120 protein-coding genes and 2 tRNA genes (2 of these 122 only partly in view) are annotated in these 110,802 nt (G+C 55.7%); 52 read left to right on the top strand and 70 right to left on the bottom strand.

Annotated features, from left to right (window positions below; translation table 11 throughout):
* The 3 genes in view from metG to GFR01_RS11930 are tightly spaced (each overlapping or abutting the next) and all read left to right on the top strand, a layout consistent with a single transcriptional unit that may run on beyond the window.
* Positions 1-860: the 3' portion of a methionine--tRNA ligase gene (gene metG, locus GFR01_RS11920; protein ID WP_099182637.1), read on the top strand. 679 nt of this gene lie to the left of the window's left edge; only the last 860 of its 1,539 coding nucleotides appear in the window; its start codon lies beyond the left edge, outside the window; the stop codon is at positions 858-860.
* Entirely contained in the window at positions 857-1,642 is a 786-nt protein-coding gene (locus GFR01_RS11925; RefSeq protein ID WP_099182638.1) for a TatD family hydrolase, read from the top strand. The genes metG and GFR01_RS11925 overlap by 4 nt, the downstream gene beginning before the upstream one ends.
* Positions 1,639-2,430, top strand: coding sequence for an MBL fold metallo-hydrolase (locus tag GFR01_RS11930; protein WP_099182639.1), 792 nt, complete (start codon positions 1,639-1,641; stop codon positions 2,428-2,430). Before GFR01_RS11925 ends, GFR01_RS11930 begins: the two co-directional genes overlap by 4 nt.
* A gap of 44 nt (positions 2,431-2,474) precedes the next feature.
* Here the strand turns inward: GFR01_RS11930 and GFR01_RS11935 are convergent, their stop codons facing one another.
* Complete coding sequence (locus GFR01_RS11935; protein WP_174694710.1) at positions 2,475-4,091, bottom strand: porin family protein; 1,617 nt, start codon at positions 4,089-4,091, stop codon at positions 2,475-2,477.
* Positions 4,092-4,675: 584 nt separating this feature from the next.
* Between GFR01_RS11935 and GFR01_RS11940 the strand changes: the two genes are divergently transcribed.
* A complete protein-coding gene (locus tag GFR01_RS11940; protein WP_099182772.1) occupies positions 4,676-6,082 on the top strand; it encodes a peptide MFS transporter in 1,407 nt (468 codons plus the stop codon).
* On the opposite strand, the gene GFR01_RS11945 is transcribed toward GFR01_RS11940, so the two are convergent.
* From GFR01_RS11945 to mutM, 16 genes are all read right to left on the bottom strand, one after another.
* Entirely contained in the window at positions 6,050-8,614 is a 2,565-nt protein-coding gene (locus GFR01_RS11945; protein ID WP_063904702.1) for a cation:proton antiporter, read from the bottom strand. The genes GFR01_RS11940 and GFR01_RS11945 overlap by 33 nt on opposite strands.
* Before the next feature lie 73 nt (positions 8,615-8,687).
* The gene (thiE, locus tag GFR01_RS11950) at positions 8,688-9,293 is read right to left on the bottom strand and encodes a thiamine phosphate synthase (RefSeq protein ID WP_099182641.1); all 606 of its coding nucleotides are present in this window, start codon (positions 9,291-9,293) and stop codon (positions 8,688-8,690) included.
* Positions 9,293-10,078: a thiazole synthase gene (locus tag GFR01_RS11955; RefSeq protein ID WP_063904700.1), complete on the bottom strand. Its 786-nt coding sequence runs from the start codon at positions 10,076-10,078 to the stop codon at positions 9,293-9,295. Before GFR01_RS11955 ends, thiE begins: the two co-directional genes overlap by 1 nt.
* A 3-nt stretch (positions 10,079-10,081) precedes the next feature.
* Positions 10,082-10,279, bottom strand: a complete 198-nt coding sequence (thiS, locus tag GFR01_RS11960) for a sulfur carrier protein ThiS (RefSeq protein WP_099182642.1) — start codon at positions 10,277-10,279, stop codon at positions 10,082-10,084.
* A gap of 40 nt (positions 10,280-10,319) precedes the next feature.
* Positions 10,320-11,288, bottom strand: coding sequence for a glycine oxidase ThiO (gene thiO, locus GFR01_RS11965; RefSeq protein ID WP_099182643.1), 969 nt, complete (start codon positions 11,286-11,288; stop codon positions 10,320-10,322).
* 65 nt (positions 11,289-11,353) lie between these two features.
* Positions 11,354-12,637, bottom strand: a complete 1,284-nt coding sequence (locus GFR01_RS11970; protein WP_244902291.1) for a hypothetical protein — start codon at positions 12,635-12,637, stop codon at positions 11,354-11,356.
* Between the two features lie 290 nt (positions 12,638-12,927).
* Positions 12,928-15,909 (bottom strand): FAD-binding and (Fe-S)-binding domain-containing protein, encoded by a 2,982-nt coding sequence (locus tag GFR01_RS11975; protein WP_099182645.1) that lies wholly within the window; start codon positions 15,907-15,909, stop codon positions 12,928-12,930.
* A 92-nt stretch (positions 15,910-16,001) separates the two neighbouring features.
* Positions 16,002-17,828 (bottom strand): glutamine--fructose-6-phosphate transaminase (isomerizing), encoded by a 1,827-nt coding sequence (gene glmS, locus GFR01_RS11980; RefSeq protein ID WP_099182646.1) that lies wholly within the window; start codon positions 17,826-17,828, stop codon positions 16,002-16,004.
* Complete coding sequence (glmU, locus tag GFR01_RS11985; RefSeq protein WP_099182647.1) at positions 17,828-19,162, bottom strand: bifunctional UDP-N-acetylglucosamine diphosphorylase/glucosamine-1-phosphate N-acetyltransferase GlmU; 1,335 nt, start codon at positions 19,160-19,162, stop codon at positions 17,828-17,830. Before glmU ends, glmS begins: the two co-directional genes overlap by 1 nt.
* Positions 19,163-19,239: 77 nt before the next feature.
* Complete coding sequence (locus GFR01_RS11990) at positions 19,240-20,064, bottom strand: DUF3108 domain-containing protein (protein WP_099182648.1); 825 nt, start codon at positions 20,062-20,064, stop codon at positions 19,240-19,242.
* A complete protein-coding gene (gene gyrB / locus GFR01_RS11995; protein ID WP_099182649.1) occupies positions 20,054-22,498 on the bottom strand; it encodes a DNA topoisomerase (ATP-hydrolyzing) subunit B in 2,445 nt (814 codons plus the stop codon). Before gyrB ends, GFR01_RS11990 begins: the two co-directional genes overlap by 11 nt.
* Before the next feature lie 83 nt (positions 22,499-22,581).
* Positions 22,582-23,685, bottom strand: coding sequence for a DNA replication/repair protein RecF (gene recF, locus GFR01_RS12000; RefSeq protein WP_099182650.1), 1,104 nt, complete (start codon positions 23,683-23,685; stop codon positions 22,582-22,584).
* Between the two features lie 10 nt (positions 23,686-23,695).
* Positions 23,696-24,820: a DNA polymerase III subunit beta gene (gene dnaN, locus GFR01_RS12005; RefSeq protein ID WP_007282020.1), complete on the bottom strand. Its 1,125-nt coding sequence runs from the start codon at positions 24,818-24,820 to the stop codon at positions 23,696-23,698.
* A 97-nt stretch (positions 24,821-24,917) separates the two neighbouring features.
* Positions 24,918-26,333, bottom strand: a complete 1,416-nt coding sequence (gene dnaA / locus GFR01_RS12010) for a chromosomal replication initiator protein DnaA (protein ID WP_099182651.1) — start codon at positions 26,331-26,333, stop codon at positions 24,918-24,920.
* A 315-nt stretch (positions 26,334-26,648) separates the two neighbouring features.
* Positions 26,649-26,918, bottom strand: a complete 270-nt coding sequence (gene rpsT, locus GFR01_RS12015) for a 30S ribosomal protein S20 (protein ID WP_015073962.1) — start codon at positions 26,916-26,918, stop codon at positions 26,649-26,651.
* A 124-nt stretch (positions 26,919-27,042) separates the two neighbouring features.
* Entirely contained in the window at positions 27,043-27,876 is an 834-nt protein-coding gene (gene mutM / locus GFR01_RS12020) for a bifunctional DNA-formamidopyrimidine glycosylase/DNA-(apurinic or apyrimidinic site) lyase (RefSeq protein WP_099182652.1), read from the bottom strand.
* A 30-nt stretch (positions 27,877-27,906) separates the two neighbouring features.
* Between mutM and GFR01_RS12025 the strand changes: the two genes are divergently transcribed.
* From GFR01_RS12025 to GFR01_RS12045, 5 genes are all read left to right on the top strand, one after another.
* Positions 27,907-28,695: a class I SAM-dependent methyltransferase gene (locus GFR01_RS12025; protein WP_035729001.1), complete on the top strand. Its 789-nt coding sequence runs from the start codon at positions 27,907-27,909 to the stop codon at positions 28,693-28,695.
* Positions 28,696-28,698: 3 nt separating this feature from the next.
* Positions 28,699-29,889, top strand: coding sequence for a bifunctional phosphopantothenoylcysteine decarboxylase/phosphopantothenate--cysteine ligase CoaBC (gene coaBC / locus GFR01_RS12030; protein WP_099182653.1), 1,191 nt, complete (start codon positions 28,699-28,701; stop codon positions 29,887-29,889).
* 23 nt (positions 29,890-29,912) lie between these two features.
* The gene (dut, locus tag GFR01_RS12035; protein WP_099182654.1) at positions 29,913-30,368 is read left to right on the top strand and encodes a dUTP diphosphatase; all 456 of its coding nucleotides are present in this window, start codon (positions 29,913-29,915) and stop codon (positions 30,366-30,368) included.
* Between the two features lie 90 nt (positions 30,369-30,458).
* Entirely contained in the window at positions 30,459-32,105 is a 1,647-nt protein-coding gene (locus GFR01_RS12040; RefSeq protein WP_099182655.1) for an ABC transporter permease subunit, read from the top strand.
* Complete coding sequence (locus tag GFR01_RS12045) at positions 32,102-33,415, top strand: ABC transporter ATP-binding protein (protein WP_099182656.1); 1,314 nt, start codon at positions 32,102-32,104, stop codon at positions 33,413-33,415. The genes GFR01_RS12040 and GFR01_RS12045 overlap by 4 nt, the downstream gene beginning before the upstream one ends.
* Positions 33,416-33,419: 4 nt before the next feature.
* Here the strand turns inward: GFR01_RS12045 and msrA are convergent, their stop codons facing one another.
* Together msrA and GFR01_RS12055 are read right to left on the bottom strand one after the other, a co-directional pair.
* Positions 33,420-33,962: a peptide-methionine (S)-S-oxide reductase MsrA gene (msrA, locus tag GFR01_RS12050; protein ID WP_099182657.1), complete on the bottom strand. Its 543-nt coding sequence runs from the start codon at positions 33,960-33,962 to the stop codon at positions 33,420-33,422.
* 51 nt (positions 33,963-34,013) lie between these two features.
* Positions 34,014-35,945, bottom strand: a complete 1,932-nt coding sequence (locus GFR01_RS12055) for a CocE/NonD family hydrolase (RefSeq protein WP_099182773.1) — start codon at positions 35,943-35,945, stop codon at positions 34,014-34,016.
* Positions 35,946-36,098: 153 nt separating this feature from the next.
* On the opposite strand from GFR01_RS12055, the gene ilvD reads away from it, so the two are divergent.
* Positions 36,099-37,955, top strand: a complete 1,857-nt coding sequence (ilvD, locus tag GFR01_RS12060) for a dihydroxy-acid dehydratase (protein WP_099182658.1) — start codon at positions 36,099-36,101, stop codon at positions 37,953-37,955.
* On the opposite strand, the gene GFR01_RS12065 is transcribed toward ilvD, so the two are convergent.
* The 4 genes from GFR01_RS12065 to GFR01_RS12080 are packed head-to-tail and all read right to left on the bottom strand — an operon-like array spanning position 37,933 to position 43,504.
* Entirely contained in the window at positions 37,933-38,811 is an 879-nt protein-coding gene (locus tag GFR01_RS12065) for a hypothetical protein (protein WP_244902283.1), read from the bottom strand. The two genes, ilvD and GFR01_RS12065, sit on opposite strands and share 23 nt — an antisense overlap.
* Positions 38,804-41,470 carry a valine--tRNA ligase gene (locus GFR01_RS12070; RefSeq protein WP_099182659.1) on the bottom strand — a complete coding sequence of 889 codons (2,667 nt, stop codon included), beginning with the start codon at positions 41,468-41,470 and terminating at the stop codon, positions 38,804-38,806. The genes GFR01_RS12065 and GFR01_RS12070 overlap by 8 nt, the downstream gene beginning before the upstream one ends.
* Positions 41,471-41,525: 55 nt before the next feature.
* Complete coding sequence (locus GFR01_RS12075; protein ID WP_099182775.1) at positions 41,526-42,011, bottom strand: DUF2497 domain-containing protein; 486 nt, start codon at positions 42,009-42,011, stop codon at positions 41,526-41,528.
* Positions 42,012-42,046: 35 nt separating this feature from the next.
* A complete protein-coding gene (locus GFR01_RS12080; RefSeq protein WP_063904679.1) occupies positions 42,047-43,504 on the bottom strand; it encodes a TolC family outer membrane protein in 1,458 nt (485 codons plus the stop codon).
* A gap of 152 nt (positions 43,505-43,656) precedes the next feature.
* On the opposite strand from GFR01_RS12080, the gene GFR01_RS12085 reads away from it, so the two are divergent.
* A tRNA-Cys gene (locus tag GFR01_RS12085) sits at positions 43,657-43,730 on the top strand.
* 48 nt (positions 43,731-43,778) lie between these two features.
* Here the strand turns inward: GFR01_RS12085 and glk are convergent.
* Both glk and GFR01_RS12095 read right to left on the bottom strand, forming a co-directional pair.
* A complete protein-coding gene (glk, locus tag GFR01_RS12090) occupies positions 43,779-44,747 on the bottom strand; it encodes a glucokinase (RefSeq protein WP_063904678.1) in 969 nt (322 codons plus the stop codon).
* Positions 44,748-44,838: 91 nt separating this feature from the next.
* Positions 44,839-45,642 (bottom strand): SDR family NAD(P)-dependent oxidoreductase, encoded by an 804-nt coding sequence (locus GFR01_RS12095; RefSeq protein ID WP_063904819.1) that lies wholly within the window; start codon positions 45,640-45,642, stop codon positions 44,839-44,841.
* A gap of 152 nt (positions 45,643-45,794) precedes the next feature.
* Here GFR01_RS12095 and GFR01_RS12100 point away from each other — a divergent pair, with 152 nt between their 5' ends.
* Positions 45,795-46,964 carry a hypothetical protein gene (locus GFR01_RS12100; protein WP_099182660.1) on the top strand — a complete coding sequence of 390 codons (1,170 nt, stop codon included), beginning with the start codon at positions 45,795-45,797 and terminating at the stop codon, positions 46,962-46,964.
* Positions 46,965-46,986: 22 nt separating this feature from the next.
* On the opposite strand, the gene thiL is transcribed toward GFR01_RS12100, so the two are convergent.
* From thiL to nrdR, 3 genes are read right to left on the bottom strand one after another with little or no spacing between them, the layout of a single operon-like run.
* On the bottom strand, positions 46,987-47,934 hold the full coding sequence (gene thiL / locus GFR01_RS12105) for a thiamine-phosphate kinase (protein WP_063904676.1): 948 nt from the start codon (positions 47,932-47,934) through the stop codon (positions 46,987-46,989).
* Between the two features lie 3 nt (positions 47,935-47,937).
* Entirely contained in the window at positions 47,938-48,420 is a 483-nt protein-coding gene (nusB, locus tag GFR01_RS12110; protein ID WP_063904675.1) for a transcription antitermination factor NusB, read from the bottom strand.
* Entirely contained in the window at positions 48,417-48,920 is a 504-nt protein-coding gene (nrdR, locus tag GFR01_RS12115) for a transcriptional regulator NrdR (RefSeq protein ID WP_063904674.1), read from the bottom strand. The genes nusB and nrdR overlap by 4 nt, the downstream gene beginning before the upstream one ends.
* Positions 48,921-49,027: 107 nt before the next feature.
* Between nrdR and GFR01_RS12120 the strand changes: the two genes are divergently transcribed.
* Entirely contained in the window at positions 49,028-49,492 is a 465-nt protein-coding gene (locus GFR01_RS12120; RefSeq protein ID WP_099182661.1) for a copper chaperone PCu(A)C, read from the top strand.
* A 17-nt stretch (positions 49,493-49,509) separates the two neighbouring features.
* On the opposite strand, the gene recQ is transcribed toward GFR01_RS12120, so the two are convergent.
* The 8 genes from recQ to GFR01_RS12155 form a co-directional block, all read right to left on the bottom strand.
* A complete protein-coding gene (gene recQ, locus GFR01_RS12125) occupies positions 49,510-51,360 on the bottom strand; it encodes a DNA helicase RecQ (protein ID WP_099182662.1) in 1,851 nt (616 codons plus the stop codon).
* A gap of 13 nt (positions 51,361-51,373) precedes the next feature.
* Positions 51,374-51,781 (bottom strand): OmpA family protein, encoded by a 408-nt coding sequence (locus GFR01_RS12130; RefSeq protein ID WP_063904671.1) that lies wholly within the window; start codon positions 51,779-51,781, stop codon positions 51,374-51,376.
* Positions 51,782-51,840: 59 nt separating this feature from the next.
* Positions 51,841-53,514: a thiol reductant ABC exporter subunit CydC gene (gene cydC, locus GFR01_RS12135; protein WP_099182663.1), complete on the bottom strand. Its 1,674-nt coding sequence runs from the start codon at positions 53,512-53,514 to the stop codon at positions 51,841-51,843.
* Positions 53,511-55,199: a thiol reductant ABC exporter subunit CydD gene (cydD, locus tag GFR01_RS12140; RefSeq protein WP_099182664.1), complete on the bottom strand. Its 1,689-nt coding sequence runs from the start codon at positions 55,197-55,199 to the stop codon at positions 53,511-53,513. The genes cydC and cydD overlap by 4 nt, the downstream gene beginning before the upstream one ends.
* A gap of 110 nt (positions 55,200-55,309) precedes the next feature.
* Complete coding sequence (locus tag GFR01_RS12145; RefSeq protein ID WP_244902284.1) at positions 55,310-57,088, bottom strand: sensor histidine kinase; 1,779 nt, start codon at positions 57,086-57,088, stop codon at positions 55,310-55,312.
* A gap of 91 nt (positions 57,089-57,179) precedes the next feature.
* Entirely contained in the window at positions 57,180-57,353 is a 174-nt protein-coding gene (locus tag GFR01_RS15740; protein WP_167384250.1) for a NepR family anti-sigma factor, read from the bottom strand.
* 207 nt (positions 57,354-57,560) lie between these two features.
* Complete coding sequence (locus GFR01_RS12150; RefSeq protein WP_099182666.1) at positions 57,561-58,136, bottom strand: sigma-70 family RNA polymerase sigma factor; 576 nt, start codon at positions 58,134-58,136, stop codon at positions 57,561-57,563.
* Positions 58,137-58,252: 116 nt separating this feature from the next.
* Positions 58,253-58,741: a sigma-70 family RNA polymerase sigma factor gene (locus GFR01_RS12155; protein ID WP_063904818.1), complete on the bottom strand. Its 489-nt coding sequence runs from the start codon at positions 58,739-58,741 to the stop codon at positions 58,253-58,255.
* A 220-nt stretch (positions 58,742-58,961) separates the two neighbouring features.
* Here GFR01_RS12155 and GFR01_RS12160 point away from each other — a divergent pair, with 220 nt between their 5' ends.
* On the top strand, positions 58,962-59,693 hold the full coding sequence (locus tag GFR01_RS12160; RefSeq protein ID WP_099182667.1) for a response regulator: 732 nt from the start codon (positions 58,962-58,964) through the stop codon (positions 59,691-59,693).
* A 58-nt stretch (positions 59,694-59,751) separates the two neighbouring features.
* Entirely contained in the window at positions 59,752-61,560 is a 1,809-nt protein-coding gene (locus GFR01_RS12165) for an ABC-F family ATP-binding cassette domain-containing protein (RefSeq protein WP_099182668.1), read from the top strand.
* A gap of 18 nt (positions 61,561-61,578) precedes the next feature.
* Here the strand turns inward: GFR01_RS12165 and GFR01_RS12170 are convergent, their stop codons facing one another.
* Positions 61,579-62,574: a Gfo/Idh/MocA family protein gene (locus GFR01_RS12170; RefSeq protein ID WP_099182669.1), complete on the bottom strand. Its 996-nt coding sequence runs from the start codon at positions 62,572-62,574 to the stop codon at positions 61,579-61,581.
* A gap of 162 nt (positions 62,575-62,736) precedes the next feature.
* Here GFR01_RS12170 and secD point away from each other — a divergent pair, with 162 nt between their 5' ends.
* On the top strand, positions 62,737-64,278 hold the full coding sequence (secD, locus tag GFR01_RS12175; protein ID WP_099182776.1) for a protein translocase subunit SecD: 1,542 nt from the start codon (positions 62,737-62,739) through the stop codon (positions 64,276-64,278).
* A gap of 5 nt (positions 64,279-64,283) precedes the next feature.
* On the top strand, positions 64,284-65,231 hold the full coding sequence (gene secF / locus GFR01_RS12180) for a protein translocase subunit SecF (RefSeq protein ID WP_099182670.1): 948 nt from the start codon (positions 64,284-64,286) through the stop codon (positions 65,229-65,231).
* Between the two features lie 77 nt (positions 65,232-65,308).
* Here the strand turns inward: secF and GFR01_RS12185 are convergent, their stop codons facing one another.
* Both GFR01_RS12185 and mscL read right to left on the bottom strand, forming a co-directional pair.
* Positions 65,309-65,641: a hypothetical protein gene (locus GFR01_RS12185; RefSeq protein WP_099182671.1), complete on the bottom strand. Its 333-nt coding sequence runs from the start codon at positions 65,639-65,641 to the stop codon at positions 65,309-65,311.
* Positions 65,641-66,099 (bottom strand): large conductance mechanosensitive channel protein MscL, encoded by a 459-nt coding sequence (gene mscL, locus GFR01_RS12190; RefSeq protein WP_063904661.1) that lies wholly within the window; start codon positions 66,097-66,099, stop codon positions 65,641-65,643. The genes GFR01_RS12185 and mscL overlap by 1 nt, the downstream gene beginning before the upstream one ends.
* 192 nt (positions 66,100-66,291) lie before the next feature.
* Between mscL and rpmE the strand changes: the two genes are divergently transcribed.
* From rpmE to GFR01_RS12220, 6 genes are all read left to right on the top strand, one after another.
* Positions 66,292-66,516, top strand: a complete 225-nt coding sequence (rpmE, locus tag GFR01_RS12195) for a 50S ribosomal protein L31 (RefSeq protein WP_063904660.1) — start codon at positions 66,292-66,294, stop codon at positions 66,514-66,516.
* 155 nt (positions 66,517-66,671) lie between these two features.
* Positions 66,672-67,169 carry an Hsp20 family protein gene (locus GFR01_RS12200; RefSeq protein WP_099182672.1) on the top strand — a complete coding sequence of 166 codons (498 nt, stop codon included), beginning with the start codon at positions 66,672-66,674 and terminating at the stop codon, positions 67,167-67,169.
* Between the two features lie 213 nt (positions 67,170-67,382).
* Complete coding sequence (locus GFR01_RS12205) at positions 67,383-67,967, top strand: DUF1013 domain-containing protein (protein ID WP_063904658.1); 585 nt, start codon at positions 67,383-67,385, stop codon at positions 67,965-67,967.
* A gap of 163 nt (positions 67,968-68,130) precedes the next feature.
* Positions 68,131-68,331: a YdcH family protein gene (locus GFR01_RS12210; protein WP_007281975.1), complete on the top strand. Its 201-nt coding sequence runs from the start codon at positions 68,131-68,133 to the stop codon at positions 68,329-68,331.
* Positions 68,331-68,855 (top strand): 5-(carboxyamino)imidazole ribonucleotide mutase, encoded by a 525-nt coding sequence (gene purE, locus GFR01_RS12215; protein WP_063904657.1) that lies wholly within the window; start codon positions 68,331-68,333, stop codon positions 68,853-68,855. The genes GFR01_RS12210 and purE overlap by 1 nt, the downstream gene beginning before the upstream one ends.
* Positions 68,852-69,979, top strand: a complete 1,128-nt coding sequence (locus GFR01_RS12220) for a 5-(carboxyamino)imidazole ribonucleotide synthase (protein ID WP_099182673.1) — start codon at positions 68,852-68,854, stop codon at positions 69,977-69,979. Before purE ends, GFR01_RS12220 begins: the two co-directional genes overlap by 4 nt.
* Positions 69,980-69,996: 17 nt before the next feature.
* On the opposite strand, the gene radC is transcribed toward GFR01_RS12220, so the two are convergent.
* Together radC and GFR01_RS12230 are read right to left on the bottom strand one after the other, a co-directional pair.
* Positions 69,997-70,758 (bottom strand): RadC family protein, encoded by a 762-nt coding sequence (gene radC, locus GFR01_RS12225; protein ID WP_099182674.1) that lies wholly within the window; start codon positions 70,756-70,758, stop codon positions 69,997-69,999.
* A 357-nt stretch (positions 70,759-71,115) separates the two neighbouring features.
* Entirely contained in the window at positions 71,116-71,811 is a 696-nt protein-coding gene (locus GFR01_RS12230) for a JAB domain-containing protein (protein ID WP_063904654.1), read from the bottom strand.
* A gap of 27 nt (positions 71,812-71,838) precedes the next feature.
* Between GFR01_RS12230 and GFR01_RS12235 the strand changes: the two genes are divergently transcribed.
* From GFR01_RS12235 to GFR01_RS12255, 5 genes are read left to right on the top strand one after another with little or no spacing between them, the layout of a single operon-like run.
* Positions 71,839-74,064, top strand: coding sequence for an ATP-dependent helicase (locus GFR01_RS12235; protein WP_099182675.1), 2,226 nt, complete (start codon positions 71,839-71,841; stop codon positions 74,062-74,064).
* A complete protein-coding gene (locus tag GFR01_RS12240) occupies positions 74,064-74,969 on the top strand; it encodes a 50S ribosomal protein L11 methyltransferase (RefSeq protein WP_099182676.1) in 906 nt (301 codons plus the stop codon). The genes GFR01_RS12235 and GFR01_RS12240 overlap by 1 nt, the downstream gene beginning before the upstream one ends.
* Before the next feature lie 2 nt (positions 74,970-74,971).
* Complete coding sequence (locus GFR01_RS12245; RefSeq protein WP_099182677.1) at positions 74,972-75,502, top strand: GNAT family N-acetyltransferase; 531 nt, start codon at positions 74,972-74,974, stop codon at positions 75,500-75,502.
* Positions 75,499-77,289 (top strand): aminopeptidase P family protein, encoded by a 1,791-nt coding sequence (locus GFR01_RS12250; protein ID WP_099182678.1) that lies wholly within the window; start codon positions 75,499-75,501, stop codon positions 77,287-77,289. The genes GFR01_RS12245 and GFR01_RS12250 overlap by 4 nt, the downstream gene beginning before the upstream one ends.
* Positions 77,290-77,332: 43 nt before the next feature.
* Entirely contained in the window at positions 77,333-78,175 is an 843-nt protein-coding gene (locus tag GFR01_RS12255; protein ID WP_099182679.1) for a transglycosylase SLT domain-containing protein, read from the top strand.
* 11 nt (positions 78,176-78,186) lie between these two features.
* Here the strand turns inward: GFR01_RS12255 and GFR01_RS15745 are convergent, their stop codons facing one another.
* Positions 78,187-78,354, bottom strand: a complete 168-nt coding sequence (locus GFR01_RS15745) for a hypothetical protein (RefSeq protein ID WP_167384251.1) — start codon at positions 78,352-78,354, stop codon at positions 78,187-78,189.
* Positions 78,355-79,315: 961 nt separating this feature from the next.
* On the opposite strand from GFR01_RS15745, the gene GFR01_RS12265 reads away from it, so the two are divergent.
* Together GFR01_RS12265 and GFR01_RS16065 are read left to right on the top strand one after the other, a co-directional pair.
* Positions 79,316-79,867, top strand: a complete 552-nt coding sequence (locus GFR01_RS12265; protein ID WP_099182681.1) for a twin-arginine translocation signal domain-containing protein — start codon at positions 79,316-79,318, stop codon at positions 79,865-79,867.
* Between the two features lie 306 nt (positions 79,868-80,173).
* On the top strand, positions 80,174-80,395 hold the full coding sequence (locus GFR01_RS16065; RefSeq protein WP_145994572.1) for a hypothetical protein: 222 nt from the start codon (positions 80,174-80,176) through the stop codon (positions 80,393-80,395).
* Positions 80,396-80,494: 99 nt separating this feature from the next.
* On the opposite strand, the gene GFR01_RS12275 is transcribed toward GFR01_RS16065, so the two are convergent.
* From GFR01_RS12275 to gatC, 5 genes are all read right to left on the bottom strand, one after another.
* Positions 80,495-80,647: a DUF3309 family protein gene (locus tag GFR01_RS12275; protein WP_007281962.1), complete on the bottom strand. Its 153-nt coding sequence runs from the start codon at positions 80,645-80,647 to the stop codon at positions 80,495-80,497.
* Positions 80,648-80,747: 100 nt separating this feature from the next.
* Positions 80,748-80,839, bottom strand: a tRNA-Ser gene (locus GFR01_RS12280).
* A gap of 95 nt (positions 80,840-80,934) precedes the next feature.
* Entirely contained in the window at positions 80,935-82,392 is a 1,458-nt protein-coding gene (gene gatB, locus GFR01_RS12285; RefSeq protein WP_099182683.1) for an Asp-tRNA(Asn)/Glu-tRNA(Gln) amidotransferase subunit GatB, read from the bottom strand.
* Entirely contained in the window at positions 82,389-83,876 is a 1,488-nt protein-coding gene (gene gatA, locus GFR01_RS12290; protein WP_099182684.1) for an Asp-tRNA(Asn)/Glu-tRNA(Gln) amidotransferase subunit GatA, read from the bottom strand. The genes gatB and gatA overlap by 4 nt, the downstream gene beginning before the upstream one ends.
* Positions 83,876-84,163, bottom strand: a complete 288-nt coding sequence (gene gatC, locus GFR01_RS12295; RefSeq protein WP_023942393.1) for an Asp-tRNA(Asn)/Glu-tRNA(Gln) amidotransferase subunit GatC — start codon at positions 84,161-84,163, stop codon at positions 83,876-83,878. The genes gatA and gatC overlap by 1 nt, the downstream gene beginning before the upstream one ends.
* Before the next feature lie 67 nt (positions 84,164-84,230).
* On the opposite strand from gatC, the gene ruvX reads away from it, so the two are divergent.
* Positions 84,231-84,722 carry a Holliday junction resolvase RuvX gene (gene ruvX / locus GFR01_RS12300; protein WP_099182685.1) on the top strand — a complete coding sequence of 164 codons (492 nt, stop codon included), beginning with the start codon at positions 84,231-84,233 and terminating at the stop codon, positions 84,720-84,722.
* A 22-nt stretch (positions 84,723-84,744) separates the two neighbouring features.
* On the opposite strand, the gene GFR01_RS15755 is transcribed toward ruvX, so the two are convergent.
* The gene (locus tag GFR01_RS15755) at positions 84,745-84,900 is read right to left on the bottom strand and encodes a hypothetical protein (RefSeq protein WP_167384252.1); all 156 of its coding nucleotides are present in this window, start codon (positions 84,898-84,900) and stop codon (positions 84,745-84,747) included.
* A gap of 139 nt (positions 84,901-85,039) precedes the next feature.
* A complete protein-coding gene (locus tag GFR01_RS12305) occupies positions 85,040-85,291 on the bottom strand; it encodes a hypothetical protein (RefSeq protein WP_167384245.1) in 252 nt (83 codons plus the stop codon).
* A 297-nt stretch (positions 85,292-85,588) separates the two neighbouring features.
* Between GFR01_RS12305 and GFR01_RS12310 the strand changes: the two genes are divergently transcribed.
* From GFR01_RS12310 to GFR01_RS12325, 4 genes are all read left to right on the top strand, one after another.
* Positions 85,589-85,843 (top strand): hypothetical protein, encoded by a 255-nt coding sequence (locus GFR01_RS12310; RefSeq protein ID WP_099182687.1) that lies wholly within the window; start codon positions 85,589-85,591, stop codon positions 85,841-85,843.
* A gap of 388 nt (positions 85,844-86,231) precedes the next feature.
* Positions 86,232-86,438, top strand: a complete 207-nt coding sequence (locus tag GFR01_RS12315) for a cold-shock protein (RefSeq protein ID WP_063904640.1) — start codon at positions 86,232-86,234, stop codon at positions 86,436-86,438.
* Between the two features lie 165 nt (positions 86,439-86,603).
* Positions 86,604-86,705 (top strand): DUF2256 domain-containing protein, encoded by a 102-nt coding sequence (locus GFR01_RS16245; RefSeq protein WP_099182777.1) that lies wholly within the window; start codon positions 86,604-86,606, stop codon positions 86,703-86,705.
* Positions 86,706-87,501: 796 nt separating this feature from the next.
* Complete coding sequence (locus GFR01_RS12325) at positions 87,502-89,310, top strand: glycoside hydrolase family 55 protein (protein WP_218016663.1); 1,809 nt, start codon at positions 87,502-87,504, stop codon at positions 89,308-89,310.
* Between the two features lie 690 nt (positions 89,311-90,000).
* Here GFR01_RS12325 and GFR01_RS12330 read toward each other — a convergent pair.
* The 17 genes from GFR01_RS12330 to GFR01_RS12380 all read right to left on the bottom strand — a co-directional run bounded on the left by GFR01_RS12330 (position 90,001) and on the right by GFR01_RS12380 (position 98,216).
* Complete coding sequence (locus tag GFR01_RS12330) at positions 90,001-91,104, bottom strand: tyrosine-type recombinase/integrase (RefSeq protein ID WP_099182689.1); 1,104 nt, start codon at positions 91,102-91,104, stop codon at positions 90,001-90,003.
* A 186-nt stretch (positions 91,105-91,290) separates the two neighbouring features.
* Positions 91,291-91,491 carry a hypothetical protein gene (locus GFR01_RS12335; protein ID WP_099182690.1) on the bottom strand — a complete coding sequence of 67 codons (201 nt, stop codon included), beginning with the start codon at positions 91,489-91,491 and terminating at the stop codon, positions 91,291-91,293.
* Entirely contained in the window at positions 91,488-91,664 is a 177-nt protein-coding gene (locus GFR01_RS15760) for a hypothetical protein (RefSeq protein ID WP_167384254.1), read from the bottom strand. Before GFR01_RS15760 ends, GFR01_RS12335 begins: the two co-directional genes overlap by 4 nt.
* Complete coding sequence (locus GFR01_RS15765; RefSeq protein WP_167384255.1) at positions 91,661-91,816, bottom strand: hypothetical protein; 156 nt, start codon at positions 91,814-91,816, stop codon at positions 91,661-91,663. Before GFR01_RS15765 ends, GFR01_RS15760 begins: the two co-directional genes overlap by 4 nt.
* Positions 91,817-92,039: 223 nt before the next feature.
* On the bottom strand, positions 92,040-92,516 hold the full coding sequence (locus GFR01_RS12340; RefSeq protein WP_099182691.1) for a hypothetical protein: 477 nt from the start codon (positions 92,514-92,516) through the stop codon (positions 92,040-92,042).
* Between the two features lie 87 nt (positions 92,517-92,603).
* Positions 92,604-92,777: a hypothetical protein gene (locus GFR01_RS15770; protein ID WP_167384256.1), complete on the bottom strand. Its 174-nt coding sequence runs from the start codon at positions 92,775-92,777 to the stop codon at positions 92,604-92,606.
* Complete coding sequence (locus GFR01_RS12345; RefSeq protein ID WP_099182692.1) at positions 92,774-93,406, bottom strand: lambda exonuclease family protein; 633 nt, start codon at positions 93,404-93,406, stop codon at positions 92,774-92,776. The genes GFR01_RS15770 and GFR01_RS12345 overlap by 4 nt, the downstream gene beginning before the upstream one ends.
* The gene (locus GFR01_RS12350) at positions 93,403-94,167 is read right to left on the bottom strand and encodes an ERF family protein (RefSeq protein WP_099182693.1); all 765 of its coding nucleotides are present in this window, start codon (positions 94,165-94,167) and stop codon (positions 93,403-93,405) included. Before GFR01_RS12350 ends, GFR01_RS12345 begins: the two co-directional genes overlap by 4 nt.
* On the bottom strand, positions 94,164-94,352 hold the full coding sequence (locus GFR01_RS12355) for a hypothetical protein (RefSeq protein WP_099182694.1): 189 nt from the start codon (positions 94,350-94,352) through the stop codon (positions 94,164-94,166). The genes GFR01_RS12350 and GFR01_RS12355 overlap by 4 nt, the downstream gene beginning before the upstream one ends.
* 27 nt (positions 94,353-94,379) lie before the next feature.
* Positions 94,380-94,589, bottom strand: coding sequence for a hypothetical protein (locus tag GFR01_RS12360; RefSeq protein ID WP_099182695.1), 210 nt, complete (start codon positions 94,587-94,589; stop codon positions 94,380-94,382).
* On the bottom strand, positions 94,589-94,789 hold the full coding sequence (locus tag GFR01_RS12365; RefSeq protein WP_099182696.1) for a hypothetical protein: 201 nt from the start codon (positions 94,787-94,789) through the stop codon (positions 94,589-94,591). Before GFR01_RS12365 ends, GFR01_RS12360 begins: the two co-directional genes overlap by 1 nt.
* Complete coding sequence (locus GFR01_RS12370; RefSeq protein WP_167384257.1) at positions 94,789-95,571, bottom strand: BRO family protein; 783 nt, start codon at positions 95,569-95,571, stop codon at positions 94,789-94,791. The genes GFR01_RS12365 and GFR01_RS12370 overlap by 1 nt, the downstream gene beginning before the upstream one ends.
* Before the next feature lie 163 nt (positions 95,572-95,734).
* Positions 95,735-95,881 (bottom strand): hypothetical protein, encoded by a 147-nt coding sequence (locus GFR01_RS15775; RefSeq protein ID WP_167384258.1) that lies wholly within the window; start codon positions 95,879-95,881, stop codon positions 95,735-95,737.
* Between the two features lie 87 nt (positions 95,882-95,968).
* Complete coding sequence (locus tag GFR01_RS15780; RefSeq protein WP_167384259.1) at positions 95,969-96,133, bottom strand: hypothetical protein; 165 nt, start codon at positions 96,131-96,133, stop codon at positions 95,969-95,971.
* Positions 96,134-96,234: 101 nt separating this feature from the next.
* Positions 96,235-96,462, bottom strand: a complete 228-nt coding sequence (locus GFR01_RS16135) for a hypothetical protein (RefSeq protein ID WP_264780566.1) — start codon at positions 96,460-96,462, stop codon at positions 96,235-96,237.
* 93 nt (positions 96,463-96,555) lie between these two features.
* A complete protein-coding gene (rhuM, locus tag GFR01_RS12375) occupies positions 96,556-97,515 on the bottom strand; it encodes a RhuM family protein (protein ID WP_099182698.1) in 960 nt (319 codons plus the stop codon).
* Between the two features lie 11 nt (positions 97,516-97,526).
* The gene (locus tag GFR01_RS12380; protein WP_244902285.1) at positions 97,527-98,216 is read right to left on the bottom strand and encodes a LexA family transcriptional regulator; all 690 of its coding nucleotides are present in this window, start codon (positions 98,214-98,216) and stop codon (positions 97,527-97,529) included.
* A gap of 89 nt (positions 98,217-98,305) precedes the next feature.
* Between GFR01_RS12380 and GFR01_RS15555 the strand changes: the two genes are divergently transcribed.
* The 3 genes from GFR01_RS15555 (at position 98,306) to GFR01_RS12395 (ending at position 99,656) form a co-directional block, all read left to right on the top strand.
* Entirely contained in the window at positions 98,306-98,548 is a 243-nt protein-coding gene (locus tag GFR01_RS15555; protein WP_145994574.1) for a helix-turn-helix domain-containing protein, read from the top strand.
* Positions 98,541-99,134, top strand: coding sequence for a hypothetical protein (locus GFR01_RS12390; protein ID WP_099182700.1), 594 nt, complete (start codon positions 98,541-98,543; stop codon positions 99,132-99,134). The genes GFR01_RS15555 and GFR01_RS12390 overlap by 8 nt, the downstream gene beginning before the upstream one ends.
* Before the next feature lie 105 nt (positions 99,135-99,239).
* On the top strand, positions 99,240-99,656 hold the full coding sequence (locus GFR01_RS12395; protein ID WP_099182701.1) for a hypothetical protein: 417 nt from the start codon (positions 99,240-99,242) through the stop codon (positions 99,654-99,656).
* Positions 99,657-99,658: 2 nt separating this feature from the next.
* Here GFR01_RS12395 and GFR01_RS12400 read toward each other — a convergent pair whose 3' ends face one another.
* Entirely contained in the window at positions 99,659-99,838 is a 180-nt protein-coding gene (locus GFR01_RS12400; protein WP_099182702.1) for a hypothetical protein, read from the bottom strand.
* A 114-nt stretch (positions 99,839-99,952) separates the two neighbouring features.
* Here GFR01_RS12400 and GFR01_RS12405 point away from each other — a divergent pair, with 114 nt between their 5' ends.
* From GFR01_RS12405 to GFR01_RS12440, 8 genes are all read left to right on the top strand, one after another.
* On the top strand, positions 99,953-100,255 hold the full coding sequence (locus tag GFR01_RS12405) for a hypothetical protein (RefSeq protein WP_099182703.1): 303 nt from the start codon (positions 99,953-99,955) through the stop codon (positions 100,253-100,255).
* Between the two features lie 124 nt (positions 100,256-100,379).
* Complete coding sequence (locus GFR01_RS12410; protein WP_099182704.1) at positions 100,380-100,613, top strand: hypothetical protein; 234 nt, start codon at positions 100,380-100,382, stop codon at positions 100,611-100,613.
* On the top strand, positions 100,610-100,951 hold the full coding sequence (locus GFR01_RS12415) for a hypothetical protein (RefSeq protein WP_099182705.1): 342 nt from the start codon (positions 100,610-100,612) through the stop codon (positions 100,949-100,951). The genes GFR01_RS12410 and GFR01_RS12415 overlap by 4 nt, the downstream gene beginning before the upstream one ends.
* Positions 100,948-101,247, top strand: coding sequence for a DUF2312 domain-containing protein (locus GFR01_RS12420; protein WP_373317613.1), 300 nt, complete (start codon positions 100,948-100,950; stop codon positions 101,245-101,247). The genes GFR01_RS12415 and GFR01_RS12420 overlap by 4 nt, the downstream gene beginning before the upstream one ends.
* A complete protein-coding gene (locus GFR01_RS12425; RefSeq protein WP_099182706.1) occupies positions 101,244-101,441 on the top strand; it encodes a hypothetical protein in 198 nt (65 codons plus the stop codon). The genes GFR01_RS12420 and GFR01_RS12425 overlap by 4 nt, the downstream gene beginning before the upstream one ends.
* The gene (locus tag GFR01_RS12430; RefSeq protein ID WP_099182707.1) at positions 101,438-101,878 is read left to right on the top strand and encodes a hypothetical protein; all 441 of its coding nucleotides are present in this window, start codon (positions 101,438-101,440) and stop codon (positions 101,876-101,878) included. The genes GFR01_RS12425 and GFR01_RS12430 overlap by 4 nt, the downstream gene beginning before the upstream one ends.
* Positions 101,875-102,723 carry a hypothetical protein gene (locus GFR01_RS12435; RefSeq protein ID WP_099182708.1) on the top strand — a complete coding sequence of 283 codons (849 nt, stop codon included), beginning with the start codon at positions 101,875-101,877 and terminating at the stop codon, positions 102,721-102,723. Before GFR01_RS12430 ends, GFR01_RS12435 begins: the two co-directional genes overlap by 4 nt.
* A gap of 2 nt (positions 102,724-102,725) precedes the next feature.
* Positions 102,726-103,316 (top strand): hypothetical protein, encoded by a 591-nt coding sequence (locus GFR01_RS12440; RefSeq protein WP_099182709.1) that lies wholly within the window; start codon positions 102,726-102,728, stop codon positions 103,314-103,316.
* A gap of 644 nt (positions 103,317-103,960) precedes the next feature.
* Here GFR01_RS12440 and GFR01_RS12450 read toward each other — a convergent pair.
* From GFR01_RS12450 to GFR01_RS12465, 3 genes are all read right to left on the bottom strand, one after another.
* Positions 103,961-104,851 (bottom strand): hypothetical protein, encoded by an 891-nt coding sequence (locus GFR01_RS12450; RefSeq protein WP_099182711.1) that lies wholly within the window; start codon positions 104,849-104,851, stop codon positions 103,961-103,963.
* A 1,127-nt stretch (positions 104,852-105,978) separates the two neighbouring features.
* Positions 105,979-106,374, bottom strand: coding sequence for a type II toxin-antitoxin system HicB family antitoxin (locus GFR01_RS12460; protein WP_099182713.1), 396 nt, complete (start codon positions 106,372-106,374; stop codon positions 105,979-105,981).
* Positions 106,375-106,393: 19 nt separating this feature from the next.
* Positions 106,394-106,576 carry a type II toxin-antitoxin system HicA family toxin gene (locus GFR01_RS12465; RefSeq protein WP_099182714.1) on the bottom strand — a complete coding sequence of 61 codons (183 nt, stop codon included), beginning with the start codon at positions 106,574-106,576 and terminating at the stop codon, positions 106,394-106,396.
* Positions 106,577-106,700: 124 nt separating this feature from the next.
* On the opposite strand from GFR01_RS12465, the gene GFR01_RS12470 reads away from it, so the two are divergent.
* The 6 genes from GFR01_RS12470 to GFR01_RS12495 all read left to right on the top strand — a co-directional run.
* Positions 106,701-107,351: a hypothetical protein gene (locus GFR01_RS12470; RefSeq protein ID WP_099182715.1), complete on the top strand. Its 651-nt coding sequence runs from the start codon at positions 106,701-106,703 to the stop codon at positions 107,349-107,351.
* Positions 107,352-107,409: 58 nt separating this feature from the next.
* A complete protein-coding gene (locus GFR01_RS12475; protein WP_099182716.1) occupies positions 107,410-107,730 on the top strand; it encodes a hypothetical protein in 321 nt (106 codons plus the stop codon).
* Between the two features lie 187 nt (positions 107,731-107,917).
* Entirely contained in the window at positions 107,918-108,751 is an 834-nt protein-coding gene (locus tag GFR01_RS12480; protein ID WP_099182717.1) for a tyrosine-type recombinase/integrase, read from the top strand.
* Between the two features lie 4 nt (positions 108,752-108,755).
* Positions 108,756-109,268 (top strand): terminase small subunit, encoded by a 513-nt coding sequence (locus GFR01_RS12485; RefSeq protein ID WP_099182718.1) that lies wholly within the window; start codon positions 108,756-108,758, stop codon positions 109,266-109,268.
* 2 nt (positions 109,269-109,270) lie between these two features.
* Positions 109,271-110,563 carry a phage terminase large subunit gene (locus GFR01_RS12490; protein WP_174694711.1) on the top strand — a complete coding sequence of 431 codons (1,293 nt, stop codon included), beginning with the start codon at positions 109,271-109,273 and terminating at the stop codon, positions 110,561-110,563.
* 14 nt (positions 110,564-110,577) lie between these two features.
* Positions 110,578-110,802, top strand: partial view of a DUF1073 domain-containing protein gene (locus GFR01_RS12495; RefSeq protein ID WP_099182719.1) — the 5' end (the start) only. It continues 1,122 nt past the right edge of the window; only the first 225 of its 1,347 coding nucleotides appear in the window; it begins with the start codon at positions 110,578-110,580; its stop codon lies beyond the right edge, outside the window.

The following is a 110,802-nucleotide window of genomic DNA, read 5'->3' on the forward strand; positions in this document are numbered from 1 at the left end:
ATGTCTGGTTCGATGCGCTCGCCAACTATCTGACGGCTGTGGGCTACCCGGATCTGAATGATCCGCGGGCGAAGTTCTGGCCAGCTGACCTGCATATTGTCGGCAAGGAAATTGCGCGGTTCCATTGCGTGTACTGGCCTGCGTTCCTGATGGCTGCGGGTATCGAACTACCGAAGAGCGTGTTCGCCCACGGCTGGTGGACGGTCGAAGGCGAGAAGATGAGCAAGTCTCTCGGCAATGTTCTGGACCCGAAGGCTCTGGCTGATGAGTTCGGTCTGGATGCGTTGCGGTTCTTCCTGATGCGTGAAGTGCCGTTTGGTGGCGATTCAAACTTCAGCCGTCGCTCCATGATTACGCGCACGAATGTCGAACTGGCGAACGATCTTGGCAATCTGTGCCAGCGGACGCTGAGCCTTGTGGCGCGGAATCTTGGCGGCGTCGTGCCGGAGCGGGGGCCGCTGACGGAAGATGATCAGACCATTCTGGCCTCCGTTCAGCTTTTGCCAACGCTCATGAGCGAACAGATCGAGCGCAAAGCGATTACGGATGCGCTTGAGGAAGTGTGGAAGATCATTCGTGCAGCTAACTCGTACATTGACCGTCAGGCTCCATGGGCGCTGAAGAAGACCGATCCGGAGCGCATGGCGCATGTGCTGCGTGTGTTGCTGGATGTGATCCGCGGTATCGCGACGATGCTCCAGCCTTACATGCCCAACACCATGGACAAGATGCTGACGCAGCTCGGTGTGGAAGATGGCGAGCGCACATTCGCGGCTCTTGAAACGCCGCTGCCGGGTGGCCGCACACTGCCGAAGCCGGAAGGGCTGTTCCCGCGCTTTGTCGTCGAGGACGCAGAATGACGGGACTGATCGACAGTCACTGCCATCTGGACCGTCTTGACGATGTGCCTGCCGCGCTGGACATCGCGCGGCAGTCTGGTCTGGACGGGATGATTACGATCGGAACGCGGTTTTCTCAGGCTGACACACAGATTGGCCTGACGCGGTTCGACACGCCGGATCTGCGCGTCTGGTGCGCGATCGGGACGCATCCTGACCACGTGGGTGAGGAGCGTTTGCCGTCCGTTGAGGAACTGGTTCGCAAAGCTGAGCCGTCCTGCATGGTGGCAATTGGCGAGTCCGGGCTCGACTATTTTCATAGTGGAGATGAGGCGAAGCCAGCGCAGCATGAATCCTTCAGAACGCATATTGCCGCAGCTCGGGAAACGGGATTGCCGGTCGTTATTCATACGCGTCAGGCGGATGACGACACGATTGCAATCCTGCGGGATGAGAGCGGGAAGGGCGCCTTTCCGTTTCTGATCCACTGCTTCGCTTCAGGGCCAAAGCTGGCGGAAGCGGCTCTGGAACTTGGTGGTTACATCAGTTTTTCGGGGCTTCTGACCTTCCCGAAATGTGAGGAAATCCGCGAGGTTGCGCGGGTTGTGCCGGAAGACCGTTTGCTGGTGGAGACGGATAGCCCATTTCTGGCGCCTGCACCCAAGCGCGGGCGGCCCAATACGCCTGGATATGTAGCGCATACGGCAGCCCGTCTGGCGCAGGAACGGGAAGTTTCGCCTGAGCGGATCGCTGAAATTACGACGGCCAACGTTCGCCGGCTGTTTACAAGGACGCGTCTGTGAAAGTCACGATCCTCGGATGTGGTGGTTCAGCGGGCGTCCCGATGCTCGGGGGGCATGATGGCTCACAAACGGGGATCTGGGGGCATTGTAATCCGGAAAATCCGAAGAACCGGCGGACACGCTCGTCGATCGTGATTGAAGGTGAGGGCGGCTTTCGGCTTCTGGTTGATTCTGGCCCGGATTTTAGGTCTCAGATGCTGAATTGTGGCCTGAGCCACATTGATGCAGTGCTCTATACGCATCCACATAGTGATCATATTGCCGGACTGGATGATCTGCGGGCGATTAATCGCGTGATTGACAGGCCATTGCCATTACTGGCGGCTCAAAGCACTCTGGAAGAGCTTCGACAGCGCTTTGCCTATGCTTTTGCGCCATGGAAGGGGCCGGATTTTTATCGTCCGGTCTTTGATGAGCAGGTCGTCGCAGCTGGCCAGTCGGTTACTTTTCCGGGTCTTGAAGGGCATATTTTCGAGCAGAGGCACGGGAGGATCACGTCTCTGGGGCTGCGTTTCGGGAAGTTTGCATATTCCACAGATGTTGAAACGCTGTCTGAAGAGGCATTATCGCTTCTCGATGGCGTTGGAACATGGGTTGTGGATTGCTTCCAATATGAGCCGCATCCGGCTCATGCATGGCTGGAACGTGTGCTGGAATGGCGTACGAAGATCAGGGCAGGGCGCACAATTCTGACCCATATGGGCACAGATATGGACTACGACATTCTGTGCAAGACGCTGCCTCCGGATGTGCGGCCAGCGTATGACGGAATGGTTCTGGAACTCTGAAAAATGAAAGAACCGGGCAGGGGGTCTGCCCGGTTCTTTTAAGGTCAGAACGTGATCATCGCACCAGCGGACATGGTGTGATCGCTTTCACGGTTCGGGCCGTGAGCAGCAGATTCCGTATGGGCATATTCACCTACAAGGAACATCCAGTCCGTCAGCGTGTAATACAGCGCACCGACTTCGGACTCATTGCGGCGGACCAGTGACGGGTTGTCTTCGCCAGCCGCCTGATAAAGGTTACTGACCCCGTAGCTTCCAACCAGTTTCAGGCGCGGCAGGATCTTATAGGATGCCTGCACATAGTAACCTTCAGAGTTCCGTTTGCGTCCGTTCTGCGAAATGCCGTCAAACAGAAGACCGGTCGTGCCGAGTCCGTTGCCGTAATAGTAGTACGCCACGCCTTCAAATGGTCCGCGCGAGACTTTCATGCCAACGTCGCCAGCGGCAACGGTTGCGCCTTTGCGGCTGTCTGTGCCGAGGGTTGAACTGGTCAGGTTCTGAACGTGCTGGGTCAGGAAACTGGCCCAGAAGCGTGTAGTGAAACCGGCAATGGTCGCATCGTAAGTGACTTTACCCTGAACCATGGGCGAACTGTGCTGCGTGGTTGTCGCAGACAGACCGCCGCCAGCGTAATTGTACTGGTCCAGTGGGGTCATGATTCCAAGAGAGCCCTGGAGGCCATGCCATTTCGGGGAAATATAGGTAATTTGCGGGAGCCAGTCCGTATAGACGTAACCAACGCCAATGCGGCCGAGCGATGTATTGGCCGGGTTGGCGTTGCTGCCGGTACTGCCGACGCTGAGAAGTGTTGCGTCATTCAGGATGGCATCGGAAGCAAACAGCGCGATATCACGACCGATCTTGATGGTTCCCAGTTTGTCGGTTCCCGCAGTCATGTAAACCTGACGGAAATCAACACCAGCGGTACCGAGGCCCACAGGACTGCCTCCGGAATTGGCGTTGAATGATCCGACATCGGCATTGTTCAGGCCCGGGTACATACCAAAGACAGCACCAAGTTTGATGCCTTCCTGAACGGTGTTCAGCTTGAGGATCAGACCGCCAGGCAGAAGTCCGTTACGGACGGAAGAAGAGTCAAAGCCGCTTGAACCGGTTGAAACGCCGCCTGCCACGGGACGACCGCCGCCAGGACTATTATACGTATAGAAACCGTTGACGAAGCCGGAGAGATTGATCTCGATCTGACCGGCCTGAACGGTCACGCCTTTGCCTGCGACATAGGGTTTAACGCGAACGACGCTGTCTGGATCGTAGTGCGCGAGCATGGACCGTGCATCACGTGCGCTGGCTGCTGCGTCCTGAGCTGCACGTTGTGCTGCCTGAGATGCGGCGATGGTTGTTACATCCGGCGGCTCAAGAGAGCCATCGTACTGATTGGGGTTATACCGGCGATAACGGTTGTGTCTGGCAGGGGGGCTCGATGTGCCGTCCTGATTTTCCGAAGAAGCAGAATGACCGTGTCTGAGATGGTGTGCGAGAAGACTGTTGTACTCGCCGCGTGTCAGGCTGCCTTTGGCGCGAAGAATATCCAGAAGCTCGGTGTAGTCATCGGCCTGTGCTGTTGCAGGGAGAACTGTAAGCGAACCCAGAGAGAAAGCGCAGCCCAGAAAAGCAATCTGACGCAAAGAAAGGCGAGCCATGCAATGACCGTTCCATCGAATGAACCGGTCACGGAAATGCGTTCGGAGACCGGAGAAATTGAACTTCGTTTCACGTTAGCGCCAAAACGGCCATTCTTTGCAACAAGTCATCGTGTATCACGATTATGTGAGTAAACAGCCGTTTTTTGACATACAAGTTGGCATAATATATCTTATACGACATTCGTGTGAGCGGATATTGAAACTTTCCTGACGCTTGAAAAACCGAGCGCCTGAGTCTCTCAACTCGCCGTTTTGTTGGATTTTTGCCTGTTTGCACGCCTCTGCATTGGCAATATTGAGGTATTGGCATTATGCCATAATCACTATTCTTGGCAGTTTTCTGCGGTTTTCCTGAAAAATATCCTTCTAAAATCGAAGGCTGATCTCAGTGGCAAAACGCCACAAGCAGTTGTGATGACGCAATACATGGCATTTTGCCATAGACTTGAATTGGGACATTTTGCCACAGTTTTGCGTATTGGCATTTTGCCAATGGCCTTCTCATCCCCTCTTTACCCCGCGTCCGGCTGCCCGCTACGAAGGGTTTTCCCCTCTCGTCTCCGAGGTCTGCTTTGACTGAAGTGCTCCCTAACGATCCCGTTATCGATGCTTTGACTATCCCTGACCGTAAGGAGATTCTTGGTCATCCGAGGGGGCTCTGGGTTCTCGTCCTGACCGAAGGATGGGTCGCATTTTCCCTTTACGGATTGCAGTCCATCCTTGTTCTGTATCTGGCTGATCATCTTCTTCAGCCAGGGCATATTGAGAATGTCTGGGGTATGGGCGCTGTAAAAGCCATTCTGGGTGCCCTTTATGCTCCGGTCGGGACACAGGCGACGGCTGGCGCCATAACGGGGCTATTCCTCGCTCTGATTTACGCCACGCCCCTACTGGGTGGCTTCGTGGCTGACCGGCTTTTGGGTAAAACCAGAACCATTCTTCTGGGCGCCATTCTGATGACAATCGGGCATATCCTGATGTCGTTCGACTGGAGTTTTGTTCTGGCCTTTGTGCTCCTGCTGCTGGGCATTGGAGCCGCTGGTGGTCTTCGGGCGCAGGTTGGCGCACTTTATGCGCTGGATGATCGCAGACGGTCAGACGCTTATCAGATTTATTCCCTTGGTGTGCAGGCTGCCGTCATTGTGTCACCTGCCCTTTGCGGAATGCTGGCGGCGAAAGCCTGGCACTGGGGATTTCTCACCGCCGGTTTTGGCATGCTGATCGGGTTGATTGTTTATCTTTTTGGGCGTCGCTGGTTGCCTGAGGATGCGATTTTCAAGGCGTCATCCCCTCGCCCACGCCTGACGTTTCGCGAGAAAAAAACAAGCATCCTGCTTCTGGCTTTGCTGCCAGTGCTGGCCTTGGGGGCGCTTCCTAATGATGAGATTTTTGACGGGTACCTGTTATGGGGCCGCGAACACTATCAACTGACGTTCTTCGGGCATCTGTTCCCTGTCAGCAGCCTTGTCTCGTTCGATGGCTTCATCAGCACTCTGATGACGATTTGCGTCCTTTGGTTCTGGCGCATGTATGCCAAACACAGGGCTGAGCCAGTAGAAATCACCAAGGTTGCAATCGGTACTTTTATTGCCTCATTTGGCCCGGCTGTGCTGGCCCTGGCGTCGTGGCTTTATCCTGGGCCCCACCAGATCAGCCTGCTTTGGGGGCTGGCTTTTCATATCATCAACGATATCGGCTTCAGCATGAGCTATGCCATTGGAATGGCAATGTATTCCCGTGCAGCGCCCGTCAGTTTGAATACGATTTTCGTATCCTGCTTCTCGCTCCATCTCTTCGTGGCCAATCTGACCATTGGCAAGCTCTCAACCCTGATCGGGCATATCGGGGACGTTCCGTTCTGGCTTCTGCACAGTGGTGCCAGTCTGGTGGCCGCGGTGATTTTGCTCTTCTGTTCGATCTTTTTCCGGAGCCTTCTGGCCCCGGAAAATCTGCCCTCAGGGAGAGACGATCCGTCTCATATCCTGTGATGGAGCCAGTCTGACGCCTTCTGCCGTCTGTAGGACGTACGGATCGAGCAGACCGTCCGCCCGCTTGTTGCTCCGGGCGATGATAAGGCGCTGAACGATTGGGTAGTCGTGGATCAATCGTTCAAAGACGGGTTTAGGAATAGCCAATAAGTGGCTGAACTGAAGAGCGCGAACGGTCCCGGGCATGCGCTCGCTCCGGATGACGCTGGCCGCACCAATCAGATCACCGCTCCCGAACAGGATTTCCCGCTCCGGTAGATGAACTTCCGCCAGACCTGCGACCTGTGCATAGACCGTCCGGACATTCTGCCCGCGCTTGAACAGAACTTCTCCCGGAGAGACGAACCGCATTGCGACCTTGCGGGAAAGCGTATGCAATACGCTGTCGGGCACGCCATTGAACGCCGGGAACGCTCTCATGCGCTGTTCGATACCGCTCTTCAAGTTGAACCGCAAAGGCGCCTCAAGGCGTGCACTGCGGCGTTCGATATCGCGATGCAGTTCCCGGTGGAGTTCTTCAGAAATCAGATTGTCGGCCTGAAGCGCGTCGTATTCCTCGTCTTCCAGACGCAGGGCGATCTGGCGCAGGATCCTGCTTTCCAGAGCTTCTGAATACCCGGAATAATGGAGGCGTAATGTTTCCAGCGCATCATCAAGCAGCTTGCGCTGACGACCCAGAACTTCGGACACGATTTCCGTAATGCGTGGGCCAAGCGTTGGCTCCATACGCTGACGGACAAAGCGTTGCAGTGACAGAGACACCAGATGCGCGATGATGAGCATCTCGAAACGCTCCATCATCGCGTACATCAACGGTTCATCGAAATGGAAGCGACTGTGCAGATCCTGAGCAACACGGAAGCGTAGAGGCGGCTGGAGACGGCGCTTCAGAGCCTTGACGTATCCATAGCGCCCTTCTAGTCGGGCACCGTCTGACATGGCTTCAGCCGTGCGGAGAAGCGTCTCCATTACACGGCGGGACAGGCCTTGGATGCGGAAGAGATCCAGAAGCAGGGAGCGTTCCTGATTGGCGATCGTGATAAGTGCGATATTCACGCGGGCACGATCACTCAGGGCGGATTCAAAATTATTGGCCGCCCTCTCCTTTTCCGCACGTTTTTCAATGCGGCTGATGACGCCGATGCGTGTCTGCTCGCTGAAGCCAAGCTCGTCGGACATGACGCGGGTGCGTTCAGCGACTTCGCCAAGACCAATGCCCAGAATTTGCTGGCGAATGGCCTGATCAATCGGGGAAAGCTGATCGAGCTTCAGGAACAGCACGAGCGAGCGCAGGGTCGTACCGTTAACCAGCAGCGTGATCAGAACGAAGCCCGTGGCAATGATACCGATGAAGTGCGCGACAGGGCTGGAGACGCTCTGGTTCTCCGTCACGGCCAGCGCCAGTGCCAGCGTAATGGCACCACGCAGACCACCCCAGACCATGGTGGCTTTGAACGGTGTGGGTACCGGTGGGGAAAGCTTCGTAAAGGCCAGAATGGGTAGCAGACCGAACACGACGGCACCACGCGCCAGAAGGCCTGCCACGCTGGCGATCAGGATCAGCACGCAGTCCCAGCGGGTCATGCCGATCAGCAGACGCGGAACCAGCATGGATGCCAACAGGAACACGAGTGATCCTGCCCAGAAAACCAGTTGCTGCCAGAGTTCGTTCAGAAAGCGCCAGACCTGTGGGCGAAAGGTTGACGGGCCATAGGCAGAAACCGTCAAGCCTGCGGCGGCCGTCGCAACCACACCGGAGAACCCAAGCATTTCGTCACATAGGATATAGACCGTGTAGGGCAATGCGAGTGTGAGCGTGATTTCGGCGGCTGGTGCACCACCCAGACCCGCAATCAGAAGAAGCGTCAGCCGACCGAGACAGACACCTACGACGATTGCACCGCCGAAAGCAGACGCGAAATCAACAACAGCCTCACCGAGATGGATATGCCGGTGCGATGTGACGGAGGCCAGCAGAATGGCAAAGATCGCGATGGCGGCAGCATCGTTCAGGAGCGCCTCGCCTTCAACAAGGCGGGTTAGCCGTGACGCAGCGCCGATTTCCCGGAAGATGCCAGCCACTGCCGATGGATCGGTCGTGGCGACGATGGAGCCGAGCAGAAGGCAGACAACAAGGCTCTGACCGGCAAACGGGTAGAGCGCAAAACCGATTGTCGCGGTTGAAACCACGACCGCGACCACGGCCAAAAGAAGGACTGTTGCCGTTTCATGGGCCAGACGTCTTACATCAATGGCCATAGCACCCTGGAAAACCAGAATGGGCAGAAAGATCAGCAGGAAGGCTTCGCTGTTGATCGGAAAGTAGATCAGGGCTTCAGCCGCGCCATCCAGCAGGTCCGTGGCTGACGAACGTACGACAAGAGAGGCTGCTCCCCCGAGGACAATACCAGCGAGAGCAAGCAGGACCGTTTCGGAAATCTCAAGCCGTTTGGCCAGAGGTTGAATGATGCTGACGAGCGTGAGCAGGAACGCAATCGCGAGAAGAACGGCTGCAAGCCCTGTCACCATCATTGTATTCCGTACTCCTTTAGTTCGAAAGCCATCCTAGAGAGCGTTTCCGCCTCATGATAGCGTTGTCTTCAAATTATGTGTCTGCCGCGGCAAGCCACTGTTCTACCTGACTTTCCGGATCTTCCGCACGAATGAAGTCGCTGACGGCAGCCACACTGTCGGCTCCAGCTTTCAGGCAGGCTGGCAGATGCTCCAGCGTAATGCCCCCGATGGCCACCAGGGGAACATTACCGCAGAGTTCCCGCCACTCCGTCAGACGCTCAACGCCCTGAGGACCGAACGCCATCTTCTTCAGTTTCGTTTCCCAGATTGGGCCAAGCGCAACATAATCCGGCTTGCAGGCCAGAGCGCGTTGCAGCTCTTCGTGGCTATGGGTCGAAATGCCGAGGCAGATACCTGTTTGCCGGATGGCATCCAGATCAGCTGTATCAAGATCTTCCTGTCCCAGATGCAGCCATTCATAGCCGAGTTCGATTGCCAGTTCCCAGTAATCGTTCAGCACGAGGGCGACATTATGGCGTACGGCAAGTTCCTGTGCGGTTTCGATCTGGGCGCGCAGTTCTTCGGGCGGAAGATCCTTGAGGCGAAGCTGAATGAAGCGTGCGCCCGCTCCGCCAAGGCGCTCAACCCAGCGCGGATGATCAACGACCGGATAAATCTTTGAAGGCAGACGGGACATCAGAGCATTTCTCCACCAAGGCTACGGGCCAGACCCAGTGTCGGGGTCGATGGCACCGCCATATCGCGTTCTTCCATAGGGTCTGCGGCATAACCTGCCAGGCCGGCTTCACAGGCCAGACGAAAAGCCTTCGCCATCTGTGCCGGATCGCCAGCCTTGGCGACGGCTGTGTTGATCAGGACGGCGTCATATCCGAGTTCGAACGCCGCCGCCGCATGAGACGGCTTTCCAATTCCCGCATCCACAACCATCGGGACATCCGGGAAATGCCCACGAAGAGCCCGGAGGCCGAAAAGATTGTTCAATCCCCTGCCCGAGCCAATCGGCGCGCCCCATGGCATCAGGACTTCTGCGCCGGCTCGAAGCAGGCGTTCTGCGACGACCAAGTCTTCCGTGGTGTATGGGAAGACCTGAAACCCATCTTCCGTCAGAATGCGCGTTGCTTCCACAAGCCCGAAGACATCCGGCTGGAGCAGATCACCCTGCCCGATCACTTCGAGCTTGATCCAGTTCGTACCGAAGACATCGCGAGCCATCTGGGCCGTCGTAACGGCTTCACGAACACCATGGCAGCCAGCGGTATTGGGCAGGACCGGAACGTCAAGGCTCTGGATCAGAGACCAGAACGCCTGCCCTGCCTGTGCGCCTGCGGACTCACGACGAAGGGATACCGTCACAACGCCTGCCTGCGCTGCTTTGACTGCATCAGCAAGAATGGCCGGGCTGTCGTATTGCGCCGTCCCCAGCATCAGACGGGAGGACAGTTCAGTACCGTAAAATTTCATGCTTCAGCCTCCCTGCATCGGGGCAAGGATTTCAAGAACAGCTCCCTCGTCCACAGCCTTGAGGCTCCGCTGTGTTGCGGGAACGAAAAAGCCGTTCAGGGCGGTTGCAACGCGGGCTTTCCCGTAGCCCAGCTCATCAAGAATGGCTCCAAGGGTTCGGGCATGAACCTCTCTGGGTTCGTCATTGACGGTGATCTGCATGATGTCTCTCCCATCCAGGGCTGTATGAGGAAGAAAGGGTTCAGGCCCGATCTGTTCCGAAAATGATGTCACAGACTTCCCTTGCACGCGCTGGCGATAACAGGAACCCGTGACGATACATGCCATTAAGGGAAATCCTGTTGCCATCTCGCCGGACGCGGGGAACGTTGTCGGGATAGGCGGGTCTTAGCCCGGCATTGGCTTCCAGAAGTTCAGCCTCAGCAAAAGCCGGATGAAGCGTGTAGGCGGCGTTCAGAAGGTCCGTGATGGCGCGCACTGTAATGGCGCGGGTGTCATCGCTTTCCACCATGGTTGCACCGACCATAAAGACGGAGTTGTCTCGTGGCACGATATAAACCGGAATACGTGGGTGCAGCATTCGGATCGGGCGATGAAGCGTGATTTCGGGGCAGCGTAAAAGCACCATTTCGCCACGCATTCCTCGCAAATCTTTCTGGACGTCACGCGCGGCAACGCCTGTGCAGTCTATAATCCAGTCAAAGAGCGTTTCATCCGCCTGCGGATGAGACAGCAGGGTTCCGCCGTTCTGAACCAGCCTGTCCGCGAGGGCCTGAAGGGCTTTGCGTGGATCGACATGGCCTTCTGCCGGGAAAAACAGCGCCTTGTCGAAGCGATCTTCCAGATCGGGTTCGAGAGCTCGGATGCGCTCAACGCCGATTGTTTCGAAATGACTAGTCCGACGCCCGAACCGCGCAAGCTCAGGTGTGTCACGCGGAGGAGCAACCACGAGGCTTCCAGCCTGTACGACGTCCGGAACATGGGTTTTCCACCAGTCGAGGGATGTCAGGCTGGCCTGTGTGACTTCATCGGGCGCAGATTCTGCTTCGCACCACGGCGCAAGCATCCCGCCCGCGAACCATGACGCTCCGGCCCCCACGCGACCGCCTGCATCATGGACTGTGACCTTGGCGCCTTGCTCGGACAGAGCGACCGCTGTGACCATTCCAGCGACCCCGGCTCCGCGAACCAGAATGTGAGGTCCCGTCATGCATGCGCTCCCAAAAAAGCCCGCCAGAAAAACCGGGACGGGTGTAACACACCTCTCCGGATTGGTCAGGAGCCTCGCGCAGGAAGGTGATCGACGTTGTAAAGAAGGATCGTGTACCGGCCTTCTGACACACGAGCCGCTGGTGTGCCGAAAGTTTTGAGCGCACCAGCCTCAGTGAATGTCTCTTCAGGATGAGGAATCACGACGAAAAAAGCTTTATCATCAAAGCTGTGCCAGTTCATGCGTTTGCGAATATGCATGAAGGGGACAATGGTTCCGTCTCCCTGGGTCACAGCGGGATACACATGAAGCTTCCCCAGAGAGGCGACTTCGAGATTTCCAGAACTCCACCAGGTACCAATGCCGTTAGCCGGGAAGTCCTTCTCCAGGCGTTTGAGAAGCTGATTATCTTCCGTGCTGAGAATCCCCGTGGAGCATGGCGGCATGTCTCGGTAATCTGTGATCAGGGTCGCGGCCAGCACGGCTGCTGAGATGCAGACGGCCATACGACGTCGTGGCCAGACAAGAGCAGCGATACAGGCAAGATCGAGCCAGAGGGGAAAAAGATAGCGCGCCACTGCAACGGGGCTACCGTCAAGTGCAATGCGGTTACTAGCGGCGAGTGCCGTAAAGTCCAGCAAGGCAGAAATTACGAGCATGGAGCAAAAGGGATTGTCCCGGCCGCCGCTCATCCAGCCTGTCCGGGCGACACGGTAGGCTCCTGCCAGTGCAAGCACCACGAGGGACAGGCGGAGACACTCCGGGATGACCGTCCCGACGATCTGGCCTGAAGGCTCTGCACCATAGACCAGAAGGACAGAGCGGAAGGTTGTGAACAGATTGCTGCTGATCTGGTCCCAGGATGCGAATTTCGTTTCCAGTGGCTCGGTTTCGAAGCCTCCGGTTGCCGTATTTAAATGCAGGATGAATCTCGCCAGATTGACTGCGAGAAAGGTGGCAGTCACGAGCAGTGCGCGACGCCTCCACGAAACGTCTCTGGCGAGGAGCACATAAAGCAGGATGGCTCCTGCTCCCGTAACAGCCAGTAGTGGATCGCCAATTATGCCGAAGCAAAGCAGCAACGAAAGGATGGCCAGAGACCGGTAGGTGCCGACTGAAAGAAAACGATCAGCCCAGTGAAAGGTCCAGAGCCCATATAGCAGTGCGCCCATATGAATGGCCGAAAGCGTGATAAAATAAGCGATCGGCGAACGCATTAACGGGAAGGCCAGAACGGGCAATAAGAGTGCTGCAGCTCCCAGACGGGACTTGAAGTCAGAAAGTCGGACGAAGACTACGGCAAACGCTGATGTCACAACGCCGGTCCAGAGAATGGCAGGCTGAACCATCAACAGAAGTGGGCTCCCTGCAGGGTGGCCAAGTATGTGCCACAGGCCTGCAAGAGCGGCGCTTAATGGAATGTCAGACGTCCAGAAATCAGGGGGCGTCAGTATCCAGTCCTTCAGGCGCCAATTGCCATTGAGGACATCAAGCCCCGCCAGGAAATAAGACGCCTGATCGGAAGTCTTGGGCCATAGAGAGGAAACATGAATTGCAAGTAAGAGGTAAATCGAAAGTAACAGGATCGGAAAAATAATGGTCTTTGAAAATCGAGGATAGCGAACAAAATTATTTAAATTCATGATGTTGAATAGTCTTCCGGAATTTTCCTCTGAATGCGGGCAGAAAGAACTTCCACAGGATGTGCCGGACGCCTTCCGGCAAGTCGCTTCGCCTGACAACGACAGGAAAATCCTGTCGCCAGCACGTCGCCTTTTTCAGCCCAGTTCTGTTCGAAAATGGCTGCCGAGAGATCCGCATGCTCTCGTTCGTGACCAAATAGTCCAGCCATTCCGCAACATCCAGCCCTGCCAGCCTGAGCGTGTATGCCTAAATGTTGCAGAACGGTGACCCAGTCCTGTGCACTTCCCGGGCGTACAGCCTGTTCCGTGCAGTGTGATATGACAGTCAGGGCCATCGTTTCAGTGGTAGGGACGTTTTTCTTGATCAGGCCTTTTGCAATCTGGAGTTTCAGGAAGCCTTCCAGAGAAAGAACACAAGGGACGGCTTCCGTGCCTGCTATGTCCTTGTATTCCTGCTCGAACATCAGGCCGGTTGCAGCATCCAGAGAGACGACAGGAATATTGTGACGGCCAATATTGCGAAGCTGCCGAAGTGTCTCACGTGCGGTGGAGGTGAACCCCTTGCGAAAACCGCGGACGTGCCGTGCCTTACCGTTATTCCATACGGGCGTGACACGCACATCCATGCCGAGTGAAGACAGCAGAGCATAAGCGCTTTCGATAACGCCGCCGTCGAAAGTGCCGGTAAAGGAGTCCTGAATCAGGACTACAGAGCGATCATTCTTCCCTGCTTGCCGAAGCCATTCCCGTGTCAGAAGAGCTGTTCGTGGAAGAGACGCTGGCTTCAATGCTGGAAGATCAACCACTCCAACTCTTTTCAGAACTCCAGCCGATAGTGGATTTTGCATCAGAGCGTTGGCCAGTCTTGGCATCCGTCGCCCAATTCCGAGTAGTGGCTCCAGCCAATACACCAGATAGTCTCTCACCGGGCGCTGGCGGGTTCGGAAATATAGATCCAGAAACTTTGAGCGCATGGAGGGAATATCCACACGGATCGGGCACTGGGTCGCGCAGGCCTTGCAGGACAGGCAGGTATCGAGAGAGGCTTTAAGCTCGGCGGTCAGTTCTGGCAGAGCATTCTTGTCCGGGGCACTGTCTGGCAGGGAGTTCAGTCGTGCCCAACTGCGCAGAAGAGTAGCGCGTCCTTTAGGTGACTGGAGCCGATCCTTTGTCGCCTTATAGGATGGACACATCGCCATGTCTGGCTCGCGGTTGTAACAAGCCCCGTTGCCGTTACAGCTGACGGAAAGACCAAATTTTTCCCGCAAATCAGCGGAAATCTGTTCGTCGAACTGACCTTTGAACGGGACCCCGTCAATTCGGTCCACGGGATAGGCGTCGCCAACCGGAGCCAGCTTTCCCCGATTGAAAATATCTTCAGGATCAAAGACTTCTTTGATTTTACACAATTCTCTGAAAAGCTTTTCTCCGAAGAACAGCGGGGAAAATTCTCCACGATAGCCCCGTCCATGTTCACCCCACAGCAGACCGCCATGCTTCTTGGTGAGATTTGCAACGGCATCGGAAATCGGCCGGATTAGCGCCCGATCTTTCTCGGAAAGCATGTCCAGAAACGGGCGGACGTGCAGACAGCCAACATCGGCGTGTCCGAACATGCCATAAGACAGGTTGTGGCTATCTAGGATCGCCCGAAATTCAGCAACATAGTCGGCAAGGGCTTCTGGCGGGACAGCTGTGTCCTCTACAAAGGCCACGCCCTGTTTATGGCCATCAGGCCGCCCTAAAAGTCCGACGGATTTCTCCCGTAACGTCCACAGCTGATTGATGATCTCCTGATCTGAAACAGGTTTATAATCAATGACTTCATACGGAGAGCTCTCAAGAAGAGTCACCGCCTCCTGCATCTGTCGATGCAGATGATCGGCGTCATCTCCGACGAACTCCACGAAGCTCATACCTCGGACCGGGATTTCGGACCGGGCACCCAAAACGCTCTCGAGAGATTGCCAGACGATATCTTGTGATGCTTTTTCCAGCACCCGGTCATCAAGCACTTCGATAGCTGACGGATCGGACGGAAGAATGGTCTGAACGTCCCGTAGCGTATGATCGAAGCTGGCATAACGGACGACCAGAAGCTGCCTGAACTTTGGCAAACGTCGCACGCGCAGAACAATGCGCTTTGTCAGGGCCAGCGTTCCCTCAGAACCTGCGAGCAGTCGGGCCAGACTGAATTGCCCATCTTCCAGCAGGATATTCTGCAGGTTGTAGCCTGTGAGCCCCCGGTTCATATCTGGGAAGACCCGACGGATTTCGTCTGCCCGCTCCGTGATGACCCGATGAACTTCCCGGTAAATCCGTGCTGGAAGATCCTCTTTTGCCTCAACCTGCTTTAGAGCCGCTGGCGAGAGTTTTCCAACATGCAGATCAGACCCGTCAGACAACACCACGTCCATGGTTTCGATATAATCAGACGTGCGGCCATAGATACGGGACCCCTTGCCTGACGCATCGGTGGCAACCATGCCCCCGACGGTAGCCCGGGTTGCGGTTGAAACTGTCGGCGGGAAGAAATAGCCGTGCGGCTTCAGGAATGCATTCAATCTGGCCAGCACGACACCAGGTTCAACCGTAACCAGCCCTGCTTCAGCATCGAAATCCAGAATACGATCAAGATATCGAGCCACGTCTACGATGATGCCGGACGTCAGGGACTGGCCATTCGTGCCGGTACCTCCGCCCCGTACAGCGAGTGTCAAGCGTCCCCCGGCAGCCGCGCGAACGGCCCGATTCAGGTCTTCAATGGTGCGGGGGTAAATGACGAGCGTGGGAAGGCGTTGATAGATGCTGTTGTCGGTTGCCGCGACGAGCCGTGCAGAGACCTGAGGGGTGACGTCCCCCTCGAAACCTTCGGTGGCCAGTCGAGCCAGGAAAGTGTCACGGGCGGCAATTTCAGACGCGGCTAGAGTAAGACCAGAATGTCTGGTCTCTCCTGATAAAGCTGCATCGCCACCCATGGTTATTCTCCCCGTCTTCGCAGAGTGTTGAAGGGCTATCCTCCGCGAAATGAACCGTCTTGGAAAGCCCTGCCAACCGGAAGAAAATGTCCTTATTCCACCGTGACGGATTTGGCCAGATTGCGAGGCTGGTCCACATCCGTACCCTTCAGGAGTGCGACTTCGTAAGCGAGGATCTGAACGGGGATCGCGTAGAGAATAGGGGCGACAAACGCATCCACATCCGGAAGAACAACAATATGTTCCGCGATGCCTTCAAGCCGCTTGGCTCCAGCGGCGTCCGTAAATGCGAGAATACGGCCCCCGCGTGCTTTGGCCTCCTGAAGATTGGACAGCGTCTTGTCGAACAGGATGGTGGAGGGTGCGATGGCCACGACAGGAACGGTTCGGTCAATCAGGCTGATCGGGCCATGCTTCAGTTCACCGGCTGCATAAGCTTCTGCGTGGATGTAGCTGATTTCCTTGAGCTTTAGTGCGCCTTCATAGGCAATCGGCGTACAGATGCCGCGACCGAGATACAGGACGTCCCTGGCTTCTGCGATGACACGCGCCATGGCCTGAATGGCTTCAACCCGCGTGAAAACTTCGGCTGCGCGGGATGGAAGATCGAGGAGGTTAGCAGTCAGGCTTTCTTCCCGAGCCTTGTCGATCGTGCCGCGAGCCCGGGCGAAATCGATGGAAAGAGCTGCCAGAACAGAGAGTTGGGCGGTAAATGCTTTTGTGGAAGCCACCGAAATTTCAGGGCCGGCCACCATACCCAGAACCAGATCGCTCTCACGGCCCATCGTCGAATGTTCGACATTCAGAACCGAGACAATGCTTTGACCAGCCTTTTTGAGGCTACGCAGAACGCCGAGCGTATCTGCCGTTTCACCGGACTGGGAAATCAGCAATGCTACACCCTTGTCCGGCTGCGGCGCGTCCCGGTAGCGCATTTCAGAGGCGACATCGATTTCGACGGGAACGCGGGCCAGAGATTCAAGCCAGTAACGTCCGACCATGCCTGCATAAAAAGCGGACCCGCACGCAGTAATGGTGACGCGAGGGACTTGCGCCGGGTCAAATGGCATCTTCGGTAATGCGATCGTCTTGGAGGCAGGGTCCGTGATGCGCTGAAGCGTCTGTCCGATGGCGACCGGATGCTCGTGCAGTTCCTTCTCCATGTAATGGCGATAGCCGTCTTTGCCGACCTGCCCTGCCATAAACGCAATGTTCTGAATTGGGCGGCTGACTTCCTGACCTTCGCCATTGAAGATGATGACATTGCCAGGCGTCAGCTCGCACCAATCGCCATCGTCCAGATAGGTGATACGGCTTGCCAAGGGGGCCAGAGCTAGACTGTCAGAGCCAAGGAACATCTCGCCTTCGCCGTAGCCAACGGCCAGAGGTGCGCCATGACGTGCACCAATCAGCAGGCCGTCATGACCCTGAAAGATGATGGCAATCGCATAAGCGCCTTCAAGGCGCTTGATGGCGGCAAAAGCAGCGTCCCGAGGTGTTTTGCCCTGATCCAGATAGAAATCGACCAGATGGGCGACTGTTTCTGAATCCGTATCGGACAGGAAAATACGGCCCTGTGCTTCAAGCTCGGCCTTTAGCGTGGCGAAGTTCTCGATAATCCCGTTATGAACGATCGCGACCCGGCCAGCAGCGTGCGGATGAGCGTTGGTCTCGGTCGGTGCGCCGTGAGTGGCCCACCTTGTGTGGCCGATGCCTGTCGTGCCGCTGAGGGGCTCCGCCTTCAGAACAGCTTCCAGATTATCGAGCTTACCGGCTGCGCGACGACGATCAATGGTGCCATCCGCAGACAGGGTGGCGATGCCAGCGGAATCATAGCCGCGGTATTCAAGCCGACGCAGCGCTTCGAAAACGATCGGGGTGGCTGGACGATGGCCTACAACGCCACAAATTCCACACATCAGCCCTGCTCCTTTTTGGCTTTAAGGGTCTGTTTGATCTCAAGACCTCGACCTGGTTTGACGACCTGACGTGCTCGTCCGAACGCCAGACCTTCCGCTGGGACGTCTTCCGTGATGGTGCTTCCCGCAGCGATCAGCGCGTCGTCTCCAATCGTGACGGGTGCCACGAGAATGGAGTCCGACCCGATGAAGTTGCGTTCACCGATGATGGTGCGATGCTTGAAGTACCCATCGTAGTTGCAGGTTACGGTCCCTGCCCCGACATTGGTCTCCGCGCCGACGGACGCATCGCCCAGATAGGTCAGATGATTGGCTTTTGCGCCGCGACCAAGATCGACATTCTTGAGCTCGACAAAATTTCCAACATGCGTGTCTGCGGCGCAGACCGTGCCGGGACGCAGACGGGCATAGGGGCCAATCATGGCGTCATCACCGACTGTACATCCTTCAAGATGTGAGAACGCTCGGATCAACGCGCCGCTGCGCACTGTCACGCCCGGTCCGAAAAAGACGTTTGGTTCAACAACTACGTCAGCTTCCAGCACCGTGTCTGTACTGAAGAAGGTAGTCTCGGGAGATACGAGCGTCACACCGGCGTCCATGGCGGCAGTCCGAAGGCGCGCCTGAAGTGTCGCTTCTGCCTGCGCCAATTCTGCTCGGGAATTGACGCCTGCCAACTCGCTTTCGGGAGCTTCAACGCATTGCACCCCCCCTTGGGCTGCGGCCATGGCGACAACGTCCGTCAGGTAATATTCACCCTGTGCGTTGTTGTTATCGACAGCAGCGAGCCACTTCCGAAAGTCGTCTGCACCCGCGCACATGACGCCTGCATTGCACAGCGTAATCTCTCGCTCGTCTTCGGTTGCGTCCTTGAATTCTACAATCCGGCTGACACGGCCTTGCTCTTCGACAATCCGGCCGTAACGACCTGGATTGGCGGGACGCATCCCAAGAAGTGCAAGACTTGCGCCGCTCTGGCGAGCTGCTGTGAGTTTGCGCATCGTTTCAGCGATAATCAGAGGGTTGTCAGCATACAGAACGGCAATATCCCCTTCCCCGAAAAGGTCTTTTGCCATGTTGGTGGCGTGCGCCGTTCCCAGGCGATCGGTCTGCACGACCGTTCGGCAGGGCTGAACGGCTCGTTCAAGTTCGGGCATATCCGGCCCAACCACCACAACCACATCGTCAAAGACTTCGCGGGCAGTCTCGATCAGGTGTGTGATCATTGGGCGGTTCCCAAGACGATGCAAAGCCTTGGGAAGGCGGGACTTCATGCGCGTGCCGAGGCCCGCTGCAAGGATGATGGCTGTGGTGTGGCGTGCGGTATTGGTCATGTTCCGTCCCGGGTATCCAAACCACGCCAGTTCGTCAAACGATGGGTGAGCGATACCCCATCACTTCGGATTGCCGTTTATTGCGAAATGGTTGTGGCTGATTTTGAAGGTGGAAGCGGGTTCTGCATAACAACAGTCACATGTCCCAGCTTCGGATGATTGAACTCGATCCGAACGGGGACTAGCCCGATACCTTCAATATCTTTGAACCATGCCGATCCAGGCTGAGGAGTGGCCAGTTTTGCACGGTTTGGAGAGTCTTTGATAAATCCCGCAGTCTGCTGGCCAACGAAGTCACAGCGGAGCGCTGGAGTTCCGGAATAGGCTTGCTTGTGGGTCTGCGGAATATTCACCTGTGTCGGACCATGCACGGTCATTTTTGTCAGACGCAGCCCATCAAAAATGACTGCTGAGCCGTCACAGTGCCCCGTTTGGGTCAGGGTTTCCAAGAGGCGGGCCATGCCACTCAATGTATCAATCGTATGGGGCAGATCACTGTCCGGTACGGGGTCACGATCTGTCTCGATGGGTTCGAGAATATCAACATGCGGGGTGTTGCCGTTATAGGTCAGCAGAACCCGACGATGTTGGCCACGAGATAGGCCGCCGCTGTCATATCGAATAGGCTTAACATTTCCGCCTTCGATAAAGTCCCCTTCCACACGGGAACGGATATCCATCGTGACGAACCAGCTAATCAGTCCAGCCGGCCTGATATGCGTTGTGCCGCCATAGCCCCAGTGCTCGATCTGGTAAGATGCATCGGCGTCAAGCACATGCAGTCCCCGCAGATAGACCGCATAGGATGTGTTGACCTGACCGGCTGCGGCATGAGCGGTGGAGGCGCCAGTCACCAGCAGGAAGCCTGCGGTAGCCAGCGCCCGGAGCGCCTTAAACGTCAAGATTGGCCACCTTCAAGGCATTTCCGACAATGAAGTCACGGCGAGGTTCCACCACATCACCCATCAGGGTGGAGAACACCTGTCCCGCATCTTCCACGTCACCGATCTTTACCTGAAGCAGGGTACGGGTCGAGGGGTCGAGCGTCGTGTGCCAGAGCTGCTCGTCGTTCATCTCGCCCAGGCCTTTGAAGCGGTTGATCGTCAGGCCGCGGCGGCCCTGTGCGAAGATCCGGTCCATCACGTTGGAAGGACCAAACATACGGCTTTCAGTCTGGTCGAGACGTAACGTGGCAGGTGTGATGAAATCACGGGCGAGACGCTCCCCTTCAGCTGCCAGCCAACGTGCTTCAGCAGACTTCAGAACAGTCTGTTCAAGGCGGTAGATTTCGCTGACGCCGCGAACCGAACGGGCACACTCGATGCCGGTGCTGGACAGGGAAACTTTCCAGCCGCGTTCATTTTCGGGGGACGCCTCATCCAGCTTACGTTGGAAATCCGGAATGCGGTCACTGACAGTGGTTGGATCCAGTTCCAGAACGCGTGCAATGGCAGCCTGCTCCAACACCCAGACCGGGATCTTGGTCGCGATGTTCTTCAGGTTCTGGCTTGCAGCAATCAGGAAGCGGACCTCCTCGCGGAGTTCTTCGCCCGTCAGTTCCAGATTGTCTCCAAAACGCAGAGATGCATTCGCCAGAGCCTTGTCGAGCAGATATTGCTCAAGGGCCGCATCGTCCTTCAGGTAGCGTTCTTCCTGCCCGCGCTTCGCACGATAAAGCGGTGGTTGGGCGATATAGAGGTAACCCTGTTCGATCAGTTCAGGCATCTGACGGAAGAAGAACGTCAACAGCAGCGTACGGATATGGGAGCCGTCCACGTCAGCGTCAGTCATGATGACGATCTTGTGGTAGCGAAGTTTCTCAGCCGAGAAACCGCCCTGATCCACTTCGCCACGTCCGATGCCAGTGCCGAGAGCTGTAATGAGCGTTCCGATTTCCGCCGACCCCAGCATACGATCAAAGCGTGCGCGTTCAACGTTCAGGATCTTGCCGCGCAGAGGCAGAATGGCCTGGAAGCGGCGATCACGTCCCTGCTTGGCCGTACCGCCTGCAGAGTCACCCTCAACGATGAAGATTTCGGCCTTGGACGCGTCACGTTCCTGACAGTCTGCCAGTTTCCCGGGCAGCGAGGAGACGTCCAGGACACCTTTGCGGCGCGTCAGTTCACGGGCACGGCGCGCAGCCTCACGGGCGCTTGCAGCGTCAATGATCTTGGCGACAATTGCCTTGGCTTCCTTGGGGTGCGTTTCGAACCAGTGCGAGATCGAGTCAGCGGCTGTTGCATGCACAACGGGCTGAACTTCGGAGGAGACCAGCTTGTCTTTCGTCTGGGATGAGAACTTCGGATCCGGCACTTTGACGGAAAGGATTGCCGTCATGCCTTCGCGCATGTCTTCGCCCGTGAGAGAGCCTGATTCACGTTTGGCTACGCTCTCAGCATATTTGCCGACCACACGCGTCAGCGCCTGACGGAAGCCAGCCAGATGGGTGCCACCATCCCGCTGGGGGATGTTGTTCGTGAAGCACAGCATTGTCTCGTGATAGCTGTCGTTCCATGTGAGGGCGAACTCAACACGGATGCCGCTTTCGGCGTGGTCAATCGCACCCGTAATGGGCGGGGTGACGATGGACGTCTTTGATGAATCAAGCCACTCTGCGAATGCACTCAGGCCGCCTTCGTAGAAGAAGCGGACTTCCTTGCTTTCGGCATGGCGTTCATCACGCAGGATGATTTCCATTCCAGAGTTCAGGAAGGCCAGTTCGCGGACGCGACGTTCCAGGATGGAGAATTCGAACTCCACTTTGGTGAAGGTCTGCTTGCTTGGCTTGAATGTGACCAAGGTCCCACGAGGTTCGTCTGAGGGGCCGACAACGCTCAGGGCTTCGTCGCGCTCACCGTGCTGAAAGCGGATCTTGTGCTCCAGCCCGTTACGCCAGATACGAACGTCCATCCATTCGGACAGGGCATTTACCACTGCCGCACCGACACCGTGCAGACCGCCGGAAACCTTGTAGGAATTCTGGTTGAACTTGCCGCCGGCATGAAGCTTCGTCAGCACGACTTCTGCGGCACTGATCCCCTCTTCAGCGTGCATGTCGGTCGGGATGCCGCGACCGTCATCACGGACGGAGACGGAGCCATCTCCGTTCAGCGTCAGGATGCAGCGAGTGGCGTGTCCGGCCTGGGCTTCGTCAACGGCGTTATCGATGATTTCAAACACCATGTGATGAAGGCCGGAGCCGTCATCCGTGTCACCGATATACATGCCAGGGCGTTTACGGACAGCGTCCAGTCCCTTCAGTACCGAGATAGAGGAGGCGCCGTAATCTTCACCGTCTGCGCCTGGAATCTCCGGCTGGTTCTGGGTCTCTGACATGCGCGAGGCGGTCTCCGTGGAACTCTGAAAAATTATTGTCTTAATTATAGCGCGTCGAAGCCTGTGAGACCAGAGCGCGCACGCTACACAGGTTGGATATGGCCATCCTGAACATTGAAAAATCCGGCTTTTCCAGTAAGTGCCGAGAACGGATCGGCGTCCGTTCCGGTCAATATGACAGGGGTATTAAGAGCCCCCAAGCTGGCCAATAAGGCGTCTCGTCGTTGTTCATCCAGATGAAGGAGTGGTTCATCCAGAAGAATGGCAGGCGCCTCTCCCCTGCTCTGCTCAATCAACGCAGCATGGCTCAGCACAACACCAATCAGCATGGCTTTTTGCTGGCCGCTGCTTGAAAGCTCAGCCGAACGGCCAGTTTCCACGTCTGATAATAGGAAATCTGCTTTGTGAGCGCCCATGGATGTGCTGCCGCGCGCGCGATCTTCCCGTCGGCTATCGCGCAGTTTCGCCCGTATCCAGTCTTCCACCTGCAGCGCGGAGACACTCATCAGCTTCTGGCTGATTTCGCAATCCAGGTGCAGAGTGCTTTGGGGAAAATCGGCGCTGGGGAAAGGTTGGGCATTCATGCTTTCCACAAGGGATAGCCGGGCTGCTGACGCGGCCACGGCGTGGCGGGCGATGGAGTCTTCGAGAGAGGTCAGCCAAAGTTCCTCATTGGGGCGATCTGCCAAAAGCCGGTTTCGACTGGAAACGGAGCGTTCATGAGCGGCCATCTGGCGTGCATGGTCCGGGGTCAGCGCCATCACGAGGCGATCCAGAAATCGTCTTCGGCCGCCCGCACCTTCCAGAAAAAGACGGTCCATTTGTGGCGTCAGCCAGACGCAGGAAAAAACCTGCGCAATCTCGGCCTGCGAGCGAACGGCAGCGCCATCCAGTCTGAAGGATCGTCGGCTTTTTTCGGAAAGGTCGGCTCCAGTGCCCAGTAGGGTCTGGTCGATGCCGTGGGTCAGTGTGGCGGCAACGCCCCATTGACGGGCATCCGTGCGGCATAACGCCTGAAGGGGCGCGCTTCGCAGGCCGCGCCCCGGTGCCAGAAGCGACACGGCTTCCAGCATGTTGGTTTTGCCCGAGCCGTTTTCGCCGGTCAGGACGGAGATGTTTGTCTCAGGTTTCCAGACGGAATGCCGGTAGTTCCGGAAATCCGTCAGGGCCAGGCGCGTCAGTCTCAATGCAGACCGATCAGACCCGCATCGGCATCAGAACATACAGGGCAGACGGAGACGCCGTATCGCGCACCAGTGTTGGGGCGGAACTGTCTGCAAAAGCAAATTCGACCTCAACGTCAATCTGGTCCGTGATGTCTGTCAGGTAACGGGCCTGGAAACCTATTTCGATCGGCGGTGCGTCATACGTCACCGTGCTGTCATCCAGCTCTTCATGTGCCACCCCCTGATCGGGGCTGATGGCAGAGAGCGTCAGCATGTTGTGTGTGACTGACAGCTTCACTGGGCGTGAGCGCTCCTGACTGATGGCGGCAACACGCCCCACCGCCGCAGCGAAGTCTTTTTTCGTGATGCGAAGAATACGGTCATTACCCTTGGGAATGACGCGCTCGTATTCTGGAAATGTACCGTCAATGAGCTTGGACGTCAGCAGAACGGGTCCGGCCTGAAACTGGATGCGCGTGTCTGAAAGGGACACTTCCAGATCGGCCGCACCTTCATCCAAAAGCTTGCGAAGTTCTGCAACTGTCTTGCGAGGAATGATGACACCCGGCATGCCACGGGCGCCTTCAGGCAGTTCCGTTTCCACGCGGGCCAGACGGTGACCGTCCGTAGCAACGGCGCGCAGCATGGGGAATGTGCCGCCTTCAGCCACGTGCAGGTAGATACCGTTCAGGTAGTAGCGTGTTTCCTCATTGGAAATCGCGAATTTGGTGCGGTCGATCAGGCCACGGAGCGTTGCTGCCGGGATACGGAAACGATGTGGCAGGTCTCCAGCGACCATGGCCGGAAAATCATCTACCGGCAGAACGTTGAGGCTTGTTGCGTAACGTCCTGCCCGCAGAGCGAGTGGCGCGTCGCTTTCCGGGTGATCGAATTCGATTTCCACGCCATCTGGCAGCTTGCGGACGATTTCGAACAGCACGGCAGCAGGCACGGTGGTGGAGCCAAGGCGCTCACCGGTGGCTGCGATGTCTTCGACGACAGCAATTTCCATATCCGTAGCTGTCAGGCGAAGGATATCACCTTCATAGGACAGCAGGACGTTCGCCAGGATGGGAATGGTGTTCCGCTTTTCTGCAACGCCATGAATATGCGCCAGGGCCCGTTGCAGCAGGGTGCGGTCAACCTTGAATTTCATCGTTTTTTTCCCTGGGTCGGCAATCTTTAAGTTTTGCCGTTTCTTAGCAGACACCCGCTTGCGGTGAAAGATACCGATAGCGGGTTGTCGTCCCTACTTAGCCCTCAAGCATCCGGCGCATCAGCTCGACGTCTTCTGCGAAAGACGTATCCTGCTCCATCAGTTCTGCAACACGGTTCACGGCGTGCATGACGGTCGTGTGATCGCGGTTGCCGAATTTGCGTCCGATTTCCGGGAGGGATCGGCTGGTCAGTTGCTTGGCGAGGAACATAGCAACCTGACGTGGACGCGCTACAGCTCGCGCGCGTCGTGCAGAAGACATGTCCGTCAGGCGGATATTCCAGTGTTCCGCAACCTTGCGCTGGATTTCCTCGATCGTTACGCGGCGGTCATGAGCCTTGAGCATGTCCTTGAGGACATCCTGCGTCGTATCGAGTGTGACTGGCCGGCCAACCAGATCGGCGTGGGCAATCAGGCGATTCAGTGCGCCTTCAAGCTCACGGACGTTTGTCGTGATCTTGTGTGCCAGGTATTCCAGAACCTTGGACGGAACATGCGTGCCAGAGGCCTTGGCTTTCGCTTCCAGAATGGAAATGCGGAGTTCGAAGGTTGTGGCATGAATGTCTGCGACCATGCCACAGCCCAGACGTGTTCTCAGACGATCTTCAAGGCCTGACAGATCAGACGGGCTTTTATCCGCGCTGACAATGATCTGACGTCCGGCATCGACGAGGGCATTGAACGTATGGAAGAATTCTTCCTGCGTGTTGTCCTTGCCAATCAGGAACTGAAGGTCGTCGATCATCAGAACGTCAACGGAGCGCAACTGCTCCTTGAATTCCATGGTGGACTGGGAGCGGATGGCTGCGATGAAGCGGTACATGAACTTCTCGGCTGACATGTAGGCAACCGAGACATTGCCTGTTTTCGTCAGTTCCGAACCGATGGCATGCATAAGATGTGTTTTGCCGAGACCGACGCCGCCATAAAGGAAAAGCGGGTTAAAGCCAGGGCTGGAGGGCTTTTCAGCCACACGACGGGCGCAGGCATATGCAAATTCGTTCGGCTTACCAACGACGAAACTGTCGAAGGAAAAACGTGGGTCCAGAGGGACGGCAAGATCGCTGCGAACTTCGTGACTGACTGCAACCTGGGCCGTAACTTCTTCGACGGTGCTGTCGCTTTCCGTATCGACGGACGGGGGAACTTCGGGCAGGCCACGTTTGACCTGGAGTTCAATACCCTGAACATCCGTACGCTCGGTGCGCCATAGCGTCTGAAGGCGTTCTTCGTACTGGCTGCGAACCCAGTCCCGAAGGAATCGGGTCGGTAGATACAGGATGAGTTCACCATCCTCGATCGGACCCAGAACGATCTGCCGAAGCCAGGTGCGATATTCGACTTCGCCGACTTCGCCTTTCAGCTTTTCACGAACTTTGTGCCAGGAGGCTTCCAGAGGGCTCGCCGAGCCGGGGGCGGAGGCGCTGGCGTCCAGATACTGAGCGTTTTCCACCTATGGTACCCCCTTTCATTTCTGCCCCGAATGCGGTGGGGCATCTGTCATGGTTCCCTGCGCGCAGGGTAGATACGTCTTCAACGGGAAGCGGCCACGCAGGATTGTGCGGCGCTTCAAAAAAGCTGACGCTTTCCGGAGAAAACAGAGCCTCTGGCACTGAACTTGATCTGGTAGGATAGGCTTCTGCCCAGACCGAAGCAAGCTGGAACACGAAAGGTTCAGAGATGCCGAGGTGAGGTGTTGCAGTATGGTCAAAAAAGAACGCGCTCCTGGAAGGGAGCGCGTTCTTCAGTTCATACCCTGCAAAGGGGCTCAGGCGGTTGCCAGAGCCTTGATGCGAGCAGACAGACGGGACAGCTTGCGGCTGATCGTGTTCTTTGCGACGACGCCCTTGCCGGCAGCGCGCTGCATTTCAGGCTGTGCAACCTTGTATGCTTCGGCAGCAGCCGTCTTGTCGCCGGACTGGATGGCCTGTTCGACCTTCTTGATGAAGGTACGCATACGGGACATGCGGGCCACGTTGCGCTCGCGGCGGCGTTCGTTCTGACGGATGCGCTTACGGGCAGAAGCTGTATTTGCCATGGATCTTTCGGTTCAGTTAGCGGTCTTGTCGCGGAAAATGATTGGCGCCCTCTACCCGTCATGAACGGGGACGTCAAGCGTTTTACACATTTTATACACACTGGGCGCTCGGTATATGCCGCCCTTATTTCTGGCAGTTCGCGCAGTAGAACGTGGAGCGCCCCCCCTGTGTGATGCGCGAGACAGTATAGCCTGTTCCGCAGTGTGAACATGGCTCCCCTTCCCGTCCATAGACAAGGTGCAGGTCCTGAAAGCCACCCTTTGTGCCATCGGCCTGAACATAGTCTCTTAAAGACGACCCTCCAGACGCGATGGCCTCTGTCAGAATGGTTCGTATGGAAGCGGCAAGGCTGTTCGCTTGCTCCTGACTAAGAGACATGGCCATGCGGGTGGGGTGGATGTGGCTGCGGAACAACGCCTCGCAGACATAAATATTACCGAGGCCTACAATCAGCCGCTGATCAAGGAGAGCAGTTTTGATCGGAGTGCGCTTGCCCTGCATGAGGCTGTGCAGATACGGGCCTGTCAGGTCTTCCGACAGTGGCTCAATGCCGAGACCACTCAGAAGACGGTGCGCGTTTTCCTGATCTGTTGGAACAAGATCCACCATTCCGAACCGGCGTGGATCCACGAGACCCGCGCGGGCGCCGTTCTGCGTTTCCAGCACCAGATGTTCATGTTTGGATGGAGTCGTGTTCATCCCGGACGGGCCGAGGAGTAATCGGCCGGACATTCCCAGATGCAGCATCATGCTCGTGCCATTTCCGACGCGCATGAGAATATACTTCGCGCGGCGATGAAAGGAGAGCACGTCCTGTCCCTCAAGCCGTTCCCGGAGATCCAAGGGAAATGGCCATCTGAGGTCAGGGCGGTTGACGGTAACGTGACGGATCCTCTGTCCTTCAAAGGCAGTGCGGAACCCACGCATGACGGTTTCGACTTCTGGAAGCTCTGGCATGACTGGTCACAAAGATATATCGATTGCCCCATGACCGATAGCGCTGAACATAACGTCCCGCCCTTCCCGTCTTCCGAACAGACCGGAGACACCACGGATTTTGGTTACCGCAATGTCCCGCGGAACCAGAAGAAGACCATGGTCAGGGAGGTGTTTGAGAGCGTCGCTGGCAAGTACGACATCATGAACGATGTCATGTCGCTGGGTATTCACCGCGTCTGGAAGCGGATCTTCGTTGGGATGCTCGGTGCGCGTCCCAACATGAAACTGCTGGATCTGGCGGGTGGAACGGGCGACATCACATTTGGCTGGCTGCGCGCTGGTGGTGGTCCGGCCATCCTGTCAGACATCAATTCTGCCATGCTGTCCGTAGGGCGGGACCGCGCTATCAAAGCCGGCCTGATCGGCCAGATCGAAGTCTGTGTTGTTGATGCAGAAGCGATTCCCCTGCCTGATTGCTCTGTTGACCGCGTGACAATTGCCTTTGGCCTGCGGAATTGCACAGACAAGGATGCAGTGCTCCGTGAGGCACGCCGCGTGCTGAAGCCGGGTGGACGTTTCTTCTGTCTTGAGTTTTCCCGCGTGGAAATTGCTGCTCTTTCACCGGTTTATGACACCTGGTCCTTTAAAGTTCTGCCGAAGATGGGACAGTTGATCGCAAAGGATGCAGAGAGCTATCAGTATCTGGCAGAAAGCATTCGTATGTTCCCGGATCAGGAAACGCTTGCTCAGATGATGCGTGATGCAGGTCTGGAGCGCGTTCAGTACCGCAATCTGTCTGGTGGAATCGCGGCCATCCATTCTGGTTGGCGCCTGTAATCCATGCGTCGCGTTCTGCTGATTGTTGGTGGAGGTATTGCAGCTTATCGGGCGCTCGAACTTGTACGCCTTCTGAAAGCTGATAATATTGCCGTCACCCCGGTCATGACAGACGCGGCCAAGGCGTTCATTACACCTCTCAGTCTGGAGGCCCTGTCTGGGGCGCGCGTGCATGACGCGCTTTTTGCACCCACGCAGGAAAGCGAAATCGGCCATATCGCGCTTGCAAGAAACGCGGGTCTCGTCGTGGTCTGCCCGGCTACGGCCAATCTCATGGCCCGCATGGCGCACGGTCTGGCGGATGATCTGGCAACCACGCTGCTTCTGGCGACGACAACCCCCATCCTGCTTGCGCCTGCCATGAATGTGCGCATGTGGGAGCACCCGGCAACGCAGGCTAATCTGGCGCTTCTTCGTCAACGTGGCGTGCAGGTGGTGGGACCGGATGAGGGTAGCATGGCCTGTGGCGAGTTCGGGCCGGGGCGCCTGAGCCAGCCTGATGTCCTGCGGGACGCGATTGTGGCTGCCCTCACGCCAAACCAGTCTTTGGTCGGGCGCCATGCTCTTGTGACGGCTGGACCAACTGTCGAGCCTCTCGATCCTGTCCGTTTTATTTCCAACCATTCGTCCGGCAAGCAGGGTTATGCAATCGCAGAAGCCCTTGCCGCCCTTGGGGCCCGGGTTACGCTTGTCAGTGGGCCTGTATCTCTTTCTGCGCCTGACAATGTGACCTGCGTAAAGGTGCAGACTGCGGAAGAAATGCTGGCGGCTTGTGAGGCTGCGCTTCCCGCAGATATCGCCGTGTGTACTGCTGCAGTCAGTGACTGGCGCGCCAGCGTTCCGGCTGGAAGCAAGATCAAGAAGACAGGCGATGGCCCTCCAACCCTCACTCTTGTTGAGAACCCGGATATTCTGGCCACGCTGTGCCATCATGTCAGACGCCCCAAGCTGGTTGTCGGCTTTGCGGCAGAAACTGATGACGTTCTGGAGAACGCACTCGCCAAGCGTCAGCGGAAGGGGTGTGACTGGCTGATTGCCAACGATGTTCGTCGTGGAGTTTTTGGTGCGGACAGGAATCTTGTCAGTCTGATTGATGGCAGTGGTGTCGAGACATGGCCGGAGATGGACAAGTCAGCCGTTGCCGGGAAACTGGCGGAACGGATCGCTGAAACCTTCAGGTCTTCAACCTCCTGAAAATCCGGGATAAGAGAAGCGTCATGACGACCGATCTGATTGATGTACGCATTACCCGCCTTCCTCATGCGGAAGGGCTTTCTCTCCCGTCCTATGCCACATCCGGGGCTGCCGGCTTCGATTTTGTGGCAGCCATTACCGACCCGATGACAATTGCACCGGGCAGCCGTGCACTGGTTCCGACCGGTCTGTGCATCGCCCTTCCCTCAGCTTACGAGCTTCAGGTGCGCCCGCGGTCTGGTCTGGCTCTGAAGCATGGCATTACCCTGCCCAATTCTCCCGGAACGATCGATGAAGATTACCGTGGTGAGATTGGCATTATTGTCATGAATGCCGGGACGGAACCTTTCACGATCGAACGTGGCACACGGATTGCTCAGGGCGTGCTGGCGCCTGTGTCGAGGCTACAGTGGCAGGAAGTTTCGTCTCTGGATGAAACGGAGCGTGGCGCAGGTGGTTTTGGTAGTACCGGCCACTGAGACGTTCTGGAATATGCAGAAAACACTTGAGCCTCCGGAAGAACCTTCCTTACTCTCGGTCACTCTGAAACCGGGAGGACAACGGTCATCATGACGGGCAGCCCTCTGGCCATGCCCATCCGCGTCATGCATCGCTGGCGACAGCGCATGAGCGGCATTGAACTTTCGATCCTGTTCGCTGGGGCTGCCCTATGCCTTTTTCTTGTGAAAAAGGCGGTCTGGGTGCCTGATGTTCTGCCACTGCCTGGAAGACCGGCAGTGTCGATATGGCAGGAGCTTCTGTTCACTCTTCTGCATGCGTTTCTGGCCTTGGACACGGTCGTTATCGTGTCTCTGGCTCTCGCGGGTCTGTCCCGTCAGTTTCCACGTTTTCGCCAGTTGCTTGTTCCCGCGCTGTCTGTGGCTCGATCCATTCCCGGGCTTGGACTGACAGGGCTTCTGGCGCTCGTCCTGCCACCACTCGCAACTATCGTGATCGTGGCAGCCTTCAACATGATCTGGCGTGTTCTCACAGCCATTCTGGATGCTGAAGAAACGCTCCCTCCCGAATTGAACGAAGTTGCTATCGGTCTTCATATGACGGGATGGCAGCATTTCTGGCGTTTACAGATGCCGGTTGCCATTCCTCTTGTCGCCTTCCGGGCGTCTCAGGCCCTGCCGGGGTTATGGTTCCGTCTCCTGTGTGTGGAAGGGCTGGCGACGCTTCTGATGCGCCATGACGTTGGCGGTTTGGGAGCGCAGGCTCTTATTGGGCTCGAAACGCATCATGCGTCGTGGTTCCTGACGGCCGGTATTCTGGCGGTCCTTCTGATCCTGATTATTGATCAGTGTCTGACGCGCCCGATGATGGGATGGGCACAGCGTTACAGGCTGGATGGTCCGCAGCCACAGAAAAACCGAGGCCGGTCGTGGATGCTGCAGTTCTGGCGTGAATCCGCGATCTTGAATGGGGCCAGTGTAGGTTTGCACAGGCTGATCGGCGGGATTGGAAACTGGCGTGTGGGTCGCGCTCGGCGACATGTGCCCGCGATGTCCTACGCCTCATTTTCTTTGCCGGACTGGCTTGTGCCTTTAGCGTCTCTGGTTCTTCTGGGATTAGCCGTCGCACACAGTCACCTCACTGACCGACTGCCTTATGATCTGCTTGAGAGTATTCTCACGCTTTCTCATGTCTGCGGGGCACTCGTGCTGTGTGGGCTGCTCTGGCTTCCTCTGGCTCTGTTCTTTTTTGATGCGGGCGAACGCATGTTCCGGGTGGCAAGACTGCTTGTGCTTGCGGGCGCGCTTTTTCCGGCCGTTCTTTTTTATCCCCTCTTCCGTGAGTTCGACATTATTCCTGCGGCGGTACTGCTGTTTATCGGTGCGCACTGGCTGACCGGGGGAACTGTTCTGGATGCGATGCAGGCTATTCCAGGGCCATTTCGTCAGGTAGCCCGAGGTCTGCGCCTCAAAGGGGCGCTGCTCTGGAAGCGGCTTATCCTTCCTGCCGTGGCCCCTGACCTGTGTGGCGGACTTCTGCTGGCGGCCGTACCCATTTGGGATGCGGTCATGATTGCAGAGGCATTTGTGCCGTCCGACACCGGTCTTGGGGCAACGCTGTTGGCCGATATGCTTCAGGGCCAGATTGCGGCTCAGGTTGTTGTCCTCATGCTTCTCACACTTTTGTCCATGTTGCTGGACCGTCTCGTTCTTCAGCCCCTTGCGGTTCATGCCGCCCAGAAATACGCGATCCAATGACCCGAACCCTGCTCAGCCTCCAGGACTGCCGTCAGACCTATCTGAAAGACAGCAATGCTGATCTCGTTGTTTTCGATCAGGTGAGTTTTGATGTCCGTGCCGGAGAAATTCTTGGTCTTTTGGGGCGATCCGGCTCAGGAAAATCGTCTCTTCTGCGCGTCATGTCCGGATTGATGCCCCCTGTACAAGGAAAGGTTTTCTGGCAGGGAAAACCGGTCAACGGTCCGCTTGATGGCATTGCCACGGTCTTTCAGTCCGGAGCACTTTTTCCGTGGTTAACCCTGAGGCAAAACGTTCTTCTCGGGCTTGAGGCGCGTCGTTTGTCGCGAGCGGACCGTGAGAGCCAGGCGAGTGCGGCGATCGCAGTCATGGGGCTTGAAGGGTATGAGAACGCTTACCCAAAAGAATTGTCAGAGGCCCTCAGCCAGCGCGCGTCTCTTGCAAGAGCCTTGGCGCTCCAGCCAGCCCTGCTGCTTCTTGATGAGCCTTTTTCTGCTCTGGATGTTCTAAGTGCAGAAAATCTACGCACGGACCTGATTGAACTCTGGTCTGAAAAGCGGTTGTCGTCCCTTCATGCCATGCTGCTGGCGACGCATGGCATCGAGGAAGCCGTGCTGATGTGCGACCGGATCCTGATTTTCTCTTCCAGCCCTGGCCGGGTGACACATGAGATCAATGTGCCCTTCCCGCATCCACGTAACCGCGAAGATGCTGATTTCCGCCGGTTTGTAGATCAGATTTATACGCTGATGACGCGTCGGGCGCCGATCGTCTCTGAAGTCGATACGACGGTTGGGCTATCTCCTGCGGCGCTTCCACCACTCTCCATCGTTCTGCCTGATCTGCCCGTAGAGGTTCTTGTCGGGCTGATGGAAGTTCTGAACGGAGCCCCCCTATCCGGGCGTGCGGATTTGCCTGAACTGGCACAGCGTCTTCAGATGACGCTCGACGATCTCCTATCGCTTGGTGAATCGTTGCAGCTTCTGGAGCTTGCGGAGCTCGAAGACGGCGACATTCTTCTGACGGATGAAGGGCGGTCTTTCGTCGAAGGGGATGCGGATGCGCGCCGCGACCTCATGCGGACGGCTCTGCTGCATTATCTGCCGCTTCTTCGCGTGATCCGCAGTACGCTGGATGAGCGCCCCAATCATGTTGTGGACGCCAATCGCTTCCGGAAAGCATTGGAAGAAAACATGTCGCCCGATTATGCCCAGCAGACACTGACAACAGCAATCGGCTGGGCAAGGTACGCGGAACTCTTCGATTATGATGAAGAGTCAGACCGCTTCCATCTGGAAACCGAAGAGTAAGACTTCAGGCCGGGGTCTTCAGGCGATCCCGGTACAGCTTGCGGGCCTTGGCGACCTTCGGAGCGACAACAGCTGCGCAATAGGCGGTGTCCGGGTTCCGGGCAAAATAGTCGAGGTGTTTTTCTTCGGCGCGCCAGAAATGGGCCGGACCTTCGATGGTCGTGACAATCGGTGCAGGCCAGATCTGTTCTGCCGTGATTTCATCCTTTACGGCCTGGGCAACACGCTGCTGTTCTTCATCACCGAAAATGACAGACCGGTACTGTGTGCCGATGTCATTGCCCTGACGATTGAGCTGCGTCGGGTCATGGGTTGTGAAAAAGACGCGCAGAATATCGTGTAGTGAAATCTCCTTAGGGTCGAAGACGACTTTTACGACTTCCGCATGACCCGTGTTGCCGGTGCAGACGGCCTCATAGGACGGGCTGTCTACATGGCCGCCTGCGTATCCCGGATCAGCCGAAATGATGCCGCGCAGGCCGGTAAACACGGCCTCAACGCACCAGAAGCAGCCTGCGCCGAGAAGAATGGAAGACTGTGTGCTCATGAACTGGATCTCCTGAGGAGGTGAGCCTCCCCATATAGGGAGGCGCTTTCCTTATTTCACGACCGGTAGCCAGACGGCGCTGGCGGTGTTGCCGCCTCGGTGAATGGTCTGGGTGGCAGTGTGGTAGTCTGATGGCTTGGCATCGAAAATATTCTGCACATAGGTCTGTGGGTTACGGTCATAGAGCGGGAACCAGCTCGACTGGATCTGAACCATAATGCGATGCCCCTTCTGGAACACATGGTTCACGGCTGGCAGCGTAAATTTGTATTCCTGAACCTGCCCTGCCGGAATGGCGGACGGATGCGTGAAATCATTGCGATAACGGCCGCGGAAAATATCCATGGAGATCGGAAGCTCATAGCCACCCATTTCCGGTCGATCCGGAGTTACGCCAGGCTGAACGTCGATGATCTTCACAACCCAGTCCGCATCCGTACCTGTTGTGGAGGCAAAGATATCTGCGGTCGGAACACCGGAGACACGCACGGGCGCATCAAGAACGGGCGTTTCGTAGGTCAGAACATCCGGGCGGCTTTCGGAGAAGCGCTGATCCGTGACAAGCCACGCTTTCCAGCGCGCATCCCCGGCATTGTAAGGGCGAGGCATGAACGGAACCGGATGGGCGGGATCGGAAATGTAGGCATCCGTTCCTGGCAGTGTCCGCTTGAAAGACAGGCCGTGATCGGGCTGAAGGTAAAGGCGCTCGCCCCGCATCATGCAGGTGGTGTCACACTCGCCAAGCCAGTTGCGGAAATGATCCCAGTGGTTCTCACCCGTATTGTAGATGATCGCTTCATCAAGATGCGGATCAGCCCCGTCTTTGAGGTAGTGATCAAAGAACGGACGCATGACATTGGAGCGATACCAGAGTGCCGTGTCGCCTTCGAAGTGGAGCGGACCGAGCGTTGAGCCATCATAATTGACGCCACTATGGCGCCATGGCCCCATGACAAGGACATTGGGGACCTGGGTGTGATGGGCCTTGAGGTTCATCCAGGAATGGATCGCCCCCCACATGTCTTCCTGATCCCAGAGGCCCTGCTCCCAGATTGTTGGAACCTTCAGGGGCTTGCGGACGATAATCTGGTCCAGAGCCTGTTCCTGCCAGAATGCGTCGTAGGCTGGATGCGCTTTCAGGCGGTTCCACCAGGGATATTGGTTCAGGCCTGCTTTGGTCGCAAAGGCGCCTGTAGAGCCTGCAAGCAGGAAGTTGGTGTAATCGTCTGCATCCGGACGGGGAATGGTCGGTCCCTCGCCGGCTTCGCTCATCTGCATGGTGAAGTAGTCGAGGCCAGGCTGACGGAAGGCGCCGTAATGGAACCAGTCATCACCCATCCAGCCATCCACCATAGGGCTTTCCGGAGCTGCCACCTTGAGGGCCGGATGCGGGTCCAGTAGCGCCATGACAACGGTCCAGCCTTCGTAGGACGAGCCAGTCATTCCGACGCGGCCGTTGCTTTCATGCAGGTTCTTTACCAGCCAGTCGATCGTGTCCCACGCATCGGTGGTATCGTCAGTTTTGGTTGGGTTGAGCGGCCCGATGGGCGGCCGGGTCATGATGTAGTTGCCCTCAGACCCATATTTTCCACGGATATCCTGGAAAACGCGGATATAGCCTTCCTCAACGAAGACGCCATCGCCCTGGGGGCAGATCTCGCGCATGGTTGGTGCGTTGGGAATGCGGTTCAGCCGCTCACTGGCATGATAAGGTGTCCGCGTAAGCAGGATTGGTGCGTTTTTTGCTCCCTTGGGGATGACAATCACGGTATGGAGCTTCACGCCATCCCGCATGGGAATCATGACGTCACGCTTGATGTAATCCTGCTGATCAGTTGGCAGGGCGGCATGAGCTGGAATGTCATTTCCGGTCTGGATCATGTCTGGCGTTACGGCCGGTCCAGCAGATGCTGGAGCAGCCAGTGCGGCAGGGATGCAGGCGAGGGAAAGAGCCGTTCCAAGGCTGAGAAGATAACGTTTCACAAAAGGCTCCTGATCTTTGGATGGATTTTGGCCTCGTGTGTTCCCATCTAGCAAGAGCGGGAGAGAATGCTTTTCATATCTTTCCTGCACTGTTCTTTTTTTGTTTGATTCGCTATGGAGCATGGCTCCTTCCGTTATGAAAGTTCTGTTCTGATGCCTGCCTATCGTTCCCGTACCACAACCCATGGCCGCAACATGGCTGGCGCGCGTGCCCTTTGGCGTGCGACGGGAATGACAGATGGTGATTTCGGAAAGCCCATTATCGCGATTGCCAACTCCTTTACCCAGTTTGTGCCCGGGCATGTCCATCTTAAGGACATGGGGTCACTGGTCGCTTCTGCAATTGAGGAAGCTGGCGGCGTTGCCAAGGAATTCAACACGATTGCCGTTGATGATGGCATCGCGATGGGTCATGGGGGGATGCTGTATTCCCTGCCCTCCCGTGAGCTGATTGCTGACTCCGTCGAGTACATGGTCAATGCGCATTGCGCCGATGCCATTGTCTGCATCAGCAACTGCGACAAGATCACGCCGGGCATGCTGATGGCGTCCCTGCGACTGAACATTCCTGTTGTGTTTGTTTCTGGCGGCCCAATGGAAGCCGGCAAGCTCAATGGCCCGGGTATCGAGCGCAAGCTGGATCTCGTGGATTCCATGGTAGCGGCTGCCAACCCGAATGTGACGGATAGTGAGTCCGAGCAAATCGAGCGCTCTGCCTGTCCAACGTGTGGATCATGCTCCGGCATGTTCACGGCCAATTCCATGAACTGTCTTGTGGAAGCTCTGGGTCTTGCCCTGCCGGGTAATGGTTCTCTGCTGGCCACCCATGCTGACCGTCGCGATCTGTTCCTGCGGGCTGGCCGTCTTTCCGTTGAGCTGGCACGCCGCTGGTATGAGCAGGATGATGCCTCCGTTCTGCCGCGCAGCATCGCGACGCGGAGTGCCTTTGAAAATGCCATGACACTCGATATCGCCATGGGTGGCTCCACGAACACAGTGTTGCATCTGCTGGCCGCAGCGCGTGAAGGCGAAGTCGATTTCCACATGGCGGATATCGACCGCCTCTCCCGCAAGGTTCCGCATCTGTGCAAGGTGGCCCCAGCCAAGGCCGACGTTCACATGGAAGACGTGCATCGCGCGGGTGGCATTCCGGCCATTCTTGGTGAATTGGATCGCGCGGGCTTGATCGAGACATCCGTTTCCACAGTGCATGCACCGACAATGGCGGAGGCCTTGCAGAAATGGGACGTTGTGAACGGTGACGAAGAAGCTCGGCATATGTTCAGTGCTGCGCCTGGTGGCGTCCGTACCGTTCATGCTTTCTCGCAGGCGAGCCGCTATCACGAGCTGGATCTGGACCGTGACGCGGGTGTTCTGCGCAACAGACCGAATGCATTTTCACAGGATGGTGGACTGGCTGTACTGTACGGCAACCTTGCCGAAGATGGTGCCATCGTAAAAACGGCCAGCGTTGCAAAAGATATTCTGACATTCACGGGCGTTGCCCGCGTGTTCGAAAGTCAGGATGACGCTGTCGCTGCTATTCTGAGCAACAAGATTGCGGCCGGGGATGTCGTAGTCATTCGCTACGAAGGACCGCGCGGTGGCCCGGGGATGCAGGAAATGCTGTATCCGACCAGCTATCTGAAATCCAAGGGGCTGGCAGAAGTCTGTGCTCTCATCACGGATGGTCGCTTCTCAGGCGGCAGCTCGGGCCTGTCCATCGGACATGTCTCTCCAGAAGCTGCTGAAGGTGGTCTGATCGGACTGGTGGAAGATGGCGATCGTATCGTGATCGATATCCCGAACCGCGGTATGCATCTGGATGTTTCGGATGCAGAGCTTTCCCGCCGTCGTGAAGCCATGCACAATCGTGGCGAACAGGCCTGGAAGCCGAACCGGACACGCTATGTCTCCCGTGCTTTACAGGCTTACGCCGCCATGACGACAAGTGCCGCCAATGGCGCTGTTCGCGATCTTTCCCAGATCATTGTGAAGACACGCGGCTGATCACCCGCTCTACGGCCTCTCTTAACTCGGGAGAGGCCATCATTTTCTGGCCGTCATGGCCAGTATTGGGAACAATATCGATGTCCCAGTTAAATGGGACGTTTAGCCGATAGGCCTGTTCCCTAGCTTGCGCAAAAGCCCACTGTCCTCTTTCAAGACGATTGCGTCCCTGCCCCATGGCTTGTGCAATGCGCCCGGCCCCAAGCGTTGTTTCCACGTCATCTGACCCCAGAAGAATGGTCAGGTGCTCGCCAAGATAATGTTTGATTGAGGCCTGCTGGATATTCTCGGGCCAGCCATTGAAGCCGTATGGTACGGGGCTTTCCGTCTCAGGCTCAACATAGGTTGCCGGGTTCATGAGAATGATTTCCGCTTCATCTGCGGATGCATAAGCCGCCACACGGTCCAGAAACTGTGCGCCCGCAGAATGACCAATCAGAATGATGGGAAGTTGAGGAAGACCGGTTTCCTGCCATGCCCATTGTTCCATGGGTTTGATTAAAGCGGCCGCTGGCAGTTCGTTATTTCGGGCAGGAAAACCACCTCGCTGATATTGCCAGGTTGGAAACTGTTTTTCAGGAAATGTAGGGGAGAAAACAACACCGCAGACAGCTTGGGCAAGAGGAATACTGTCATCCCGATAAGTCCAGCTATCTCGGTCTTTTGCTGCCATGACGAGCAGAATTGCGCGCGGATGACAATCTGAGGGCCGGAAGGCCATCAGATCCATGGTCTGGCCAAACAGAACAGCCTTTTGAATGCTGGAGCCAGCCGGAAGTTCTGAAGCTCTGGCTGGAAGCACCTGGAAAAGTGTTGCCGCCAGAGCAAGACGAGTAAAATGTCGAGTTTTAGCCAAGTCGTACCAGAGCCGCCTTGAACCGTTCGAGGTCGTGCTCGAAGGTTTCAAGGCGCTGACGGTTTTCCTCAACCACTTCAGGCTTTGCGCGTGCAACAAAATCAGCGTTGTCCAGTTTGCGGCGGACCTTAACAATCTCACCTTCGTTCTTGCTGATCTCTTTTGCAAGTCGCGCACGCTCTGCATCGAGGTCAATAAGCCCTTCAAGGGGAATAAAAATAGTTGCCTCGTCCAGAACGACCTGAGCGGCATTACGGGGCATGTCGCCTGTCAGAACGTCGACTTCCGAAACACGTGCCATGCGACCAATGGCCTCTTCCCAAGTTTTGGCGCGGGCTAGATTTTCCGGGGATGCATCCCGGAAAATCAAAGGAGCCTTCTGGGACGGCGGAATGTTCATTTCCGAACGGACAGTCCGAATTTCACTGATCAGTCGCACGACCCAGTCAAGTTCTGCCCGCGCCTCTTCGGCGCCTTGAACAGTCATGGCCTCCGGCCAGCGTATGCTGGTGAAGTCACCATGATAGCCGAGTTGTTCCCAGAGCGTCGCTGTTACAAATGGTGTCACTGGCTGCATCAGGCGGAGAATCAGACCAAGGACATGAGCACTGACCGCGCGCAGTTCGGTTGTTTCTTCGTTGTCAGCCGCAAATACCGGCTTGGAGAATTCTACAAACCAGTCACAGAAGCAGCTCCACACGAAGCGGTAGCAGCAGTTTGCATATTCGTCGAAACGATAGGCTGACAATGCCTGCTGCGCTTCGGCAATTGCTGTATTGGCTTCTGTGAGAATCCAGCGGCTGAGGCTTCCCTGCACTTTGGCTGCGTCGAAGTCGGCCACAGGCGCTGCGCCGTTCATTTCGAGGAAACGTGCCGCATTCCAGAGCTTGGTTACGAAGGCGCGATGTTCTTCAACGCGCTTTCTGCCAAGCTTGATGTCTCGTCCCGGTCCGGTTCCTGCGCAGATTGCCAGCCGTGTGGCATCGGCGCCGAATTCTGCGATCAGATCCAGAGGGTCGAGGCCATTTCCTTTGGACTTGGACATTTTCTGTCCTTTTTCGTCCCGGACGAGGCCATGGATCAGAACCGTACGGAACGGAACGTCATCCATGAAATGCAGACCCATCATCATCATTCTGGCAACCCAGAAGAAGATGATGTCGAAACCTGTGACCAGCACGCTGGTTGGATAATACCGCGCCAGTTCCGGGGTCTTGTCGGGCCAGCCGAGCGTCGTGAACGGCCAGAGGCCCGAACTGAACCATGTGTCCAGAACGTCTTCGTCCTGTGTGAGTAGTATACCCTCGCCGGCCTGTGCCTGAGCTTCGGCCTCGTTTTCAGCAACAAAAACGCTTCCGTCTGGAGCATACCAGGCGGGAATGCGATGTCCCCACCAGAGCTGGCGGCTAATGCACCATGGTTGAAGATCCCGCATCCAGGCGAAGAACGTATTCTGCCACTGACGAGGCTCAAATACGATTTTGCCGTTCTCGACTGCTTCGACCGCCGGACCAGAAAGCTTCTGGGCATCGCAATACCACTGGAGTGTGAGACGGGGTTCGACGATGGCGCCTCCACGTTCCGCATAAGGGACCTGAAGTTTGTGAGGCTCGATTTTTTCAAGCCATTCCAGACGTTCAAGCTCGGACACAATCCGCTTGCGTCCCTCTTCCCGGCTCAGGCCGGTCAGAGAATTTACAAATTCTATGGATGCGAGGCCTTCAACGTCCTGCAATTCGCTGCGAATTTCATCAAGCCATATGCATGCTGTTTCATCGAGCATGGTAGGGGCCGGCAGATCATGACGCTTGCCAACTTCAAAATCGTTGAAGTCATGTGCTGGCGTGATTTTGACGGCCCCCGTACCCTTTTCCGGATCGGAATGAAGGTCTGCTACGATTGGGATGCGTCGGCCTGTCAGAGGCAGCGTGACCAGTTTGCCGATCATGTCAGCATAACGTTCATCTTCAGGGTGAACGGCTACGGCAACGTCCGCCAGCATTGTTTCAGGGCGAGTGGTGGCCACGGTAATGGTTCTGCCATCCTCAAGCGGATAGCGGATGTACCACATTGAGCCCTTGGTTTCGCGGTTCTCGACTTCCAAGTCCGAAATTGCGGAGCGGAAGCTGGGATCCCAATTTACCAGCCGGCGGTCACGGTAAATGATGCCTTCCTGATGAAGCTGAACGAAGACTTTTCGAACGGCTTTCGATAGGCCCTCATCCATTGTGAAGCGCTCACGCTCCCAGTCGGCTGAGGCACCAAGCTTACGAAGCTGCTGAACGATTTCACCACCAGACTGCTGTTTCCAGTCCCAGACGCGCTCCAGAAAGCCTTCGCGCCCAAGTGCTGTCCGGCTTACGCCTTCCTTATCCAGAGCACGCTCGACAACCATCTGGGTTGCGATACCTGCGTGGTCGGTGCCTGGCTGCCAGAGGACATTGAAGCCTTCCTGACGCTTCCAGCGGATCAGGATGTCCTGAAGGGTAAAAGTCAGGGCATGGCCGAGATGAAGGGTACCCGTGACATTGGGGGGTGGAAACATGATCGAAAAAGGTATTCCCGGTGCATTCGGGTCAGCACGGAATGCCCCGCTTTTCTCCCAGTTTTCGTACAGGGAGGTTTCGTGTTCAGCGGGAACAAAACTTTTTTCGAGCATGATAATCCAGAAAGATCAGCGACGGCTGTTAGAGTGGAAAACGAATAGAAGCTTTTCAGCTGTTGGGGCGGAGGCGTGCAATCTCGGCGCGGACCAGGATTTCCACCAGTGATGGAAGATGAGCGTCCATCCAGGTCCGAACCATGGCCCGCACTTCTGTACGTACCATATCCTCAATTGTCATCCCGCTTCCATTGCTGATGACAGTATCAGATGGGATGACCTTGCTGGCCCGTTCGCTAAATGCGCTCTGAAGATCTCTGAGAGAATGTTCAGCCGCGGCAATGGTCTGGGCACCCATAAGGTCGTCAGCTGCGGAATTTTCCCGTGTCTGCTGATCGGTCTCAGTGGCACCGCTAGGGGCAGACACCATCATGGAGGGATCAAGGGTAAGCTCATCCTGAGGTGTGGCTGATGTCATAAGCTGGCCCTTTTTATCCTTGTTGATCGTGTCGTCATGCAGGATCCGACGGATCGAGCTGAGAACGGTTTCAATTGTGTCATCATCACTGCCCGGATCGGGCTGCGGTTGGGAAATCATGGGCTGCAAAATCATCCGCGGCTTATAGGAAAAATTTAACGCCCGGGCTGGTTGATGGCGTAATCGCTCGTTCCCCACAGCTTGTTCTTAACGGCGTTATAATAGGCTTTTTCGTCATACAGGGGCACACCAAGCTTCAGGTCTGACGCTGTTAGACGGCCGACAGATGCCGCTACCGCGTACGATGACAGTACCAGATTGGAAAGATGCTGTACGAGAGCCTGTTGAGCTGAAAGAAGCGTCTGCTGCTGCTGTAGAACTGCAAGGGTCGTGCTGGTGCCAACAAGCGCCTGTCGTTCCACGCCATCCAGCGCAATCACGTTGGCAGAAATGGCTACGCGATCACTGGCGATGGACTGCTTGTAGGCAACCATCTGCTGCCAGCTCGCAGCAGCTTTCTGAAGAGCCTGTCGGCGTTGCACGTCGACTTCCCGGTGTGCGGCCTGAGTCTGCTGGCGCGCGCCGCGAATGGCGGCGTATTCCGATCCCCCCTGATAGAGGGGTATCTGGAATGCGATGACGCCATACTTGTTGTCAGTCAGGGACCGGCTGTAACCCTGATTGACGGAGTGCATGTAATTCAGTTCCGCAGAGACCTTAGGCATGATGGCCGAAATCTGGACAGAGACGTTGTCTTTTTGTTGTGCTTCCGTGAAGAGCGCATTGACGACATTCGGATTGTTCTGAACCGCCAGCGCAACCGCTTCTTTTTCGCTTTTTACAGGAAGATTTAGGGGCTGAGGCGGTTCGAGGTTTGGAGCGGCTGCAATGCCAATGATTTGCAGGTATGTGGCCTGCGCACTCTGAAGGGTACCTTCTGACTGCTGGCGTTGTGCGGTAGCGCTTGCCAGCGCCGCCTGCGCCTGCGCGACATCCGTACGGGTGATTTCTCCAACATGGAAGCGCTCTTCAGTAGCCTGAAGCTGCTGTTGAAGTACCCGTTCGTTGTTGATGGCCAACTGAAGAAGCTGCTCGTCTTCAATTACACCGACATATGCGTTCACGACGTTGGTAAAAACTTCCTGCTCGGTCGCAATCAGTTTCGCGCGCTCAGCCATAACCTGATTGGTTGCTGCATGGATGCTGGCGAGTGTTTTGCCGCCCTGATAGAGAGGCTGGGAAATATTTACGCCGCCATTATAGCCAGGGGTCTTGTAAGTAACATTGCTCCCCAAAGACCCACCTGTTGATGCGTAATTGGTTCGGCCGTCGTAATAGCTCAGATTCATTGTGGTCTGGATTGTCGGGTGCCACCCGGCCATGGCTGTTGGCACCTGCTCATCCGTCGCACGAAGACGTGCGCGCTCTTCCCTGAGGGTGGGATTGGTCAGATAGGCAGTAGAAAGGGCTTCCTGCAACGTATGCGGAACAAAGGTTGGCGAACCGCTTCCATCATATTTCTGAGCAAGAGCGGTGCCGCTCAGGAGGAAGGTCAGAAGACCCAGCCCCAGAGGACCAGTGATTGTCTTTGCGCCGTTGCATCCTGAAGTCATGAGATATCCTGCCGTCTGAACACTGTATCGCAGCGTTTCGTGAATCAGCTCTTAATAGCCTGTTCATTCCAAGAAGAAAAATCCTCTTGTGGATTGAAATATCTCTCTTGACCAAAACGCTCTGAAAGACGATACAGCGCCTGTCTCCCCGAGGTCCGGTGGCAGAATGGTGATGTAGCGGACTGCAAATCCGCGAATGTGGGTTCGATTCCCGCCCGGACCTCCAGGAGACCTTATTTATCCCCCTGAAAATCCAGTCGTTTTGCCCACTCCCTCAGGAGTGAGCTTCTGCATATGCTGCTGCTGCGCCGAACAGGCCTGGCTGAGGATGTGTGATGATCTTGACGGGCATTTCGCTCATCATGGTCTCAAAGCGTCCTTTGGCAACGAAGCGCTCCGCAAATCCGGACTCTCCAAGAATTCCTGCCAGACGCAGACCCAGGCCTCCTGCAATGACAACGCCCTGTGCTCCGTGTGCGAGAGCCAGGTCGCCCGAAATTGCGCCAAGGCTCAGGCAGAATCGTTCAAGAGCGGCAGCTGCAATCGTATCTGAGCCTTCCATTGCGTTCTGCCAGAGGGTTTTGTTGTCCCGCAGTGTAATGGGGAGTCCCTGTTGTTCTGCAATGACTTCATAAAGATTGGTCAGACCCGGCCCTGACACGATCCGCTCTGCTGAGACACGACGAAAACGTTGACGCAGGGCCTTCAGGATCCGGTCTTCCACGTCATCAAGTGGCGGGTAGTCCAGATGGCCGCCTTCGGTCTCCATGACAAAATACTTCGACCCGCGGCGCAGGAGGCATGCAGCACCAAGTCCCGTACCAGGACCGACGATGGTGATCGCTCCTTGGGGGGGAAGGTCAATGTCCGGCCCGCAAAGATGTTGCATGTAGGAAGAATCAACCTGCGCTACGGCATGGGCAACTGCACCGAAATCATTGACCAGAACAAAATTGTCCAGATGCAAACGCTGAGCCAGCTGGGCCGGATGGATGATCCAGGGATTGTTCGTCATCTTCAGGATTTCGCCCGTAACCGGGCAGGCGACAGCAATACCCGCTTCTTTGGGCATCGGACGGTCAAGGGAGCGGCCAAAAGCTTCCCATGCAAGGGCAAGGCTGGCGTGCTCGGCACATTTCAGGGTGACAGCTTCCCCAAGCTCGACGACTTTCCCGTTCTCGATGCTTGCAATCGCGAAACGGGCGTGGGTGCCGCCGATGTCGACCGCAACGATTTCCCTCATGACAACTTTCCTCTGGCCTGTCTGGCGGGTTCAATGTGGAAGCAGTCGCTTACCGGCTGCGTTGCGTCAAGTTAACGAGAGGATGCTTTTCCTAATTTGACGCACTCTGTCGCACTTCTGCGGATCGCAACAGGCGGTGCGCAATTGGTCGGGGGACCAGCATTTCTAGCAGGCGAGCGAGTGCAAATGGCCACGGGAACATGAGATGGGCTCTTCCCTGACCGATTGCGCGAGCAATCAGGCGTGCTGCCTTGCGGGAAGAAACGAGGAAAGGTCGGGCTCCTTCCAGGCGCTGACTCATCGGCGTGTCCACATAGCCGGGAGAGACTAGCGTGATATGGACATTATGCGGTGTCATAGCTGCGTGAAGAGCCGTACTGAACCGGGCCAGCCCAGCTTTGGAGCCGCTATAGGCTGTGGCAATCGGCAGATCGTGGAAGGCTGCGACAGAACCGATCAGGGCAATGTTGCCTCCTCCACGGGTGATCATTCTCCGGGCCATTTCGGTCGCCAGTGTGACGGGCGTTGTAAAATTGACCAGTGAGATGGTCTTTACCTGCTCGGGAAGTTCCGTGAGTTCACCTTCCGGCCGGATATCGCCAAGGCCAGCAGCCAGAATAAGAATATCGACTGGAGTGTTGTCATCCGCGGAGCGAAGGGCCTGAAGCGCTGCCTCAGGGTCACAGAGATCCAGCGCCAGTGTTTCGGTCGTCGCGCCGTGTCTGGCAGCCTGCGCGGCGACCTGGTCGAGGCGTGTCTGGTTGCGTCCCCATAAAATGAGATGTGTGCCAGCCCGCGCATAATGAAGCGCAAGGGCTTCTCCGATGCCGCTTGAGGCCCCGGTGATCAGGATGCGTGATTGAAGACCGGGCCTGTTGGGCGGTGTCGATGTCATGGAAGAAAGATCCATATATTGAAAGTCATGGTCGGATTGATGGTGGAAAGGTATAGCCTTCCCGTGCCAGAAGATGCGACCCCGTGCCTGAACAGCACGCTACCCTTTATTCCGGAACCTGTTTTCCAACCAGAGGTGCAAGGCCCGACCCTATGACATCGCCCGCTCCGCAAGATGATCTAGTAGTCCGTCCAGTTACGACGCGGGCACATCTAAAGCTCTTCATCACCCTGCCCCGTCGTATCTACGCTGGAATGCCCGGCTTTGTTCCTTCGCTGGACATGGAACAGAACGACCTTCTCAATCCTCGCAAGGCTGCCATTTTCCGTCACTCCAGCATCCGCTATTTTCTGGCGTGGCGTGGCAATACCCCGGTTGGGCGAATTGCGGCGATTGTGGACCATCGTGCGATCGAATTCTGGGGCGAAAAGATCGGCTCCTTCGGAGCACTGGATGCAGTTCCGGAAGCCTCTGTCGTATCTGCGCTGCTGGATGCTGCACGGCACTGGCTCCGGTTACAGGGCATGGAACGTGTTCGTGGTCCCGTGACGCTCAGTGGAAATGGTGAGTCCGGCCTAATGATTGAGGGACAGGACCAGCCTCTGATGATTGCGATGCCGTGGCATCCCAAGCTGCTCGGTCAGCTGGTGGAAGCCGCAGGCTATGAGCGTACGGAAGATCTGCTGAGTTACAAGCTGGATCTGACGGACGACAGCGAATCGATTTTCCGTGTTCCGGGTGATCTGACGATTGGCGAAGGACGTCTTGGGTCAATCTCTCTGACGCGGCTCTCCAAGAAGCAGATTGCGGCCCAGGGGGAAGTCCTGCGGACGCTCTATAACGATGCCTGGAGCGGGAAGTACAACTTCGTTCCCCTTCAGGACTATGAAATGAAGGCGATGATCGACCAGCTCAAGCCCCTGCTGCGGCCTGAGCACTATGTGCAGATTGATCAGGATGGGGAGCCTGTTGCCATGGCTCTGGTCGTTCCGAACCTTTACGACATTGCTGGCGATCTTGGTGGTGATCCTTCGCCATTGGGTTGGGTGAAGCTTGGTGTTCGCCTTGGACTTCACCGGTTCCACTCTGCGCGCGTGATCCTGCTGGGTGTGACCCGGAAGCTTCATGGAACCATGCTCGGCTCTCTGCTGCCGTCCCTGGCGATTTCAGAACTGCTGCGCCGTGGTCAGTCTCTCCCTTACAAATGGGTCGAGCTGGGGTGGATCCAGGAATCCGATACACGGATGAAAAATCTGGCTGAAGCTGTCGTGCCGCATCCTTACAAGCGGTATCGCCTGTACGAGTGCCCGATCGAGGGCTGAGAGCCAAAGGAGGTGGCAGCGTTCAGAAGTGCTGCCATCCTCCTTTCAGAAACTGGATGACTTGCCCGGCCTGATTAAGCGCACGCACGCCGCTCCCTGAGCGGATCGTCCCTATGCGTGTTACGGGAATTTCGGCGTCCCGACAGATCTGCGCCAGAGAGGCTTCCTGTTCAGGCGGACAGGCCAGAAGCAACTCATAATCGTCGCCCCCCGTCAGGCGTTGCTCCAGCCACTTCGGTCCCAAGGACTTTGCCTCTGGTGACGCGGGCACGGCATCTGCCTGAAGATCAATGGCGACATCGGACTCTTCAGCAATATGCTGGCAGTCCTGGATAAGCCCGTCTGAAATATCCATCGCTGCATGCACGATGCCGTTCAGTGCCAATCCTGTTCTTGGTCGCGGCAGACGATAGCGGTCGGCCAGAAATCCTGACGGATCAGGGACTTTTCCCTGAAGAGCCAGCAGGCCAAGCGCGGCGTCACCAATTGTGCCCGTCACCCAGAGGCTGTCGCCTGGTTTGGCGCCATTTCGCCGCAGTGCTGTCCCTTTGTGCAACCGGCCAAATACTGTGGCAGAAAGCACCAGCGGCCCTGACGTTGAGGTTGTGTCACCTCCTAGAAGTATCACGCCGTATCGGGTCTGATCTTCAGATAGTCCGGATACAAAAGCGCTGAACCAGGTGTCGTTGTGACGAGGTCCGCGGGGAATGGTGACGTTCAGGGTATAGGCATAGGGTGTGGCCCCCATAGCTGCGATATCTGACAGATTGCAGCGCAGGAGCTTTCGTCCGAGCGTTTCCGGCGGGTCATCCGGAAGAAAATGGACGTTCTCGACCATTGTATCGGTTGAAATGGCCATTTCCTGCCCCGGAGGGCAGGAAATCAGGGCACAGTCATCTCGAAGGTCGAGACTTTCCCGACCCGCGAGGGGCCGGAAGTGTCGGGCGATGAAACTGAATTCGCCCGACATGGATCAGGCGTTGCCTTCACCGCGACGGCTGAGGGTATCCAGAATGCCGTTTACCATCTTCGGCTCGTCACCGAAGAAGAAACCATGGGCCACGTCCATATATTCGTTGATGACAATGCGGTCTGGCGTATCGGTCTCTGCGATCTCAAAAACGGCCGCACGCAGCAGGCTGCGTAGGACCGGATCAAGACGGGCCATTGGCCACTGTTCTGGCAGCAGGTCGCTCAGTGTGTGATCCACCTTGTCCTGCTTCAGTGTGACACCACGAACGATTTCCTGCATCAGGGTAAGGTCTGCATCAGGGATATGGCCGTCTTCGAAAGATGCTGTTGGGCTGACACGGCGGTGGCGGAGGAACTGGTTGAGAACGGTTTCCGCATTGTCGCCGGACTGTTCGCACTGGAACAGGGCCTGAACAGCGGCAACGCGGGCGATCGTCCGGCTGCGGCGCGTCGGGTGGCTCGTGGGCGCGTCGGATGCGGTCATGGTGTCTCCTGAGAGTCTTTGGTCGGCAGGGACGCATGTGCGTCCCCGGAAATGGGGTTCATGTCGGCGAGGATCTTCGAGAAAGCCTCGACTTCACGGAAGTCGCGATAGACGCTGGCGAAGCGGACATAAGCCACACCGTCCACCTCACGCAATGCGTCCATGGCAAGTTCGCCGATACGATGTGAAGAAATATCCTGTTCCCCGGAGGCCTCAAGCTGTCGGACCAGTCCGTTGACCAGTCGTTCCTGACGCTCCTCCTCGACCGGACGCTTGCGCAGTGCCACACGAATGGAGCGTGCGAGCTTGTCCCGATCAAACGGTGCGCGGCGACCATCAGCCTTGATGACAGTCAGTTCTCGGAGCTGAACGCGCTCAACGGTCGTGAAGCGCTGGGTGCAGGCGGAACAGACGCGACGACGGCGGATGGCAGTTCCATCCTCGCTGGACCGGCTGTCCTTCACCTGAGTGTCTTCATGTCCGCAGAAAGGGCAACGCATGGACGGTCCTGATTGTTCGGGCCTTGTGGTGGCCGGGGAATTGGAGGCAGTTTACCGGATCATACGTTCTGACCCAAACGGGCCTGTCCGTTTTTAGGAGACTGTCGTTGAAACGGGTATTTGCCGCTTTTGCTGTCCTGCTGTCGTTTTCTGCGGTTCCGGGCTTCGCCCAGGATGCCGGGGCGCTTCCTGCCGCCCAGCATAACCGCCAGAAAATCGTCGTTCTGGACGGAACGCTCTCGCCCTCGTCGCACAACGCTTCGTATGCCAGCGGCTATTTCACGATTCGCAATGACGATGGTGCGGATCATCTGTTGAAGGGGGTGTCTTCTCCGATCTGTTCGAGCATCACTGCCCATCACACCAATCAGGAACAGACACAGGCAACAAACGACCTGTTTTCCCATCTGTCCCTTCCCCATAATTCTGAAATGATTTTCCCACCCTCAGGGTATCACCTGCTGTGCGGTGGCATCACGAAGCCTTTGCAACAGGGAGAGAAAATCCCGTTTACCTTCCAGTTCCTCGATGGGGACAGCATTACGATCGGGTTTACGGTCAAGCCCGTCTAATAAAATTCTGGGAAGTCTCAGGCCATGATTTTGGCCGAGATTTCCTTGATGACCGCCAGAACCGATTCGCCATACCGGTCGAGCTTGGATGTTCCCACGCCTTTGATGCTGGCAAGCTCCTGATGGCTCACCGGATGTTCCCGCGCGATGTCACGCAGAACAGAGTCGTGGAAGATGACATAGGGCGGGATTTCCTGTTCCCGGGCTTCCGAAAGCCGCCATTGGCGCAGCGCATCGAACACGGTTTTTTCCTCAGGCGACAGGCTCTCGTTTTCCTGATTGCTCGACGGTGTGCGAGCGATCACGCTCTGGCGTGTATCCTGCCGGAGTAAAATTTTCTCGTCGCCGCGTAGGATCGGGCGTGCGATGTCAGCCTGAAGAGCCAGGCTGCCATGCTCGCCATGAGTGCGGATGGCACCCCGGGCAATTAGCTGCCTGACAACCGCTCGCCACCAGTTTTCCGTCTGATCCTTGCCGATCCCGAACACGGATAAATGCTGATAGGCATGGCGTTCGATCGTTTCGTTCGTCTTGCCACGCAGAACGTTCGTCAGTTGCACGGCTCCCAACCGCTGACCCGTCCTGTAGATGGCGGAAAGGACTTTCTGGGCCGCCTCTGTGCCGTCAAAGGTGGAGACAGGCGTGATGCAGTTGTCGCAATGCCCGCAAGGTGATGAAAGATTTTCGCCGAAACAGGCCAGAAGAGCCTGTGTTCTGCATCCTGTGGTTTCTGTAAGGGCGATCATGCTTTCCAGGCGGGACTGCATGACACGTTTTTCGTTTTCAGGCGCGTTTGACTGCTCCAGCCAATGACGGGCCCGCGCCATGTCTTCACCGCCATACAGGAGAAGCGTGTCGGATTTTTCTCCGTCACGCCCTGCCCGGCCTATCTGCTGATAATAGGCCTCCGGAGAAGACGGCATATCCAGGTGGATCACGCAGCGGACGTCGGGCCGGTCAATTCCCATACCGAAGGCAATTGTGGCGACGATGACCATGTCTTCACCGGAGCGAAAACGCATAAGGGTCGCCCGCTTCTCGATCGGTGATAGTCCTGCATGATACGGAAGAGCTGTCAGGCCCTTGCCCCGCAGCATGGTAGCCGTGCGCTCGGTCTTGTTCCTGCTGCCGCAATAAACGATGGCCGCACCGGTGCGGTGACTTTCAAGCGCTTCAAGAAGCTGTTTGCTCTCGCCACCTTTCGGGCGTGCCTCCACAAACAGATTAGGTCGGTGAAAGCTGGCCATGAGAACCCGGGCGTCGGGCATGCCCAGAACGTTCAGGATGTCATCCCGTGTTCTGGGATCTGCCGTGGCCGTCAGGGCGATGCGGGGAACGTTGGGAAAGAGTTCCGGCAGGGACGCAAGGGCACGATATTCAGGGCGGAATTCATGCCCCCACGCCGAAACGCAGTGGGCTTCGTCAATCGCAATCAGGGACACTTTGCGCTTTGACAGAAAATTGCCGGTGCCTGGCTGAAGAAGCCTTTCAGGCGAAATATACAGGATGTCGATCTTGTTGTTGCGCAGATCGTCGCGGAGGATTTCCCGCTCTTCCGTCTCCAGCTCTGAATGCAGGGCTGCTGCACGGATACCGAGCTGTCGGAGACCCGCAACCTGATCGTCCATCAAGGCAATCAGGGGGGAGACAACAATGCCCATGCCATCGCGGCATAAGGCTGGCACCTGATAGCAGAGGCTTTTTCCGCCACCGGTCGGCATGAGAACGAGAACGTCCTCGCCGCGCATTACGGTTTCTACGGCTTCTCCCTGAAGGCCGCGGAAACCGGAAAACCCGAACACGTCTGCAAGGACCTGTTCGGGGTTCTGGCCCGGATCGGGCGTAAGGGGGCCTTGTGCCTCCGTCACTCCGGGCGCCGGATCACAGACCCGGATTGATCGTGATGGAAACACGACGCAGGGCGACGTGCGAGGCATCGATCGTTGTTTCCGGCTCTGGGCGGATCTCGATCTTCGCACCGTTGACGCCGTCATTGGCAAGCTGCGTTGCGACGGCCTGCGCTCGGCTGTCTGCAAGTTCTTTCAGAACGGCCGGATCACCATTCACGCCGGCAGATCCAGCAACGCGGATGCTCTGTGCGTGTTCGTTCCGGGCAGCGGTTGCAGCCTTGGTGACGACAGCCTGTGCGACCGGGCTCAGGGACACAGAATCACGGTCAAAGAACACGACATAGCTGTCACGGGACGGCTGGTCTGCGCAGCCAGCCAGAGCGGCGGTCAGGACGAGAGCCGGAGCCGCAAGACGAATGGAAGAAAGAATACGAACCATGGCGTAACGTCCTGAAAGAAAGGATTGAGGCCCCTAGGTGCCTTGTCGGCAAAGACTGGTCAACCTGCGCTTGAAACAACGTGTCCATTCTCAAGACGCCAGATCCGATCCAGCCTTTCAACGCCTGTCAGGCGGTGAGCGATCAGTAGCACGCTTCGCCCTTCTCCGACATTGTTCAGGGTTTCGAGAAAGGCTTTTTCTGTATCAGCATCAAGGCCGGTTGCCGGCTCGTCCAGAATAAGAACAGGGGCGTTCGAGAGCAGGACGCGGGCCAGTGCAATACGTCTGCCCTGCCCTCCTGAGAGCTTCGATCCGCTTTCCCCAATCCATGTGTCCAGACCATCGGGAAGGCTTCGAACCGTGTCGGCAATCTTTGCCTGTTCGAGCGCGCCCCAGATGGCGTCTTCGGAAATGTCAGTGCGGCCTAGAAGAAGGTTATCGCGGATGGTGTCATCAAAGAGGTGGCTAGACTGGGAGAGCCACGCGACTTGAGACCGAAGAGCTTCGTTCTGAAGTGCTGCAATATCCGTGCCGCCCAGAAAGATCTTGCCTTTTTCTGGAACGACGACCTTGAGGAGCAGCGCGGCGAGGCTCGACTTCCCAGCACCTGAAGGACCGATCAGGGCGGCGCGCTCCCCTTCACGAAGGGTCAGGGTCAGATCCTGAAAAACGGGAGCCCGGTCTGGCGTCCAGCGGAAAGTCACATTCTCAATGCGGATATCGTGACGGAGTGGAAGGGGCGCTGTTCCTTCCGGGACTTGAGAGCCACGCTCGGCAACGTCCATGATCCGATCCACTGCATGGGAGACCTGCCCGTAAAGAAGGCCAGCACGGGACAGTCCTGTGACGCCATCCAGGGCTGTGATCGCAACAAACAGAGCGGCGATACCGGCAACGGGCGCCGACTGGTGGAAGATTATGCCCGCAACGGCACAGAGCACGACTGCAACACCCGCTTTTGCAACCAGCCCTGCCAGCCCGTTTGTAAGAGCCATGCGAAGGGACTGGCGTCGTTGTGCTGCAAACAGAACGTCCTGACGCTGGATTACAACGTTTGCCAGCACGTCTTCTGCGCCGAAAGCTCTTGCTTCCCGCAAACCCGACGCAAGATCGAGGGCTGCCACCCGAAGATCGGACTCCGCATGAAGAATATCAGGACCAAAATTTTTGGAGAGGCGTGCGGCCATCCAAGGCAGGGCAAACGCCAGAATGGCAAAGAGTGCCCCGGTGATCAGGCCCGGTAATGTACCAGCTCTCAGCCAGACAATGGTTGCTACTGGCAACGTCAGGACTGCTGCGGCCAGTGGAATAAGAATACGGAGATAAAGATTGTCCAGTGTCTGCACGTCAGACACCAGGCGCGACAGAAGGTCGCCGGATCTCTGAAAGCCAAGACCTGCTGCGGCACCCTGAGCCAGTCGGCGATAAAACCAGACACGTAGATCCGACAGCGCCCGGAACATGGCGTCATGCGTGTAGAGACGTTCGAGGTAACGAAGAACGATCTGGGATGAGCCGGCGAGCTGCAGAAGAGCTGATCCGGCAGCTACACCCACTGCCGCGGCCGCGATGCGACTACCAGCCTGCCCCATCAGAAGCAAGCCGGAGCAGACAGCAAGTTCTGCGATAATACCGCCAGTAATCAGGCGACCGTAATGCGGCTTCCAGATCTGGATGATGCGGGAAAGAGCCGTTCCGTTTTTGGGATGCTCGGACTGAAGAGAGGCGCTCATGCCGCTTCCTCCGTATAGGAGATGGCGCGACCTCTGTTGAGAACGAGATGTCGCCCGTGGAACTGTTGGGCCTGTGCGGAGTGGGTACAGAGAATGACAGTTCTACCCTGTGCCAGTCTGTGAAGACTTTCCAGAATTTCGGCTTCTGTTGCCGGATCGAGATGGGATGTAGGCTCGTCCAGCAACAGGATTGGTGAGTTCTTGAGAAACGCACGAGCGATGGCGATGCGCTGTGCCTGCCCTCCGGAGAGACCAAAGCCTCCCTCACCAATGCGGGTTTCCAGCCCTTCCGGAAGGAGTGGGAGATAGCGATCTACGGCCGCCGCTGAAATGGCTGCCGCAAGCTCGGCTTCGGACGCATCAGGCTTTGCGAAAAGAATATTTTCCCGGATTGTTCCCGCGAAAAGAACAGGTTTCTGTCCAATCCAGCTGATCTGGGAAGAAATCTGCCGAGGCGTCATGCTGGCCATGTTCTGACTACCAAAGAAAATGCTTCCCTCTGACGGCTCAATAAAGCCGAGAAGCAGTTCAATCAGCGTGGATTTGCCTGATCCGGATGGGCCTTCCAGGATCAGTGTTTCGCCAGCCGGAAGCGTAAAGCTGACATCGTGAATAACGGGGCCGCGCTCCTGGTTCCACGCAAAGAAAAGGTTCTCTGCTGTGATCGACAGGCTATGGGTCGCGTCTGTCGTGGTTACTTCGACGGCACCGCGTTCTTCGGGGATCGGTGCGAGGGCATGCATGGCTTCAGCAGCAGCGGTTGCATGGGCGCGGTCCTGATAAGCGGCCGACAAAGCACGAAATGAGGCGAAGGCTTCAGGAACCAGCAGGATTGCATAAAGTGCCCGCGTCAGAGTCAGTTCCGGCGTTGAACTTGTTAGTCTATGGCTCTGGGTAATGACGATCAGGACGAGAGCCGCCACCATGGCAACATCTGTCGTCGCAGATGCAATGAACGCGATGCGCAGGACTTTCATCGTGCGTATGCGCAGGTCATCAGCGCTTTTTGCGAGAGCCTGCGTTTCCCGTTCGGTGCCGCCAGACAGTACGATGGTGGCGATACCTTTAACACGATCCAGAAAGCGGGTCTGGAGCCGGGTCATGGCCAGGAATTGTTTGCGGGACGCCACGGCCGTGGCTATGCCAAAGACCGCCTGGAAAACTGGTAGCGTGGCGCAGCAGATCGCAAGGATGATACCTCCCTTGTGATTCTGGCAGAATACAGCGGCAACCACGATCCACTGAGAGACCAGCCAGAGAGCTGACGCAGGAAGCCAGCGCGCAAAATAGCCATCCAGAGCGTCAACGCGATCGACCAGTGTGGAGGCGATGACGGAGCTGTGTTGACGGCGCAGGAGAGCTGGTCCCTCCCCGATGATTCGCGCCAGAATCTCTGAACGCAGTCTGCGGCGTGCCGTCAGGCTGGAGGTGGATGCCATGACGTCCTGAATGACGCTCAGTCCTGTCCGGGCCACGCTGACAATCAGGAACAGCCCGATGGCTGGCGGCGCATTCCCCGGATGGGATGTCAGGATGGAAGCAAGTGTCCGGGCCAGAGCCCATGCCTGCAGAAGACCCAGAAGGGTCGAGAGCAGTCCGAGGATCACTACGACGGAGGTACTGGAACGGCTGGCTCGTCCCTGCGCCTTAATCCACGCTTTTGCGATTGTTTTGTCGGCCTTCATGATCCCTGCATATAGGTCGCAAAATCGCCACAAGACAGCCTTCGACGCATTTCTTGCTGCTTATTTAGATTTTTTTCCTGTTTTCAGGAGTCGGAGCTTTCAGTGTCGCCCTATGTATTGGCCGAATCACTCTGGTTGATAGCCTGCTGCGCAAGTGCGACTGCGGTCGGGATAGGATCGGCCGGCACGAATTTCAGATTGTACCAGGTGCCGTTATCATTGCTGATCAGCAGATCTGCGTTGATCTGACGTGCAAACCCCCGAATCAACTGGATGCCGATGCCTTCCCGACGTGTTCGGGATTCGGACGCCCGGGAGGCGTCCAGGCCAATTCCATTGTCTCCCAATTCGAGCTCTACAAGGCCCTCTTTTTCTGGAGGCGGGTTGGCTACGCGACGAAGGGAGATACGGATGACGCCAGAGCGGTTCTCGGGAAAGGCGTAGCGCAGCGCGTTGCTGACGACTTCCGTCACAATGAGCGCCACTGGAACAGCCTGATCGGGTGAAATCAGCACGTGCTCGATGTCCAGCTTCAACCGGATGCGAGTCTGTGTATTCATATTGTGAGCGGAAAACAGAATGGAGCAGAGCTCTTCAAGGAAGCTTTGAACGTCCAACGCAGACAGGCCATTTTCCGAATAAAGATAGCGATGCAGTGTGGCGAGTGCCCTTACTCTGTCGCGTACCAGTCTGAATTCTTCCCGGGCTTCATGGGATCGGATGCGGCTGGCCTGCAGGTTCAACAGCGATGCGACAACCTGAAGGTTGTTTTTGACCCGGTGGTGAATTTCCCGAATCAACATGTCCTGATGGTGGGCAGACTTTTCCAGCTCACGTTCGTGACGCGTGAGCCGACGTGTCGCTCTGAGAAATGCCCGTTCAAGATGACGGATTTCCAGCGGGATGGAACGGTTGATCCGGGGATCAAATGAGGCGCCACGCCTCCATTCAGCAACCGCAAGGGCAAGTCGTTCAAGTGGTTCCACCAGAAAAGCTCTCGCAGCCAGGGCGACGCCAATCAGTTCAAGCGCGAGCAGGCCCGCAATAAGCCCCACCCGGATGAGGAAAATGTTAAGAGCCCTGTTTTCTTCGTGGGTGCGCTCGGTGACGACGAGAAGGCTGACCGGGCCATACGCGTTCTGGAGAACATACGTCGTGCCTTTGACTGTGAAGGCATCGTGTAGGGCATGCCGCGCAAGATCGGCCTTGAGGCGATCATGAACTGTAGCGGGCATTTCAGGTGTGCCTGGGTGATCTGGAAATAGCGAAAAGATCGATCCGTCGCCCATCAGTAACAGATGGCGGGCGTTGTCGTTGACACCCAGGAGAAGTCGGCCGTCTCCTAGAGGTAGATGGCTTCGCTGCCACCCAAGAGTACGAACCGCAATGATGTAGCCTCCGATGACACCCTGGTTCATGAGGGGAACTACAAAACGGATCAGGGGTCCCCGATTACCTTTTAGAACATCTACGCCGATATTGGGGCGTTCAGCTCCGTCATAAAGCGTCGGTAGCAACTCACCAGATGTACAGATGGCCGGGTCTTGCGAAGATGGAGGAGGCAGAACAACAGACGGACGCCCTTCCTGATCTGTCAGGACCAGAGAGCAGTAATGATGCTGGGATATGGTCTGGACGAGGCCAAATTCTCTCAGGGCATTGTCGGCCGATACATCTCTCTCTGCGAGCATGTCGAGAACGGTATGGGTCTGGTCCATGTCGCTGGATAATTCGGAGAGGGCAGTCTGTGCGTCTTTCTCAGTTCGAGAGAGAGCATTTCCTACATTTTCCTGATAACTGTGCCAGGCAAGGAGTCCCGCGATGGTGGCAAGTGGGAGCGTTGTTGCGACAATCAGCGCCATAACACGGGCACTGACAGTGTCGAGCATTCTTACGCTGCGGAAAATCATTCTGCGATAAGGAATGACCAGACCCCTTAAGACCGCCGACCTGTCACGTCAGATCGGGCTGCTGAACTTCTCATTTATTGCGGTCTTCTTCGATCAGTTTGAGAAGTTCTTCGGGAATCGGTTCATTCGCGACATCGTCAAAGAGCTGATGAAGTCCGCGACTCAGCCAGACACCGAAAGGAGAATCATTGTCTTCCACTTTCGATTTTCCGGATGAGGATTGGGACTTGTCTCCTCCGGTCATGTTCTAGTCCTGAGCCTTTCTGTGACAAAGGAGAGCAACCGCTCCTGTCCCTGCGAACTGCCTGCGGTCTGTCGTCTCAATATCAGGAGATGACTAACCGCGGCAGTAACGGAATGTTTACAAATTGCGGCAAGGCTGCCGCAATTGCCTTAGTTCCGAAATGGACGAAGTTATAACATTAGCGCAAGGCCAAAAGTTGCTTCAGGCTCAGGAAAGAAACAGATCGTCTGATGATTTACCATCACGAGTACGAGCATCAATGGCTTCGCGCAGGGCCTTTACCTTGACGCGGAGCTTGTCGTTGCTCGGCATTTCGCCGGTCATCCAGGCTTCAAGCTGACGGCGTGCACGGAAAACACGGCTCTTGGCGGTGCCAACGGCGCAATCAGTAGCTGCAGCCAGATCTTCGTAGCTCATGCCTTGAATGACAACCATGACAAGAGCTTCTCGCTGGTCGGCCGGAAGGCGAGACAGGGCCAGAGACAGGTCTTTGAGTGCAAGGCTGTCTTCATGTGTTGCCGGACTCGCAAATGTGGAAGCCGGCACATCATCGATGTCCGTCGTCTCACGACGTTTACGCAGATCCGAGATGAACCGGTTGCGCAGAATGCGATGCATCCAAGCCGAGAAGTTGGTACCTGGAATGAAGCTGTTCTGGGCTGCAAGAGCGTTACACACGGCGTCCTGAACCAGATCCTCCGCAGCAGCACGGTTTCGTGTCAGAGACAGAGCCTGAATACGAAGCTTCGGAAGAATGGCGATGACCTGATCATGGAACGTCATGGGAAATACTCCTGATTTCGTCCTGTTTCATGAGATCAATGAACGGGACTTCAGGATCGTTGCATCCAAACGATCTTTTTTTCATATTTTCTTAAAACGTATTATTTAACAGTATGTTAGGTGTAAATTTCGTGTGGATTTTCTGTCGCGCTCAGGGAGGCCAACTGGCTGCGGGCTCTGGAAACGCGTGCCTTCATGGTGCCGGGAGGAACATTGCAGATACAGGCCGCATCTTCGTAAGAAAGCTCCTGTGCGCCTACCAGAATGATGGCCTCACGGAGAAGGTCAGGCAGTTTCCAGAGAAGCTCTCCGAGATCCGTGACAGCGTCTCTGGCGCTTTGCATTGAAGGCGCTTCAGACGATACAGGCATATCAAGCTCAAAATCCTGCATGATTTCCTGCTCGCGGGACGATCGTCTTCGCTGTTCGTAAAAAGCATTTCTCTGGATTGTGAACAGCCACGCTTTGAGGGTTGTCCCTGTTTCGAACTGGCTCTGTGATGCCAACGCCCGAACCACGGTATCCTGCACGAGATCATCCGCTGCCGTCGCGTCGCGCGTCAGGAAGCGGGCAAAACCGCGGAGATCGGGGAGCGTTTTCAGCAACTCCTGATGAAAGGAAATGCCTCTTCTCTCCTGCGGAGCCGGGACAGGGCCGGAAACAGGCATTGTCAGAAGACTATCCTTTCGACGGAGGATATGAAGTGAGACCGGATAACGAACACTAGGCGCGTCCTGCTGGTCGTGTCATGATTATTCAACCGCCGCAAACGGATAGCTTCTTATAAGGTTTCCGTGCGGCCATTCTACAAGAGGCCAAGGACTCATGACTGACACGGCACGTCAGGAACTTATCGCGGCGCTGCCCTATGCCCGTCGTTTTGCCCGTGCGTTGGCTGGCGATCAGCTTCAGGGAGATCGGCTCGTCGCCAGTGCCCTGAAAGATCTGCTGACGGGTGAAAATGCGGACCTCCCTGCCCGACTGGCTCTTTATGGCAAGCTTGTGCAGGAGTTTTCTCAGAAAACTACGTCTCAGAGAGGCATGACACTTACTCAGCGTGCTTTGCTTCTTCTGACCTCTCTGGAAGAGCAGTCTTTGGCATCGGCGGCACGGGCGCTCTCGATTTCAGAAGACGAAGCTGCGGGTGAGTTGGGTACCGCGCGTCACGCATTGCAGGGAATTGCCCAGACATCAGTGCTCATTATTGAAGATGAGCCCATTATTGCGATGGACATTCAGGATCTTGTCGAGCGGTGCGGTCACAAGATTGCCGGAGTGGCTCATACGGAAGCCGATGCCGTCAAGCTGGCTGCGGAGACAAAGCCGGGTCTGATTCTGGCGGATATTAATCTGGGTGGTGGTGGAGACGGCATGCACGCTGTGGGCCGCATTCTGAAAATGCACGAAACGCCCGTCATTTTTGTAACGGCCTATCCGGAGCGCCTTCTGACCGGAGAGGCGCATGAGCCTTCGTTCGTGATTACAAAGCCTTTTGAGCCACTGGCTCTGGCTGTTGCGACGTATCAGGCTGTTACTGGTGGCGTAGCACCAGTTTAAGTTGAAAACAGTGGCTGGGTGCCTTGCGGGCTGACGCCTCCTGCGACACATAGGAGGCATGTCGGCACCCATTCTTCTTCTACAGAATATCACTTACACTCTCGGCGGACGCCCTCTCCTTGATGGAGCGGAGCTTGGCGTGTTGCCAGGAGAACGCATTTGCCTGGTCGGGCGGAACGGCTCGGGTAAATCCACGCTTCTGAAAATAGCGTCTGGAGATATCACCGCCGATGACGGAACACGTTTCGTTCAGCCGGGGGTGAAGGTCCATTATCTGGCCCAGGAGCCTGATCTCTCCACCTATCCTTCGACATTCCATTACGTTGCTGATGGTCTGGATGAAACGGAACACTATCGTGCGCGCGCCATGCTGGCTGAACTGGGCATGACAGGTGACGAAGGGTGCGAAAGGCTCTCTGGTGGAGAAGTTCGTCGTTGTGCCCTCGCCCGCGCTCTGGCCGCCGAGCCGGATTTATTGCTTCTGGATGAGCCCACCAACCATCTCGATCTGCCGACAATCACGTGGCTTGAAAAAGAGCTGGCGGCCTCTCGCTGCGCCATGATCGTCATTAGCCATGATCGGCGGCTTCTGGAAACACTGTCTCGAAGCGTTGTCTGGCTTGAGCAGGGTAAGACGCGTCGTCTGGATCAGGGCTTCTCGCGTTACGAAACCTGGCGTGATGAGGTTCTGGAGCAGGAAGAGCGCGACGCTCATAAGCTTGATCGTCAGATCGCCCGTGAAGAAGACTGGATGCGTTACGGCGTAACCGCGCGGCGCAAGCGTAACGTTCGCCGTGTGGCCGAGCTTGCGACGTTAAGGAACAACCGTCAGGAAATCGCTTCCCGAGGAAATGGCACGCTTCGGATGGCTGCCACGGAATCGGATGGAGCAGGTAAGATCACGATTGGGGCGGAAAACCTTGGCTGGGCCTATGATGACCGCCAGATCGTTGAAAATCTCGACCTCAAGATCCTGCGTGGAGACCGTCTCGGACTTGTAGGCGCCAATGGCGCTGGTAAGACGACCTTGATCCGTCTGCTGACGGGGCGAATGGCTCCCCAGCAAGGCTCTGTCTATATTGGCCCATCCGTTGCTATGGTCACGTTGGATCAGCAGCGGGAAAGTCTGGATCCGATCAAGACGCTCTCTGACACCCTGACCGGTGGTAGCGGCGACATGGTGCAGGTCGGAACAGAGAAGCGGCACGTTATTGGTTACATGAAGGATTTCATGTTCCGCCCAGAGCAGGCCCGTACGCCCGTTGGTAAGTTGTCAGGTGGAGAGCGTGGGCGTTTAGCTCTTGCCTGCGCGTTGGCAAAGCCATCCAGCCTGATGGTGCTGGATGAGCCTACCAATGACCTTGATCTGGAAACGCTGGATCTTTTGCAGGATATGCTGGCCGATTATGCTGGCACTGTTCTCCTTGTCAGCCATGACCGTGACTTTCTAGACCGTGTTGCTGGCTCGGTTCTCGTATCCGAGGGGAAGGGTCAGTGGATCGAGTATGCCGGCGGATATTCTGACATGCTTGTTCAGCGGCGCGGTGAAGCCCCTGCTGAACGGAGCGTCGAGGAAAAGCCATTACAGATTTCTGTCGGAAAAAATACTGTAAAATCAGATAAAAAGCAGACGAAGCTTAGTTATAACGACAAGCGTGCGCTCGATCTCCTTCCTGGTAAAATGGCCAAGCTGGAGAAAGATATTGTAGCCTATCGCGAAGCTCTGGCAGACCCTGCGCTCTATAGTCGTGATCCTGCAAAATTCACGAAGATCAGCGATGCCCTTCAGGCCTCGGAAAATGCTTTGACCGAAGCCGAAGAGCAGTGGCTGGAGCTTGAGGTTAAAAAAGAAGAGCTGCAATCTTAATGAATTGCTGATGTGACTTCAGGTCTGGCCCATCGTAGGAATGAGACCTGAAAGTTCCATTGTTTTTCGAGAGGTGTGAATGCTTTCCGTGACGCGGATCGCGGCATCCAAAGCGCGAATACCAGCCTGTGCGTCCACAAGCACGGGGGCACCTTCAAGGCATGAGGCTGCAAAGGCCTGATGTTCCACTGTCAGGTTATCGTGGTCGTTCCAGCTTATGGCTTCTCGTCGGAAGCCGCCGGTGCCCGGAAGCGGTAGGCCGCGCTCACGCCCGATAAAGCTCAGTTTGCGCTCCATGAAGTCAGCAGACAGGTATCCGTCCTGTGAGAAAAGTCGCATACGTCGTTCTGTTTTAAGGGAAATTCGGCTTGCGGTAATCGTGGCAACGCAACCATTTTCGAAGCGCACGCGGGCATTCGCAATATCTTCATGCTCGCTCGACACGGCCGCACCAATGGCATCAATGGCGGCAATCGGGCTATCCACAATTGCCAGAACCAGATCAAGATCATGAATCATGAGGTCGAGAATGACCGATACGTCCGTTCCGCGCGGCTTGAAAGGCGCGATGCGGGTCGCTTCGATGTAAAGCGGCTTTGTGATCCGTTCGGTAATGGCTTTATGTTCCGCCGAATACCGAAGCAGATGCCCAACCTGAAGGACCTTCCCTGTTTTCGCGGCAATTTCCGCTAGTCGATATGCTTCGTCCAGTGTTGCGGCGATGGGCTTTTCCACCAGAACATGACGATCAGCTTCAAGCGCCTCGCTGGCCAGCTCGAAATGGTACTCAGCTGGTGCTGCGATGATGACAGCTTCGACGTTTGCAAGAAGGGCTTCGTAAGTGGAGGCTACTGCGCATTTTGCTTCACAGGCAACAGCAGCGGCCCTGGCCGGGTCAGGGTCAAAAAGCGCCACCAGATTTTCATCCGGATTTGCTGCTGACTTGAGAGCGTGAAACCGCCCGAAATGACCGGCACCGACGATGCCGACCCGAAGCTGTCGCCGAGTGTTCATGCGTGACAGGATTACCAGCCTGCCGCGCCTTCGCAAAGTCGTCAGGTCCAGAATAGGTCCGCAATGTTGGTGAAAGGTTGCATCGGCATTGCGGAAGCGGCATGGTCCCGCGCAAGAAACTCGAACCGTCCAAACCCGCCGAGGACATCTCGACCCGTTATGATGTATTACAGCCGGCTCAGACTGCTGGGCGTCGCAGGCGTTTGCCTGATCGGCCTCCTGCTGTGTCTGCCCAATTTCATGCGTGCCCCCACGCCGTCCCTGCCCTGGCGGCAGATCCATCTTGGCCTTGATCTTCGAGGTGGATCCTATCTGCTTCTTCAGCTTGATCTGAAGTCCCTTGAGCATGACCGCTTGCAGTCCTTGCAGGATCAGGCTCGTCAGACCCTTCTGGACAAGTCCCTTGGTTACCGGGACTTCCAGAAGGATGATCAGACTGCCAGCCTTAGCTTCGAGCCTCGCTCTGATGAAGAGCGTGCTGCTGCTTTAAAGACCATGCAGGATCTTCCGGTTGTGGTGCCGGACGAGTTCCATGTGGCCGAAAACAATGGCCGTATCGTTCTGACGTTGCAGCATGATGCCATGCTGGCCCGGGCACGCGATGCCGTCGCTCAGTCCATCGAGATCGTGCGTCGCCGTATTGATGCGACAGGCGCGATTGATCCGAGCATTGCCCGTGAAGGTGATGACCGGATTGTTGTGGAACTGCCGGGCGTTAGCGATCCAGAGCGGATCAAGACCCTTCTGGGCACGACTGCCCGTCTGACGTTCCGTCTGCTGGCGCCCAATCCTAGCGTTGCAAGCCCTGGCTCTGCGATGCTTGAGGATATCAGCACGCACTCTCAGGTTGCGGTGCAGGATCATGTCGATGTTGACGGAACAGACCTGACGAATGCTGGTGCTGTTATTGATCAGCAAAGCGGTGGTTGGGCTGTGACCTTCCAGCTCAACAGTGCTGGTGCGACGGCCTTTGCGAACACAACCCGTGCAAATGTTGGCAAGCGTTTTGCCATTGTGCTGGACGACAAGGTCATTGAAGCGCCGAATATCATCAACCCGATCACGGCTGGAAGCGGTCAGATCACGGGTGGATTTGATGCTCACAGTGCGTCCGATCTTGCTCTTTTGTTGCGTGCCGGTGCCCTTCCGGCTCCGCTCGCTGTTATTGAGCAGCGGACGATTGGCCCGAGCCTTGGTGCAGCTTCTATCCATGCTGGAATTATCAGCCTTGGCGCTGGGTTCCTGCTGGTTGTTGTGTTTATGGTGCTCTTCTACGGGCGTTTCGGCCTCTATGCAGATATTGCCCTGTTCGCGAACCTGATTCTGATGGTGGCGATCCTGTCACTCTTCCAGGCCACGCTGACACTGCCGGGTATGGCGGGTATGCTTCTGACATTGGGTATGGCTGTTGATGCCAACATTCTGATCAACGAGCGTATCCGTGAGGAAGTGAAGCGTGGTCGCGGGCCATTACAGGCTCTGCAGGCCGGGTTCGAACGCGCCACCAGTACGATCGTGGATAGTAACGCAACGGCGTTTCTGGCCCATGTCATGCTGTTCGTGTTCGGCACGGGGCCTGTGCGAAACTTCGCCCTGACCATCACGATCGGTATCGTGACGACCCTCTTCACGACCCTGCTGCTGTCACGCTTCCTTGTCGTGCGGTGGTATGCCCTTGCCCGTCCCAAAGAACTGCCGGTCTGAACGTCATGCTGTCACGTCCCCTACTCCGTTTTGTCCGTGACGATCGGCGCATAAACTTCATGCGCGGCCGTCACATGGGGCTTATCGTCTCGGCGGTTCTCTCCATCGCGTCCGTCATCCTGTTCTTTCAGCCGGGCCTGAAGCTCGGTCTGGATTTCCGGGGTGGTATTATTGTCGAGGCCCAGACGCCGGGTGCGGCTGATTTTGGCAAGCTGCGCTCTGCTCTGGAAAAGGCAGGCATTCATCCGGATGCCGTACAGGCTTTTGGTTCGCCGCGTGATGTGCGTATCTCGATCAATGCTCCTGATGGTGCGGATCGTGAGGCCCAGACGCAGAAGCTGGTGGATGGTGTGAAGACCGCCATCTCTGCGGCAGAACCTGGAACGCAGGTTCTGCGTGCAGATGCCGTCGGTGCTTCCGTGTCTTCCGAACTGTTCCGGGATGGCCTGCTGGCGCTCGGTTTCAGCCTTGCGATGATTCTGGCCTATATCTGGATCCGCTTTGAGCGTGAGTTCGCCATTAGCGCGGTGGTCACGCTTATCCTTGATTTGACGAAGACAGTTGGCTTTCTGGCCATCACACGCTTCGAATTTGATCTGGTGATGGTGGCGGCGCTACTGACGATCCTTGGCTATTCAACCAATGACAAGGTCGTGGTTTATGACCGCATCCGCGAAAATCTGCGGAAGTACCGTACGATGCCGCTGCGGGAACTTCTGGATCTGTCCATCAACGAGACGCTGAACCGTACGCTTGGAACGTCCATGACGGTGTTCCTGGCAGCTCTGCCGCTGGCGCTGTTCGGTGGCAGTACCCTGACAGGTTTTGCGACTGTCATGCTGTTCGGTATTGTGGTTGGGACGTCTTCCTCCATCTTCATTGCAGCACCACTTCTGCTGCTGATGGGAGAGAAGCGTCTTCGGAAGAGTGGCTCCGCTCCCGACGCGGAGTGAGCGTTTCTCCAAAAGCTTGAGACAAAAAAAACCGGCTCCATAAGGGCCGGTTTTTTTTGTGCGTGATGTCTGGCTCTTTAACTCGAAAAGCTGGTTAGAAGGGCTGCGATTGCAGCGTCTGCCTTCCGGTTTTCCGAGGTGGTCTGAAGGCGCATTGCATTCAGAACGGCCTTTTGGGCATCATGATCCAGAGAAATCAGCTTTGGAACATTTTGGGCGGTAATCCGTCCGCCCATCAATGCTCCACGCGCCATGCCGTGAGCCACGAGATAGGCGTATAAGCGAGCATTCGGGGATGGTGGCACGCCTTCCATCGGGCGTGCCACACATCCTGCAAGCAGGCCTGTCGTCAGAACAAGTACGCTCATTCTCCGAATGACGGTCGTTCCGGGAAGGGCCTGCTGCGACATCAGGATGCTTTGTTGGCGAGGATGTCGCGGATTTCCGTCAGCAGAACTTCTTCCTTGCTGGGTGCTGGCGGAGCGGCCGGTGCAGCTTCTTCCTTGCGGTGAAGCTTGCCGATCAGACGCACAACCCAGAAGATGAAGAAAGCAACGATCAGGAACTGGATAACAGCATTCAGGAACACGCCGATATTGACGGTGACGGCCCCAGCCTTCTGTGCTTCTTCCAGCGTATCCTTGACCGGACCTTTAAGCGTGATGAACAGGTTGGAAAAATCCACACCACCCGTTAGAAGGCCGATGAACGGCGTCAGCACGTCCTTGACAGCACTGTTCACGATAGTGGTGAAGGCTGCGCCGATGATCACACCGACGGCGAGATCCAGAACATTGCCGCGCATGATGAATTTCTGGAAGTCGCTGACCCAGCCCGGAGTGTGCAGGGCGTGTTTCGTTTCGCTCATATAGAAACCTTTCTTGGGGGAGCCGCAGGAATGCGGTTGCAGGCCTGAAAAGTTATGCCTGCATCCGCCCAGAAATAAACGGACTTAGGCAATCCCGTAAAGTCTGCTTTCATCCTGCGGTACTTTCCGTTATACGCGCCTCATGATTCGCTCCGGTCGGTATCGGAGCTTTCTTCCTGGAGTAGAGAATTCATGAAATCCGGCATCCATCCCGACTACCACGAAATCACCGTCATCATGACCGATGGCACCGAATACAAGACCCGCTCCTGCTACGGCCAGCCGGGCGCCACCCTGCGTCTGGACGTTGACCCGAAGTCCCATCCGGCATGGACGGGCGTGCAGCGTATGCTCGACACCGGGGGCCAGGTTGCCAAGTTCAACAAGCGCTTCGCTGGTATCGGTACCCGCAAGTAAGCTTGTCTACCTCCATGCGCGCCTCTTGAAGCGTCGCAGGACAGGTACCATCTGGAATATCGGTCATGACGCCTTTCGGGTCATGGCCGATAGACCAATAGCAGTTCGCCTTTTAGGGAGCTGCATTAGATGAATCCTGCCTTAAGGAGGTTTCCATGTCCTATGACTTTACGCCATTGTTTCGCAGCGCAATTGGCTTTGACCGTCTGGCCCGTGTCGCCGGAAATGCTGCCAATGCTCAGGCTATGCCGAGCTATCCCCCTTACAATATCGAAAAAACCGCAGAGACGGACTACGCTCTGACCATGGCGCTTGCCGGGTTTGGGCCGGAAGACGTTGAGGTGCTTCAGGAAGACAATACGCTTGTCATTCGTGGGCGGGTGCCTGAAGGCAACCGCGAGCGTGAATGGCTCCATCGTGGGATTGCAACGAGGGCATTTGAACGTCGTTTCGCTCTGGCAGACCACACGGAAATTGATCAGGCAGAGCTTCGAAATGGTCTGCTGACCATCGTCGTGCGGCAGGTCGTTCCCGAGGCCGCGCGTCCGCGACGTATCCCGATTGTCACGGGGCCTGCGGGGGCTGTTATGACCCCGGCTGCTATGGGAGCGGAAAGCTCCCGCTGCCAGGTAGGAGCGCCTCACGCGGCCTGATTAAAAGTGGCAGGGCTGCTTTTTGTTCAGCCCTGCCGTTTCGACCTTGACCAGAGGCCGGATGGTGCCCCATACCGTTTCCATTATCGCCGCGCATCCAGCAGGTGCCGCGATCATATCCCGAGCGGGTTCTCAGTTTCTCCTCTCCGGGTACGCCAATCGGTGCCTGCGCTTTCGCGGGCCCCTAAAGCGCCCCAAAAGGAACGCACTGACATGACCCTGCCTTTGATGCCCAAGGCCACGGCCGTCTGGCTGATCGAAAAAACCGGCCTGACATTCACACAGATTGCTGAATTCTGCGGCATGCATCCGCTTGAAGTGCAGGCTATTGCTGACGGTGAAGTTGCAGCCGGGATCAACGGCTACGATCCGGTCAAGAACCATCAGCTTTCCGAAGCCGAGATCAAGCGGTGCGAAGCCAATCCGGATAGCAAGCTCAAGATCCTGTCTTCTGGAAGCCCGGTAAAGCGTCGCGCCAAGGGCGCGCGTTATACGCCGGTGGCCAAGCGCAATGACCGTCCGGATGCAATTGCGTTCATCCTGCGCCAGTTCCCACAACTCACGGAAGCGCAGATCGTCAAGCTGCTTGGTACGACGAAGGACACCATCATCAAGGTACGTGACCGGCAGCATTGGAACAGCGCCAACATCAAGCCGCGTGATCCGGTTATTCTTGGCCTTTGCACCCAGATGGATCTGAATGCTGCCGTCTCTGCAGCAAACGATCGTCTCGCCCGTGAGGGTCATACCCTTCCGGTCGTGAGCTCATTTGACGCCCACGAAGACGAAGCTCTCTAAGTCACAGAAAAAGGATGCAGCCCCGGACCGGGTTGCATCCTTTTTCTGTTGGTGCGGACCGTGAAAGGTTCATACTTTTTCGGTCGTGATATGGAGACATGATGGTGGACGGAATGCTTTCAGTTCTCCATCATGTCCTGATAGAGTTCCGGGACTGACAGCGATGATGACCGACAATAATGCCATGCTCAGACGCCTCCATGAGCTTCGGAGCGAGCATCGCGATCTTGACACGGTTATCGAGCGTCTGGTGGACCATCCCCTCAATCAGCTCCAGCTCCAGCGCCTTAAAAAGCGCAAGCTGCAGCTCAAAGACGAGATTTCCTGGATCGAGACCCGTCTGATTCCGGATAACATTGCCTGATGAGCCAGATCCTTTCTTCCAACGAGATAATTCAGGCCGAAGATGCCGTGCGCGTTGGCGTCATCATGGGCAGTCAGTCTGACTGGGAAACCATGCGTCACGCCTGCGATATTCTGGATGAGCTAAGCATCGTCCATGAGCGACGCATTGTCTCGGCGCATCGTACGCCTGACCGTCTTGCAGACTATGCCCGTACGGCCCGCAGCCGTGGACTGCACGTCATTATCGCGGGGGCTGGCGGGGCTGCGCATCTGCCGGGTATGTGCGCGGCATGGACGTCTCTTCCTGTTCTCGGTGTCCCTGTTGAAAGCCACGCCCTGAAGGGACAGGACAGTCTTCTGTCCATCGTTCAGATGCCCGGTGGCGTTCCTGTAGGAACGTTGGCGATTGGCAAGGCTGGCGCAAAAAACGCTGGTCTTCTGGCGGCTTCCATTCTGTCTCTTGCCGATCCTGAACTTGCCGCGCGGCTGGATGCCTGGCGCGGGACGCAGACCGCTGCTGTTGCGGATGCGCCAGTCGAATGACTGCGCAGAAGAATGCGGTGTTTGAACCGGGAAGCACGATCGGAATCATTGGTGGTGGCCAGCTTGGGCGCATGTCTGCGATGGCTGCGGCCAAGCTCGGATATCGTGTCCATATCCTGAATCCTGCTTCGACAAGTCCTGCCATTGAGGTTGCGGCGTCTGCGACGGTCGGGTCGTATGATGATCCGGCAGCTCTCGAGGATTTTGCGTCCCGCTGTGATGTGGTGACGTTCGAATTTGAGAATATCAGCGCCGAAGGTCTGTCGTTGCTGGCGAAGCATCGGCCTGTTCGGCCTGCAGGCGAAATCCTGCGTGTTAGTCAGGATCGTATTCTGGAAAAGACCCGTCTGACGGACGCTGGTATTGAACTCGCTCCCTGGAAGGCCGTGTCTGGCCCTGATGATCTGAAAAATCTTGAAGAGCTGGGCTTTCCCCTGATCCTGAAAACCACGCGCTTTGGTTATGACGGCAAAGGTCAGTTCCGTGTTGAAAGTGCTGATGCGCTCTCTGCGCTTACAGATCTGCCTTACCCGCTCGTGGCTGAGAAGATGATCGACTTCCAGCGTGAGTTGAGCGTGATGGTAGTCCGTGGGCTTGATGGAACGGTGCGCTGTTTCGATACGGTCGAAAATCGCCATCGTGACGGTATTCTCGACATCACGCTCGCCCCAGCCAGAGTCATGCCTGATGTGGCTCAGGAGGCTCAGGCGATCGCGATGAAGATTGCGGCGGAGTTGGGCTTGGTTGGTATCATGGGTGTGGAGATGTTCCATGCGGCCGATGGCAGACTTCTGGTGAACGAGATCGCCCCTCGCCCGCATAATTCCGGGCACTGGACCATGGACGCCTGCCTGATTGATCAGTTTGAAATGCACATCCGTGCTGTGGCTGGTCTGCCTTTACCGCCTGCGCGCCGTCATTCCGATGCGATCATGCACAACCTGGTTGGACCGGAAGATATGGCGCGTGTTCCGGGTATTCTGGCCACGGATGGGGCATCGCTTCATTTATATGGCAAGCGTGAAGCCCGTCCGGGCCGCAAGATGGGGCATGTCAACACGATCTTTCCGCGTGGTGCCCTTCCGGGTGAACTGGCGTTTGAGGGTCTGCTTCCACCGCGCTGAAACGGCCGGGTTAGAGTTCAGAGCAGGCCCGTACGCTGAAAACTGGTGTGGCGTCCATTTCCGATAATGAGATGGTCAGTAAGCTGGACGCCAACCACGTCCAGTGCGGCCTGAACCTGCTGTGTCATCTGGATGTCCGCCTGTGAGGGTGTTGGGTCACCGCTAGGGTGGTTGTGCACCAGGATGAGAGAGGTTGCCCCGACTTCCACAGCGCGTCTGGCGACTTCTCTTGGATAGACGGGTGTATGGTTGATGGTCCCCCGCGCCTGGGCTTCGTCGGCGATCAGGCCCTGCCGGTCGTTGAGGAAAAGAATGCGGAACTGTTCGATATTTTCACGGGCAAGGCGGGCTGTCAGATAATCGAGCAGTTTCTGTTCGCTATCGAGCAGATCCGCGGTTGGTAGCCGTTCCCGGTTATACCGAATCGCGGCCTCCTGTAGCACACGGATCATGGGAATCATGGGGCTGCCCATATCCCTGATGCCAGCGAGTTCACGGTTGCTGGCGGAAAGCAGGGCCGCCAGCGAACCGAAGCGTTCCAGAAGTGCTGGAACAAGACTTTCGGCTTTTTGTTCACGACCCGTAAAAAGATGGACGATCAGCCTCAGAAGTGTGTCGTCGTTCAGATGACGCCCTCGCCCACTCAGGAGTGCAACAGGAGCAGGAATCGTTTCGTGATCCGTTGTCTCCGGCGCGGCTGTAGCAGCTGGTATGGCCCGAAGGAAGGGACTTCCCAGACAGTCAGAAAATCCATCTTCAGAAGGCTGAGCGTTGGTCATTCGTTTTTCTGACACTGTAACCCGGACGAGATCAAGGCGTCGTCAGCCTCTCTCAGAAAAGGTTGAAAAAATCGGTAGATTTTTCGGGGGCTGTTTTTCTGTTGGAAAACAGTTATCTAACAGGAAGAGTGTTCCCCGCACATGCGGGGATGAACCGACATTTCATTCCCTTTCGTTTCGAGGATAATGGTGTTCCCCGCACATGCGGGGATGAACCGGGCCGAGACGCAGGGGCCAGACGCCCGACTGAGTGTTCCCCGCGTGTGCGGGGATGAGCCGGGCTCAGGAAAACGCCAGCTTTCTTTCATTTTATGTTTTCTGCATGCGCAGGATTGTTTTTGAAGCAGGGTATGAGGCTTAAAGGAGACCTTCCTGGCGTAGGCTGCTGAGTTTTTTGTCTTCATTGCTTAGAAGGATGTCATGCAAGACGATGGACAGTTGCTTAAGTGCGGTTTCCAGAGTTCTTGCAGCCGTTGACAGGGCTGGTGATTTGAGAGTGGGTTGGACATGCAGGCCGATAATGGCGGTAGCATGCAGCGCCAGTGCGCGAATGGCGATGGCCCGGTTCAGGAAGGTGATATCCTCCTCTTTGGGGGCCGCTTCATCCGCAAGGAGGCGGTTGCGGTTATCCAGATAAAGGATGCGAAGCTGTCCGGGAACCGCGCCTTGTAATGTCGTTTCAAGATAGCTTGTCAGTTGTGGCCAGTTCCCCAGAACCGGACGCTCGCGGCTTTCGGCGGAGGCAAGACGTTCTGCGGCGACTGACGGAAGGCGAAGAGCGCGGATGGTATCGTCGTTCAGTCCGGCGTTCCGCAGATCGCGTGTTGGTGCGCGAAAGACGTTGATCAGGCTTCCGAAGTGGCTGATGAGGCCTTTTGCGAGCGGTTTTGTGTCCTTGCGCGGGATGCCCAGGAACAGCAGCATTTCCAGAATTTCGTAATCGGCAAGGGTCTCCGCACCGTTGGTTTCGACGCGGGTGCGCATCCGGGCACGGTGTCCCTGGGGGCCGGTACCGCGTGTCAGGTCGATCCGGGAAGATGATGTGTTGGCCATAGGACCATCACACTCTATATCGGGAGTGTGCCGCAAGACCCTCTCATCCCCACGCCCGAATATCTCTCCCGCCTGAACCCGGAGCAGAGACGTGCCATCGAGACAACCGAAGGCCCGCTTCTGATTCTTGCTGGTGCAGGTACGGGAAAGACACGCGTTCTGACAACGCGTTTTGCCCATCTTCTGCTGACGGGCCGCGCCTATCCGAGCCAGATCCTTGCCGTGACCTTCACCAACAAGGCTGCGCGTGAAATGCGCGAACGTGTTGGGGCGATCCTTGGCGAGCCTGCCGAGGGGCTTTGGCTTGGCACCTTCCATGCCATTTGCGCGCGGATGCTGAGGCGTCATGCGGAATATGTGGGCCTGACGAGTGGGTTCAATATTCTTGATACGGATGATCAGCTTCGTTTGCTGAAGCAGATCATGGAGCCGTTTCGGCTGGATACGAAGCGTTGGCCGCCGAACCAGCTCATGGGCATCATCCAGCGCTGGAAAGATCGTGGGCTGACCCCGGATCGGGTAACGCCTGCCGAGGATACGGATTTTGCCAACGGGCACGCTCTGGCAATCTATCGGGCCTATCAGCTGAGGCTGCGGGAACTGAATACCTGCGATTTCGGCGATCTGATGCTGCACATGGTGGAGATCCTGCGATCCCAGCCGAACGTACTGGCGCAGTATCATCGGATTTTCCGCTATATTCTGGTGGATGAGTATCAGGACACCAACACGGTTCAGTATCTCTGGCTTCGCCTGCTGGCCAAGCGGGAGCATGGTCCGTCCAACATTGCCTGTGTGGGGGATGACGATCAGTCGATCTATTCCTGGCGTGGGGCCGAGGTTGAAAACATTTTGCGGTTCGAGAAGGATTTTCCTGGCGCGGCGGTCGTAAGGCTGGAGCAGAATTATCGTTCGACGGCGCAGATCCTGGCTGCTGCTGCGGGGTTGATCGCGCATAATGAAGGCCGTCTGGGCAAGACGCTTCGCCCCGGACGCGAGGACGCGCAGGGCGAGAAAGTCCAGATCATTGGGGTTCGTGATTCCGATGAAGAAGCCAGGATTGTTGGTGGTGCGATTGAGCGTCTCCAAGCTGATGGGCACCCCCTGTCCGAAATGGCTATTCTGATGCGTGCGGGCTTTCAGACGCGGCCATTTGAAGAGCGCCTGATGACGATAGGTGTCCCCTATCGGATTGTCGGCGGTTTGCGGTTCTATGAACGCGCGGAAATCCGTGATTGCTTGGCTTATATGCGCGTTCTGTCGCAGCCTTCTGACGATCTGGCGTTCGAGCGCATCATCAATGTTCCCAAGCGTGGTGTGGGTGCTGTTGCGGTGCAGAAGTTGCATGGGCTGGCGCGTACTCTGCCCGGCCCGCTAACCGCTGCTGTTCTGACGCAGATTGAACAGGGTACTCTCAAGGGAAAGTCCAAGGAGGCTCTGACCAGTCTGATGGAAGCGTTTCAGCGTGCGAAAGCGACGCTTGAGACGGAAGGTCAGGTGGTGGCCGTCGAGCAGCTGCTTGAAGATAGTGGCTATCTTCAGATGTGGCGCGATGACCGGTCTGTGGAAGCGCCGGGGCGGCTCGACAATATCCGTGAGCTTTTAAGGGCTATTGGTGAGTTTGCGACGCTTGAAGGTTTTCTGGAACACGTGGCGCTTGTCATGGATACGGAAAGCGAGACGACCGATGACAAGGTCAGTCTCATGACGTTGCACGGCTCCAAGGGGCTGGAGTTCGATACGGTGTTCCTTCCCGGTTGGGAGGAAGGCGTTTTTCCGTCGCAGCGGTCTCTGGATGAAGGCGGCAACCGGGCGTTGGAGGAAGAACGACGTCTGGCCTATGTTGGACTGACGCGGGCGCGGCTTCGCGCAATCGTTGTCCACGCGGCCAGCCGACGTATTTATGCGAACTGGCAGGCTTCAATGCCTAGTCGGTTTATTGAAGAAATTCCGTCTGAATACGTCCAGATTGGTGGTCAATCCGTGGAAAGTCGGCGGCAGGCGGCGGCCGCCCCATCCATGTTTGCGTCTGGCCCTTTTACGAGCACCCGTCCTTCCGGGATGCCTCAGACCCCTCGTCCACGCATCACGGATGTGCAGCCGCAGGCGAATGTTCCGGTTGGGGCGACGGTTTTTCATCAGAAGTTCGGCGAAGGCACCGTCATTGCGGTGGATGGCAGCCGGCTTGAAATCAACTTTGAAAATGGCGGCATCAAGCGCGTCATGGCAAATTTCGTGGAGATCAGATCGTGATGGCACCCCGCAGCATTGGCCGACGCCATGCCAGTGCGCTTGAAACCCTGTCCATTACGGTGGAGGAGGAATACGTCCCTCTCTTCGAGCAGGCTTTGATGTGCGTCTGTGAGACCGTCGGTATTTTTGAAGCCGATGACGAACAGAAATACTGGCGTATCGAAGGCGTTAAGGACACTGGCTACAAGGAAGACGAGCTCGAGAGCGCTCTTGCTGTTGCGCGCCTTCTGACGGGATGTGATGCCGAGTTACTTCGGGAAGCGACCGAGGCTGAAGGCTGGCTGGCGCGGACTTATGAGTCCTTTCCGCAGCAGAATGTTGGAAAGCGCTTCGCTATTCGTGGCACGCATCTGCACGGCGCACCAGACCAGTCCCGTTTGACTATCACGCTGGACGCGGGCATTGCCTTTGGTTCTGGTGAACATGGTTCCACCCGTGGGTGTCTGCGGGCTCTGGAGATGGTGGCGTATCGTAAGCCACGTCATATCCTCGATATGGGATGTGGCTCGGGTATCCTGGCGATGGCGGCGGCCAAGCTTCTGCATCGTCCCATCCTGGCTGTTGATATTGAGCCTTGGTCTGTACGTACGGCGAAGGCTAACGCACGGCTGAATGGCCAGGGTAATCTGCTGGACTGCCGGTTTGGTAATGGTTGGAATACCAACCAGGTGCGGATCAAAGCGCCGTATGATCTGGTGTTTGCCAATATTCTGGCGCGTCCGCTTTGTCGGATGGCTCAGTCTCTGGCGCTGAATCTGGCTCCGAACGGAACGGCCATTCTAGCTGGATTGCTTTACACGCAGGCCAATATGGTTCTGGTAGCGCATCGTCGTCAGGGGCTGGTCCTTGAACGGCTCTTGCGTGAAGGTGACTGGGCGACACTGATCCTGCGCAAGCGAGGCTGACAATGGGGTTCGTGATCCGGGACGTTCAGGATGAAGATCTGCCTGCAATTTTGCGGATCACGAATCATGCGATTGCCCATACGGATGCCTTGTGGATCAGCACTCCGTTCACGCTGGAGCAGCGTCAGAAATGGGTTTCGGATCGCTTGGCTCAGAGTTTCCCGGTGTTTGTGGCAACTAACGAAAATGGCGACGTTTGCGGGTATGCCTCCTATGGGGCCTTTCGCGCCTTTGAGGGCTATGCCAAGACGATCGAACACTCAGTATATGTGGATGTCGAGCACCAGGGACGAGGTCTTGGGCGCAGGTTGTTGGCCCGATTGATCGATCATGCCAAACAGGCCGGCTTCCACGTCATGGTGGCCGGTATTACGGCTGGCAATGAGGCCTCGGTCGCTCTTCATCGCCAGTTTGGTTTTCAGAACAGCGGTATTTTACCTCAGGTTGGGCGAAAAGGCGGGCGTTGGCTCGATCTTCTCTTCATGACGCTCTGCCTTGAGGCGGCATTCGAACCGGAAAAGGATTTTCCATGACCGTTTCTTCCATTCCCTTGAATGAGCGCCCTGCTCTTGTCCGCAAGGCTTGTGAGGCTCTGGGTGTTTCAGGGTTCATCATTCCGCGGGGGGATGAATATCTCGGGGAATATGTAGCCCCCTGCTCTGACCGCCTTGCGTGGCTGACGGGTTTTACGGGAAGCGCGGGTCTTGCTGTCATTCTGCCGAATGCGGCGGCCGTGTTTTCCGATGGTCGTTATACGGTTCAGATGGAAGAGCAGGTTCCGCATGCGTTGTGGGAGCGCAGGCATGTGACTCTGGAGCCAGCTTCGGACTGGCTCGCAGACAAGGCTGCTGGTCTCAGCGTGGGCTACGATCCGAAGCTGGTCAGTCGCTCCATGCTTGCCTCATGGGCTGCGCCGGGCGTTGAACTGGTCCCGCTGACGGTTAATCCGATTGACCAGGCCTGGACGGATCAACCTGTCGCTCCGGCGAGCACAGTTGTTGAGCAACCGCTGGCGCTGGCAGGCGAAAGCAGTGCGAGCAAACGGGAGCGTCTTGCGGTCTTTCTGACGCATTCGGCTCAGGACGCAGTTGTGCTGGCGGATTGCACATCCATTGCGTGGCTTCTGAATATTCGTGGCAATGATGTCCCCCTGACCCCCGTGGCGCATGGTTATGGCATTCTGCATTCAGACGGCCGGGCAGAACTGTTTGTAGATCCTGCTCGTCTTGATGCCAGTTTAGCCAATGCTCTAGGCGCTGATGTTGCGGTCTATGCGCCGGTTCGTATTGAAGAGCGTTTGGGTGCGCTGGCGGGTAAGGTTGTTCGGCTTGATCCGGTGACGACACCAGTGTGGTTTGAAACGACCCTGAAGGCTGCGGGCGTTAAAGTTGTGGACGGCAATGATCCATGCACCTTACCCAAGGCCGTCAAGAACAGTGTGGAGCAGGAAGGATCACGCCAGGCGCATAAGCTGGACGGGATTGCGATGACGAGGTTCCTGCACTCGTTGTCTGTGTCGGCAGCTGGTCAGCATGAGACCGATCTGGTGGATCGTCTGAACGGTTTTCGGGCACAGTCCTCTGACTATCGGGAGCAGAGTTTCGATGCGATTTCTGCGGCCGGACCAAATGGCGCATACCCGCATTATCGTGCGGAAGTCGGCAAAGATCGAGTTCTGACGCCAAACAGTGTTTATCTGATTGATAGTGGTGGCCAGTATCCATTCGGTACGACGGATATTACCCGCACGGTGTGGATCGGTCCCGATGCGGCACCGCAGGCCATCAAGGAAAACTTTACGCGTGTTCTGAAGGGCAACATTGCTCTGTCTCGCGTCCGGTTTCCGCCGGGCACGACCGGACACCGTCTGGATACTCTGGCTCGTGCGGCTCTTTGGGAAGTCGGGCTGGATTACGATCACGGCACTGGTCATGGAATTGGCAGTTATCTGTCTGTTCATGAGGGGCCGCAGAACATTTCCCCTGCCCCTCGCCCTACGCCTCTGGAAGCGGGCATGATCGTTTCCAATGAACCGGGATATTACGAGCCGGGCGCATATGGCATCCGCATTGAAAATCTGATGCTGGTGAAGCCGTCGGCCTATCGTGGAACCAAGGGTGTTTTCCTTGAGTTTGAGATTTTGAGCTATACGCCGATTGATCGCGAACTCATCGATGTAACGTTGCTGGATGATGCTGAGCTGGCATGGCTGAACGCCTATCACGCTGAAGTTCTGACGCGTGTTGGACCAGATGTTGAAACTGACGTGCTCGCATGGCTTGAACATGCCTGCGCTCCGCTGCTGAGAAATAACGCCTAATTCAATAAGCGTTTATTCATATTTCCCGGTCATACAGAGCAGTATGACCGGGAAATATCTCTTTCTGCTCTTCTATATTGTGTTGGGGCTGCCCGGCTTTGGGTATGCCAATGACTGGGATGCTACAGGCAGCGTTTGTCATGAGGCGGTTGCTGTCGCCGAGCGGGAAGCAGATATTCCGTCTGGTTTGCTAGGCGCTATCAGCCATGTGGAAAGTGGGCGTCGCGATCCGTTGTCCGGCGGGGTCGTTGCGTGGCCCTGGACGGTTAATGCTGCGGGGCGAGGATATTTTTACGGCTCCAAAGCCGAAGCCATCTCTGCTGTAGAGGACTTTCGACGGTCAGGCATTGTTTCAATCGACGTGGGATGTATGCAGATCAATCTGCACCATCATGCTGATGCGTTTTCGTCACTTGAAGAGGCATTTGACCCTCTCAGCAATGCTCGCTACGGAGCTACTTTCTTGAAGAACCTCTTCGGACAGCTGCATGGATGGCCGGCTGCAACAGCGGCCTATCATTCACTGACACCCGCATTAGGTGCTGAATACGAACACCATGTGATGGCTGTTTGGAACGGGAAGCCAGATACTTACAGGCCCCCTGATTTCCTGCCTCAGATTGTCATGACAGGCAGTGGGCCCAAGGTCGTGATGCCGGAACAGGCGTGGCCTTCGTCCAGTCAGAATCAGGACATTTATTCTCGTGCTGCCTCCGCCTCCCAGAAATCACAATCGGGAAACGTGGCCCGTGTAATTTACGGCCCCCCTCCTCGTGTGATCAGGCGTGCTGTAAATTCTGGAAGCAGTGTTTCTGGCGCAGGCCGCGGGCGGGATCTCATGTCTTACAGGTCAACACCTGTCAGGCTGGCCTGGCGCCAGAACTAGAAAAACCGATGTCAGTTGTGCGGGGCTGTCCAGCGGTTTTGCTTGTATCCTGAATACGGACCGGGCGTGTCGCCCTGGCGCCAGTGGGTGCGGTCTCTCTGGTCGTGATGATTGTGATCGACGCAGGCCGTCAAAGACAGGGCAAGCAATACGGGCCCCAAGAGCAGATGGAACCTCATGATGTTTCTCCGTTAAAAGCCGGCCGGATATAAGCGGGCGGACGATAACGTTTCATCTGGGTCAGTGTTGCGGAGGGAAACCTGTCAAAAGATGATAGAGGTAGAGCATAAGGTCGTACAGCCCTTTCAACAGCTCCCATAGATTCCGAAAGACTACAAACGGATCAAAATTGTCACCAAGATACAGTGTGAGAATCCCTTGAAAGCCAGTGTTGCACGGTGGCTTCGCTCAGAGTGGGATTGGCTCTGCTGTGCCGGTATGCGAAGCCTGATTTTACCTAGGCTATAGGCAGACAAGCATGCCTCATCAACACATTCCGTGTGACGCTTGGTTTCAGTAGAAGTGTCTGCAATCGCTTTCCGGTGGAAATGTCCAGACACGTTTCTCTGTTAATCTGGGCGTAGAAAAGAATAAGCGAGAAAATCTTTTTCTCTTTTCCTGAGAGCAGACAGCTATTCCTTCAAAGGCGGATACGGTGACGGGCCTGGCTCTTCAGGAAGTTCGGGTGCGGGCCACTCGTCCGGTTCTGACTCTGGCTCTTCTTCAGAGGGATCATCAATCATGGGATCACCATTTGGGAATGGGTCATAAGGGTCCGGTCTTACCGGATAATCAAAAAGGCTGCTTATGTGCGCCAAGTGGGTGTAAGCCTGAAACGACATGATTGTCTCCTTCGAGGAGCAGACTCAATCGTTTACGACGCCAAAGGTTCACTGGCGCGTCAAAGAAAGTCTGATCTCGTAAAAATGCTCTGTCCTGCCCACCCGCATGGAGGGGGCGGATTTTATTTCGACAGCAATTTGTAATTGACATTGTCTTGCATTTGGCGCGCGCGGCGACAGCTTGCTAAGGGCAAATGTCCTCAAGCCATTATCTAAGTAACGATGCTTTAGGAAATGGATTGTTTGATGGGCAAGTATTTTTTGAAAATAATTAGAAATATTATTTAAGTGAGAATTCATGATTAATAATCGTAGATCGTTCCTTAAAGTTCTTGCTGCCGGATCTGCTCTTGGAGTTCTTGGTGCCTGTACCGTCACAACGTCAGGAAACGTGACAACGGTGACCCTGAATGTCGCAAAAGTAAAAGCATACGGAACCGCTGGTATTAACGCGGTAACAACGATCCTCTCCATTGCCGCCGTATCTTCAGCGATTGGTGCTCCGACGGTTGCGGTGATTGAGGCTGCCGATGTGGCACTCCAGTCCGCTCTGAAGGCTTTTTCGGATGGTGCAGGTTCAAAGGTGATGGTCAGTTATGACAGTACGTCTTTCAAAAGCCAGATAGATTCTGTTCTGGTAGATTTGCAGAGCGTCACGTCATTACTGGGAATTGCTGTGTCTCAGGCGGCCTCTACAGTTCCCAATTCAATTTTGGTAAATGCCAACACGGCCTTATCCGCGTTGAAAACGGTATTGTCTGTGTTTGAGGGGGTGCTGGGAATTGTATCGGTCTCTGCGCCGCATATGACGGAGGAGCAGGCCCTTCGCACTCTACATGTTTCCCCATGAGCGCTCGTGTTCGTCTCTATTATCCGGCGGACGGGTTTGGAGAACTGATCTGCTGGCGGCTCGAGAGTGCATACAGTCATGCGACGATTGAGTTTGATGGCAAGATCTTCTCAGCAACCGTGCCTCGTGTTGTGGCGGTGGGTCTTTCTGATCCAGACTTTGGAATGCCTCCAAGAAAAGGTTGCTGCTTTGAAATTCGGTTGACTGAAGAAGAAGCTGCTCGAGCTCTAACTTACTGCCAGAATTATGGTCGGTATGGGTTACGATATACTAGCGATCGCTGGGTGGGCGTTTCGCATTCAATCGATGCAGAGACTCAAACAACCCTATTGCTTTGAACTGGTATATGACGCACTGGCCGTTGCGGGAGTGTTCTCTACTTCCAAGCGGCTAGTGACTGGCGATCAGCTTCTCGTGGATCTTTATGCAACGGGACGCGTCATGAATGCTGCATCAAATCGGTCTCAGTTGCCTGAATACGCGCAGCGTCAGAAGCCTCCTGTCATCATTCCGGTGCCTCCGTTATGAATGATGTACTGGCGTCCGCACTCACGCATTAGGATGAGTGGAAACAAAAGAGAGTGTGGAGCCTAAGCTCCACACCCTCTTTGTGCTGTATTCGATAGGTTATAGTTGTCCCATCAAAACAAGAATTACAACGATAACGACAACAAGACCCAAACCGCCTGAAGGATAGTACCCCCACCGGGAGCTATATGGCCAAGTGGGGAGTGCTCCGATCAAGAGGAGTACCAAAATGATAAGAAGGATCAGGCTCATAGCGGGATCTCTGTTAGGTTAAGTGAGAGATACGCTAGTGCAGCTGAAAAGTTTCTATTCCGTTATTAGAACAGAAATATGAGATGGTTGTTCGAGTAAGTGGCGGAGGGGATGGGATTCGAACCCACGATACGACTTACATCGTATAACGGATTAGCAATCCGCCGCCTTCAGCCTCTCGGCCACCCCTCCGCACTGATACGCGGTTTTGACACCGCGTGTGCAGGAGCGTTCTTAGGGGGGAATCCGCTCGCCGTCAAACCCCCTAAGAGCACTTTTTTCACGTCTTATTCTGAAAGCAGCTTTTTCAGCATTTCGTTGACAAGGGCCGGGTTACCCTTCCCCTTCATGGCTTTCATTGTCTGACCTACGAAGAAGCCAAACAGCTTGTCCTTGCCGGATTTGTATTCCGCAACCTTGTCAGCATTCGCCGCGAGAATTTCGCGGATAGAGGTCTCGATCGCTCCGGTATCTGTAACCTGACGGAGCCCCTTGCGTTCAACGATTGCGGAAGCCGATTCGCCGGTTTCTACCATGTCTTCAAGGACTTCCTTGGCGATCTTGCCATTGATCGTGGAGTCCGAAATCAAAGCCAGAAGCTCACGCAGGCCTTCTGCACTGACCGGGCTGTCCTCAATGGAACGGCCAGTCCGATTCAGGGCTGCGAAGAAATCCCCGAGCATCCAGTTTGTAGCCAGACGGGCATCTGCGCCCTTTGCCACGGTCTCGTAGAAGTCTGCGACCGCCTGCTCGGCGGTCAGGACGCTGGCTTCATAACGGCTGACACCGTAGTCCTGCTCCAGGCGTTCGCGCTTGGCTTCTGGCAGCTCAGGGAGAGCGGCTTTCAGTTCATCAACCCAGGACTGTTCGATGACGAGCGGCAGAAGATCCGGGTCCGGGAAGTAGCGATAATCATGCGCGTCTTCTTTGGAGCGAAGCGAGCGTGTTTCGCTGCGGACGTGATCGAACAGGCGTGTTTCCTGATCGACTTCTCCGCCCGCTTCCCAGATTTCGATCTGGCGCTGTGCTTCGACCTCTATTGACTGCATGACGTAGCGGATCGAGTTGACGTTCTTGATCTCGCAGCGGGTCCGATACCCCTCCTCGCCCGGCTTCCGCACGGAAACGTTGACGTCCGCACGCATGGAGCCTTCTTCCATGTTGCCATCGCAGGTTCCGATGTAGCGCAGGATCTGGCGCAGCTTACGCAGATAAGCCCCAGCTTCTTCGGGTGAACGGATATCTGGCTCGCTAACGATTTCCATCAGCGCCACGCCAGCACGGTTCAGGTCGATGAAGGAGCGCGTCGGGTCCTGATCGTGGACGGACTTGCCTGCGTCCTGTTCTAGATGAAGGCGCGTGACACCGATTTCACGCGTGCTTCCGTCTGCCAGATCAACCAGTACTTTGCCCTCACCCACAATCGGGTGAGCGAACTGGCTGATCTGATAGCCTGTCGGAAGATCGGCATAGAAATAGTTCTTGCGATCGAAGCGGCTGAACAGGTTAATCTGTGCATTCAGGCCAAGGCCGGTGCGGACAGCCTGAGCGACACATTCCCGGTTCAGAACAGGCAGCATGCCCGGAAATCCTGCATCAATCAGGCTGACATGCGTATTCGGCTCGCCACCGTAAGAGGCGGACGCGCCGGAAAACAACTTGGCATTACTGATGACCTGGGCATGAACTTCCAGCCCGACGACGATTTCCCATTCGCCGGTGTTGCCGGTGATACGATAGCTCATGCCGACACTCCTGCATGGATGGCGGGTCTGTGGGTGAAGGACGCAGCCTGTTCGATGACGTGGCCTGCGGCAATCAGTGTTTCCTCATCGAAGAATTTGCCGATCAACTGAAGCCCAAGCGGAACGCCCTGTGCGTCCAGACCGGCCGGAACGGACAGAGCCGGAACACCAGCCATGCTCGCCGGAACAGTAAAGACGTCGTTGAGATACATCTGCACCGGATCGGTTGGCTTTTCGTCCTGTGCAAAGGCACCGGATGGAGCAGTCGGCGTCAGGATCACGTCCACGTTTTCGTAGGCACTCAGGAAGTCACGCTGGATCAGGGTGCGTACCTTCTGCGCCCGCAGATAGTAGGCATCGTAATAGCCAGACGACAGAACGTGCGTGCCGATGAGGATACGACGCTTCACTTCCTCGCCAAACCCTGCTGCACGGGTGGCTTCGTAAAGTGCATCCAGCGAGGAGCCATTAACGCGCTCACCGAACCGAACGCCATCATACCGCGCCAGATTGGACGAAGCTTCTGCCAGTGCTGCGATGTAATAGGTCGGCAGACCGTACTTCGTGTGCGGCAGGGAAATATCGACGATCTCCGCACCGGCGGCCTTCAGCCAGTTGATACCCTGCTGCCAGAGGGCCTCAATTTCCGCAGGCATGCCCGGAGCGTGATATTCCTTGGGAATTCCAACGCGCAGACCTCTGACGCCGCGTGTCAGGGCCGCTTCGTAGTTTGGAACGGGTGTGTCGACGCTTGTGGAATCCCGTTCATCGAAACCCGCCATGGATTCCAGAAGAATGGCACAATCCTGCAAGTTGCGAGCCATGGGACCAGCCTGATCCAGTGAGCTTGCAAAAGCGATCGTACCGAAGCGGGAGCAGCGACCGTAGGTAGGCTTGATTCCGGCAATGCCTGTGAAGGCGGCCGGTTGACGGATTGAACCGCCTGTGTCCGTGCCTGTTGCGCCCAGAACCAGACCAGCAGCCACAGCCGCAGCGGAACCACCGGAAGAGCCACCCGGAACTAGCTTGGCATCAGAGCCATTGCGCTTCCAAGGGTTTTCAACCGGGCCAAAGGCGGAGGTCAGGTTAGCGGACCCCATGGCGAATTCGTCAAGGTTTAGCTTGCCCAGAAAAACCGCACCATCACGCAGCAGATTGGACGTCACCGTGCTTTCATAAGGTGGGACAAAATTGCCAAGGATCTTGCTGGCCGCCGTTGTGCGAACGCCATTTGTGCAGAACAGGTCCTTGATGCCGAGCGGGATGCCGGTCAGTGCCCCGCCCTCACCTTTCGCAAGAACCTCATCAGCCGCCTTGGCGGCGACACGAGCCTGATCGGGCGTGCGGGTGATGAAGCTGTTGAGGCGGCCGTCCAGACGCTCGATGGCATCAAGATGAGCGTTCGTCAGCTCAACGGCGGAAATCTTGCGAGCCTTGAGAGCGTCCCGGGCGGAAGCCAGCGTAAAATCGTGCATGCCGGACATTATTCAACCACCTTCGGAACCGTATAGAACGGACCTTCACGGTCCGGAGCGTTGGAGAGCACGTCATCGCGGCGATTGCCGTCCGTGACGCGGTCTTCCCGCAGGCGTGGCTTGGCAAGACCTGTGCCGATCATGGGAGGCACATCCGTGACGTCCACTTCGTTAAGCTGTTCCACCCAGTCTATGATGGAACCCATCTCCTTGCCGAGAGCGTCAACCTCTCCCGGTTCGAGACCAATTCTCGCCAATCTGGCGATGCGCGTGACCGTTTTCGCGTCGAGCGACATGAACATTCCTGAAAAAGAGGAAATTATGGTAGCTTTTCAGCCGTCAGACAGATCATAACGCCGGGTTATGTCCCTGTTCAATCCACATGACCTCCGTAATGTCCTTCAAACTGATCAGCGCATCCTTGGAATAGACCCAGGATCGAAGACGATCGGCGTTGCAGTGACCGATGTTTCCCTCATGCTTGCCTCCCCTCTCATCGGTCTGAAACGGCGGAAACTTGGGGAAAATGCGAAGGAACTCGCAGATATTGCCAAGCGGCAGGATGTTGGTGCGATTGTGGTCGGGTTGCCGTTGTCACTTGATGGATCTTTTGGGCCCGCAGCGCGCGCAGCATCTGATTGGACGACAGCACTTTCGGAGCGCTTGGGAGTTCCGGCATGTCTCTGGGACGAAAGACTGTCATCGAGTGCTGTCAACCGTTTCCTGATTCAGGACGCGGATATGACCCGGGGCAGACGCGCTGAAGTGGTCGACAAAATGGCAGCCGCTTACATGCTTCAGGGCTGGTTGGATGCGACAAAGCCAGAAGGGGTCCAGTCCTTTTTCTGGGACTGAACAACCGCCCGTAGGGTCCTCATTAGAGGAAACTGATACCGATCACGATTCCAACGATGGACAGACCGATCAGGATGCAAACGGGAAGCATAAGACTGGAGAGTAAAGACTCTCCGTCCTCTGTGGCATCCAGTGCGACTTCGTCTTCAGGGTCGTCAATGTCGGTTTGCTCTGTCATACGCTCAAGAATATGCCATGTATCAGAATGATGCGAGTAAATTATAAATCACTTCGGAAGGGCTTTGAGAGAGCGGGGTGATTGAATGTGTTGGTCGTCAGTTAACGGACTGTAACCCATAAGGAAGGATCTATTTTTATTATTTGATCTGAAGTCCAGGCCGGGGGAAATATATGTGTCCATCATGGTCGTGGTGTTTCAGGATGCTGTGGCGGTTCAATTCGTGGCATCCTGGGGCTGGGTTGACGGCCCATAGAATCCCGGCTGTTTCGTCTGTATGGCGAGGCGTAAGGAACATATCCGAATGTTTGGCGCAGGCTTCCAGCATTCCACCTTTGATCGACGCATCGACCCTGTTTTCGTGGGTCATCCTGGAGATATTCTCGGTCATGAGGGTGTCCTCCATTAATCTGGACTAGATCTACCCTCTTTAATTTGTCGGCGGTAGAAAAATCCGCTTTCTGAAGGAAAAATTTTATCATAGTGATCGGTAATGCCGATGTTTGGGGAGGCTGAGGCATGAATATGGCTGACTTATGAAGGCTGGGCGTGTCTGCAGTCTTTAATAGGTAAAGGTCTGTCGAAAATGTTTCATGATTTGTGGGCCATTTAGGGCTGATTCTGTGGTTGTGAGGGAATTGACACAACCCTTGAAACGGCCTCTCCTTTCGTAAAGGAGGACCATATAATGGCCGATGAAGAAATTGCTGGTGCAGAGGTTGCAGGTTACCTGATCCGTCGTGAGCTGGAGAATGGTGATGACGAATTCTGGAACCCTGCCGAGAAGTGGGTTTCGGATCCGGGCGATGCCGAGCTTTATGAAGAAGAAGATGAAGCAAACGCGGTTGCGGATCTTCTGAGCGAGAATGATCCTCTTGTCATCACCGTTGAGGAAGTTCTTTACGACGACGGTGAAGAAGACGACGTTAACGACGGCGAATAAGTTTTTTCTGAGCGTTAAGAAAAAGCCGGTCTGCTCTCGATGCAGTCCGGCTTTTTTTACCTCTTTATCTCCGGGGATGTTTCTCGCAGGAATTAAAAATCAATCTTTATGGAAAATGGTAGTTTTCGAAGAATAGTAAAAATTGGAATTTCTGGACTTTTATTCAAAGATGAATCAGTAAATTTGATCGTGATTTTTAATGGATTTATTGGTTTGTTTGGGGGGTATTTTTTATTTCCCTTGCGTTTGTCTGTCATATGGGTGCATAGTTCTTTTGGCGGATGCTTTTAGCCGGGTCATGGATGCGCGTTGCATCAATTCTTCCCCTAAAAGTTATGATTGCGTGCGTGTTTTGCGCGCGACCGCCTTTCTAATAAGGAGCCTCGTTATGACAACAGGCACCGTAAAATGGTTCAACCCGACCAAGGGTTTCGGTTTCATTCAGCCAGAAGGTGGCGCGCAGGATGTGTTCGTTCACATCTCTGAGCTTGAGCGCGCTGGCATTCGCACTTTGAACGAAGGCCAGCAGGTCTCCTTCGAAGTTGAAGCAGGCCGTAACGGCAAGAAGTCTGCGGTCGCTCTTAAGGTCGCATGACGCTTGGGCTTCATTGCCCATGAGAAAAAGCCGCCCTTCTGGGCGGCTTTTTTTATGTGTTGGCGCGTTGTCGCTTCGTCATTAATCTCGCATGGGCCAGTAAGAGGCGTGTTTCACGGAAGTCGGGCAATCCCGCATCTGAGGTAAAGGAAAAATTTCTCATAAATCTTTGAAAACAAGTTTACCCGAAAGATATGTGGTGTTTGCTTGCGATCATTTTCCTGGCGCGGAAAATGGAGAAAAGACTGGGACCCATTCAGATATTAATCTGATACCTGTAAATGATCAAGAAATAAAACATGATACATATATTGATCGGGTTGGGATTAGTATTATGCTAGTATAAAAAAATATAATTACCGTTTCTGGAACGGATATTCAGTTGGAACCTATGCGTATTGTCTAGCTACGGCGCGCTTTAGGAAGTCCGAAACGGGATAATACGATGGCTCTTTGAATTTTTCTTGATAGCAGAAATTTTTTAAGGGTCGAGCCGATCGAAAAGTCGGCGCCACTGGCATTAAACCTATGGCAATGTCACGTCAAAGCAGTGCCATATTTTAAGAAACCGGTAGCACTTGTGCGTGCGACCCGTAATATCTCCTTATGATTGGTGAAACTATCTGTGGAAAATTACAGCTGCACGAAACTGATAGAGCTGCCATTGACCCAGCCGCAGTTGGATGCAGATGTAAAGAAGCAGGTTGCGCCTATTCAGAAAGAGGGGGAAACCGCTCTTGATCAGAGCCGCCGCCGGAATGGGAACTTGCCGCGCTGCTGCTCCTGCAAGATCTGCCCATGATGCAGTCGGTGGAGAGCAACGATGCGCTGATCTCCTGACGTCGGCCGCCTTGATACGCGGGTCGTTTCCTTATGGCCTGTCGAAATCATCCAATGAAACTCTATACCCGCCTAACCTGATCGACGCTTTTGTTGCAGGTTCTGACGAGATTGGAGACGACCTGTGAAGCGTCCGTTTTTTGTCGCCCTTCTCGCGCCCATGTTTGCCTATGGAGCACCGTCAGGGATGGATTGGCGGAGTGGGCAAAGAGTGCCTGACACAATGCGTCAGCAATTTGATACGCTGAAAGCAAATCAGGATGACCTTCACCATATTTCCGTATCCATGCAGGGAAAGCTGAATTCTGCCAATGGGTCCCGGGTTGGCGGTACGGATACCGGGACAGATGTTAGCAACGGGGTAGCAATAGGAGGCGGCCCTGTTGGCCGATCTGTTGCGGCACATTTTTCCGACATCGTAAGCATTGCTGATTACGGCGCAAAATGCGACGGCACAACTGACGACACAGCCAGTGCCCAGGCGGCAATCACTGATGTATCTACAAATCCTAAATATGCCCACGGCGTGAGAATATATATCCCTTATGGGGTATGTCTTATTTCATCTCCGCTTTCCTTCTCAACTCTCGATGGACGCAGCATATCAATTAGAGGAAGTGGCATCACTTCCAGCACCCTTCGCTTTTCCGGGACAGATGGCCTTGTCATCTCGATGCAGGGCGGCGGCCTGGATATCTCTGATCTGCATGTTCAGCGCTCAGTTGCCTCGGGCGTGAGTAATCAGGCCCTCAGTGTCACGGCCCCTCACGGGAATGTCCAGGCGGTCGTATCCAACGTGCAGATTGATGGAACCAATCAGGCTGTCGCATGGCAGACCGGGGCGGTATTCCGCAATATTGGCCCCCAAATAAATCACCTCTACGTCAACGGTTTCCCGAACTCCAATGGAGCCGATACAGTTGATAGCTATGCGATAGGGATTTTCGGAGCCCTTGGCCCAACTTCTGCGGGAAATATCTACGCCATTGACGCAAAGATCGTGAATTCCGTTTTTGTCGGATCACGCACGGGTATCCGGATCGGCGGCGCGGTTCAGGGTGTGTTTGTAACGAACTCTGAAGCCATAGCAAATGACTACGGTATTTATTGGGACAGTACCGCCACCGCGCCTCAGAATGCGGTAGCTGAGTTGCTTCTGGTCAACAATTTTCATGTCAATTCCCACTCTTCCGGTATTTATACCGCGGGAATGAACCAGGTATCCGTTCATGATGGCCTGATTTTACATTACGCACCAAGCATCGATCAATTTTATGGCGTAAATATCACCAAAGGACAGGATGCAACGGTATCTGGACTTCAAATCAACGGTGACGGATCCGCTGGCCATCCAGAGACCTTTATCAGGCTGGGCTCATATTCGGTCGCATCTGTTATCGGAAATAAGTCCTTAACACTCAATGGCCCGTCCATAGATGTTTCAGGATCTGCCTATATTTCGGTGATTGGGAATACATCCGCGAATTTCCCGAATTACTCAGGTGATCGTATTCTCGGATGCAACACCACAAACGTCATGTGTGTCGCCAATAATATGGATAATACATTTGCATTCTCGGAAACCACAGGTGGAAACGTTGGGATTTCGGCGAAAGGAAATGTAAATGTAAAGGGAAAAGCCCTTTTCGTTCCGCAGGTATTCTCGAATTCAACGAGCGGTTACGGATTTAACGTTGGAGGTCAGCCTTATAATGTCATGACTTCTACAGGGCCATTGAATGTTAACATATGCGGATCTTCTAACTGTACAATTGGAAATCCATCAAACACCGTCAGCATTCTGGGGGCGATGACAGCACAGACGATAAGTGCGGCTTCGTTGAAATTGTCCGGTAATTTATACAGTTCTGGCAAAGTCTGTCTCGACGCAAACTGCGCCCGCTACGTCTATGAAGATGCTCCCAAGCATAAGGTCAAGATCGGGAACTCGACAAATGGTGATGTCTTTTCGATAGACGACAAGGGAAACGTCCTCGTCAAAGGTTCCCTCACTCAGAACAGCAATCCCTAACGGTTGGTTCATGCATTTATTGCATTAGAGCGGCTTAAGGGGGATTTACAATGAAAAATGGTGACATTTTCAGTCCAACTGGACGTTAACCTGAACGCTCAAATCACCTCTTTTTTGTCTGCATAATTTCTTTCTTTTGCAGGAGTGTCCGAAGACCTGATCGTCGTGAACTTGCAATGGTGCAGTATTCGAAAGCCCATCGGTCCACGCCAGCTGCTGAGAAGAAAGCGCTGTCCTTCCACTCGCCGGCAGGGCGATGGGTCGGGGACTATAGCGGACCATAGGACCAGATGTTAAGGAAACAGAGACCGGTGTGCCGCACCCCACTAGGCGACATCAGCGCTGCGGCCACTGTTCAAGAGGTCTGTGTCACCCAAGAAATCGCGAGAATGAAAAAGCAATTCGGCATTCTCAAATCCCCCCACTTTTTTCTGAGCAAGAAAAATCTAGGCGGGCGCAAATGACATCGAACGGCAAGCCGAATAAAGCAAGACATGCTAAAAAATCGGGTCAAATCTGTTAGATTTAGCGAAGATTTCTCAGGAAATTTTGACTGGATCGGGTGGTGGGCGCAACAGGGATTGAACCTGTGACCCCTACCATGTCAAGGTAGTTGAATACCTACAGAAAATGGCAGTTTATCAGGGGCTGTAGCGTAGTCCGATTATGGACTGCACCAATTTTGCACATTCAGGCAGTTATCCCCAGCCACTCCATAATCTCATCTCGGTAGGCATCGGGCATCACTTTGGCGTACCGAGTGACCGTGGTGATGTTTCCCCAGCCGCCATCTGCTTTCAGTTTCATAAGATCCTTATGAATACAGTATTGCCAGCTCGCCCATGTGTGACGAGCATCGTGAGGGGTAACGTCTGGAACGAAGAAATGACGTTCTGTCTGCTTCCCTTTCGGCACCCATGTCCGCATCTTTCCGGGCAGACCAGCCTTGTGGCAGGCGACTGACCAGCCTGATTTGATCTGGCCGCCACTGGTTCTGCCATTTTCAAAATAAGCTGACCCTACCTCCTTCCCCTGCCCGCTTCCTGATTTTCGAGATCGAACCGGGCGAAACACCCTCCCATCCCGATTCGGCAAAGCGGCCAAGGCGGCGCATACTCGTGGGGGCAGGTCGATGTGCCGTTCATTCCCCTGCTTTTGCCACACGACCGCTCGTTGTCCGCGCAGATCAACACTGGACCAATCAAGTTCCAAGGCCTCTGACATTCTGGCCCCAGTTCCAAATAGAAAGACCAACAGCGGTTTCAAATGCAGCGCCGCGCTGTCAATGATCCGCGTTACCTGTTCCGGACGCAAATAGATCGTGCGGCCCGCAGGTATGCGCGGCTTATCGAACGCAGGCCGGTCGCACCATTTTCGTATCGCTGCAAACTCCATGACAGACCGCAACGGCGTCAGAACAGACCTGACTTTCGTGGCAGGACTGGCCTCGGCTCCATCACGGAGGATGTGCCGATAAGCCTGATCTAGAGCAGACTGATCAATGTCCGCCAACCGAGTAGTGCCGAAATGCTCAAGAAGCCTGAGAAGATAAGCCTTGGTCGCATCTGACCTTGGCTCAGCTTCCAGATAAGCCGTTACAGCATGAGCAAATGTTACAACGGCGCGTTTGCCGTAGATGCTTTCTTGCCAGAGTTCTGCCTCCCGTTTGGCGCGGTACTCTTCCGCCTGCCTTGGGTCAGCAGTTCCTGTGCTTTCGTAAATGCTCTGTCCTTTGACGGTTCCACGGACATAGAGCGTTTCTGAATTGGGGCGCTTGTAGACTTTGAGGGGCATTCCAGGCTCAGAAGAAGGCGGCTGTAATCCGCCGGATAGAAAATGATGCGGCTGCCCCAACGACGATGCGTTGGACCTCCATGAAATTCGCGGACCCGGCTCAGGTGCTCCCTGAGTTTCGTTCTCCCTATGCGCCCCTTGAGACGCACAAGCACGTCCTGAAAAGTCATCGTATCGTCGGGCGTCTCACCCATCGCGCTCCTCCCTCACCTTAATGGCGCGATACAGCCCGTCCGGGCTGCGCTCTGCCAGCCCGCGACGAACGAGGAACGGATACGCGAACCGTCCTTTGTGCGTTGGTGCGTGCCAGACGTCCGGCTCTGCCCGCAGCAGGTTCAGGACGTCACGTTGCGGGCGGGTTAGGGTTGGGTCTGTTGGGTTGGTCATGGATTTTCTCCCTTCCGGACTATAGTCCATCCCATACGGTCCAGATCGTAGAGGACGCGATCAACTCTATCGCCAGGAGGAACTCCGAGCTTTTCTTTGCGGGCCATGCCCTGCTCTTGAAGAGCTTCCAGTAGATCGCACTTGAACTCGACGCGCGTCATCGCATCACTCATCCCCGTTCCTCCGCGTCCATGGCTTCTTCTTCCTCTTTGAAAGCCTTCCATGCCCGGCATGGGTTTTCATGCAGGCACGCTCCACCAAACTCCGTTCGATCGCAGTAATCGCAATGGTCAACCATCTGATCCGTATCCGTCCGCCCGCTCATGCCGGGTCTCCTGCGATGGGCTTCGACCGAATGTGTTCCCATTTCCAGACACACGGCCAGCAACCGGGAGTTCGCGCTATGCAAAACAGCGCATCCGTCCAAAGAACCTCCATTTCTGCATAAGTGTAGCCGTGCTCGTTATCGCAATGCGGCCCCGAGATTAGCGCGCTCTCGCCAGCCTTTGGGCGGTATGTGCAACCGTCACCTTTCATCGGCATACCCATCACACCCCTCCCTCGCGTGTGAGGGCAGCGCGGGCCTCCACGTCTCCGTCTACCTTCGCATCAAACTGATCTGCGGTCAGAATCTCACCCTGATTGCGCGCATCCTCAAGAAATCGCTGCCGCACGATACGGTAGCGAGTGGCAGCCGCTTCCAGCGCGGCGACGTTGGCGGGGCTGTAATAGACTGGGATGTACCGCGTATGAGTTTTGTGGGCGGAAAGCGTAACGGCAGCCCCGGGGAATTTCTGACGAAGAACTGATGCAAGCTCAGGAGAAAGATACCTGGCAATTTCCGCGCCCTTCGCCCTCTCCGCAGCCACAGCCTCGGCAAGCTGGTCCGCTGTGTAGAGGGGCGTGATGCCCTTGACCCAGTCAGCATCTGCGACTGGCTTGCGGCTATAAACTTGCGTATTCCAAGTGTCGGTTCCCGAAATTCTGGCCTTATAGAGCCAAGCAACCGGCTTCATCTCATTCATCTCAAACACTCCCCGGCCGCTGACCGGCCGACAGGTGGAACAGGATCACGAGGGCTAGCGCCTCGATTAGGGTGGGGATCGCGTGGGTCATGCCTCACCCCCAACAAACCGCCCGTCCAGGCGCTCAATCTGCGCAACATCGCTCGTGAGGTCTCGGCCCCACGGCGTGTGCTTCCACTCGCTTGCCGTTTCCCGCAACGTCTCCGCCATCTGCTGCACCCAGATGGCAGCGTTCATGTTCTGGTTCAGGTCGCGGGTCATGCGGCGGCTCCCAGATCTAGCGAGCCTGCACGGCGCACCTTTTCGAGCATTTCCATTTTGAGTTCGTGAAAGTTCTTGAGGGCCTCATCGAGCTTCTTGATGAATGGCTCATCGCGAAACGTGCGCTCTGTGTAGAGCGGGAGTTCATCGCTGTAAGACACGCGATCATTCCATTCACGTTCGGCGAAAAGGAGTTGCCCCTGAACTTGCGGATAGTATTTCCGGTCAAAGCCTTGCGTCATGTACAGGACATGCGCCGGAGCGAACGGACACTTGATCTCCACCATACCATCAGTGCCGACTAGCCGGTCGGGGCTAATGCCGATGGTCCCTTCGTCATTGGTGATGAAGCCCACTTTCTCAGTGGTGACGCCGAATTCAAACTCGTAGGCAAGCGCAGCCATAGGCTCCAATTCATTGCCGCGAGAGATCGCATCAACGTTTGAAAGATCGGCTTCCATCGATCGCCCAAGGATGATCTCTGCCACTAGGCGCGCTGCGAAAGCCGGAGCCTGACTGGACAGATTGCCGGCTGAGGTGATGATCTTGTCGAACTCGGAGGCGGTTGGGATGCCAAGGCGTAATGTCTTCCACTCAAGGGTTCCCTGAATAACGTCATGAATCTTCATGGCCGCGGTGCCCCCTTCACTGCCTTAAGCAATCCGCTTTTCCCGCGAACGAACTGATCGGGCGTCATCTCGTCGAGCGTTTTCACGCCGACCCAGGCGAGAAACTGTAACGTGTCTTTCCCGCTTTGCTTAAGTAGTTCGATAATCTCGTCTTTTTGTTCCGCTGTGATCCCCTCGGCCGGAGGCCCGCTCTTGTAGCGGCCATCAGTATCTTCATCGCATCGGACAATATTCAGCAGCATTTCAGCGCAGTACCGCTTGCCGTAAGAGATTGTTGATCCAAAGCCCTGCAATGGATTGCGCCCCTGCCCTGCATCCAGTGGCAGTTCGATTTCAGCACTCTGCGACTGGCCATTGGCATGAGAGATCGTGCCAATAATAACCTTGGCGTTGCTGCCTTCCGCTGATCGCGTATTGAAGGACAGGCGAAGATGGTGAGTCGCCAATATCGGGCGGATCACCCGGTCCATATCTTCCCATTTCGTGAACTTATAGCCCCCCTTCCCGTTCAAAGAGACGGTACCATTGCGCTCTACCTGAGGAATTTCACCACAGGCCGTTGCCATGGCCGCACTGAACTCTGCGCGCGCCTCACGCTCAATGAGCTTATCCTGCATAGCCAAGAGTGCCTGCATCTTCTCAATGTCGCAGTTTGGATTGGAGGCGGCATTTGCAATGACCTCCATCATAGACGCTGCCTGGGGTGCGCTTGCTTTTGCTGCCACCGCTTGAGCCTTCGGGCGCTCGATTACCTCACTCATGCTGGCAGCCCTGCACGAAGCGCATCAATACGCTTACCCAGGGAAGCGACGATGCCCATGTTCTTCTCAAACGTGGCAGGCATACGGGCACGATCGACGGTAAATGTAACGTCAAGAATACGGGCCTGATGGTCTTCCAGCTCGTTGATTTTAGACGCAACTGTGGCGTTCACTGCTTCACGCATTGTTCGAATTTCCTGTGTTTTACTTGGTTATTCTTCGAAGTAGGTCAGTTCATCGATGAGCTGCTCAAGCTCGCCTTTTGCCAAACTGCATTTCTCGGAGATTTCGCTAGCGCCCATCTCTCGCATGGCGTCCCTGCAGCATAGGAGTACCTCAGTAACTGACTGAATCCTCCCCATGGCCGTGTTGAAATCCATCGTGACCAGCTTGCCCTTCGGGCGGTCGAGAACCATGGGCATCAGCAGGCCACCTCTAGCGACTTGATCTCTTCATTCAATTCGCCCCACTGGTCATCCAGTCGGTCCAACTCATTCTGTACGGCATCCGTGCGGCGCTCGATGTCAGCCAGCTTGAGCCGCAGCTCGACTACTCGGCCATTGCTGTTACCGCCCATCCGACGATCAAATGCCGCCTGATTGAAGTTATCCGGGTATGGCATCAGTGCAGCTCCATCTCACAGGCGAGCTGTGCCTGCTTCTCACGGTTGGCCGTGAGCTGCTTGGCGAGACGATAGGCAATGCGCTCGATGCCTTTGCGTGTCAGGCGGAAATCTTCACGGATTTTGGTTTCACCTGTGAACCGGTCAGTGTAAGGCGCAGCGCACATACGGCAGTACTTCTTGTCTAGGCCATAATGCGCCGCCTTCAGCTTCCCGCCCTCTCGGCAGGCCCATCCATGCTTGAGGCAGAACTCGACAACGCGGTTCTGGCCGATCTGAAGTTCACGTCCAGCATCGCGAACGCCAAGATCACTGTCTGCCTCGGTGATGACCTTTAGAGCTTCCGCCTGCGGGCGGAGGACCGTGACCTCTGCAGTGAGCTCTGCCACTTGGCGCGTTGTGATCTGCAATGCCTGCGCGACAATTTCTTGTTCCGTCAGAGCGCGAGGTGCCTGTACGGCGTATCCTCCTGTCTTGCGGATCTGAGGAAGCACGTCATGTCGAACCCAACGGTCAAAGCGCTTAGCCTCCGGTTTTCGACTGCGGCTGATGAGCTTGTAAAGACCAGGCTCTGTAATGAATGCGGCCTTCTGCTCCCCGCCAAGGGTGTGCTTAGTATGCACACCCTTTTCATCCTCATCGAGGACACGCAGAGCCGAGCCTACATGTGACAGCTCAAGGATGCGGCAGACTTCAGCAGCATCAAACACGATGTCACCGTTGCACTGAACGAAAACCTCAAGAGGCTTATTCTCAAATCGGAAAAGTGTGATCTCTGTCACGAGCGTTTCTCCCATCGCCGTTCTGGCGTGGGATTAATCTATGGCCAGGATGGCCACTTCGTCAACATCTATTTGGCCATTTCGGCCATCTTTTTTATGGCCACGTAATTTTATCGATTGTATCGCACAAAAAGAAACCCGGCTCTCACCGGGTTCAAAGTTCTCAGTTGTCTCTGTCTCGCCCGTAGTAGGCTGTGGGTTCACCGATGGGCTTGGCGCCCGTCTTGCCAGCATCTGCCGGAGTTGCGCTGCACGCAGCCATTGCGACTGCCAATCCGATGCCTGCGCTGATTTTGATGATCTTGCTCATTCAAGCCCTCCCCCACAGCCCGCAGGATGCGAGCCTTAGATGAGAGACCATATCAACATCGCAACAAACATAAATCTAGATTTGCTTTTAATTCATGAGCTCCGGAGGCTCTTCCAGTGGAGGTGGCTCATCAGGCACGGTGGGGGTATCGGGCGCCGGAGGCATGGGTGGCGGCATCGGAGGGGGCGGATTGGGCAGCTCGCTCGCATGACTTTCCAGCAGGTCAAAGATCAAATCACAAACGCCGTGCATGGTCTCCTCCTCTAAATTTCTGCGGTGAGACCATTTAAAGTCTGCGTGCGGCGGCAGTTCCCCCCGATAAAAGAAAACCCAGCCGAAGCTGGGTCTCATACTTACATTCCGCCGCCTGGGCCGCCACCGCCGCCCATTCCTCCCATGTCGCCACCACCTGGGCCGCCACCCTGACTGTAACCGCCGCCGGGTCCGCCTTGATCGCCTCCGGGGCCACCGCCAGGACCGCCGCCACCCGGCCCGCCCATTCCATCCGGACCAGGCCCCCAACAGGCGGAAAGTGCGAGAGCCAAACCAATGGCAGTGCCAATCTTTGCAATCTTGTTCATAGGAACCTCCTGCCGCTCATAACGCAGGGTTTCTTGTGCAAGATCATGGCGACCATGAAACAAAAAGAAACCCGGCCGGAGCCGGGTGGTCTATTATCGAGTAAGCCGCTCTGCTTGCCATCGGGCCCATTCCCGCTCAGCATGCTGAGTAGCCCTTCCTTTGAAAAATCCATCATAAGTAGTTAGAACTTTTTGGTCTTGCACCCGAAGAAGCTCATCGAACTTCCTATCAAGCTCTGACATTTTGAGTTTTTTTCCTCGTAGAGCAGATGATTCTACGAAGAGAAGAAACTGTTCGCATAATATGTGAAGTAGATATAGTTCATCTTTCTGAAGATAATTTTTTCCCGTGTTTATATCTAACTTTCTAATTTTATTTCCAGAAAAGCTGGTCAATCCCATATTGGGCGCTTTTGCGTCGGCTCTTTCAAGAATTACTTGGGCCGCAGTCTGGCCCGTGATGGCATACAAAAATTTATCCTGAAGACGCGCATAAAAAGATCTTACGATCGGACTTTTACTATCATAATCACTGGAACCGAATGCAAAAACATCCCTCACACTCCGATAAATATTTTGCTCGTCGGATCGAAGCTCTCGAACTTTTGCAGCTAATTCCTGCAGCGCATTCGGATCATGTCTTAAGCGAGATTCATCAAGAGCAAAGCCTTGCGTGATGTAACTTTTGAGAACCTGCGTGGCCCATTTGCGGAATGCCGTCGCCTTGGGTCCGCTCACGCGATACCCTACACTCAGGATCGCATCAAGGTTGTAGTGTAAGGTGTTGTAATTTTTCCCATCTTTAGCAGTTATCCGGAATTTCCGGACAACTGAACCTTCTTCGAGTTCTCCATCACGGAAAATGTTTTGAAGATGCTCACTCACATTCCTTACAGATACCTCAAAGGCTTCAGCGATCTGGCTTTGCGTCGCCCAAACCGTCTCTCCACCCTCTCCTATATGGAAATCCGTAGAACACTCAGGGGTCTCGTAATGGGCTAAAATTAATTCTTCCTGTTTCTCATCGGGAATTTTAGAAATATCTTTTGCCATGCTTCAAATCCTCACTTCCAAGTCCACTTCCCAACGACGCGGCCGTTGATCCGCACATCATCCAGCGGCAATTCATAGGCTGGGTACGCCGGGTTAATACTCATGATCCGGATGAGCTTAGGCTCTGATCCCATCACCACTTCCACACGCTTCAAAACAACTCCAAGGCCATCCCAAAGCACATAGACGCCAGCGGGCGACGGTGTTGTGTGGCCTGTATCAACCAGGATGCGGTCTCCAGCGCAGTAATCTGGCTCCATGCTATCGCCAGCCACACGGATGATAGTCAGCTTGGAGGGGTCGGAGATAAACGCGCTCACCAACGCACGTGGGAAGCTCCAGTGATCTACCGGCTGCTGATGCTCAACAATATCTGAGACAACAGCTCCCATTCCTGCCTGTGGGCTCACGTCAATCTCAGGGACGGTCAGGGCATCGCCTGCTGTCCGGGGAGACTCTGTTACTTCTATCAGTTCATCAAACTCTATGGGGGAGCCGATCTCTTTCAGGAGTTCTACGCGCTCCACCCCCAAGGCTGAAGCAAGAGCCTTGGCGAATTGCGGGGAGACGCCGCGCTTTCCCTTATCAATTTTATTGTAAGTAGAGGGATCCATGTTTGCGCGTCGTGCCACATCGGCTGCACGCATTTCGCGCTTTACGCGGATCTCTTGAACGCGGCTCTCAGGTGTCTCGTCGGTCATGTGTCCAGTCTGGCCATACTTAGAGCAAAAAATATATGGCCATGATGGCCGTTTATGATTGACTAATTGGCCATCATGGCCATAACTTAATGGCCATGACCCTAGACGAATATAGACGCCAAGAGGGCGTTACCGTCTCGGATCTCGCCGATGCAATCGGCGTGACCGGGCGCCACCGCATCAGAACCGTATATCGGTATCTGACACAAGAACGCACTCCGGCACTTCCGGTGATCCGTCGCATTGCGGAGTTCACTAATGGGCAAGTCACTTTTGAGGACTTTCTCCCTGCCCGCGCCAAGCGCCCCACCAAGGAGCCAGCCCATGCCTGACGTCAAACCCCCGGGCTCATACACGCAGTACCTCGGCATTCTCTGGCACCCAGAGAGCCGCATCGAAGACGTACAAAACCTCGATGCGGACCGTCCGGTGTCAATTAGTGTTCGTCAGTGGGTACTGCTAGTGACGCTTATCCGCCTGGGTTCTGAAGGTAATTCAGGAGCCAAATGCGCCATTGATCTCGCGTCTGTGCTGCAAGGGTTTTCATGGGCACAGTTAGCTCGAGACGGGATATCGTCTCTGGGACAGGCTGAGCCGGACCTGAAAATGACGTCTGCGCCCGGACATCAGTCATCGGGTCCCAGTGCGCACGAAATTTCACCAGGAATATATCTCGGTGAGGGTCGGGAGCGATTTGGATCTGAATATCGTCCAAAAAGAAATTCTCGTAAGGCAAACCATGTCTCCATGAATGACGGTTTGTCTGAGACGGAAATAAAAGCCGTCGCAGAAAACGTTGTTGCGAATGTTTTGAGGCGGATGTTTCCGTCCGTCTCATTTGAGGACTCGGTTGCCGCCGATCCCCGCAATAACTCTACTCCCGGTACTTCCGAGAAGGGAGTCAACGGCGATGCCTGACTTGGAAACTATTGAAGCGTTCTTTGTGATCGCTTCAGGCATGACCATGCTCGTCACCCTCTGCGTGATCCCCGCCTTCATGGCTCCGTTTCGGGGGATGAAGTGATGGCAGCCCATGGCAAGCGCGTTGGCATCGATTGGGACGTTGAGACCGAAAATGTCCTCAAGATGCGCGGTGCAGGCCTTTCATTTGCAAAGATCGGCTTGAAATACGGCTGCTCTGAATGGTCAGTTCGGGACGCGATGAAAGTGCGCGGCGTGAAGACTGTCCGCACCAGGACGGCGAAAACTGATGCTGAAATCCGGAAGGCGCATCAGGAAAAGGCCGTTCGGGATGCGCTGCGCAAACAGGCCAAGGCGCAGGCCAAAAAGGCGGCATCCACATGGATTGGTGGGTTAGCCCCCTTCAGTGTGCTGTCGAAGCTCGACCGCGACATTCAATCTGGCGCCGATCCCGTTGAAGCGGGGCGGGCCATCTTCGGCAATCGCATCCCTCGCCCGCTTCTCGGCGTGTTTGGCTGACCTCACCCAATGACCGCCCCTAACTCCTCAGCAACGCGAAGCGCGATGTGGTCCCGAACCTCCTGCTCCATCCGGGGATGCAGAGTGGCCCACAATCGCGCTTGCAGGATCAGGCCGCGAGCCAGCACCGGCTCGTCAATGTCTTGTTCCAGTTGTGGTGTTCCGGGCGGCATGTCCTCCATCTGCGGTTTCTCCTCTTCGATCAGTGACATGACGAAGAATGGAGAAAAAGCGTGGGAAATGATCGGGCAGATCTCGACCGAACCTTGCCAATTATTGACCGAAAGTTTCCGCGAATGAGCGCCGTTACCGTTGCGCCCGTCCGCGACCGACTTCTTGAAGCGATCCGGCGCGAGTTCATGCCGCTTCGCTTCGGAGCCGAAATGCTGGCCCGGGCTGCAAAGAAAACACCCCGAGCCGCACGTAACTGGCTGTCAGACAAAAATGCGCCCGATGCGGAAGCGCTGATTGAGCTGATGGCCTCGTCCGAAAACCTCAGAAACGAGGTGCTGATGCTGGTTGCAGAACGCCAGCACGCACGAGGAGCAGATACATGCCCTGGTTCAAAGTCCGGCTGCGACGCCGGTTTGTTTGGCTGAAGCGCGAGGCCGGTCCTCCGCCGTCATGCCACGTCCTTTGCCTGCACGTCTCTTGGTTCGACTGGGAAACGTGGGCCGACAAGATGGAACGCGCCCTCAAGGCAGCCCGTGAGGAGTTGCGCCGATGAGGAACATGCTTTCCACGGCAGACGTGTACCAGCTTCTTAACTCGAAGGTTAATCAAGCAGGGACAGCAAAGGCATTTGCCTCTGCGGTTGGCGTGACTGAGGCGTTTGTTTCTGCCGTCCGTAATGGAGTCAAAGCCATTCCTCGCAAGGAAAGCCCGCTTACTCGTGCCTTGGGTGTGGAGTGGGTTCCGCCTACCGGTGGATACTGGCGTTTCCGGGAGGATGTATGATGGAATCTGCATCCGGTCTCTTTGGAGATCAGGGCCTCTCTGCATGGCACTATGATGAACTCTATGCCCGTGCCGATACGGTTCTGCGCATCCCGCGCAAAGGGTCAGTGCTTCCGGCTGCCGAGATCAGGCTTGCACGCGGTATCTGCCACTCATGGTTCTGGGATGCCTGCTGGCATGCAGCTCTAGCCGGTGGCGGCTGCCCTTTCCATGGCTCCGAGTGCAGTAGCCGCGCCGAAGCCGTCTCAAAAGCAAAAATCTGGATCGAAAAGAAGATCCCACACATGGATCCGTCTGACGCCAATCGCGTCCGGGTCGCTCTCGGAGAACTCGCATGACCAACGACATGACAGGCCACAATTCCGAAGCGTTCGCCAACTCTGAAGACGTTGCAACAGGCGGGATTGCCGCTGATCGCCTGCGCTCCCTGATCGAACGGGTTGAGCGCTTGGAAGAAGAGCGCAAGGCCCTTGCAGGGGACATTAAGGACATCTTCTCTGAGGCTAAGAGTGCCGGGTTCGACGTGAAAGTCATTAAGCAGATCATCCGCCTCCGCAAGCAGGAGCCCGCTGAGCGTGAAGAGCAAGAGACGCTTCTCGACATCTACTGCCGCGCACTTGGAATGGCGCGATGATCGGCTTTCTACGCAAAACCGACGCGGTGCTGGAGGCAGAGAATACTCGCCTCCGCGCCGAAAACTCACGGTTCCTCGATGTAGTGGCTACCAAGGTCCAGACGATCAACACACTGACGAAAGAGGTCTGGAGCCTGCGTCGTCAGCTCGCAGCTCTGGAGCGCGATCGGTCTGGGAATGGGAGATATCTGTGACCCGGAAAATCACATTCACCTTGCCCGCGCCGTACCCACTCGTAAACCGCACGACTGGCTACAGCCATTTCACTACGGCAAGGCAGAAGAACGACATGCAGCGCGAAGTCGCGGCCGTGGCGTATCGCCTGCGCCCGTCTGTGCCGTTTGAGCGTGCACACGTCCTGATTGAGCGGCACTCTGTCGGCACGCCTGACACGGACAATCTGGTTGGGTCTGCCAAGCGCCTGATCGACTGCCTGACCACACCTCGTCCGCTGACTGTGCGGAAGCCGGGGGCTCGCCAGCGCATCAAGAACAAGCGTGGGCTGGGGTTCGTCGTGGACGATGGGCCGAAGCACATCAGGCTCGAAGTGCGAGGTGTGAAGCGCCGTCTGTGCGAGCAGAAGACGGTCGTGACGATCACTGAAATTGTGGGCGCAGAGGTGGCGGCATGAGCGCGCGCAGATGGGCAAAATTTTGGTGGCAGGATTGGCAACGTGATCCGGCGCTACGAATGTGCTCACTCGCAGCACGTGGTGCATGGATCGAAATGCTGTGCCTGATGGCGGACGCCAACCCAGTCGGACACCTGCTGGTAAACGGTCGCACACCGAACATGAGACAGCTGTCGGCTGTCCTAGGCTGCTCCGAGAGAGATGCTAACAAGCTGGTTGCTGAACTCGAAGAAAACGGAGTTTTCAGCCGTTCAGACGATGGCACGATCTATAGTCGCCGTATGGTCAGGGATAAGGTCATCAGCGACGAAGCCTCAGCCAACGGTAAGAAAGGGGGTAATCCCCAGATCAAGCCGAAGAAGGCACCTAAGGTTAAGCCAGAAGAAGACGAGGGGTTAACCCCCACCCTTAACCAACAGGCAACCCCAACCCTTAAACACCAAGAAGCAGAAGCAGATACAGAAGCAGATATACACTCTCTCACTACGTTCGAGAGCGAGCGCGCTTCTACCGAAGCTTCGCCCGGTCAAGCTGTTGCGGTCGCCCCGAAATCCACCAAGACCAAGCGAGCTTGCCGCCTAGCCGAGAACTGGCACCCGTCCCCTGAGCAAATCCAGTTTGCCCGAGACAATGGCGTGGACCCGGTGAAGACGGTCGCCGTGTTCCGCGACTACTGGCTCGGCGTTCCGGGATCTCGGGGATCAAAGCTGGACTGGGATGCGACATGGCGGAACTGGGTCAGGCGGGATCAGGACATCCGGCCAACTAGCCGCCCAACGCAGGCCGACCGCAGAGCCGCCGTCAACGCCGCATGGGCTGGCGTGCCCGACATCGAGAGGGTTTGAGCATGAGCATCGCAACCAAAAGCTCGGGTGCCGTCGTCCTCGCCCCGACCTACACGCCTGCCACTGGCGACCTAAAGGCGCTGATCGCCGCAAAGCGCGAAGGATACCTCTGGCGGTCGGATCTTACGCCGGATCGTGTCCAAGCCATTCGCAAGCAACTCGCTGATGCGGAGCGTGCATCACTTCCCCCCAACCCTGTTGTCGTGGCGTCGTGGCTGATGAAACTCACAAAGCTGGTCACGAACGCGCCGGCAGAGCTTTCCCGCGATCTGGCGGAAGTGATTTTTGAAGTCTGTGGCGATATTCCGTCCGGAGCATGGAACCCGGAGAGCCGGTTAGCGTGGACGCGACAGCCAGACAGGAACGGCTACCCAGTTGGCTCGCGTTGGCCAGCACCCGGAGAGTTGCACACCCACCTTCGGCCCTTTGCCGATCGGATCAGGGACGAGGCTTCATCGCTCAAGGCCATGCTTGCCATGGTCGAAGCGCCCCCTGAGCAGCGCGAGCGATCCAAGCCGACAGATGCGGAAATCGCCGCCGTTGTTCGTTCTGCTCGGATGGCCAGGCAGGCGCTTGCCGAAGGTGCGGAGTGATAAAGGGTAATGTACGAACCTCTCACGCTCTCTGACATACCCTTGAGAGCGCCGACGTTTGCCGCACAGGGCGCTCTGTGCATTCTACCGCCAGTGCAACCGGAAGACGTTAAAAACGCACTGTAAGGCGAAATACGTTGCGCTTGCACAGGAGGTGAGTTACATTCGGTGCAGATACGAAAAAGGGACGGGATTGAGCCCCCGTCCCTTTTAATTCCACGAGCGTCTGAACCGCCTGTGGAAACACCTAACGCTACGTTAGCGCGAGAATCTTACGCGTTAGCAGCGGTGTCGGTCAAGGCGGTTCTTCATTTCTTTATCAGAAAGAAGAAGCCCTTTTATGACCAAAAATAACCGAAAACCGTCGAAAAAACTGACTGATCTTGACGCGCAGATTATCATCGCGCGTCTTGCAACGAAGGAATATCAGAACCGTATCGCGGCTGATTTTGACGTCAATCCAGGGCGTATTTCTGAGATAAAGACCGGGAAAGCGTTTCCTGATCTTCAGCGCCCTTGGGGGTAATGGTTTGGGGCGGCACTGAATGCCGCCCTTTCTTTATCCCAAAATACTAGCAGATAAATTTCGTGCGCTCAGGAATAGATAGAGATCACCAAGTATATTCCAGAAATAATAAATAAGTTTAAACCTTACAAGCGCCATGCCATTTGAATACTTTATCCGCTACATTTAATTGATAATCACTAAAATTTCTTCTATCAATAGTAAATATAATATTTAACTCTTTCTCACCGTCATGGGTGAATTCATATACCTTATCATATTTTATATCCCTTAATAATTTACCTAATTCATTTTCTATGAGCTTCGCAGATTCATCATTATCTACTGAATACCTAAGTTTTTTACTTTCCCTGAGCGGTATTTTTTGTGATATTTCTTTATTTTGGTTTTCTAGGAGTTTTAATATAATTGACTTCACTTCTCTCATTTCGTTTTCTATAAATTGGTTTTCAGTAATAACTCTTGATTCTGGAGATACTATGTCGTATGTATAGTGATGCATAAATGGTACATATGAACCGCTTCTGTATAGTTCTGAAGTATCTAATATTTTACTAGATAATTCATTTATAAATAATATTGTATCTTTGTAATTAAGATTTCTCGGGTATTCTATATATTCAATAGGATTTATATCAAATGGCGGTTTTGTTACACCATCCGTTATGATGATAATTGGTTTCTTTGTTGATAGCCTAATTCCCGTCTCAAGCATTACATTAGGGTTGAGGTTGCTAAGATCGCATATTATTATCTCACATTCATAAATATTTTTGATTATTTTTGCATGAATCACATCTTTGCTTGGATCGACCCAGGCTGGTCTAGATTGAAATCCAGCTTTCTCGATTGCTGTATCAATGACCTCTTTCACTAAGCTCCAATGAAGCTTCGTATAATCATCGGACATCGTAGAAATCGGCATGACAATGCCGCAAATACCGTTACCTACCTCATTCGCTGTTGTCTCATTTTTCCGAGTTGGTTTTGGCTTGGGTACTTCGGTCATGCTCAAAATTCCTTATTTCAAAACGTTACGGAATTAAAAGCGCATTATTAAATGTCTGTATAGACAAGAAAATATTTTGTATCTCCGCTAAGAACTTAGATGTCGAGTAACGGCGCATTGGAAAAGCCGCCCCAAAGGGCGGCTATACAGTCAGGCCGGAAGGGGGCTTCTTTCGATCGCAGTATGTGAAAAAAGCCTCATGAAACGCTCTTTCCGCTCCCGCGCATATGTTGTCTTTGGCATGTAATCGTGGATCTCATACCACATATCTGCATCTTCCTGAGACTGTGGGACGCCTGACCACCGCATTGCCTCGCATTACAGCTTGCGAAAATGAGCTGGCCACTGATCTGACATTTAAGATTTAAAGTGACAATCGAGAGCCACTTCAGGCAGCGATTGCTAGAGACTAAGCGTGAGGGCCACATGATTGTGGTAGGTATACCCGCCCGTGGAAAAGCTCGTTTTCCCTGCGAGGAAGGGGCGCCTTACTTGTCCTCTTCACTGCCGCATTCAGGCGCGGGACTTGGAAGTGGGTTGAGAGCCAGCCGGTGGAGTTTTGAGGCCACTATTGACGAAATCAATCAGGCTAGGAGCTCGATCTCTAAGGTCCGGTGGTCCTAGGGGTCATACTTGCTATAAGCTCGAACTCTAAAATTGCTATTGCGTATGGAAGCAACACCCAGAAAATGGCCATACCAAACTTTCGTCTCCGAAATGCGAAGCTCGCGCAGGGGCCGGAGAGAATTCCCGCAGCGATAGGCACGTACGGAATAGTATGCAGCGCTAACGAGCTCAAAAAGTAACTTTGCGGCTCTATATCGGAAACGGCTAGTAAAAGCCCCGTCAGACCACCAAACCATAGAGGAAGAGTAAGGATATTTGCCGCGTAGGACAGAAATAAAACCGTCCAGAAGCCCGGACTCCGGAGCCATTCATGGCGCACTTGGACGACTTTCATGATTGACCGTTTGGCACGTTATAAGATCTCGTCATTTATTATTTAGCGCGCTTTGGCCGGCACTCGAAGCAGTAATGCAGATCCCCGTTCGGGCGCTCAACACCAAATGGCGCGCCCTTCCCGCACTTGCAGCAGTCGTAGACCCAGCCTGATTTTGTTTTCTGGGTCATGCGCTGAGTGCCAGTTTTGCAATCATGCTGGAACGACTTTCACCCGCCTCTTTAGCTACGCGGTCAAGGCGAGCAATAACGCGCCGAGGTAGCGTGATATTCACGCGCTCGAACTTCTCATCCAGCAGCGCCGGATCAATATCCACAAACCCCCAGATCCATTCAGAGCCCGACCACTGCCCCGTGGCGCGGAGCGTATCGAGATCGCTCGGCGCCGGAACGGCGTTGCAATTATCAAGCGCGTCTTCGATCCAGAGCGCCATTGCTTCCTGAGCGTTGTCGATTGCTTCGTTGAACGTATCGCCAGCGGAGAAGCAGCCTGGAAGATCAGGCACGATCACACCGAATGCTTGGGTATCTGATCCGCGCTCAATCACGATTGGGTATCTCATTTTCGGCCTTTCAGCCGGGTTATTTCAACCCGGCCTGTTTTCTGATTGCTGCCACCAAACCTTTTCCGAGGTCTTTTTTAGGGTGGGGGACTGTGATCGAGTGTCTATGGTCCTTGTGGCGGAATATGTGATGTGATCCCCGGCATCTGACTTCTTCCCATCCTGCTTTTTTCAGCTCTCGGATTAGTTCGGCGCTGTTCATGCATTATCAATACACACTATACACACCGAATGCAAGAGGGAATGTGTATGATGTGTATTCAATCCGCCGGAGTGCTCGCGTTTTCTCCTTGTACAGCCACCCTCGCCTGTACTAAGATTCTGCCATGCCAAAAGCCCTGACATCCCGCGACGGACTCGCCGAAACCGTCCGCCAGTTTTCCACTCCGAAGCAGACGCGAAAAACGGCGTTCGTTTTGCCGAGGGCAGAGGATAATTCTCCTACGGTCGAGCGGATGGCGAAGCAGGACTACGAGACAGTCGGGTCCGGAAAGAAGGTTCGACGAGCAAAAGCTACCGTCGTGAACACGCTTCACATGGCGGGGGATATTACCGGGGATGACGTTGCCTCGGCCAAGAAGTGGCAGCGTGAATACGATCTGGCCCGTAATGGATATTTCGAGGCCCTGCCCGCTTCCGAGCGTCGCAAGGTTGAGCAGGAAGAGGCGTTGAAGCATGACGCCGTTTCGTGGCTGATTTTTCGCGGGCGTGCGAGTGCGCATCTTCGGGAAGTGTCTAACTCGCTCGGGCTTTGCTCGTTCAAGATCCTGAATTGGATGTTGGTGCAGGAGCTGTCGCTTTCTGCGATGGGGGCCCTTCTCTATCCGGGCGTCAGCCGTGCGCAAGCAAGCCACAAAGTGTCTGGCCGATGCGCTCACGTTCTTCAGCAGCTTACGGAGTTTTACGACCTGAAGCGCAGTGAACGACGAGCGGATCAGAGGTTGGAGAAAGTGCTTGTACCTGTGTCACAGATGTGAGATTGTTTTTCCACGCTGCGACACTTGCGCCTAGCGTCATTACCGGACAATCGAGCTCATGCTGTCACCCATCCAGACTGGATCTGTGGTGTGGTGGCGCAATGGGCGTTATCTCGTAGCCTCGGTTACAGATCGAAGCGTTGCAATTTGTCCGATTGAGATTGATCCCTGCCCTCGCCATCGTGCGGATGTGGCGCCGGATTGGTTCGAAGCGCTCAATCTTCGGATTGATAGCGGTTCTGTAATCAGGTGCGTACCGTTCGGCGTTCCAGTTTCGTCGGTCGTTTTGGCTGGTGGATTGGCTTTCAATACCTTGATGGCGCGGGTTCAACTGGGGATCTCGAAAGAGGTTCAGGCGCGGGCTTTTGAAGATGCTTAACCCCAAGAAATAACGCTCTGTTATTCTGGGGGTCGGCATAATGAAGGCCAAGAATAACTATTTTAGAGCCCTAAAACCCCAAGAATAATGTTTATTCTTCCGCTGGTTTTTGAGGGTGGTGACTGCTTGTTTTCCGCAGTTTCTCAACGGTTTTTAGAGATCAGGCATTTTCAGGGTTTTTGAAGACGTGGAAAAATGCCCGATCTCTCCCGACGAAAGGCTCGTCAAATCGTGGCTCCGCGGGCGCTCAAAATGCACTGAGGCTGCGTACCGATCTGACCTCTCCGGATTTGCTTCTGCCGTCGGTAAGCCGCTCGCTGACGTGACGCTTGAAGACGTTCAGGATTGGTACGGCTCACTCGCCGGCGCTGAAGCTTCTAAACGGCGCAAGCTCGCAGCAGTAAAATCCTGCCTGCGGTTCGCTGCTGAAAACAGGTTCATCGAACACAACGTCGCCTCTCCGGTCCGTCCTGCCAAAGTCCAGGAGGATTTGCACGAGCGGATCCTGTCCGAAGCGGAAGTGCTTGGGATGATCGAGGGAGAAGACGACGCGCGCCGAAAGGCAGTGCTGCGAACGCTTTATCTGATGGGGCTGCGAAACGCTGAGGCCTGCGGGCTGACATGGCGCGATCTCACTCGGAAGAAACAAGGCGGCACGGCGTCGATCTTTGGCAAAGGTGGCAAAACCCGGCACGTCTCCGTACCGGCCTCGCTCTGGCGACAGTGGGAAGAGACGCGGGTTGATAAGCGGGCTGATGCTCCGGTTCTGATCGGAGTTGATGGGCGCGCGCTCAATCACGAGGCAATCAGCCGTATCGTGAAGCGGGCTGCAAAGCGTGCCGGCATCGCGGCGCCTGTCACGCCTCATTGGTTGCGACATGCTTGTGCATCACACGCTTTGGACAATGGCGCACCGCCTCATGTGGTGCAGGCCATGCTCGGCCATTCATCGCTCGCCACAACGACGCGCTATGCGCATGTCCGGGACGGCGAAGGAACGGGCGACTGGTTGAAGGGATAAGACTATGGCGGACCTGACGCCAAAACAGGCGCGGTTCGTCGAGGAATACCTTGTCGATCTGAACGCGACACAAGCTGCGTTGCGTGCTGGATACAGTCAAAAGACGGCAGCTAAGATCGGATCTGAAAACCTCCAGAAACCAGAAATTCAACATGCGATTTCTGAGGCGCAAGCTCGACGGTCCAAGCGAACGGAAATCACTCAGGATCGAGTGGTACAGGAGCTGGCTAAGTTAGGCTTCGGGGACATTCGCGCAATCTTTTCTGAGAATGGCTCCCTCAAATGTCCGACAGACATGGATGAGGATGCTGCGGCCCGGATCTCCTCGATCGAGGTGGTGGTTAAGCCAGTCCCGGGAACGCAAGGGCAAGAAGTCGAGCATGTCGCCAAGATTAAGTTGTGGGACAAGCTCGGTGCACTGACGCAGCTTGGGAGGCATCTCGGCATGTTCAAAGACAAGCTTGAGACGTCTGGAGAAATCGGCATCAACATCACATCGGACGACGACGCGCTGTAATTATGGTCGCCACATTGAACCCCGCACAGGCCGAAGCAAACCGGCTGCTGGGTTCGCCTGCGACACACATTCTGCTGCGTGGCGGGTCTCGGTCGGGCAAGACGTTTTTGCTGGTGCGGGCCATTGTGATCCGGGCCGTCAAAGCCCCCGGTTCGCGGCACGGGATTTTCAGGCACCGGTTTAACGCCCTCAAAGCGACGGTCATCAACGACACCTTCAAGAAGGTGATGCGCCTCTGCTTTCCGGATCTGCCCTACACGCTGAATCAGACTGACTGGTACGTTCGGTTTCCCAACGGCTCAGAGATTCTGTTTCACGGGCTGGACAGTTCGGATCGTACTGAAAAAATTCTCGGTCTGGAATTCGCCACCGTTTACATGAACGAGGCGAGCCAGATCAGTTATGCGGCACGAAACATGCTGCTGACGCGACTGGCACAGAGAACGTGCCTGGCGCCGAAAGAGTATATCGACGCGAACCCGCCCACGACGTCTCACTGGCTGTACGGGGTATTCGAGCGCAAGGTCGAACCGAAATCCGGGCAACCGCTTCCGAACCCGGAGGCGTATGCGACGATGCAGATCAACCCGGACGCAAACCGGGATAATCTGACGCCGGAATATCTAGCCTTTCTTGAGGGGCTTCCTGAGAAAGAGCGGCAACGCTTCCTCCACGGCAACTACCAGACCGCCATTGAAGGCGCGCTCTGGACGCTGGATCGGATCAAGCGGGATACGCCTGTAGCGGATGCGAACCGGGAGGAAATCCTTTCCCGGATGCAGCGCATTGTCGTGTCGGTCGATCCGTCGGGATGTGCCGGCGAGGAAGACAAGCGCTCTGACGAAATTGGCATCTCTGTTTGTGGACTGGACCGTGACGATGTGGGGCATGTTCTTGCCGATCTGACGGGACGTATGGGCCCTGCTCAGTGGGCGAAAGCCGCCCTTGATGCGCTGGATCTCTGGAAAGCTGACCGGATCGTTGCTGAAAAGAACTTCGGCGGCGCGATGGTGGAGAACACAATCCGTGCGGTTCGACCGACTGCGCCCGTGAAGTTGGTGACAGCATCCCGCGGCAAGGCTGCTCGGGCTGAGCCTGTGGCTGCGCTCTATGAGCAAGGCAAGGTTGTCCATCACGGGCGGTTTCCTGATCTGGAAGACCAGATGTGCCAGTTCTCAGCGGCTGGCTATCAGGGCTCGAAATCACCTGACCGGGCTGATGCGATGGTCTGGGGCATTACCGAATTGATGTTGGGGACAGATCCGGTTTTTGACGGGTCGTATAGTTGGGTCTGACCCAGTGAGGCTTTATGAAACTCGGTGACAGCCTGACGAATATTGTCTCCGGGATGGGCACACCCAAAGACAAGCTCTCACATTCAAGATTCATTCCTACCCTGCTGACAAAGTTTGAACTGGACAGCCTCTACTCGTCGGACTGGCTGTCAGGAAAAATCATTGACGCCCCTGCCGACGATATGACGCGAGAATGGCGTCAGTGGTCGGGCGGGAGGCGGCAGGTTTCTGCTCTACTT

The organism is Gluconobacter frateurii (assembly GCF_002723955.1).
Taxonomy (GTDB): domain Bacteria; phylum Pseudomonadota; class Alphaproteobacteria; order Acetobacterales; family Acetobacteraceae; genus Gluconobacter; species Gluconobacter frateurii.

Excerpts from the sequence above, each read along its gene's own strand:
- GFR01_RS15555 (WP_145994574.1), top strand. The coding sequence starts at position 98,306 with ATGGCCATGACCCTAGACGAATATAGACGCCAAGAGGGCGTTACCGTC.
- GFR01_RS12310 (WP_099182687.1), top strand. The coding sequence starts at position 85,589 with ATGGCCGATGAAGAAATTGCTGGTGCAGAGGTTGCAGGTTACCTGATC.
- GFR01_RS12420 (WP_373317613.1), top strand. The coding sequence starts at position 100,948 with ATGACCAACGACATGACAGGCCACAATTCCGAAGCGTTCGCCAACTCT.
- GFR01_RS12410 (WP_099182704.1), top strand. The coding sequence starts at position 100,380 with ATGAGGAACATGCTTTCCACGGCAGACGTGTACCAGCTTCTTAACTCG.
- GFR01_RS12450 (WP_099182711.1), bottom strand. The coding sequence starts at position 104,851 with ATGACCGAAGTACCCAAGCCAAAACCAACTCGGAAAAATGAGACAACA.
- GFR01_RS12305 (WP_167384245.1), bottom strand. The coding sequence starts at position 85,291 with ATGACCGAGAATATCTCCAGGATGACCCACGAAAACAGGGTCGATGCG.
- GFR01_RS12335 (WP_099182690.1), bottom strand. The coding sequence starts at position 91,491 with ATGACCAACCCAACAGACCCAACCCTAACCCGCCCGCAACGTGACGTC.
- GFR01_RS12025 (WP_035729001.1), top strand. The coding sequence starts at position 27,907 with ATGACCGATAGCGCTGAACATAACGTCCCGCCCTTCCCGTCTTCCGAA.
- gyrB (WP_099182649.1), bottom strand. The coding sequence starts at position 22,498 with ATGTCAGAGACCCAGAACCAGCCGGAGATTCCAGGCGCAGACGGTGAA.
- GFR01_RS15765 (WP_167384255.1), bottom strand. The coding sequence starts at position 91,816 with ATGAGCGGGCGGACGGATACGGATCAGATGGTTGACCATTGCGATTAC.
- GFR01_RS12210 (WP_007281975.1), top strand. The coding sequence starts at position 68,131 with ATGATGACCGACAATAATGCCATGCTCAGACGCCTCCATGAGCTTCGG.
- coaBC (WP_099182653.1), top strand. The coding sequence starts at position 28,699 with ATGCGTCGCGTTCTGCTGATTGTTGGTGGAGGTATTGCAGCTTATCGG.
- GFR01_RS12075 (WP_099182775.1), bottom strand. The coding sequence starts at position 42,011 with ATGATTTCCCAACCGCAGCCCGATCCGGGCAGTGATGATGACACAATT.
- GFR01_RS11925 (WP_099182638.1), top strand. The coding sequence starts at position 857 with ATGACGGGACTGATCGACAGTCACTGCCATCTGGACCGTCTTGACGAT.
- GFR01_RS12245 (WP_099182677.1), top strand. The coding sequence starts at position 74,972 with ATGGGGTTCGTGATCCGGGACGTTCAGGATGAAGATCTGCCTGCAATT.
- dut (WP_099182654.1), top strand. The coding sequence starts at position 29,913 with ATGACGACCGATCTGATTGATGTACGCATTACCCGCCTTCCTCATGCG.
- gatA (WP_099182684.1), bottom strand. The coding sequence starts at position 83,876 with ATGTCCGGCATGCACGATTTTACGCTGGCTTCCGCCCGGGACGCTCTC.
- thiE (WP_099182641.1), bottom strand. The coding sequence starts at position 9,293 with ATGTCCCGTCTGCCTTCAAAGATTTATCCGGTCGTTGATCATCCGCGC.
- GFR01_RS16135 (WP_264780566.1), bottom strand. The coding sequence starts at position 96,462 with ATGAACAAGATTGCAAAGATTGGCACTGCCATTGGTTTGGCTCTCGCA.
- GFR01_RS15760 (WP_167384254.1), bottom strand. The coding sequence starts at position 91,664 with ATGAGTGATGCGATGACGCGCGTCGAGTTCAAGTGCGATCTACTGGAA.
- GFR01_RS12475 (WP_099182716.1), top strand. The coding sequence starts at position 107,410 with ATGCTGTCACCCATCCAGACTGGATCTGTGGTGTGGTGGCGCAATGGG.
- GFR01_RS11970 (WP_244902291.1), bottom strand. The coding sequence starts at position 12,637 with ATGGTTCAGCCTGCCATTCTCTGGACCGGCGTTGTGACATCAGCGTTT.
- GFR01_RS12250 (WP_099182678.1), top strand. The coding sequence starts at position 75,499 with ATGACCGTTTCTTCCATTCCCTTGAATGAGCGCCCTGCTCTTGTCCGC.
- GFR01_RS12380 (WP_244902285.1), bottom strand. The coding sequence starts at position 98,216 with ATGACCGACGAGACACCTGAGAGCCGCGTTCAAGAGATCCGCGTAAAG.
- cydD (WP_099182664.1), bottom strand. The coding sequence starts at position 55,199 with ATGAAGGCCGACAAAACAATCGCAAAAGCGTGGATTAAGGCGCAGGGA.
- GFR01_RS15745 (WP_167384251.1), bottom strand. The coding sequence starts at position 78,354 with ATGAGGTTCCATCTGCTCTTGGGGCCCGTATTGCTTGCCCTGTCTTTG.
- GFR01_RS12240 (WP_099182676.1), top strand. The coding sequence starts at position 74,064 with ATGGCACCCCGCAGCATTGGCCGACGCCATGCCAGTGCGCTTGAAACC.
- GFR01_RS12395 (WP_099182701.1), top strand. The coding sequence starts at position 99,240 with ATGGCAGCCCATGGCAAGCGCGTTGGCATCGATTGGGACGTTGAGACC.
- GFR01_RS12080 (WP_063904679.1), bottom strand. The coding sequence starts at position 43,504 with ATGACTTCAGGATGCAACGGCGCAAAGACAATCACTGGTCCTCTGGGG.
- GFR01_RS12045 (WP_099182656.1), top strand. The coding sequence starts at position 32,102 with ATGACCCGAACCCTGCTCAGCCTCCAGGACTGCCGTCAGACCTATCTG.
- GFR01_RS12435 (WP_099182708.1), top strand. The coding sequence starts at position 101,875 with ATGAGCGCGCGCAGATGGGCAAAATTTTGGTGGCAGGATTGGCAACGT.
- GFR01_RS12345 (WP_099182692.1), bottom strand. The coding sequence starts at position 93,406 with ATGAAGATTCATGACGTTATTCAGGGAACCCTTGAGTGGAAGACATTA.
- nusB (WP_063904675.1), bottom strand. The coding sequence starts at position 48,420 with ATGACCGCATCCGACGCGCCCACGAGCCACCCGACGCGCCGCAGCCGG.
- ilvD (WP_099182658.1), top strand. The coding sequence starts at position 36,099 with ATGCCTGCCTATCGTTCCCGTACCACAACCCATGGCCGCAACATGGCT.
- mscL (WP_063904661.1), bottom strand. The coding sequence starts at position 66,099 with ATGAGCGAAACGAAACACGCCCTGCACACTCCGGGCTGGGTCAGCGAC.
- GFR01_RS12340 (WP_099182691.1), bottom strand. The coding sequence starts at position 92,516 with ATGAATGAGATGAAGCCGGTTGCTTGGCTCTATAAGGCCAGAATTTCG.
- GFR01_RS12150 (WP_099182666.1), bottom strand. The coding sequence starts at position 58,136 with ATGACGTTCCATGATCAGGTCATCGCCATTCTTCCGAAGCTTCGTATT.
- GFR01_RS15755 (WP_167384252.1), bottom strand. The coding sequence starts at position 84,900 with ATGACAGAGCAAACCGACATTGACGACCCTGAAGACGAAGTCGCACTG.
- dnaN (WP_007282020.1), bottom strand. The coding sequence starts at position 24,820 with ATGAAATTCAAGGTTGACCGCACCCTGCTGCAACGGGCCCTGGCGCAT.
- GFR01_RS12460 (WP_099182713.1), bottom strand. The coding sequence starts at position 106,374 with ATGAGATACCCAATCGTGATTGAGCGCGGATCAGATACCCAAGCATTC.
- GFR01_RS16065 (WP_145994572.1), top strand. The coding sequence starts at position 80,174 with ATGCAGAGACTCAAACAACCCTATTGCTTTGAACTGGTATATGACGCA.
- mutM (WP_099182652.1), bottom strand. The coding sequence starts at position 27,876 with ATGCCAGAGCTTCCAGAAGTCGAAACCGTCATGCGTGGGTTCCGCACT.
- GFR01_RS12490 (WP_174694711.1), top strand. The coding sequence starts at position 109,271 with ATGGTCGCCACATTGAACCCCGCACAGGCCGAAGCAAACCGGCTGCTG.
- msrA (WP_099182657.1), bottom strand. The coding sequence starts at position 33,962 with ATGAGCACACAGTCTTCCATTCTTCTCGGCGCAGGCTGCTTCTGGTGC.
- GFR01_RS12390 (WP_099182700.1), top strand. The coding sequence starts at position 98,541 with ATGCCTGACGTCAAACCCCCGGGCTCATACACGCAGTACCTCGGCATT.
- GFR01_RS12315 (WP_063904640.1), top strand. The coding sequence starts at position 86,232 with ATGACAACAGGCACCGTAAAATGGTTCAACCCGACCAAGGGTTTCGGT.
- radC (WP_099182674.1), bottom strand. The coding sequence starts at position 70,758 with ATGACCAACGCTCAGCCTTCTGAAGATGGATTTTCTGACTGTCTGGGA.
- GFR01_RS12255 (WP_099182679.1), top strand. The coding sequence starts at position 77,333 with ATGACCGGGAAATATCTCTTTCTGCTCTTCTATATTGTGTTGGGGCTG.
- GFR01_RS12170 (WP_099182669.1), bottom strand. The coding sequence starts at position 62,574 with ATGAACACTCGGCGACAGCTTCGGGTCGGCATCGTCGGTGCCGGTCAT.
- purE (WP_063904657.1), top strand. The coding sequence starts at position 68,331 with ATGAGCCAGATCCTTTCTTCCAACGAGATAATTCAGGCCGAAGATGCC.
- GFR01_RS11955 (WP_063904700.1), bottom strand. The coding sequence starts at position 10,078 with ATGAAATTTTACGGTACTGAACTGTCCTCCCGTCTGATGCTGGGGACG.
- GFR01_RS12205 (WP_063904658.1), top strand. The coding sequence starts at position 67,383 with ATGACCCTGCCTTTGATGCCCAAGGCCACGGCCGTCTGGCTGATCGAA.
- GFR01_RS12470 (WP_099182715.1), top strand. The coding sequence starts at position 106,701 with ATGCCAAAAGCCCTGACATCCCGCGACGGACTCGCCGAAACCGTCCGC.
- thiS (WP_099182642.1), bottom strand. The coding sequence starts at position 10,279 with ATGCAGATCACCGTCAATGACGAACCCAGAGAGGTTCATGCCCGAACC.
- GFR01_RS12095 (WP_063904819.1), bottom strand. The coding sequence starts at position 45,642 with ATGACATCGACACCGCCCAACAGGCCCGGTCTTCAATCACGCATCCTG.
- thiO (WP_099182643.1), bottom strand. The coding sequence starts at position 11,288 with ATGACGGGACCTCACATTCTGGTTCGCGGAGCCGGGGTCGCTGGAATG.
- GFR01_RS12160 (WP_099182667.1), top strand. The coding sequence starts at position 58,962 with ATGACTGACACGGCACGTCAGGAACTTATCGCGGCGCTGCCCTATGCC.
- GFR01_RS15740 (WP_167384250.1), bottom strand. The coding sequence starts at position 57,353 with ATGACCGGAGGAGACAAGTCCCAATCCTCATCCGGAAAATCGAAAGTG.
- gatC (WP_023942393.1), bottom strand. The coding sequence starts at position 84,163 with ATGTCGCTCGACGCGAAAACGGTCACGCGCATCGCCAGATTGGCGAGA.
- GFR01_RS15780 (WP_167384259.1), bottom strand. The coding sequence starts at position 96,133 with ATGCACGGCGTTTGTGATTTGATCTTTGACCTGCTGGAAAGTCATGCG.
- gatB (WP_099182683.1), bottom strand. The coding sequence starts at position 82,392 with ATGAGCTATCGTATCACCGGCAACACCGGCGAATGGGAAATCGTCGTC.
- GFR01_RS12365 (WP_099182696.1), bottom strand. The coding sequence starts at position 94,789 with ATGCCATACCCGGATAACTTCAATCAGGCGGCATTTGATCGTCGGATG.
- GFR01_RS12130 (WP_063904671.1), bottom strand. The coding sequence starts at position 51,781 with ATGGTTCGTATTCTTTCTTCCATTCGTCTTGCGGCTCCGGCTCTCGTC.
- GFR01_RS12275 (WP_007281962.1), bottom strand. The coding sequence starts at position 80,647 with ATGAGCCTGATCCTTCTTATCATTTTGGTACTCCTCTTGATCGGAGCA.
- GFR01_RS12405 (WP_099182703.1), top strand. The coding sequence starts at position 99,953 with ATGAGCGCCGTTACCGTTGCGCCCGTCCGCGACCGACTTCTTGAAGCG.
- GFR01_RS12440 (WP_099182709.1), top strand. The coding sequence starts at position 102,726 with ATGAGCATCGCAACCAAAAGCTCGGGTGCCGTCGTCCTCGCCCCGACC.
- GFR01_RS12145 (WP_244902284.1), bottom strand. The coding sequence starts at position 57,088 with ATGCTCGACACTGTCAGTGCCCGTGTTATGGCGCTGATTGTCGCAACA.
- thiL (WP_063904676.1), bottom strand. The coding sequence starts at position 47,934 with ATGTCGGGCGAATTCAGTTTCATCGCCCGACACTTCCGGCCCCTCGCG.
- GFR01_RS12200 (WP_099182672.1), top strand. The coding sequence starts at position 66,672 with ATGTCCTATGACTTTACGCCATTGTTTCGCAGCGCAATTGGCTTTGAC.
- secF (WP_099182670.1), top strand. The coding sequence starts at position 64,284 with ATGCTGTCACGTCCCCTACTCCGTTTTGTCCGTGACGATCGGCGCATA.
- GFR01_RS12415 (WP_099182705.1), top strand. The coding sequence starts at position 100,610 with ATGATGGAATCTGCATCCGGTCTCTTTGGAGATCAGGGCCTCTCTGCA.
- GFR01_RS11935 (WP_174694710.1), bottom strand. The coding sequence starts at position 4,091 with ATGGCTCGCCTTTCTTTGCGTCAGATTGCTTTTCTGGGCTGCGCTTTC.
- glk (WP_063904678.1), bottom strand. The coding sequence starts at position 44,747 with ATGAGGGAAATCGTTGCGGTCGACATCGGCGGCACCCACGCCCGTTTC.
- nrdR (WP_063904674.1), bottom strand. The coding sequence starts at position 48,920 with ATGCGTTGCCCTTTCTGCGGACATGAAGACACTCAGGTGAAGGACAGC.
- GFR01_RS11975 (WP_099182645.1), bottom strand. The coding sequence starts at position 15,909 with ATGGGTGGCGATGCAGCTTTATCAGGAGAGACCAGACATTCTGGTCTT.
- GFR01_RS12040 (WP_099182655.1), top strand. The coding sequence starts at position 30,459 with ATGACGGGCAGCCCTCTGGCCATGCCCATCCGCGTCATGCATCGCTGG.
- rhuM (WP_099182698.1), bottom strand. The coding sequence starts at position 97,515 with ATGGCAAAAGATATTTCTAAAATTCCCGATGAGAAACAGGAAGAATTA.
- GFR01_RS11945 (WP_063904702.1), bottom strand. The coding sequence starts at position 8,614 with ATGATGGTGACAGGGCTTGCAGCCGTTCTTCTCGCGATTGCGTTCCTG.
- GFR01_RS15770 (WP_167384256.1), bottom strand. The coding sequence starts at position 92,777 with ATGACCCGCGACCTGAACCAGAACATGAACGCTGCCATCTGGGTGCAG.
- GFR01_RS12330 (WP_099182689.1), bottom strand. The coding sequence starts at position 91,104 with ATGCCCCTCAAAGTCTACAAGCGCCCCAATTCAGAAACGCTCTATGTC.
- GFR01_RS12265 (WP_099182681.1), top strand. The coding sequence starts at position 79,316 with ATGATTAATAATCGTAGATCGTTCCTTAAAGTTCTTGCTGCCGGATCT.
- cydC (WP_099182663.1), bottom strand. The coding sequence starts at position 53,514 with ATGAGCGCCTCTCTTCAGTCCGAGCATCCCAAAAACGGAACGGCTCTT.
- GFR01_RS12070 (WP_099182659.1), bottom strand. The coding sequence starts at position 41,470 with ATGCTCGAAAAAAGTTTTGTTCCCGCTGAACACGAAACCTCCCTGTAC.
- GFR01_RS12165 (WP_099182668.1), top strand. The coding sequence starts at position 59,752 with ATGTCGGCACCCATTCTTCTTCTACAGAATATCACTTACACTCTCGGC.
- glmU (WP_099182647.1), bottom strand. The coding sequence starts at position 19,162 with ATGACCAATACCGCACGCCACACCACAGCCATCATCCTTGCAGCGGGC.
- secD (WP_099182776.1), top strand. The coding sequence starts at position 62,737 with ATGTATTACAGCCGGCTCAGACTGCTGGGCGTCGCAGGCGTTTGCCTG.
- GFR01_RS12325 (WP_218016663.1), top strand. The coding sequence starts at position 87,502 with ATGCGTCAGCAATTTGATACGCTGAAAGCAAATCAGGATGACCTTCAC.
- glmS (WP_099182646.1), bottom strand. The coding sequence starts at position 17,828 with ATGTGTGGAATTTGTGGCGTTGTAGGCCATCGTCCAGCCACCCCGATC.
- GFR01_RS12465 (WP_099182714.1), bottom strand. The coding sequence starts at position 106,576 with ATGAACAGCGCCGAACTAATCCGAGAGCTGAAAAAAGCAGGATGGGAA.
- GFR01_RS12230 (WP_063904654.1), bottom strand. The coding sequence starts at position 71,811 with ATGGCCAACACATCATCTTCCCGGATCGACCTGACACGCGGTACCGGC.
- GFR01_RS12185 (WP_099182671.1), bottom strand. The coding sequence starts at position 65,641 with ATGTCGCAGCAGGCCCTTCCCGGAACGACCGTCATTCGGAGAATGAGC.
- GFR01_RS12485 (WP_099182718.1), top strand. The coding sequence starts at position 108,756 with ATGGCGGACCTGACGCCAAAACAGGCGCGGTTCGTCGAGGAATACCTT.
- GFR01_RS12100 (WP_099182660.1), top strand. The coding sequence starts at position 45,795 with ATGACATCGCCCGCTCCGCAAGATGATCTAGTAGTCCGTCCAGTTACG.
- rpmE (WP_063904660.1), top strand. The coding sequence starts at position 66,292 with ATGAAATCCGGCATCCATCCCGACTACCACGAAATCACCGTCATCATG.
- rpsT (WP_015073962.1), bottom strand. The coding sequence starts at position 26,918 with ATGGCAAATACAGCTTCTGCCCGTAAGCGCATCCGTCAGAACGAACGC.
- GFR01_RS12360 (WP_099182695.1), bottom strand. The coding sequence starts at position 94,589 with ATGCCCATGGTTCTCGACCGCCCGAAGGGCAAGCTGGTCACGATGGAT.
- GFR01_RS12350 (WP_099182693.1), bottom strand. The coding sequence starts at position 94,167 with ATGAGTGAGGTAATCGAGCGCCCGAAGGCTCAAGCGGTGGCAGCAAAA.
- ruvX (WP_099182685.1), top strand. The coding sequence starts at position 84,231 with ATGTCCCTGTTCAATCCACATGACCTCCGTAATGTCCTTCAAACTGAT.
- GFR01_RS12425 (WP_099182706.1), top strand. The coding sequence starts at position 101,244 with ATGATCGGCTTTCTACGCAAAACCGACGCGGTGCTGGAGGCAGAGAAT.
- GFR01_RS12400 (WP_099182702.1), bottom strand. The coding sequence starts at position 99,838 with ATGGAGGACATGCCGCCCGGAACACCACAACTGGAACAAGACATTGAC.
- GFR01_RS12220 (WP_099182673.1), top strand. The coding sequence starts at position 68,852 with ATGACTGCGCAGAAGAATGCGGTGTTTGAACCGGGAAGCACGATCGGA.
- GFR01_RS15775 (WP_167384258.1), bottom strand. The coding sequence starts at position 95,881 with ATGAGCAAGATCATCAAAATCAGCGCAGGCATCGGATTGGCAGTCGCA.
- GFR01_RS12355 (WP_099182694.1), bottom strand. The coding sequence starts at position 94,352 with ATGCGTGAAGCAGTGAACGCCACAGTTGCGTCTAAAATCAACGAGCTG.